111 protein-coding genes and 1 riboswitch (1 of these 112 running past the window's edge) are annotated in these 115,343 nt (G+C 35.5%); of the genes, 95 read left to right on the plus strand and 16 right to left on the minus strand.

Features of this window, described 5'->3' with window-relative positions:
* Positions 1-56: 56 nt before the first annotated feature.
* The 7 genes from F5ESL0261_RS04490 to mreD all read left to right on the plus strand — a co-directional run bounded on the left by F5ESL0261_RS04490 (position 57) and on the right by mreD (position 7,833).
* On the plus strand, positions 57-2,696 hold the full coding sequence (locus tag F5ESL0261_RS04490) for a valine--tRNA ligase (RefSeq protein WP_122052319.1): 2,640 nt from the start codon (positions 57-59) through the stop codon (positions 2,694-2,696).
* A gap of 1 nt (position 2,697) precedes the next feature.
* Positions 2,698-3,975, plus strand: a complete 1,278-nt coding sequence (locus F5ESL0261_RS04495; RefSeq protein ID WP_122052320.1) for a folylpolyglutamate synthase/dihydrofolate synthase family protein — start codon at positions 2,698-2,700, stop codon at positions 3,973-3,975.
* On the plus strand, positions 3,956-4,636 hold the full coding sequence (locus F5ESL0261_RS04500) for an HAD family phosphatase (RefSeq protein ID WP_122052321.1): 681 nt from the start codon (positions 3,956-3,958) through the stop codon (positions 4,634-4,636). Before F5ESL0261_RS04495 ends, F5ESL0261_RS04500 begins: the two co-directional genes overlap by 20 nt.
* 35 nt (positions 4,637-4,671) lie before the next feature.
* Positions 4,672-5,295 carry a RadC family protein gene (locus tag F5ESL0261_RS04505; protein WP_045927985.1) on the plus strand — a complete coding sequence of 208 codons (624 nt, stop codon included), beginning with the start codon at positions 4,672-4,674 and terminating at the stop codon, positions 5,293-5,295.
* 98 nt (positions 5,296-5,393) lie between these two features.
* Positions 5,394-6,398, plus strand: coding sequence for a rod shape-determining protein (locus F5ESL0261_RS04510; protein ID WP_034979431.1), 1,005 nt, complete (start codon positions 5,394-5,396; stop codon positions 6,396-6,398).
* 50 nt (positions 6,399-6,448) lie between these two features.
* Entirely contained in the window at positions 6,449-7,300 is an 852-nt protein-coding gene (mreC, locus tag F5ESL0261_RS04515) for a rod shape-determining protein MreC (protein ID WP_045927986.1), read from the plus strand.
* Positions 7,300-7,833, plus strand: coding sequence for a rod shape-determining protein MreD (mreD, locus tag F5ESL0261_RS04520; protein ID WP_122052322.1), 534 nt, complete (start codon positions 7,300-7,302; stop codon positions 7,831-7,833). The genes mreC and mreD overlap by 1 nt, the downstream gene beginning before the upstream one ends.
* Before the next feature lie 28 nt (positions 7,834-7,861).
* On the opposite strand, the gene F5ESL0261_RS04525 is transcribed toward mreD, so the two are convergent.
* Entirely contained in the window at positions 7,862-8,002 is a 141-nt protein-coding gene (locus tag F5ESL0261_RS04525; RefSeq protein ID WP_109586210.1) for a DUF4044 domain-containing protein, read from the minus strand.
* 100 nt (positions 8,003-8,102) lie between these two features.
* On the opposite strand from F5ESL0261_RS04525, the gene F5ESL0261_RS04530 reads away from it, so the two are divergent.
* From F5ESL0261_RS04530 to F5ESL0261_RS04675, 30 genes are all read left to right on the plus strand, one after another.
* A complete protein-coding gene (locus F5ESL0261_RS04530; protein WP_045927988.1) occupies positions 8,103-8,429 on the plus strand; it encodes a DUF3397 domain-containing protein in 327 nt (108 codons plus the stop codon).
* 166 nt (positions 8,430-8,595) lie between these two features.
* Complete coding sequence (gene mraZ / locus F5ESL0261_RS04535) at positions 8,596-9,027, plus strand: division/cell wall cluster transcriptional repressor MraZ (RefSeq protein WP_045927989.1); 432 nt, start codon at positions 8,596-8,598, stop codon at positions 9,025-9,027.
* 2 nt (positions 9,028-9,029) lie between these two features.
* Complete coding sequence (gene rsmH, locus F5ESL0261_RS04540) at positions 9,030-9,977, plus strand: 16S rRNA (cytosine(1402)-N(4))-methyltransferase RsmH (protein WP_122052323.1); 948 nt, start codon at positions 9,030-9,032, stop codon at positions 9,975-9,977.
* 13 nt (positions 9,978-9,990) lie between these two features.
* The gene (gene ftsL / locus F5ESL0261_RS04545) at positions 9,991-10,353 is read left to right on the plus strand and encodes a cell division protein FtsL (RefSeq protein ID WP_122052324.1); all 363 of its coding nucleotides are present in this window, start codon (positions 9,991-9,993) and stop codon (positions 10,351-10,353) included.
* On the plus strand, positions 10,353-12,518 hold the full coding sequence (locus F5ESL0261_RS04550; protein WP_122052325.1) for a penicillin-binding protein: 2,166 nt from the start codon (positions 10,353-10,355) through the stop codon (positions 12,516-12,518). Before ftsL ends, F5ESL0261_RS04550 begins: the two co-directional genes overlap by 1 nt.
* Positions 12,519-12,525: 7 nt before the next feature.
* Entirely contained in the window at positions 12,526-13,488 is a 963-nt protein-coding gene (gene mraY, locus F5ESL0261_RS04555) for a phospho-N-acetylmuramoyl-pentapeptide-transferase (protein ID WP_370448893.1), read from the plus strand.
* Positions 13,489-13,498: 10 nt separating this feature from the next.
* Complete coding sequence (murD, locus tag F5ESL0261_RS04560; protein WP_122052326.1) at positions 13,499-14,878, plus strand: UDP-N-acetylmuramoyl-L-alanine--D-glutamate ligase; 1,380 nt, start codon at positions 13,499-13,501, stop codon at positions 14,876-14,878.
* A gap of 1 nt (position 14,879) precedes the next feature.
* Entirely contained in the window at positions 14,880-15,986 is a 1,107-nt protein-coding gene (murG, locus tag F5ESL0261_RS04565) for an undecaprenyldiphospho-muramoylpentapeptide beta-N-acetylglucosaminyltransferase (protein ID WP_122052327.1), read from the plus strand.
* A gap of 16 nt (positions 15,987-16,002) precedes the next feature.
* Positions 16,003-16,857, plus strand: a complete 855-nt coding sequence (locus F5ESL0261_RS04570) for a cell division protein FtsQ/DivIB (protein ID WP_122052328.1) — start codon at positions 16,003-16,005, stop codon at positions 16,855-16,857.
* A gap of 61 nt (positions 16,858-16,918) precedes the next feature.
* Complete coding sequence (gene ftsA / locus F5ESL0261_RS04575; RefSeq protein ID WP_122052329.1) at positions 16,919-18,277, plus strand: cell division protein FtsA; 1,359 nt, start codon at positions 16,919-16,921, stop codon at positions 18,275-18,277.
* A 14-nt stretch (positions 18,278-18,291) separates the two neighbouring features.
* A complete protein-coding gene (ftsZ, locus tag F5ESL0261_RS04580) occupies positions 18,292-19,626 on the plus strand; it encodes a cell division protein FtsZ (protein ID WP_122052330.1) in 1,335 nt (444 codons plus the stop codon).
* Between the two features lie 15 nt (positions 19,627-19,641).
* Positions 19,642-20,082 (plus strand): cell division protein SepF, encoded by a 441-nt coding sequence (locus F5ESL0261_RS04585; protein WP_045927999.1) that lies wholly within the window; start codon positions 19,642-19,644, stop codon positions 20,080-20,082.
* Complete coding sequence (locus F5ESL0261_RS04590) at positions 20,082-20,387, plus strand: YggT family protein (RefSeq protein ID WP_109586219.1); 306 nt, start codon at positions 20,082-20,084, stop codon at positions 20,385-20,387. Before F5ESL0261_RS04585 ends, F5ESL0261_RS04590 begins: the two co-directional genes overlap by 1 nt.
* A 178-nt stretch (positions 20,388-20,565) precedes the next feature.
* Positions 20,566-21,381 (plus strand): RNA-binding protein, encoded by an 816-nt coding sequence (locus tag F5ESL0261_RS04595; RefSeq protein WP_233560901.1) that lies wholly within the window; start codon positions 20,566-20,568, stop codon positions 21,379-21,381.
* Positions 21,348-22,148: a DivIVA domain-containing protein gene (locus F5ESL0261_RS04600; protein WP_045928001.1), complete on the plus strand. Its 801-nt coding sequence runs from the start codon at positions 21,348-21,350 to the stop codon at positions 22,146-22,148. The genes F5ESL0261_RS04595 and F5ESL0261_RS04600 overlap by 34 nt, the downstream gene beginning before the upstream one ends.
* A 223-nt stretch (positions 22,149-22,371) precedes the next feature.
* Entirely contained in the window at positions 22,372-25,161 is a 2,790-nt protein-coding gene (gene ileS, locus F5ESL0261_RS04605) for an isoleucine--tRNA ligase (protein ID WP_122052332.1), read from the plus strand.
* A complete protein-coding gene (locus F5ESL0261_RS04610; RefSeq protein WP_122052333.1) occupies positions 25,161-25,367 on the plus strand; it encodes a cold-shock protein in 207 nt (68 codons plus the stop codon). Before ileS ends, F5ESL0261_RS04610 begins: the two co-directional genes overlap by 1 nt.
* A gap of 14 nt (positions 25,368-25,381) precedes the next feature.
* Entirely contained in the window at positions 25,382-25,945 is a 564-nt protein-coding gene (locus F5ESL0261_RS04615; RefSeq protein WP_045928004.1) for an NUDIX hydrolase, read from the plus strand.
* Between the two features lies 1 nt (position 25,946).
* Positions 25,947-26,285 carry a hypothetical protein gene (locus F5ESL0261_RS04620; RefSeq protein WP_122052334.1) on the plus strand — a complete coding sequence of 113 codons (339 nt, stop codon included), beginning with the start codon at positions 25,947-25,949 and terminating at the stop codon, positions 26,283-26,285.
* Positions 26,286-26,303: 18 nt separating this feature from the next.
* Positions 26,304-26,999 carry a 5'-methylthioadenosine/adenosylhomocysteine nucleosidase gene (locus tag F5ESL0261_RS04625; protein ID WP_109586221.1) on the plus strand — a complete coding sequence of 232 codons (696 nt, stop codon included), beginning with the start codon at positions 26,304-26,306 and terminating at the stop codon, positions 26,997-26,999.
* Positions 27,000-27,002: 3 nt separating this feature from the next.
* Positions 27,003-28,154 (plus strand): cysteine desulfurase family protein, encoded by a 1,152-nt coding sequence (locus F5ESL0261_RS04630; protein WP_122052335.1) that lies wholly within the window; start codon positions 27,003-27,005, stop codon positions 28,152-28,154.
* Between the two features lie 54 nt (positions 28,155-28,208).
* Positions 28,209-28,550 carry a DUF1831 domain-containing protein gene (locus F5ESL0261_RS04635; RefSeq protein WP_045928008.1) on the plus strand — a complete coding sequence of 114 codons (342 nt, stop codon included), beginning with the start codon at positions 28,209-28,211 and terminating at the stop codon, positions 28,548-28,550.
* Positions 28,551-28,555: 5 nt separating this feature from the next.
* Positions 28,556-29,680 carry a tRNA 2-thiouridine(34) synthase MnmA gene (gene mnmA, locus F5ESL0261_RS04640; protein ID WP_122052523.1) on the plus strand — a complete coding sequence of 375 codons (1,125 nt, stop codon included), beginning with the start codon at positions 28,556-28,558 and terminating at the stop codon, positions 29,678-29,680.
* 118 nt (positions 29,681-29,798) lie between these two features.
* Positions 29,799-30,455, plus strand: coding sequence for a histidine phosphatase family protein (locus F5ESL0261_RS04645; protein ID WP_122052336.1), 657 nt, complete (start codon positions 29,799-29,801; stop codon positions 30,453-30,455).
* Positions 30,452-31,099 carry a tetratricopeptide repeat protein gene (locus tag F5ESL0261_RS04650; protein WP_122052337.1) on the plus strand — a complete coding sequence of 216 codons (648 nt, stop codon included), beginning with the start codon at positions 30,452-30,454 and terminating at the stop codon, positions 31,097-31,099. The genes F5ESL0261_RS04645 and F5ESL0261_RS04650 overlap by 4 nt, the downstream gene beginning before the upstream one ends.
* Positions 31,092-33,470 carry an ATP-dependent RecD-like DNA helicase gene (locus tag F5ESL0261_RS04655; RefSeq protein WP_122052338.1) on the plus strand — a complete coding sequence of 793 codons (2,379 nt, stop codon included), beginning with the start codon at positions 31,092-31,094 and terminating at the stop codon, positions 33,468-33,470. Before F5ESL0261_RS04650 ends, F5ESL0261_RS04655 begins: the two co-directional genes overlap by 8 nt.
* A 16-nt stretch (positions 33,471-33,486) precedes the next feature.
* Positions 33,487-33,879, plus strand: a complete 393-nt coding sequence (locus F5ESL0261_RS04660; RefSeq protein WP_045928012.1) for a DUF1828 domain-containing protein — start codon at positions 33,487-33,489, stop codon at positions 33,877-33,879.
* A gap of 92 nt (positions 33,880-33,971) precedes the next feature.
* Positions 33,972-34,685, plus strand: a complete 714-nt coding sequence (locus F5ESL0261_RS04665; RefSeq protein ID WP_122052339.1) for an ABC transporter ATP-binding protein — start codon at positions 33,972-33,974, stop codon at positions 34,683-34,685.
* An 8-nt stretch (positions 34,686-34,693) separates the two neighbouring features.
* Positions 34,694-35,485: a hypothetical protein gene (locus F5ESL0261_RS04670; RefSeq protein WP_045928014.1), complete on the plus strand. Its 792-nt coding sequence runs from the start codon at positions 34,694-34,696 to the stop codon at positions 35,483-35,485.
* Positions 35,486-35,619: 134 nt separating this feature from the next.
* A complete protein-coding gene (locus F5ESL0261_RS04675; RefSeq protein WP_147446232.1) occupies positions 35,620-36,042 on the plus strand; it encodes a GNAT family N-acetyltransferase in 423 nt (140 codons plus the stop codon).
* A gap of 122 nt (positions 36,043-36,164) precedes the next feature.
* Here F5ESL0261_RS04675 and F5ESL0261_RS04680 read toward each other — a convergent pair whose 3' ends face one another.
* From F5ESL0261_RS04680 to def, 5 genes are all read right to left on the minus strand, one after another.
* Positions 36,165-37,934: an oligopeptide ABC transporter substrate-binding protein gene (locus tag F5ESL0261_RS04680; RefSeq protein WP_122052341.1), complete on the minus strand. Its 1,770-nt coding sequence runs from the start codon at positions 37,932-37,934 to the stop codon at positions 36,165-36,167.
* Positions 37,935-38,101: 167 nt separating this feature from the next.
* Entirely contained in the window at positions 38,102-39,052 is a 951-nt protein-coding gene (locus F5ESL0261_RS04685; protein ID WP_109586230.1) for a diacylglycerol kinase family protein, read from the minus strand.
* 46 nt (positions 39,053-39,098) lie between these two features.
* Complete coding sequence (gene rnjA / locus F5ESL0261_RS04690) at positions 39,099-40,778, minus strand: ribonuclease J1 (RefSeq protein ID WP_045928018.1); 1,680 nt, start codon at positions 40,776-40,778, stop codon at positions 39,099-39,101.
* 5 nt (positions 40,779-40,783) lie between these two features.
* Positions 40,784-41,008, minus strand: coding sequence for a DNA-dependent RNA polymerase subunit epsilon (locus tag F5ESL0261_RS04695; RefSeq protein WP_034979341.1), 225 nt, complete (start codon positions 41,006-41,008; stop codon positions 40,784-40,786).
* 177 nt (positions 41,009-41,185) lie between these two features.
* Positions 41,186-41,740, minus strand: a complete 555-nt coding sequence (gene def / locus F5ESL0261_RS04700; protein WP_045928019.1) for a peptide deformylase — start codon at positions 41,738-41,740, stop codon at positions 41,186-41,188.
* Between the two features lie 254 nt (positions 41,741-41,994).
* Between def and typA the strand changes: the two genes are divergently transcribed.
* From typA to holA, 9 genes are all read left to right on the plus strand, one after another.
* Positions 41,995-43,836: a translational GTPase TypA gene (gene typA, locus F5ESL0261_RS04705; protein WP_046332039.1), complete on the plus strand. Its 1,842-nt coding sequence runs from the start codon at positions 41,995-41,997 to the stop codon at positions 43,834-43,836.
* Positions 43,837-43,937: 101 nt separating this feature from the next.
* Positions 43,938-45,125: an FtsW/RodA/SpoVE family cell cycle protein gene (locus F5ESL0261_RS04710; protein ID WP_122052342.1), complete on the plus strand. Its 1,188-nt coding sequence runs from the start codon at positions 43,938-43,940 to the stop codon at positions 45,123-45,125.
* Complete coding sequence (locus F5ESL0261_RS04715; RefSeq protein WP_122052343.1) at positions 45,115-45,456, plus strand: YlbG family protein; 342 nt, start codon at positions 45,115-45,117, stop codon at positions 45,454-45,456. Before F5ESL0261_RS04710 ends, F5ESL0261_RS04715 begins: the two co-directional genes overlap by 11 nt.
* Positions 45,453-46,004: a 16S rRNA (guanine(966)-N(2))-methyltransferase RsmD gene (gene rsmD / locus F5ESL0261_RS04720; RefSeq protein ID WP_122052344.1), complete on the plus strand. Its 552-nt coding sequence runs from the start codon at positions 45,453-45,455 to the stop codon at positions 46,002-46,004. The genes F5ESL0261_RS04715 and rsmD overlap by 4 nt, the downstream gene beginning before the upstream one ends.
* A complete protein-coding gene (coaD, locus tag F5ESL0261_RS04725; RefSeq protein ID WP_122052345.1) occupies positions 46,004-46,498 on the plus strand; it encodes a pantetheine-phosphate adenylyltransferase in 495 nt (164 codons plus the stop codon). Before rsmD ends, coaD begins: the two co-directional genes overlap by 1 nt.
* Positions 46,491-47,537, plus strand: coding sequence for a SepM family pheromone-processing serine protease (locus F5ESL0261_RS04730; protein WP_122052346.1), 1,047 nt, complete (start codon positions 46,491-46,493; stop codon positions 47,535-47,537). Before coaD ends, F5ESL0261_RS04730 begins: the two co-directional genes overlap by 8 nt.
* A 66-nt stretch (positions 47,538-47,603) precedes the next feature.
* Positions 47,604-48,329 (plus strand): DUF655 domain-containing protein, encoded by a 726-nt coding sequence (locus F5ESL0261_RS04735; protein WP_109586235.1) that lies wholly within the window; start codon positions 47,604-47,606, stop codon positions 48,327-48,329.
* Positions 48,298-50,589 (plus strand): DNA internalization-related competence protein ComEC/Rec2, encoded by a 2,292-nt coding sequence (locus F5ESL0261_RS04740; protein ID WP_122052347.1) that lies wholly within the window; start codon positions 48,298-48,300, stop codon positions 50,587-50,589. Before F5ESL0261_RS04735 ends, F5ESL0261_RS04740 begins: the two co-directional genes overlap by 32 nt.
* Positions 50,586-51,572, plus strand: coding sequence for a DNA polymerase III subunit delta (gene holA / locus F5ESL0261_RS04745; RefSeq protein ID WP_122052348.1), 987 nt, complete (start codon positions 50,586-50,588; stop codon positions 51,570-51,572). The genes F5ESL0261_RS04740 and holA overlap by 4 nt, the downstream gene beginning before the upstream one ends.
* Positions 51,573-51,642: 70 nt before the next feature.
* On the opposite strand, the gene rpsT is transcribed toward holA, so the two are convergent.
* Positions 51,643-51,894, minus strand: a complete 252-nt coding sequence (gene rpsT / locus F5ESL0261_RS04750) for a 30S ribosomal protein S20 (protein WP_034979307.1) — start codon at positions 51,892-51,894, stop codon at positions 51,643-51,645.
* Between the two features lie 200 nt (positions 51,895-52,094).
* On the opposite strand from rpsT, the gene rpsO reads away from it, so the two are divergent.
* The 7 genes from rpsO to yihA all read left to right on the plus strand — a co-directional run bounded on the left by rpsO (position 52,095) and on the right by yihA (position 59,961).
* Positions 52,095-52,364 (plus strand): 30S ribosomal protein S15, encoded by a 270-nt coding sequence (gene rpsO / locus F5ESL0261_RS04755; RefSeq protein ID WP_034979304.1) that lies wholly within the window; start codon positions 52,095-52,097, stop codon positions 52,362-52,364.
* A gap of 159 nt (positions 52,365-52,523) precedes the next feature.
* Positions 52,524-54,305: a ribonuclease J gene (locus F5ESL0261_RS04760; RefSeq protein WP_081945342.1), complete on the plus strand. Its 1,782-nt coding sequence runs from the start codon at positions 52,524-52,526 to the stop codon at positions 54,303-54,305.
* A gap of 2 nt (positions 54,306-54,307) precedes the next feature.
* The gene (locus F5ESL0261_RS04765) at positions 54,308-55,141 is read left to right on the plus strand and encodes a tetratricopeptide repeat protein (protein ID WP_122052349.1); all 834 of its coding nucleotides are present in this window, start codon (positions 54,308-54,310) and stop codon (positions 55,139-55,141) included.
* A gap of 185 nt (positions 55,142-55,326) precedes the next feature.
* Positions 55,327-56,517, plus strand: a complete 1,191-nt coding sequence (gene tuf, locus F5ESL0261_RS04770) for an elongation factor Tu (protein WP_045928030.1) — start codon at positions 55,327-55,329, stop codon at positions 56,515-56,517.
* A gap of 144 nt (positions 56,518-56,661) precedes the next feature.
* Positions 56,662-57,987 (plus strand): trigger factor, encoded by a 1,326-nt coding sequence (gene tig, locus F5ESL0261_RS04775; RefSeq protein WP_122052350.1) that lies wholly within the window; start codon positions 56,662-56,664, stop codon positions 57,985-57,987.
* A gap of 122 nt (positions 57,988-58,109) precedes the next feature.
* Entirely contained in the window at positions 58,110-59,387 is a 1,278-nt protein-coding gene (gene clpX / locus F5ESL0261_RS04780; RefSeq protein ID WP_045928032.1) for an ATP-dependent Clp protease ATP-binding subunit ClpX, read from the plus strand.
* Complete coding sequence (yihA, locus tag F5ESL0261_RS04785) at positions 59,377-59,961, plus strand: ribosome biogenesis GTP-binding protein YihA/YsxC (protein ID WP_122052351.1); 585 nt, start codon at positions 59,377-59,379, stop codon at positions 59,959-59,961. Before clpX ends, yihA begins: the two co-directional genes overlap by 11 nt.
* 39 nt (positions 59,962-60,000) lie before the next feature.
* Here yihA and F5ESL0261_RS10265 read toward each other — a convergent pair whose 3' ends face one another.
* The gene (locus F5ESL0261_RS10265) at positions 60,001-60,129 is read right to left on the minus strand and encodes an SPJ_0845 family protein (protein ID WP_255409678.1); all 129 of its coding nucleotides are present in this window, start codon (positions 60,127-60,129) and stop codon (positions 60,001-60,003) included.
* A gap of 205 nt (positions 60,130-60,334) precedes the next feature.
* Here F5ESL0261_RS10265 and uvrC point away from each other — a divergent pair, with 205 nt between their 5' ends.
* From uvrC to F5ESL0261_RS04825, 8 genes are all read left to right on the plus strand, one after another.
* The gene (uvrC, locus tag F5ESL0261_RS04790) at positions 60,335-62,137 is read left to right on the plus strand and encodes an excinuclease ABC subunit UvrC (RefSeq protein ID WP_045928034.1); all 1,803 of its coding nucleotides are present in this window, start codon (positions 60,335-60,337) and stop codon (positions 62,135-62,137) included.
* A gap of 76 nt (positions 62,138-62,213) precedes the next feature.
* Positions 62,214-63,518: a GTPase ObgE gene (obgE, locus tag F5ESL0261_RS04795; protein ID WP_122052352.1), complete on the plus strand. Its 1,305-nt coding sequence runs from the start codon at positions 62,214-62,216 to the stop codon at positions 63,516-63,518.
* Positions 63,519-63,539: 21 nt separating this feature from the next.
* Complete coding sequence (locus F5ESL0261_RS04800; protein ID WP_122052353.1) at positions 63,540-65,459, plus strand: acyltransferase family protein; 1,920 nt, start codon at positions 63,540-63,542, stop codon at positions 65,457-65,459.
* A gap of 11 nt (positions 65,460-65,470) precedes the next feature.
* Positions 65,471-66,412, plus strand: a complete 942-nt coding sequence (gene rnz / locus F5ESL0261_RS04805; RefSeq protein ID WP_122052354.1) for a ribonuclease Z — start codon at positions 65,471-65,473, stop codon at positions 66,410-66,412.
* Positions 66,405-67,199 carry an SDR family oxidoreductase gene (locus F5ESL0261_RS04810; protein ID WP_122052355.1) on the plus strand — a complete coding sequence of 265 codons (795 nt, stop codon included), beginning with the start codon at positions 66,405-66,407 and terminating at the stop codon, positions 67,197-67,199. The genes rnz and F5ESL0261_RS04810 overlap by 8 nt, the downstream gene beginning before the upstream one ends.
* Positions 67,200-67,207: 8 nt before the next feature.
* Complete coding sequence (locus F5ESL0261_RS04815; protein WP_034979276.1) at positions 67,208-67,429, plus strand: lipopolysaccharide assembly protein LapA domain-containing protein; 222 nt, start codon at positions 67,208-67,210, stop codon at positions 67,427-67,429.
* A gap of 109 nt (positions 67,430-67,538) precedes the next feature.
* Positions 67,539-67,730, plus strand: a complete 192-nt coding sequence (rpmF, locus tag F5ESL0261_RS04820) for a 50S ribosomal protein L32 (protein ID WP_122052356.1) — start codon at positions 67,539-67,541, stop codon at positions 67,728-67,730.
* Between the two features lie 80 nt (positions 67,731-67,810).
* Entirely contained in the window at positions 67,811-69,358 is a 1,548-nt protein-coding gene (locus tag F5ESL0261_RS04825; protein WP_122052357.1) for a bifunctional UDP-sugar hydrolase/5'-nucleotidase, read from the plus strand.
* 39 nt (positions 69,359-69,397) lie between these two features.
* Here F5ESL0261_RS04825 and F5ESL0261_RS04830 read toward each other — a convergent pair whose 3' ends face one another.
* Complete coding sequence (locus tag F5ESL0261_RS04830; RefSeq protein ID WP_034979269.1) at positions 69,398-69,604, minus strand: YjzD family protein; 207 nt, start codon at positions 69,602-69,604, stop codon at positions 69,398-69,400.
* 106 nt (positions 69,605-69,710) lie between these two features.
* Here F5ESL0261_RS04830 and F5ESL0261_RS04835 point away from each other — a divergent pair, with 106 nt between their 5' ends.
* From F5ESL0261_RS04835 to F5ESL0261_RS04910, 16 genes are all read left to right on the plus strand, one after another.
* On the plus strand, positions 69,711-72,851 hold the full coding sequence (locus tag F5ESL0261_RS04835) for a DNA polymerase III subunit alpha (protein ID WP_122052358.1): 3,141 nt from the start codon (positions 69,711-69,713) through the stop codon (positions 72,849-72,851).
* 164 nt (positions 72,852-73,015) lie between these two features.
* On the plus strand, positions 73,016-73,975 hold the full coding sequence (pfkA, locus tag F5ESL0261_RS04840) for a 6-phosphofructokinase (RefSeq protein WP_122052359.1): 960 nt from the start codon (positions 73,016-73,018) through the stop codon (positions 73,973-73,975).
* 29 nt (positions 73,976-74,004) lie between these two features.
* On the plus strand, positions 74,005-75,774 hold the full coding sequence (gene pyk, locus F5ESL0261_RS04845; protein ID WP_122052360.1) for a pyruvate kinase: 1,770 nt from the start codon (positions 74,005-74,007) through the stop codon (positions 75,772-75,774).
* A gap of 162 nt (positions 75,775-75,936) precedes the next feature.
* The gene (locus tag F5ESL0261_RS04850) at positions 75,937-76,824 is read left to right on the plus strand and encodes a S1 RNA-binding domain-containing protein (RefSeq protein WP_122052361.1); all 888 of its coding nucleotides are present in this window, start codon (positions 75,937-75,939) and stop codon (positions 76,822-76,824) included.
* Positions 76,817-77,716 carry a site-specific tyrosine recombinase XerD gene (xerD, locus tag F5ESL0261_RS04855; protein ID WP_122052362.1) on the plus strand — a complete coding sequence of 300 codons (900 nt, stop codon included), beginning with the start codon at positions 76,817-76,819 and terminating at the stop codon, positions 77,714-77,716. The genes F5ESL0261_RS04850 and xerD overlap by 8 nt, the downstream gene beginning before the upstream one ends.
* Positions 77,717-77,725: 9 nt before the next feature.
* Entirely contained in the window at positions 77,726-78,085 is a 360-nt protein-coding gene (locus F5ESL0261_RS04860; protein WP_109586249.1) for a reductase, read from the plus strand.
* The gene (locus tag F5ESL0261_RS04865) at positions 78,082-78,819 is read left to right on the plus strand and encodes a ScpA family protein (protein WP_122052363.1); all 738 of its coding nucleotides are present in this window, start codon (positions 78,082-78,084) and stop codon (positions 78,817-78,819) included. Before F5ESL0261_RS04860 ends, F5ESL0261_RS04865 begins: the two co-directional genes overlap by 4 nt.
* Positions 78,809-79,417 carry an SMC-Scp complex subunit ScpB gene (gene scpB, locus F5ESL0261_RS04870; RefSeq protein WP_045928047.1) on the plus strand — a complete coding sequence of 203 codons (609 nt, stop codon included), beginning with the start codon at positions 78,809-78,811 and terminating at the stop codon, positions 79,415-79,417. The genes F5ESL0261_RS04865 and scpB overlap by 11 nt, the downstream gene beginning before the upstream one ends.
* Positions 79,417-80,136, plus strand: coding sequence for a pseudouridine synthase (locus F5ESL0261_RS04875; protein WP_122052364.1), 720 nt, complete (start codon positions 79,417-79,419; stop codon positions 80,134-80,136). The genes scpB and F5ESL0261_RS04875 overlap by 1 nt, the downstream gene beginning before the upstream one ends.
* A gap of 29 nt (positions 80,137-80,165) precedes the next feature.
* Positions 80,166-80,280: riboswitch (FMN riboswitch) on the plus strand.
* A gap of 82 nt (positions 80,281-80,362) precedes the next feature.
* Complete coding sequence (locus tag F5ESL0261_RS04880; protein WP_122052524.1) at positions 80,363-81,049, plus strand: ECF transporter S component; 687 nt, start codon at positions 80,363-80,365, stop codon at positions 81,047-81,049.
* 104 nt (positions 81,050-81,153) lie between these two features.
* Positions 81,154-81,645 (plus strand): LysM domain-containing protein, encoded by a 492-nt coding sequence (locus F5ESL0261_RS04885; RefSeq protein ID WP_158595197.1) that lies wholly within the window; start codon positions 81,154-81,156, stop codon positions 81,643-81,645.
* Positions 81,646-81,684: 39 nt separating this feature from the next.
* A complete protein-coding gene (gene cmk, locus F5ESL0261_RS04890; RefSeq protein ID WP_122052366.1) occupies positions 81,685-82,359 on the plus strand; it encodes a (d)CMP kinase in 675 nt (224 codons plus the stop codon).
* Positions 82,360-82,432: 73 nt separating this feature from the next.
* The gene (rpsA, locus tag F5ESL0261_RS04895; protein ID WP_045928051.1) at positions 82,433-83,638 is read left to right on the plus strand and encodes a 30S ribosomal protein S1; all 1,206 of its coding nucleotides are present in this window, start codon (positions 82,433-82,435) and stop codon (positions 83,636-83,638) included.
* Between the two features lie 59 nt (positions 83,639-83,697).
* On the plus strand, positions 83,698-85,008 hold the full coding sequence (gene der / locus F5ESL0261_RS04900) for a ribosome biogenesis GTPase Der (RefSeq protein WP_122052367.1): 1,311 nt from the start codon (positions 83,698-83,700) through the stop codon (positions 85,006-85,008).
* 184 nt (positions 85,009-85,192) lie between these two features.
* A complete protein-coding gene (locus tag F5ESL0261_RS04905; RefSeq protein WP_034979230.1) occupies positions 85,193-85,468 on the plus strand; it encodes an HU family DNA-binding protein in 276 nt (91 codons plus the stop codon).
* Positions 85,469-85,581: 113 nt separating this feature from the next.
* Positions 85,582-86,835: a tetratricopeptide repeat protein gene (locus F5ESL0261_RS04910; RefSeq protein ID WP_122052368.1), complete on the plus strand. Its 1,254-nt coding sequence runs from the start codon at positions 85,582-85,584 to the stop codon at positions 86,833-86,835.
* Positions 86,836-86,982: 147 nt separating this feature from the next.
* On the opposite strand, the gene F5ESL0261_RS04915 is transcribed toward F5ESL0261_RS04910, so the two are convergent.
* Positions 86,983-87,870, minus strand: coding sequence for a YitT family protein (locus F5ESL0261_RS04915; RefSeq protein WP_122052369.1), 888 nt, complete (start codon positions 87,868-87,870; stop codon positions 86,983-86,985).
* A gap of 87 nt (positions 87,871-87,957) precedes the next feature.
* Between F5ESL0261_RS04915 and F5ESL0261_RS04920 the strand changes: the two genes are divergently transcribed.
* Entirely contained in the window at positions 87,958-89,157 is a 1,200-nt protein-coding gene (locus F5ESL0261_RS04920) for a CCA tRNA nucleotidyltransferase (protein WP_122052370.1), read from the plus strand.
* Position 89,158: 1 nt separating this feature from the next.
* Here F5ESL0261_RS04920 and F5ESL0261_RS04925 read toward each other — a convergent pair whose 3' ends face one another.
* Positions 89,159-89,824 carry a hemolysin III family protein gene (locus F5ESL0261_RS04925; protein WP_045928054.1) on the minus strand — a complete coding sequence of 222 codons (666 nt, stop codon included), beginning with the start codon at positions 89,822-89,824 and terminating at the stop codon, positions 89,159-89,161.
* A gap of 120 nt (positions 89,825-89,944) precedes the next feature.
* Here F5ESL0261_RS04925 and F5ESL0261_RS04930 point away from each other — a divergent pair, with 120 nt between their 5' ends.
* The 11 genes from F5ESL0261_RS04930 (at position 89,945) to F5ESL0261_RS04980 (ending at position 100,946) form a co-directional block, all read left to right on the plus strand.
* The gene (locus F5ESL0261_RS04930; protein WP_122052371.1) at positions 89,945-90,805 is read left to right on the plus strand and encodes a DegV family protein; all 861 of its coding nucleotides are present in this window, start codon (positions 89,945-89,947) and stop codon (positions 90,803-90,805) included.
* Positions 90,806-90,808: 3 nt separating this feature from the next.
* Positions 90,809-91,039, plus strand: a complete 231-nt coding sequence (locus F5ESL0261_RS04935) for a YozE family protein (protein ID WP_034979215.1) — start codon at positions 90,809-90,811, stop codon at positions 91,037-91,039.
* Between the two features lie 51 nt (positions 91,040-91,090).
* The gene (gene ylqF / locus F5ESL0261_RS04940; RefSeq protein WP_045928055.1) at positions 91,091-91,930 is read left to right on the plus strand and encodes a ribosome biogenesis GTPase YlqF; all 840 of its coding nucleotides are present in this window, start codon (positions 91,091-91,093) and stop codon (positions 91,928-91,930) included.
* Positions 91,927-92,682, plus strand: a complete 756-nt coding sequence (locus F5ESL0261_RS04945; protein WP_045928056.1) for a ribonuclease HII — start codon at positions 91,927-91,929, stop codon at positions 92,680-92,682. The genes ylqF and F5ESL0261_RS04945 overlap by 4 nt, the downstream gene beginning before the upstream one ends.
* 44 nt (positions 92,683-92,726) lie before the next feature.
* Positions 92,727-93,578 (plus strand): DNA-processing protein DprA, encoded by an 852-nt coding sequence (gene dprA / locus F5ESL0261_RS04950; RefSeq protein WP_122052372.1) that lies wholly within the window; start codon positions 92,727-92,729, stop codon positions 93,576-93,578.
* Positions 93,579-93,638: 60 nt separating this feature from the next.
* Positions 93,639-95,750, plus strand: coding sequence for a type I DNA topoisomerase (topA, locus tag F5ESL0261_RS04955; protein WP_122052373.1), 2,112 nt, complete (start codon positions 93,639-93,641; stop codon positions 95,748-95,750).
* 87 nt (positions 95,751-95,837) lie between these two features.
* On the plus strand, positions 95,838-97,154 hold the full coding sequence (gene trmFO / locus F5ESL0261_RS04960) for a methylenetetrahydrofolate--tRNA-(uracil(54)-C(5))-methyltransferase (FADH(2)-oxidizing) TrmFO (protein ID WP_122052374.1): 1,317 nt from the start codon (positions 95,838-95,840) through the stop codon (positions 97,152-97,154).
* A 1-nt stretch (position 97,155) separates the two neighbouring features.
* The gene (xerC, locus tag F5ESL0261_RS04965; RefSeq protein WP_122052375.1) at positions 97,156-98,085 is read left to right on the plus strand and encodes a tyrosine recombinase XerC; all 930 of its coding nucleotides are present in this window, start codon (positions 97,156-97,158) and stop codon (positions 98,083-98,085) included.
* A complete protein-coding gene (hslV, locus tag F5ESL0261_RS04970; RefSeq protein ID WP_045928061.1) occupies positions 98,082-98,606 on the plus strand; it encodes an HslVU peptidase proteolytic subunit in 525 nt (174 codons plus the stop codon). Before xerC ends, hslV begins: the two co-directional genes overlap by 4 nt.
* Positions 98,607-98,627: 21 nt before the next feature.
* A complete protein-coding gene (gene hslU / locus F5ESL0261_RS04975; protein WP_122052376.1) occupies positions 98,628-100,037 on the plus strand; it encodes an ATP-dependent protease ATPase subunit HslU in 1,410 nt (469 codons plus the stop codon).
* A gap of 18 nt (positions 100,038-100,055) precedes the next feature.
* Positions 100,056-100,946: an aldose 1-epimerase family protein gene (locus F5ESL0261_RS04980; RefSeq protein WP_122052377.1), complete on the plus strand. Its 891-nt coding sequence runs from the start codon at positions 100,056-100,058 to the stop codon at positions 100,944-100,946.
* Positions 100,947-101,106: 160 nt separating this feature from the next.
* Here the strand turns inward: F5ESL0261_RS04980 and plsY are convergent, their stop codons facing one another.
* Positions 101,107-101,742, minus strand: coding sequence for a glycerol-3-phosphate 1-O-acyltransferase PlsY (gene plsY, locus F5ESL0261_RS04985; RefSeq protein WP_122052378.1), 636 nt, complete (start codon positions 101,740-101,742; stop codon positions 101,107-101,109).
* A gap of 96 nt (positions 101,743-101,838) precedes the next feature.
* Between plsY and parE the strand changes: the two genes are divergently transcribed.
* The 4 genes from parE (at position 101,839) to F5ESL0261_RS05005 (ending at position 108,401) form a co-directional block, all read left to right on the plus strand.
* Entirely contained in the window at positions 101,839-103,797 is a 1,959-nt protein-coding gene (gene parE / locus F5ESL0261_RS04990; protein WP_122052379.1) for a DNA topoisomerase IV subunit B, read from the plus strand.
* A 15-nt stretch (positions 103,798-103,812) separates the two neighbouring features.
* Complete coding sequence (gene parC, locus F5ESL0261_RS04995; protein ID WP_122052380.1) at positions 103,813-106,266, plus strand: DNA topoisomerase IV subunit A; 2,454 nt, start codon at positions 103,813-103,815, stop codon at positions 106,264-106,266.
* Positions 106,267-106,406: 140 nt separating this feature from the next.
* Entirely contained in the window at positions 106,407-107,342 is a 936-nt protein-coding gene (locus F5ESL0261_RS05000) for a LysR family transcriptional regulator (RefSeq protein WP_122052381.1), read from the plus strand.
* A 129-nt stretch (positions 107,343-107,471) separates the two neighbouring features.
* Positions 107,472-108,401 (plus strand): manganese-dependent inorganic pyrophosphatase, encoded by a 930-nt coding sequence (locus F5ESL0261_RS05005; protein WP_034979178.1) that lies wholly within the window; start codon positions 107,472-107,474, stop codon positions 108,399-108,401.
* Between the two features lie 42 nt (positions 108,402-108,443).
* Here F5ESL0261_RS05005 and F5ESL0261_RS05010 read toward each other — a convergent pair whose 3' ends face one another.
* Positions 108,444-108,803, minus strand: a complete 360-nt coding sequence (locus F5ESL0261_RS05010; RefSeq protein WP_034979176.1) for a helix-turn-helix domain-containing protein — start codon at positions 108,801-108,803, stop codon at positions 108,444-108,446.
* Positions 108,804-110,150: 1,347 nt separating this feature from the next.
* On the opposite strand from F5ESL0261_RS05010, the gene xerS reads away from it, so the two are divergent.
* Positions 110,151-111,239, plus strand: a complete 1,089-nt coding sequence (gene xerS / locus F5ESL0261_RS05015; RefSeq protein WP_045928068.1) for a tyrosine recombinase XerS — start codon at positions 110,151-110,153, stop codon at positions 111,237-111,239.
* A gap of 14 nt (positions 111,240-111,253) precedes the next feature.
* Here the strand turns inward: xerS and F5ESL0261_RS05020 are convergent, their stop codons facing one another.
* From F5ESL0261_RS05020 to F5ESL0261_RS05030, 3 genes are all read right to left on the minus strand, one after another.
* The gene (locus F5ESL0261_RS05020) at positions 111,254-111,889 is read right to left on the minus strand and encodes an NUDIX hydrolase N-terminal domain-containing protein (protein WP_122052525.1); all 636 of its coding nucleotides are present in this window, start codon (positions 111,887-111,889) and stop codon (positions 111,254-111,256) included.
* A gap of 55 nt (positions 111,890-111,944) precedes the next feature.
* Positions 111,945-112,823, minus strand: a complete 879-nt coding sequence (locus tag F5ESL0261_RS05025; RefSeq protein ID WP_122052382.1) for a DegV family protein — start codon at positions 112,821-112,823, stop codon at positions 111,945-111,947.
* A gap of 75 nt (positions 112,824-112,898) precedes the next feature.
* Entirely contained in the window at positions 112,899-113,312 is a 414-nt protein-coding gene (locus F5ESL0261_RS05030) for a MarR family winged helix-turn-helix transcriptional regulator (RefSeq protein ID WP_122052383.1), read from the minus strand.
* 356 nt (positions 113,313-113,668) lie between these two features.
* Between F5ESL0261_RS05030 and F5ESL0261_RS05035 the strand changes: the two genes are divergently transcribed.
* Positions 113,669-115,343, plus strand: partial view of an NFACT family protein gene (locus F5ESL0261_RS05035; protein WP_122052384.1) — the 5' portion only. Its footprint extends 14 nt past the window's final position; 1,675 of the gene's 1,689 nt are visible here — the first part of the coding sequence; the start codon lies at positions 113,669-113,671; the stop codon falls past the right edge of the window.

The raw sequence follows: 115,343 nt of genomic DNA on the forward strand, positions 1-115,343 counted from the left end.
GTTAATTACATCGTCCTAGACATTTTGTCTAGGACTTTTTTATTGGGAGGAGAATTATGACAGATTTAGCACCAAAATACGACCCCAAAGAGGTCGAACAAGGCAGATATCAAAAGTGGCTTGATCAAGACCTGTTTAAGCCATCTGGGGATAAGAAAGCGCATCCATACTCTATAGTTATTCCGCCACCAAATGTTACTGGCAAACTGCACTTAGGTCATGCCTGGGATACTGCAATTCAAGATACATTAATTCGACTTAAAAGAATGCAGGGTTATGATACTTTGTATCTTCCAGGGATGGATCATGCTGGAATTGCTACGCAAGCTAAAGTTGAAGCTAAATTACGCAAACAAGGCAAAGACCGACATGAAATGGGTCGTGAAGCTTTTGTTAAGCAAGTATGGGACTGGAAAGATGAATACGCTGCTATTATCAAGAGTCAATGGGCCAAGCTTGGTCTGTCTCTTGACTATTCCAGGGAGAGATTTACTCTAGATAAAGGCCTATCCAAGGCAGTTCGCCGCGTTTTTGTGCAACTATATAATGAAGGTCTAATTTACCGTGGTGAATATATTATTAATTGGGATCCGGAGCTGCAAACAGCTTTAAGTGACATTGAAGTTATTCACCAAGACGATAAAGGTGCTTTTTACCATATTAAGTATCCGTTTGCTGATGGTTCCGGTTTTGTTGAGATTGCTACTACTCGTCCTGAGACAATGTTCGGTGATACTGCTGTTGCTGTAGCTCCCGGAGATGAACGCTACAAGGATATAGTTGGCAAGGAACTGATTTTGCCAATAGTAGGACGTCATATTCCAATTATTGAAGATCAACACGTTGATCCAGAATTTGGTACTGGTTTGGTAAAAATTACTCCGGCTCATGATCCTAATGACTTCTTGGTAGGCAATCGTCATAACTTAAAACGGATTAATGTAATGAATGACGACGGTACTATGAACGAAAATGCCGGTAAGTATGAAGGTATGGACCGTTTTGAATGCCGTGAAGCATTGGTTAAAGATTTAAAGGAGCAAGGCTACTTAATTAAAGTTAAGCCAATTGTACACTCAGTTGGACACTCAGAACGTTCTGGAGTTCAAGTTGAACCACGTCTGTCAACTCAATGGTTTGTTAAGATGAAACCTCTGGCAGATAAAGTTTTAGAAAATCAAAAAACTGCGGGCAAAGTCAATTTTGTACCAAAGAGGTTTGAACAAACTTTAAATCATTGGATGGAAGATGTTCATGACTGGGTAATTTCACGTCAATTATGGTGGGGACACAGGATTCCAGCTTGGTATAACAAAAAGACTGGCGAAATGTATGTTGGAGAGGAAGCACCAAAAGACATTGAAAACTGGAAACAGGACCCAGATGTTCTAGACACCTGGTTTTCAAGCGCTTTATGGCCATTTTCAACATTAGGCTGGCCTGATGAAGATTCTGCTGATTTCAAACGCTATTTCCCAACCAATGCTTTAGTTACCGGTTATGATATTATCTTTTTCTGGGTTTCACGGATGATTTTCCAGAGTCTGCATTTTACCCACAAGAGACCATTTAATGATGTTGTTCTTCACGGCTTGATTCGTGATGAACAAGGTCGCAAGATGAGTAAATCTCTGGGTAACGGTGTTGATCCAATGGACGTTATTGATCAATATGGTGCAGATGCTTTACGCTGGTTCTTGCTCAATGGTACAGCTCCTGGACAGGATACACGTTATAATCCTAAGCAATTGGCATCTGCATGGAACTTCATTAATAAGATTTGGAATGCTGCCAGATTTGTGATTATGAATTTACCAGAAGATGCAAAAGCAGCTCATATGCCTGATACCAGCAAGTTTGATCTGTCAGACAGCTGGATTTTTGACCGCTTAAATCACACTGTAAGTGAAGTAATTCGTTTATTTGATGATTATCAATTTGGTGAAGCTGGGCGCGAACTTTATAACTTTATATGGAATGATTTCTGCGACTGGTATATCGAAATGGCCAAAGTTGCTCTCAATGGTTCAGATGAAGAACTGAAGACTAGAAAACAAGAGAATTTAATTTGGATTCTTGATCAAATTTTACGTTTGCTTCATCCAATTATGCCATTTGTGACTGAAAAGCTGTGGCTGTCAATGCCTCATGAAGGCAAATCAATCATGGTTGCGAAGTACCCTACACCTCATGATGAATTTGTTAATGACAGAGCGCGGCGCGATATGGCTTTCTTGATCGAAATTATTAAAGCTGTACGTAATATTCGAATGGAAGTTAATGCACCACTTTCTTCACCGATTGATATTATGATTCAATTAGAAGACAGCAATAATGAACGGATTTTGACTGAAAACGAAGATTACGTCAAGAATTTCTTGCACCCGAAGAACCTGACTATTGCTGCCAATATAACTGCTCCAAAATTAGCTAAAACTGCTGTGATTGCAGGAGCTCAAATTTTTGTTCCACTAGCCGATTTAGTTAATATTAATGACGAAATCAAGCGCATGACAAAGGAGGAGAAAGATCTCCAAGCTGAAGTTGAACGCTCAACCAAAAAACTGAACAATCAAGGCTTTGTAGCTCACGCACCAGAAGCAGTAATTAATAAGGAAAAAGCTAAAAAAGCTGATTATGAAAATCAACTGCAAAGCGTTCAGGAAAGAATTCAAGAATTAAAGAAGAGTGAATAATGTGACTTTTACTAAAGCTCAAGATGTGATTAATTATTTATATTCACTTCCTAAATTACATGAAAAGGCAGATCTATCTTACATAAAAAAAGTGCTGACCTTTTTGGATAATCCGCAAGATAAAGTTAAAACAATTCACGTCACGGGCACTAATGGTAAAGGATCTACTTCATACTATTTGAGCAGCTTGTTGCAAAAGGCCGGTCAGAAGACTGGCCTTTTTGTTTCGCCATATGTATTCGAATTTAACGAACGTATTCAATTAAATGGGCAAAATATTAGTGACGCAGATTTAGTAAAGACAGCTAATGCCATAGAATCAGCTTTGACAAAAATTCGTAAAACAAACAACAATTTTTCTTTAGTAACTTTTGAGTATGAAGTGGTAATGGCCTTTTTCTATTTTGCAAGAAAAAAATGTGATTATGCTGTCATAGAAGTCGGTATAGGCGGTGAACATGACAAGACAAACGTGATTACACCTGAAGTCAGCATAATTACCACGATTGGTTTAGATCATGAACAAATTATCGGACCCACACTTCAGGATATTGCGCGTGAAAAAAGTGGAATAATTAAAAGGAATCGTCCTGTAGTTTTGGGTAATATTTCTAAAGAGGTGTTGCCCATAATTCAGCAAAAAGCACAAAAAGAACATGCGACAATAAAACTATTAGGAAAAGATTTTAAAATTTCCTTGCAAGAAAATTTAACTTATCAAGATCAAAATAAGAAAATTTCCTTTTTACCCAGACCTTTAGTAGAAGGTTATGATGTAGGTATCGCTATTTCTACTGTTAGTCTTTTGGGAGTGAAACTTTCTGTAGCTGAAATTAAAGAGGCAATAAATCAAACCAAAATTCCTGGTCGTTATCAAATAGTGCAAAATAACCCATTAGTTATTCTTGATGGCGCACATAATATTCAAGCCATGCAAAACCTGCTTAATTTTGCTCATTTTGAACAGAAGAAAAAACAGGGCAAAGTTAGAGTTTTGATTATGATGATGAAAGATAAGGATATTGAGCAAGTATTTAAATTGTTTAAACCAGAAGATGAAGTATACATTACAACAATTGATTATCCTCGTGCAGCCAAGAAAAAAGATTTCCCGACTTGGATTCAAGAAAAATACCAATACCAAGCTGACTGGGAAACATCTTTTATGAGTTTAAAGCAGAAGAGTCAAACAAATGATATACTGCTAGTGACGGGATCGTTTTATTTAGTCGGAAATATTTTACAAATGGAGCAAAAAAATGCAGATTCAAGGTCTTGATGATGAAATTAAGGGAATATTATTCGATATGGACGGATTGCTGGTCAATTCTGAAAATTTGTATTGGGAAGCTAACATACAGGCTGCTAAAGAAGCAAATCTAGGTACCCCAGACGATATCTATCTTAAATTAGTTGGCTCAACAACCACTGATATGGACGATTTTTATCGTAAATACTTTAAAAATAAGAAGCAGCGGGACCAATTTATTAAGCGTACGGATGAGTTGGTGTGGCAGTGGACCGAGGAAGGTAAACTAAAATTGCGCCCTGGAGTCCAAGAAGCTCTTGATCTTTTTCAAAAAGCTGGTTTACCTATGGCAGTGGTTACCAGTAACACCGAAGATGTGGTAGAGCATAATTTGTGGGCAACAGGTAGCCGCAATTATTTTCAGTTTCATTTAAATTATGATGATGTTAGAAAAAATAATGTTCAGCCAAAGCCTGCTCCGGATATTTATCTTTTGGCTACTCAAAAATTACATGTTCCTCAAAATAAAATTCTAGCCTTTGAAGATTCTTCTCCCGGATTGCTTGCGGCCGTTAATGCAGGTTTAAAGTGCGTAATGGTGCCTGATTTAATTCCGGCAAGTAAAAACGACTATCAAAATGCTGCATTTGTCTGTAAAGATTTTTATGAATTTCTGAAAAAGGTTTGTTAATTTTCAACGTATTTAATAGTGAAAGGAATGGTTTTATGGAATTGATAAAATCTAATCACTATTTATTGAAAACTGACTGGGAAATGTTAAACAGCCTTTTTGCTGAGTTGAAAGAACGTGGAATAGAGAAGTTCGATGAACTTTTTATAAAACTGACAGAGCTAAAAATCATGAATTTCGATGATTTGCTCAAATATATTTCTGGCAGTCAATGCGATAAAAATTTAGCTGTTCTTTGTGAGGGACTGCTTGAAAGACTGAGGTCGGCGGTTCCAGATCGTGAACTTATTATGACATCCAGTGATGAAGTAGGTACCTATTTATTGGATAAGTTGGCTGGTCGTAAACAAGAAGAGCTTTGGGCAGTTTATATTGATAACAGTAATCATATTGTTGCTGAAAAAAGATTATTTCAAGGAACTTTAGATAAGTCAATTGCTCACCCACGGGAAATTTTCCGTTGGGCAGTAATTTATGCCTGCGCAGGCTTTTTTGTGGTTCATAATCATCCAAGTGGCAATTTAATTCCATCAAAAAGCGATATAGAGCTAACAAAAATGCTTTTTGCAGCTTCTGAATTATTTCATATTGACTTTCTTGATCATTTTATTGTGGGGAAGGGACAATATGTGAGTTTGCGTGAACGGCAATTATTTTAAATTCATCTTAAAGTTACATTTCATTTTCTTTTTTAAGTTGCACTTTATGCTATAATTATTCAAGATTTAGAGACTGCAATAATTAAGGAGAGATTTACGTGTTTGGATTAGGAGCAAAAAATATTGGCATCGATTTAGGGACGGCCAATACTCTTGTTTATATGGAAGGCAAAGGAATTGTTTTAAGGGAGCCTTCTGTTGTGGCTAAAAATACCCATACTGGAAAAGTAATTGCGGTAGGGTCAGAAGCAAGAGAAATGATCGGAAGGACACCGGAAAGCATAGTGGCTATCAGGCCAATGAAAGATGGTGTAATTGCTGATTATGATACAACTGCCTCTATGCTTAAGTATTTTATAGAAAAGACTGTAGGCAACTCCAAACCTTCAGCTATGATTTGTGTACCTTCGGGAGTAACTGAAGTTGAAAAACGGGCAGTTATTGATGCCGCTCGTGTAGCTGGTGCGCGTGAAGCCTTTGTAATAGAAGAACCGTTTGCAGCCGCCATTGGAGCTGGATTGCCAGTAATGGATCCTACTGGTTCAATGGTCGTGGATATTGGTGGTGGGACTACTGATGTAGCAACGATTTCTCTTGGTGGAATTGTTTCATCTACATCAATTCGTCAAGCTGGTGATAAGTTTAATACTGCAATTGTAAATTATGTACATTCAAATTTTAATCTTTTGATCGGTGAAAGAACCGCGGAAGACATAAAAATCCAAATTGGCTCCGCTTCAGTTGAAAAGGCAGAAGGAATTGAATCTGTCAATATTCGTGGACGTGATTTAGTTACCGGATTGCCAAAATCAGTTGATGTTAAAGCAGTTGATGTTTCAAAAGCAATTCAAGATGTTGTTCAAGATATTATTGTTGCTATTAAAGAAACTCTAGAACAAACCTCTCCTGAAATTGCAGCGGATGTAATTGATCATGGTATTGTGCTAACTGGTGGCGGTGCTTTACTTAAGAATTTGCCAGATGTTATTTCAGAAGCTACTAAAGTTCCAGTATTTATAGCACAAGACCCATTAGATTGTGTTGCAGTTGGTACAGGTGAGTCTCTGAAAAATATTGAAGTAATGCGTAGAAGTCGCAGATAATACAAAAAGTCGGCTATTATTGCCGATTTTTCTTTAGGGACTGTTTCCAAATGAAGAAATTTTTACAGAATAAAAAACTGTTGTCAGCATGTCTTGCAGTTATTGTAGTATTTATAGTTTTAGGTGGTAGTGTTAGCTTGCGTAATAAGCGCAACACTCCATTAATTATTCAAAGCTTTGGTAATGATATAGTCGCTGTAGGGTCAAGGATTATTGATTTTCCTCTTAGTTTTGTGTCTGGCAGTTTAAATAATGTGCATGATTTGCTGAATACTCAAGATGAAAATAACTATCTTAAGAGCCAAATAACCGATTTGGAACAAACAAAGGCTCGTAACTCAAGTCTTGAAGCTGAAAATAAACAACTTAAGTCCGCTTTAAAGTTAAAAGAAACTTTAACTGACTATAATATGGTTCAAGCCTCGGTAATTTCGCGTTCACCAGACAGCTGGACAGACCTTTTGGTTATTAACAAGGGAACTACTTCTGGCTTACGTAAAAACATGGCCGTGATGTCGGGCGGTGGAGTTATTGGTCGTATAATAGAAGTAAATGCTGCTTCTGCCAAGGTGGAATTAATTACCACTAGTGACAAGTCGGCAAACCGTTTTGCAGTTCAAGCTCAAGCCACAAATGGAAAAAAGGTTCATGGCATAATTACAGTGATAGGTAACAAAACTTTAGCCTTTACTCAGGCAATGGATAGTAAAAAACTTAAGCGTGGTACGAAAATTTACACTAGTGGAATGGGTGGTAATTCTCCTAAAGGATTATTAGTAGGAACTATTTCTGCTACAACACATGACTCATTTGGCTTATCTGATTTAATCAAAATAAATCCAGCTGGCGAATTAAACGATCCTTCAGTTGTCACTGTTATCAAAAGGAAAGTGAACGACTAATGAAGACAATGCGAAAATTTACTCTTGTCTTAGCATTATATGTTGCTTTAGCTATTAGTGGCAGCTTGTCCTTTCACCTGCATCAGTTTTTCTCATTTGGCAAAGCTTCTAACTTATTAGTACCTGTTAGTATGATGCTAATCGCGCTATTTGATGACACTAATAATAAAGAAATTTGGTTGGCTTTAGGTGCAGGTATAGTCAGTGACATTTATTTTTTTGGCATTATAGGTATTTACGCAATTATCTTGCCAATAGTTTCATGGCTATTGCAAAAATCTGCACGATTTTTGCCTGAGGTATTTTGGGCCAGAGTTCTGGCAGTTTTAATTGCCTCTGTTCTAACTCAAGGCTTCACGTGGCTGATTTTGAATATGACAGGTTTGTCAAGTATTGGTATTTTTAAGCTGGTGCAAAGTATTTTGCCAACTCTGTGCTGGGTATTTATATTTATTTGTGCCACCTATAAATTATGGTGGAATCTGGCTCTTAACTATCCTTTTATGGTTAATTTGGAAAATTACCGGCAATAAAAAACGTGAGATACAAGTCTCACGTTTTTTATTCGAAAAAGCCAAAGCTTGATAATGCACCAACAGCCTGCATTACAACTGCCGCTAGAGTAATTAATGCCATTAGCCAAGCCATAGCAATTGTTAATTTTTGAAATTTAGATCTCTTTTTCTTATGTCTTCGCGTCATTGATTGACCTCCTACTTGAACAATATTTTATGCTACTTAATAGTTTTTTTCAATCGCGGAGTAAGATAAAATAGATATTAAATGATAGAGGATGTAGCCAATGTTTTTAATTATATTGATACCAGTTATAGGTCTTGCTTTAGCTTATATTGTCAATAAAATGTTTCCTAAAGCTCAATTTAGGGGATATGATTTATTGCCTTTCTTTTTTATATATGCATGTCACTTAATTACCATGCACCAAAAAAGACCTGAGTTTTTGCCTTATGGTTTCTTCGTTTTTTTCTTCTTAGTTATAGTTATAGCAATATCTGATGCTGTTAAAAATAAAAATCTCTCTTTAAGTCAAACTCTGCGTAAAATCTGGGATTACTTAACTGTAAATACTATTTTTTGGTATCTGGGTCTATTATTTTTGATGATATAGTCAAACTTTTTAATAAAAAAATTTTAAAAAAACTAGTCGCAAACCTGAATTGGTTTGCGATTTTTTCTTTTTGTGTCATTAAAAAATAAATATTTAACTTTTTTGACTAAAAAGTGGTAGGAAGTGGTGAATTGTGGTAAATTATTTAGTGGAAGGGGGCTAAGCCATGTTCATGGGTGAATATCATCACAATCTTGACAGCAAAGGGCGTTTAATTATACCTGCCCGTTTGCGTAGCCAAATAGGTGACAAAATGATATTTACTCGCGGAATGGAAGGCTGCATTTTTGGCTATACTACTGAGGCGTGGCAAAAAATTGAAGCTAAATTAGCGCAACTTCCATTGACTAAGAGAAATGCGCGTAGCTTTACGCGTTTGTTCTACTCTGGTGCGATGGAATGCGAATTTGACAAACAAGGTCGTGTGAATCTGACCACAACGCTGAAGAAACATGCTTCCCTTGTCAAAGAATGTGTCATTGTAGGAGTTTCTGATCGAATTGAAATTTGGTCTAAGGAACGTTGGGAAAGCTTTAGTGATGAAGCCAATGAAAACTATGATGATATCGCAGAAAATTTGGATGAAATTGAACTATAATTATGGAATTCAAACACACCAGTGTACTCTTACACCAAACAATAGATAATTTAAAACTAAAAAATGGTGGTCTTTATGTAGACGCAACTTTTGGCGGTGGCGGTCATGCAAAATATTTATTGAGCAAACTTGCTAGTGGTACCTTAATTGGTTTTGATCAAGACGAATATGCAATAAATTCGGCTAAGTTAAACTTTGCTGATTTACTTGTTCAAAATGCCGATCCTAAATTACAATTGGTACATGATAATTTTAGCCATTTAAAAGAGAATCTGGTTGAGCTGGGTTATCAAAATGGTATAGATGGGATTTACTATGATTTGGGAGTTTCCTCGCCACAATTTGATCAGGCACAAAGGGGTTTTTCTTATCGCCTCGATGCTAGATTGGATATGAGAATGGATCAAGAGCAAAGTCTTGATGCTTATCAATTGGTTAATAACTCAAGCCAAAAAGAATTGGCGAATATTTTGTATAAATTTGGTGGAGAAAAATATTCTTGCCAGATCGCCCATAAAATTGTCCTTAAGAGACAAAAAAAGCCAATTGAGACAACATTTGAACTGGTTGATATAATTAAGGAAGCAATTCCTGCGTTTGCAAGAAGGACTGGTGGGCACCCAGCAAAAAAGACCTTTCAGGCTTTGCGTGTTGCTGTGAATCACGAGCTTGATGTTTTAACTGAATCACTTGAAGAGGCGGTTCACTTGTTAAAACCAGGTGGCCGAATTAGTGTGATTACCTTTCAGTCTGATGAAGACAAAATTGTAAAAAATATTTTTAAAAAATACTCTGAAGTTGATGTACCTAGGGGCATGCCAGTTATTCCTGACAACTTGAAGCCAATGCTTCGTTTAGTTAACCGCAAACCCATTGTTGCCTCACCCGAAGAGCTAAAGAATAATAATCGCTCACACAGTGCAAAGTTGCGAGTCGCAGAAAAATTGTAAAGAGGAAAAAACAATGGCTGATAATTTAGCAAGAAAAGTAGAGTTTAATCCTAATGAGCAAAGAGATCCAAAGAAGAGACAACGTCAAGTTCTCAATCATCACAACGTTGCTTGGACCGGCTTTGAAAAGTCCTTGCTCGTATTGGGAACGATGATAACCATTGGCTTAATGACAATGCTAGTTTCTTCCAGTATTTCTGCTACTTCAGCTCAACATGAACTTACCAATGTGCAACGGTCTGTTGCAAAAGGGCAAAGTCAGGTTGGAGATTTGCATCAAGAATTAGGTGAGTTAACCTCAAGCTCTCGTATGAGTAAAATTGCACGTAGCAAGGGGTTAGCTTTGAATGAGAAAAATATTAGGACTATACGCTGATGAAAAAGCATAATAGTAAGATAAGTAACTCTAATTCCAAAGCTCACGGATACCGTTTTACAGTCGGGAGATTTCTCGAGGTAGCTGTTGCTTTGGTTTTTCTCGTATTTATAGGAAGATTTTTATATATTGGCATTTCAAAGACTGTTAATGGACAAAATTTAACTGCTAAAACTGAGCAATTATATATGCGTAATCAGGTATTAAAGGCTAATCGCGGTACGATATATGACCGTAATGGCTTGGCAGTTGCTCAAGATTCTCATTTATATACTATTTATGCTATTTTAGATAAATCTTCTATCAATTATAAAAATAAGCCTGAATATGTTGTTGATAAAAATAAGACTGCTAACAAATTAGCCCAAGTCTTACCTCTTAAAACTGACGAAATTTTAAAATATCTTAATCCTGCACGCCCTGTTTTTCAGGTACAATTTGGTACTGCAGGTTCCAATTTATCAAAACAGCAAAAAGATAAAATTGAAAAGATGAATTTGCCTGGTATTAAATTCTTTGAAACCCAGTCTCGGCTTTATCCTAATGGTAATTTTGCTTCACATGTAATAGGAATGGCTACCCCGGTATATGATAAAAAAACCAAGCAGCAGAATCTTGAAGGTACCATGGGACTTGAAGCATGGTATGATGACGTGCTTACTGGAAAAAACGGTTATCAGGTTTCCGCAGTAGATGCTTCTAATTTTCAGACGCCAAATAGCGCGCATAACTATAAGGCACCAGTCGACGGTAATAATATTTATCTAACCATTGATTCACAATTGCAGGAATACCTTGAAAATAGGCTCTCCTATGTCCAAAATACGTTTAATCCGGTTTCCATGACAGCTGTCGTTGAAGATATTAAAACGGGTAAAGTTTTAGCTGCTTCTCAAAGACCAACTTTTAATCCGCAAACGAAAAAGGGTCTGAAAAACTCATATCGCAACATTTTAGTACAAGATACTTATGAACCGGGCTCTGTTTTTAAAGTTCTAACGCTGTCATCATCTGTAAATAGTGGAAATTACCATCCTAATCAATATTATAATTCAGGATCTGTTTCTGTTAATGGATCTGTAATTCACGATTGGCAGCCTCACGGCTGGGGAAGTATACCATTTTCACAAGCTTTTCCTCGCTCGAGCAATACTGGCTTTGTTCATATTGAGCAGCAAATGGGTGCCAAGACTTGGAAAAAATATTTGAAAAAATTTCATATTGGCGAAAAAACTGGAGTAACCTTGCCCGGTGAACAACCGGGAACCATAGCATTCAATTCTCCGATTGATCAAGCTGTAACCAGTTTTGGTCAAGGCGTTGATGTCAATGTTATGCAAATGATGCAGGCATTTAGCAGTCTGGCAAATGATGGGCAAATGGTAAAACCGCAATTTGTTGAAAAAATTACGGATGCTGATAATCATACTATCACCGGTTATCAAATTAAAAATGTAGGTCAACCAGTTTACACTAAAGAAACTGCATCTACCGTACTTGAAAATATGCGTCGAGTTTTAAATAAACGCATTGGAACAGGTTCCGCATACCAAATGAAAGGTCAGAGTATTGCCGTTAAAACGGGTACTGCTCAGATTGCTAACCTTAAAGGCGGAGGTTATCTCAAAGGTAACAATAATTACATCTTTTCCGTGGTTGGAGTCACGCCTGCTAAACATCCACGATACTGCATTTATATTACTGTCAAGCAGCCACGTAAAATGAGTAAACCAGCTGAAGTAATACTTTCATCAATTTTTAAACCCATGATGAATAGAGTAATTCTCATGTCTAAAAATGGGTTAAGCAGTCCAACTGCTGTAAAAGCGCCTAATCTAAAAGGCTTAAACTACAAAGAGGCCGAAAAGGTTGCACAGCGTGTTGGTTTAAGACTTGCTAAGATTGGTACGGGTGATAAAATAACTGAACAGTCTTACTCTGCAGGTCAAAAACAACAGTCAGGAAAATTAATGCTTGTTCGTACTGCTGGAAGTATAGAATGTCCAGACATGAAGGGCTGGTCTATTGATGAGTTGCATCAATTTGCTGATTTAACTGGGGTTAAGCTAAGCATAAAAGGTACAGGAGTAGTTTTTAAGCAAAGCTTGGCTATAGGACAACCTGTTAAATCAGGCACAAAAATAAAAATACAATTAAAGGAGTAGCATTTTTATGCTGATTATTAGCATTATTGCATTAGTAAGTTCACTAGCGTTGACTGGGATCATTCTGCCTTGGATGATTATTTTCATGAGGACACATCACGAAGGACAAGAAATTCGTGATGAAGGTCCTAAATGGCATGAAAAGAAATCAGGAACACCCACAATGGGTGGGGTAGTTTTTGTTTTGGCAGCTACAGTATCTACCATTTGGGTTAGTATTTGGCAACAGGAAACGTCTAAACTAATTTGGATTTTACTAATCAGTTTGCTTGGCTACGGAATAATCGGCTTTTTAGATGATGGTATTAAACTGTTTTACAAGCGCAATTTAGGTTTGCACGCCTGGCAAAAATTTTCCTTACAAATATTGGTTGCTATTGTGATTGTCTTTATTGCAGCTACAGATAATTTTCAATTTAAACTTTTTATACCATTTTTTGGTATTGTGAACAGTGCGATTTTATTTACCATTTTTGTAATTTTTTGGCTGGTTGGCTTTTCCAATGCTGTCAATCTCTCAGATGGATTAGATGGTCTGGCAACGGGACTTTCGATTATTGCTTATGCTACTTATTCTTATATTGCACTTAAACAAAAGAACTTTGCTATTTTAATTTTTTGTATGAGTGTTATAGGTGGTTTGATTTCATTTTTTATTTTTAATCATAAACCTGCTAAAATTTTTATGGGTGATGCCGGATCCTTGGCATTAGGAGGCGGATTGGCTGCTGTCAGCATCTTTTTAAACAGGCCATGGTCTCTTTTATTAATTGGAATCGTGTTTGTTTGTGAAACTGCAAGTGTAATTCTACAAGTAATCTCTTTTCAAACTACAGGTAAAAGGATTTTTAAAATGACACCAATTCACCATCATTTCGAAATGCTGGGATATTCTGAATGGAAAGTAGATATTATTTTCTGGATAGTTGGATTGATTGGTAGTTTTTTGTATTTAATAATATGGGGATAAAATTAGGCAAATGAAGCAGATTAAGACTTATCAGAACAAAAACGTTTTGGTTTTAGGTCTGGGCAAAAGCGGTTTTGCAGTTAGTAAATTGCTGCTTAAACTTGGTGCAAAGCTGACTTTAAATGATCAGGCTGATTTGAGTAAAAATAAAAATGCACAGGAATTGAAAAAACAGGGTGTCCGCGTGATTGACGGCAGGCATCCAATTGAATTATTAAGTCAAGAAAGTTTTGATTATTTAGTAAAGAATCCTGGCATCCCTTATGAAAATCCAATGGTACAAGAGGCTCAAAAACTAAACTTGCCTATTATAACCGAGCCAGAAATTGCATTGAGTGTTAGTGATGCTCCTTATATTTGCGTTACAGGTTCGAATGGGAAAACCACCACAGTAATGCTGACCCAGAAAATTCTTGATCATCATTTGTCTAAAAATGGACATCATGCATACGCAGTAGGGAACATTGGCGTACCTATATCTGAAGTGGTTGAAAAAGCGTCCAAGGATGATATTCTAGTCTGCGAAACTTCCAGTTTTCAGTTACTTGGTGTTACAGATATTGATCCTAATGTGGCAGCGATCATTGACATATACCATAATGTTCACTTGGATTATCATAAAACTTTTGAAAATTATGTTAATGCCAAACTGAATGTTACTCGTACGCAGAGTTCAGATCATTATTTTTTGGCCAATTTCGATCAAAAAGATATTTTGAAACAAGAAAGGAAAGTTACAAGAGCAAAATTTGTAACTTTTTCTGAAAATAGTCAAGATGCCGATTATTTTATTGCCGATGGGTATTTACAAAATCAGCACGAGAAAATAATGAAGACATCTGACATGAAATTACCTGGAATTCATAACCAGCAGAACGCCTTAGTTGCTAGTGCAATTGCACAAATAATGGGTGCAGATACCAATGATATTAAAGCCGTTTTAACAACTTTTGCTGGTGCAAAGCACCGCTTGCAATACGTGATGACATTAGAAGGTCGCAAAATATACAACGATTCTAAATCTACAAATATTGAAGCAGCTTCTGTTGCAATTCCTTCTTTTGAAGATCCAGAAGTCTGGATCGCTGGCGGCTTAGATCGAGGATTTACTTTTGATTCTTTAGTACCCTTTTTAAAAAAACACGTTAAAGCGGCCGTTTTATATGGTGAAAGTCGTTATTTATTAGCGGATGCTGCTAGAAAAGCGGGTATTAAACAAATTGTAATTAAAAACACTTTACAGGAAGCAGTTCCTAGCGCATATGAATTAACAAAACCTGGTGACGTATTGTTGTTTTCACCGGCTTGTGCGTCATGGGATCAATTTAGAACATTTGAAGAACGTGGGGACTATTTTGTTAATTTTGTAAAGGAATTGAAGACGAAATAAAATGAGAATAATATTTACTGGTGGAGGAACCGGTGGTCATATTTATCCTATTATGGCTATCATTGAAAGATTAAAAGAGCGCAACATAGCTACAAATGATGAAATTCTGTTTGTAGGTACTAAAAATGGCCTTGAAGCAAAAATTGTTCCGGCGGCTGGCGTAAATTTCAAAACGATTGAAATGCGCGGGTTTTCACGTAAACATATAATGAGTAATTTTGCTACAATTAGGTTGTTTCTTAAAGCTACAAAAAAGGCTCAAAAAATTATTAATGAGTTTAAGCCTGATATTGTAATGGGAACTGGTGGCTATGTGAGTGGTGCTGTAGTTTATGAAGCAGCTAAAATGAAAATACCAACCTTGATTCATGAATCGAATTCGGTTGTTGGAGTTGCTAATAAGTTTTTAGGTCACTATGTAAATAAGATTTGTTATACGTTTGATGACGCAGCTAAACAGTTTTCTGAGAAGAAAAAATTGGTAAAAACTGGGAATCCTCGTTCTCAGCAGGTATTGAACTTATCATCAGCAAAAGTTGATATGCAAAGTAAATGGAATCTGAATCCAATAATACCTACAGTATTAGTTTTTGGAGGATCTCGTGGAGCTTTAGCCATCAACAGAATTATGCTTAAGTCACTAACTCGTTTGCAAAAAAAGCCATATCAGATAATTTGGGTAACCGGAACATATTATTTTAAAGAAATCCAAGAAAAACTGGCTAATATAGACTATGGTAAAAGTATTAAAATTTTACCATATGTTAAAGATATGCCTGCACTTTTGCCTAAAATGATTTGTGTAGTTTCACGATCTGGAGCAACCAGCATTGCGGAATTTACAGCTTTAGGTGTTCCCGCCATATTAATTCCCAGCCCGAACGTTACTCATAACCATCAAATGAAAAACGCACTTGATCTGGAAAAAGCAGGCGCTGCGACAGTGATTGCTGAAAGCGACCTTAATATCAATAATTTTATTTCCTCAATTGATCATATCGTTTTAGATCGTAAATATTATACAGAAATGAGTAAAGCTTCAAAGAAATTGGGCGTTCCAGATGCTTCTGACGAAGTAATTAAAGTAATGCAAGATATATCTAAGTAAGAAGAAGGTGAGGCAGTTGACTAAGAAGCGAGTAACAAAAATTGATCCAAAAGAAAAATTATCACCTTATTTAGATCACGAATCTAATCAGAAGAAAAAGTTTAAAGCTAAAACAAAAGTCTCTGCCTCGTTATCAAAATTACATAGTGAGCGTAAGTCTGCGCTCTTTAAACGTCTAGGACTTGTTGTTGGCATCTCAGTAGTGTCCATTTTGGGACTAGGTTATTATATTTCTCCTTTAGCAAATGTGAAAAGCATTCAAATAAAAGGTGAAAATGATTTACCAATAAAAGAAGTTGTAAAAACTACTGATATTAAAGCCAGTGATAAAATAATTGACCATCTGTTTAATAAGGACAGCATAGACCATAAACTGTCATCAAGATACTCTGAAATAAAAACCATAAATGTTCATGTTAAAAATTTTAACCATTTGATTCTTAATATTGACGAATACCATACGATTGGTTACATTAAAAATGCCGAAGGATACCGGAAAATACTTACACAAGGCAAATTGGGTTCCCAGATAATTCCGTGGTCAAAGGTGAGTCCGGATAAGCCAGTTTTTGTGGGATATAACCATGAAATATCATTGAAAGAAACTCTTCACTTGTTTAATAGTCTGCCTTCAGATTTTCAAAATCAGATAAAATTGTTAAGCGGCAACACTAGGAGAAAATCACAGGTAATTTTTCTAATGAAAAATGGAAATGTAGTAATTGGTAACGTTTCTACCCTCAAAAGTAAATTAAAGTACTATAATAAAATAAAAACTAAAGTGGGAAAAAATACTTTAATTGATTTGGAAGTAGGTGCGTTTAGCAGGCCGCTTACACCAAGTGAAAAGAAAGCTTATGGTTTAACTTAGGCTGAATTTGAGCTACTTTTATGGTAAAATTTTTGTAAAGAGCACTGACAGGGGGTAAATTTTGGACAATACAAATTTATTAGTGGGCTTAGATATTGGTACCACAAGTGTGAAAGCGGTTGTAGCAGATACAGGTAAAGTTATCGGAGCTGTAGCTGTCCCCAATAGGGGAATGCGCCATGGCAATATAGTTGATATTGATGAGACAGCTGCTGCTATTAGTAGAGCGTTAAAAGAAATAGCTAAAAAGACAAACGCAAAGATTTATCGAGTTGTAACAGGCATACCGGTTGGTATGCTTCAACTTGAAACTGCAAGCGATTTGGTTAATGTAAGCGATAATGGTCAGGAAGTTGGCAACCATGATGTCAGACGTGTAGTACGTGCTGCTATCAGGTCTGCAGTAAAAAACGAACGTGAACCTATTGCTTTTTTGCCAAGCCGCTTTTTAATTGATGGTAAAACGGAAGTCGATGATCCCCGAAAAATGATTGCTCATTCTCTGTCAGTGCAGGGCATCATGCTTACGGCTCCGGCAAGTCCTTTGCATAACATTAAAAAGGCTATAGAGCGAGCAGGTTATTCTAATAACTTTTTTGTTCCAACCCCGCTTGCTATTGCCAGTGTTGCTTTAAATGAAAGTGAGCGACAGTTTGGCTCAATAATCCTTGATTTAGGTGGTGGAGTGACTACTGCCACGGTCATTCACAATAATCAGATTAAATATGCTAATATTGACTTTGAAGGAGGAAGCGATATTAGCAATGACATCTCTGTTGTTCTTAGTACATCAAAAAGGGATGCAGAACAAATAAAACTTGATTATGGCTATGCCGATCCCAATCTAGCTTCTGAAAAAAATAAATTTGCTGTTAATAGCGTAGGTTCAAATGGTCAACAGATGGTTGACGAGGGCTACTTAAGTGAAATTATTAATGCTAGAGTTATGCAGACCATTGACAGAATTGAAAAAGGTTTGGTTAAACATGATGCTTTAAGTTTGCCTGGTGGTGTCATTATCACTGGTGGAAGCAGTCTGTTACAAGGTTTTGATGGCATAATAGCCAATACTTTAAATGTCAAAGCCAGAATCTATCAACCTGACCAAATTGGAATGCGCAATCCAATTTATTCAGCTGCATATGGAGTTGTTAACTATGCATATAAAATGTCTGATATTGACTTTTTAGTAATTAACGCAATATACGGCAAGGATGCACTTGGTCAAGAAGAAGTGACTGTTCAAGAAAAAACAAAAACTTCGAAAAGAACAGCTACTGTTAATGAAAGTAAAAGAAAAGAAGAATATAATAGACGTGAGTTACTGAAACGAGAAAAATCTTCGCAAAGTAAAACGAAAAATAATACGCAAAATAAAGATAAAGGCTTTAAGAACTTCTTCAAAAAGTTCTTTGATTAAAGGTGGTTAATTAGATGGATTTTACGTTCGATTCTGACGACAATAAAAATGCTGTCATCAAAGTTATTGGTGTCGGCGGTGCTGGTGGTAATGCTGTTAATCGAATGATCGATGATGGCGTACAAGGAGTATCTTTTGTAGCTGCTAACACAGATGTACAAGCATTAAATAGTAATAAAGCTGAAAATAAAATTCAGCTGGGGCCAAAGTTGACAAGAGGACTTGGAGCTGGCTCTCATCCCGAGGTAGGTCAAAAAGCTGCTGAAGAAAGTGAGCAGACAATTGAAGATGCGCTAAAAGGTGCAGATATGATTTTCATTACCGCTGGCATGGGTGGCGGTACGGGAACTGGTGCTGCGCCAATTGTAGCCAAAATTGCACGAGAAACTGGTGCATTAACAGTTGGCGTTGTTACTCGTCCTTTTACATTTGAAGGACCCAAAAGGTCTAAAAATGCAGCTGAAGGCATTTCTCAGTTAAAACAGTATGTTGATACGCTTGTTATCATTGCTAATAACCGGTTGCTGGAAATGGTAGATAAAAAGACTCCTATGATGGATGCCTTTAAAGAAGCAGATAATGTTTTAAAACAGGGTGTTCAAGGTATTTCTGATTTAATCACTTCAACCGACTATGTTAACTTGGATTTTGCTGATGTTAAAACTGTTATGGCAAACCAAGGTGCTGCTTTAATGGGAATTGGTCGTGCAAGTGGGGAGAACCGGACTGTTGAAGCAACTAAACTGGCAATTTCTTCACCGTTGCTTGAGGTTTCAATTGATGGCGCTAAGCAGGTTCTCCTGAATATCACCGGTGGACCTGATTTGACTTTATTTGAAGCACAAGATGCTTCTGAAATTGTTTCAAAGGCTGCAGGCGATGATGTTAATATCATTTTTGGTACGTCCATTAATCCTAATTTAGGAGATGAGGTTGTTGTCACTGTTATAGCTACAGGAATAAATTCACAAGCAGAAGAGGAAGCATCTAAACAGCTTCCTGGTCACAGTCACCAGATAAAGTCACAACCTAGTCAAACCAATTCCTCTGGGCAAAATACAAATTCGGTTGAGAGACCTGTTGAGCCCAGACCTTCAACTGATGATGGTTCGCAAACTGTTCAGACTGCTCCAAAACATAAACCTATGGTCGATCCAACAAGTGTATGGGGTTTGGATAACCATGATGAAGGAAATCGTCGCTCAACACCATCTGCCACAAATCAGGAGGAAAGATCGAGCTCGTTTGATGACGACGATCAAAGCAGTATTTCACAAATCGAAACCAACGCTTTTGATGACGATGATACTGATGATATTCCATTTTTCAGGCATCGTGGTGAAAACTAATAGGAGGCAAGAAAAATGGCTTTTAGTAAAATAGGTAAATTTTTCGGTGTTGCAAATGATGACGATGAAATGCTGGATGATGAATATGCAGAAGACCAACAATTAAATAATGAGGACAATTATTCTGCTAGTGCTGTTGATCGTGACAATGTAGTTTCGATAAAATCCGGTATGAATGCGGCTAAGAGCAAAATTGTTCTTTACGAGCCACGTGTTTATTCTGATGCCAAGGATGTTGCACAAAACTTGTTGAATAACAAAGCAGTGATTATTAATTTTAGCAGGATGGAAGATGCTTCTGCTAGGAGAGTTGTTGATTTTATCACGGGGACAGTTTATGCCCTGAATGGTGAAATTCAACGTATCGGCGATAAAATATTTCTGGCAACACCTCCTAAATTCGTTACTAATGGCAAAATTAGTGACTTAGTTGATAAGAAAGATACTTTAAGTTAATGGCAGCAAATATCATATATTACGGTATTAATATTCTTGATTATATAATATGGATCTACAGCATTATTATGGTAATTGATGCAATTTTAAGTTGGATTCCTTTTTTACGTGATTCAAGTCTCGGTCGTATAATTAATCTGATAATTGATCCTTATTTAAACCTTTTCCGTAAGGGACCGATTTTAAGACTCTCTAATGCCACCGGGTTGGATATTTCATTTCTAATTGGCTTACTTTTACTTTATTTTGTGCAAAATTATGTCTTAAGATGGATCGCAAACATTTTATTTAGATTGTTTGTTTAATTTTTATAAAGAGCTGATGAATTTCATGATTTGTCAGCCTTTTATTTTTTTTGAATAATGCAAATAGTTTTCTTTGTTAAATGAATGTCTTTTAAAGTTCATGCTATAATAATTTTAGAAAAGACCAATGTGTCTTTTTACCTTCATTAACAGGGGGCATTGTGTGAACACAAAAAACATAGCAAAACGAAGTGCTTATGCTAAGAATGTTTTATTTAAAGGTGATTTATCTGATCGGAAAATAGTAGATAAGATGACTGGACTCATAAATAACGCTCTTGACAAGCATGAAGAAGTTTTAACAGATTTTCTGAATCCTGGAGAAAGGGATATTCTTAAAAAAATAGCTGGTGCTGAAGTTTGTTTGCAGAGCTTTGGTGGGCATTTAAATGCTGAAAAGAAAAGAGTTTTTATAACTGAAGACTGGGATAATATTGCGCCTCTTGCATATCAGGTTACTGTTTTTAATATTGAGTATCCTCAGAAATTTACTTCTTTGTCACATAGTGCAATATTAGGAAGCCTAGCTAATGCAGGTATAGAAACCTCAACATTTGGAGACATTATTACCGATGGCAATGGCAAGTGGCAATTTTTTGCTAAGAGCGAACTAACAGATTTTTTTCAACATGAAATCACCTATATAGGTAGGACAAAGGTAAGAATAAGACCTAGTCTAAATCAGAAAGTAATAGCAGTTGATGATGAAAGTGAACTGTTAAGTGCAATTGTTTCTTCACTAAGGTTGGATGCAGTTTTAGCTTCAATCACAAATGATAGCAGACAGAAAATAAAAACATATATATCAGATAATTTAGTTAAATTAAATTGGCATAGTGTCAAAGATTTTAATATAATGGTTAATGAAAATGATGTCCTAAGTTTAAGACATTTTGGCAGATGTGAAATTAAAGATATATCAAGGACAAGAAAAGGCAAGTATAAGGTGGCGTATAAGCTATGGCAGACGAAAAAAAGGAATCGCAGAAATTGACTCCGCTTGAAATTCATAATAAAGAATTCAAAAAGAGAGGTTTAAGTGGCTATGATAGGCGCGAAGTAGACAGTTTTCTCGACCAAATAATCAATGATTATGGTGACGCATTGGATCAAACGGTTGACTTGAAGAATGAAATTGTGCATTTGCAAGAACAGGTTTCAGATTTACAAAAACAAGTTAAACAGTACAAACAGAATGAAGATGCTACGAAAGAAGCTGTAGGTAACGCTAAAATTCAGGCAGAAAGAATTATCAATGATGCTACAGTTCAAGCCAATAATACTACTGAACAGGCAAAAATTGATACTGATTATCAACGTCAGCAACTCGAAACTATTAAATCTGACTATGAACGTGTGAAAAAGGAAGCTTCAGGTTATCGCTCTTATATTCAAGATCTTTTACAAAAAGCAATTGAAAATCTTAATGATGAAAATTGGCAAAAAGCACTCGATAAATATTTCGATACTGAACGATTTTATCCCCCAGATGGTGCTGAACCAATAATGTTAACTGATGAAGACGAAGATGTCGATGAAGACGATGATGATGAAGATATCGACGAAGATGAAGAAGTAGAGGTTGACAATGGCATTGATGATGAAGTAAACTTTGAACAAGACACTGAAGAAGATAATAATAGTCCTAAACCAATGACTGGTGACAGTCCTAGTGTTGAAACTGTTAATAACGAAGATACTAGTTCTAATAATGGCTCTGGTACTACTGTTATTTTCCCAGATGACTATAAAAATCATTAATAACAAACTGACAGTAAAACTTGAGAGCAATTCAGCGAATTAGCGGTGGTGTGAGACTAATATAAGAGCTTAATGGTTGATCAGCTGTTAGGATTGGTTTGTTACGTTAGTTGCACGATACGCAATCGTTAAGTGGAGTTTAACAACTCAATTTAGGTGGTACCACGATATTAACCTCGCCCTAATCTTAGGACGAGGATTTTTTTATAGGGAGGATTAAAAAATGAGAGTGAAAAATACACTTAATATGGGTAAAACCAAATTTAAGATGCGGGGCAATTTGCCAGTTCGCGAAGCGCAATGGCAAAAAGAGTGGGAAGAAAACAAATTATATGAACAAAGATTAAAACTGAATAAAGGAAAGCCGAGATTTGATTTACATGATGGTCCTCCTTTTGCAAACGGTAATATTCACATTGGCCACGCTATGAACAAAGTTTCAAAAGACATAATTGTTCGTTTTAAAAATATGAACGGCTATTATGCTCCCTATGTTCCTGGTTGGGATACTCATGGTTTACCAATTGAACAGCAATTAACCAAACAAGGCGTTGATCGCAAAAAGATGAATCTTGCGGATTACCGTCAGCTTTGTCAAGATTTTGCTAGTAAAGAAGTTAAAAAGCAAATGACTGACTTTAAGCGTTTGGGAGTAATGGGAGACTGGGACCACCCATATATTACTTATCAACCTGAATATGAAGCTGAAGAAATTCGTGTCTTTGGTAAAATGTATGAAAAGGGTTATATCTATAAAGGTAAGAAACCTGTTTATTGGTCACCTTCAAGTGAATCAACATTGGCAGAAGCTGAGGTTGAATATCATGATATTAAGTCACCTTCGATTTATGTTTCATTTCCTGTAAAAGACGGTAAGGGCATTTTAGATCCGAAAAATACATATTTCTTAATTTGGACAACTACACCTTGGACCATCCCTACTAATCAGGGTATTACAGTAAATCCAGGGTTTGATTACTCTGTAGCTCAGGTCGGTGATAAGCGTTACGTTGTTGGAACTGAACGTTTAGAAGCTGTTGCTGAAGAATTAGGTTGGAAGGACTATGAAGTAGTTCAACATCTTAAGGGTACTGAAATGGACCATATGGTTGCCAAACATCCTTTATACGATCGTGATTCTATTTTAATGAATGCAATGCACGTTACTGCTAGTGATGGTACTGGACTAGTTCATACGGCTTCTGGTTTTGGTGAAGATGACTATAATGTTGCTCAAAAATATGGTATTCCTGTGTACAGCCCAATGGACGACAAAGGTTGTTTCACTGAAGATATTAACGATCCAGATTTAGTAGGGCTGTTTTATGATGATGCCAATAAAGTCGTCAGTGAAAAATTAAAGAAATCAGGCAATTTACTTAAGCTTAGCTTCTTTACTCACTCTTATCCTCATGATTGGCGTACAAAGAAACCTGTGATTTATCGAGCTACTACACAATGGTTTGCTTCAGTTGAAAAGTTCCGCCAACAGATTCTTGATCAAATTGATAAGGTTAAATTCACGCCATCCTGGGGTCAATTGCGCTTGCACAATATGATTAAGGATCGTGGTGATTGGGTAATCTCAAGACAACGTGCTTGGGGAGTTCCATTGCCAATCTTTTATGCAGAAGATGGTACTGCGATTGTCACACCAGAAACTATTGAACATATTGCACAGATTTTTGCCAAAGAGGGGTCAAATGCCTGGTATAGAAGAAGTGCTAAGGAATTGTTGCCAGACGGATTTACTTCTGAGCATTCACCAAATGGTAAATTTACAAAGGAAAAAGATATTTTAGATGTTTGGTTTGATTCCGGATCATCTCATCAAGCTGTTATGGCTAAAAGACCAGATTTGAATTTCCCGTGTGATCTATATCTTGAGGGCAGTGATCAGTACCGTGGCTGGTTCAATTCAAGTCTGATTACAGCTGTAGCTGCCACGGGTAAAGCACCTTATCGCGGTATTTTGTCTCAGGGCTTTGTTTTAGATGAAAAAGGACATAAAATGTCTAAGTCGTTAGGTAATGTAATTTCACCTAACGATGTCATCAAACAAATGGGAGCAGAAATTATTCGCTTGTGGGTAGTTTCCGTAGACACTACTTCTGATGTTGCTGTTTCACAAAATATTTTGCGCCAAACTTCTGAGAGTTATCGTAAAATAAGAAATACTTTCCGCTATATGTTGGCTAATACTTCTGATTTTGACCCGCAAACAAATAGAGTCGCTTATGAAGATCTAAACTCCATTGACCAATATATGGAAGTTAAACTCAACGATTTGGTTAAAATTTGTCTTGACAGTTATGAGCGTTACGATTTTAATAATGTTTATAAAAAGATTTTTGCATTCATTTCTAATGATCTTTCAGCATTTTATCTGGACTTTGCCAAAGATGTTCTTTACATTGAAAGTAAAAACAGTCATGCAAGAAGGTCAATGCAAACAGTAATTTATGATGCGGCAGTTAAGTTGGCTAAGGTTTTGACCCCTGTCTTGCCACATACTATGGAGGAAGTTTGGTCTTTCTTAAAGGAAAAGGAAGATTACGTCCAACTTGCCGAAATGCCTGAAATTGAGCATTATGCAAATCATGATGAGCTCCTTGACAACTGGAAGAAATTTATGAATTTCCGCGATGATGTTTTAAAAGTCTTAGAAGAAGCGCGTGATCAAAAGTTAATCGGTAAATCTTTTGAAGCAGCAGTTACAGTTTATCCAACTGATGAGATGAGAGCAGTTTTAGCCAATCTGGATGCAAACTTTAGGCAAATTTTAATAGTTTCTAAGTTAACTATTGCTGACGGTGAAGCACCTGAAAATGCCGAAAAATTACCAAATGGTGCATTTGTCGTTGAACACGCTGATGGCGATGTTTGTCCTCGGTGTCGTATGATCAGAACCGATGTTGGAGCTGATAGCGAAGTACCAATGCTTTGCGGCAGATGTGCTAAAATTGTTGAAGAAGATTATCCTGAAGCTGTACAAGAAGGTTTAGAAGAATAATGCGTTACGGTAAGGTAAAGCAGTTTGATCAAAACAGTAGTTTTGGTTTCATCACTGACGATGAAAATCAGAAGGCGTACTTTATCTTTTATACTGCTATTAAAGAAGAAGGATATCGTCGCTTGTGTGTCGGACAAAAAGTTAAATATCAGCTCGCTCAAGGAAAAAATGGATTGCAATGTGTTAATGTATATTTAGCTGATTAGCAGGAAAGTGAATAATGGATTTAACAGAAACTGAAATCTCTTCAAAACAAATTTTTACAGGTCGTATAGTTGATCTTTCAGTGAGAACGATCAAATTGCCTAATGGTGATACTGCTACAAGGGAAGTAGTAAAACATCAACCTGCATCAGCTGCTATAGCTGTGAATGATAAGCAGGAAATGCTGTTAGTTGAACAATGGCGTGAGCCTATCAAAGAGTTGACTTTAGAAATTCCAGCAGGTTTAATAGACGAAACTGATGCTAGTCCACTTGATGCAATGAAAAGAGAGTTAAATGAAGAGGGCGGTTATCGTGCTGATTACTGGGAAAAAATAACTGAGTTTTATTCATCTCCCGGTTTTACTAATGAGAAGCTCTACTTATTTTATTGCGACACATTAACTAAATTGACTGATAAAAAGGATCTTGATCCTGATGAGTTTTTAACTAGTCATTGGTTTAGTTTGGAAGAGTTGAAAAGACTTTCGGCACAGGGTAAAATCGTTGATGCCAAGACATTATATGCAATGAGTGTTTGGGAAAACATGCTGCTCACCGGTGCTGACGCAAAGGAATAAAATGACTGAAAAACGATCTGATTACCGTAAAAAATTAAAACATAAAAAAAGCAAAAACTTTTTAAATACAATTAAATCTGCTTTTGATGATAGTGATGATGAAGTTGATGTTAATCCTGATTTTACCCGTGATGAGAATGAAGTTGTAGAATCAAATGATTTTGCAAATGACAGGGTAAAAGATCAAGAGCAGGCTCCAAGAAGAGAAGAGAACAAATCTCAGTCTCAGTTAACTACGAGTCAAGAAAAAGCATTAAAGCTGAAAGGTAAACTTAATCGTGCAATTTTGATTGTTACTGTTTTAATTATTTTGGTTTTATTAGCGTTATTTCACTTATAAAATAAAACGAGGGTAAAAATGAAGATAGCGATTATTGTCCCAATGGAAATTGAGGCTGAATATTATCATAAGTATTTTCACTCTGGTCACAAAGAAATGTTCGGATCTACTATATTCGAGCATTTTTGCGTTAACCACAATGATTTGTACATAGGTTTGAGTGGAATTGGCAAAGTGCAGGCTGCCATGAATTTAGCCAGTTTACTAAGTAATGTTGATATTGATTTGATTTTCATGACTGGTACGGCAGGATCATTACAAAAGCAAGTTCATAAAGAAGATTTGATTTTAGCTGATTCATTTGCATATCACGATGCTCATAATACTTTGGCTGGCGATTATGTTGAAGGACAAATACCTGGGGAACCAGCCCAATTTGAGTTAAATTCCTCTGAAAGAAAGGAATTTGCACAGTTTTTGCAAGAAAACAACATTAAATTTAAAGAAGGATTAATTGTTACAGGTGATTCCTTCATTGGCTCTGAGAAGCAAAAAGATGAGATTAAGCAGAATTTTGCTCATGCATTAGGTGTTGAAATGGAAGGAGCCGCTTTTGCTCAGGTTGCTTATCATTTTAAAAAGCCTTTGGTAGCCGTACGAGCTATTTCTGACAACGGTAATCAAGACGCAAACGAGGATTTTGATCATTTTGCTCAAAAAGTGGGAGCTAAAGCTGCTAAAATTATTTGTACTTATATAGAAAAGATGAATTAACAGATGACAGAAATTTATCTGGATAATGCCGCTACAACACCAATGTCGCCCCAAGTAATCGACGTAATAACTGGTGAGATGAAAAACAATTATGGTAATGCCTCAAGTACTTATGACCTGGGCCGTAAAGCTCGTCATGCCATTGATCTGGCAAGACGTGAAGCTGCCAGAATTATTAACGCAAAGGAAAATGAAATAATTTTTACCTCAGGTGGTTCAGAAAGCAATAATACTGCTATTTTCGGGACTGCTCATAGTCGCCAAAATATTGGTAAACGCATAATCACAACTAAGATTGAACATCCGTCCGTTTTAAAGCCAATGCAACGATTAGAAAATGAGGGTTATGAAGTCATATATCTTGATGTCGATGATAATGGTTGTATTTCACTTGCCGATTTAAAAGATGCACTAACTCCACAAACTACCTTGGTTTCCATTATGGCCGTTAATAATGAATTGGGCACAATTAATCCTTTGACTGAAATTGGCAATATAGTAAAACAAAGCAATGCATACTTTCATGTTGACGCTGTACAAGGACTGGGCAATATAGAACTTGATGTTGTTAAGATGAATATCGACTTGTTATCAACTTCTGCTCATAAAATAAATGGTCCGAAATTCCTTGGCTTTTTATATGAAAAAAACTCGCTCAATTTGCCACCTCTTATTTATGGTGGAGAACAAGAAACTAAGCGCAGAGCGGGAACAGAAAATGTACCAGGAATTGCTGGTTTTGGTGAAGCTATCAATGAAATTGCAGCAATAGATAAAGAAAATTTGCAAACTAAATATCAGAACTTGCAAAATATTATTTTGGATGAACTTAACCTAACTAAAGTGAAATATCAAGTTAACGGCGGAACTGCAAAGTTTGATTCTCATCACGTGTTGAACTTGCATTTTAATGGTGTTTCAACGACTGTTTTGCAGACAAATTTGGATTTGGCAGGTTTTGCAGTTTCTGGGGGTTCTGCTTGTACTGCAGGTTCAATTGAACCATCCCATGTTTTAGTGGCTTGTTTTGGTAAAAACTCTCCGAGAATCAATGAGTCAATACGCATTTCATTTGGCCGTTACACTACTGAAGAGGAAGTAAAAGCCTTCGCAACGGAACTAGCTAAAATTGTGGGCAAAATCCAGAATAAATAAAAATAATTGCTTTTTTAGTTGAATATGCTTATTATTAGTAAGTGAGGTAGAATTATGGCAAATACAGTTATTATTAATGGTGATAAACGCAAGTTTACTCTTAGTCCAAAGCTCAAACTATACGCATTGATTGATGCAGGCTTTGTTAAAACCGTTAAGGGTAATTTTAATTATGAGCATCCACTTTATAATGATTCGCCGTATAATGCTCCAACTAAATTGAAGATGACCATAAATAAAGAGATGACTCATCTGACCATGGTTGTCACAGACAAAAATGGTTTACAAAAGGTCAACATTTTTAAAAATGAAAAATTGGCTCCCACTGTTGAACTTTTGGATTATATATTGAAAGATTTAGAGGAGCGCAATATTATTGTTGCTGTGAAGGATTGATTAATTTGGTAAAGAAAAAAACCAGAGTTGTTGTCGGTATGAGTGGGGGAGTAGATTCTTCCGTTTCGGCACTTCTTTTAAAAGAGCAGGGATACGATGTAATTGGTGTCTTTATGAAAAATTGGGATGACACTGATGATTCCGGGGTTTGCACTGCTACTGATGATTACGAAGATGTAAAAAGAGTTGCCGATCAAATCGGGATTCCTTATTATTCAATCAATTTTGAAAAAGAATATTGGCACCGAGTTTTTGAGTATTTCTTAAATGAATATAAAAAAGGTCGTACGCCGAATCCGGATGTTATGTGCAATAGTCAGATTAAGTTTAAATCATTTTTAGAATTTGCACTTAATCTTGATGCAGATTACATTGCAATGGGTCATTATGCAAAAATCATAACTGATAAAAATGGTATTACTCATATGATGCGCCCAAAAGATGGCAACAAGGACCAAACATACTTTTTAAGTCAGTTAAACCAAAATCAGATTAGTCGCGTTATTTTTCCGTTAGCTAATTTAACTAAACCACAGGTGCGCGAAATTGCAATCAAAAATGGTTTAGCTACAGCAAAAAAGAAGGATTCAACTGGTATTTGTTTTATTGGCGAGAGAAATTTTCGCAAATTTTTGAGTGAATTTTTGCCTGCTCAATCTGGAGAGATGATCACACCAGATGGAAAAGTAGTTGGCCATCATGCGGGTCTAATGTATTATACAATTGGTCAAAGATCAGGATTAGGACTGGGTTCAACAAAAGAATCAACTGCTCCGTGGTTTGTGGTCGGTAAGGATTTACAAAAAAATCAACTGATCGTCGAGCAAGGATATGACAGCAAATTGCTTTACGCCACTGAATTGGAAGCTAGTGATATGTCATTCTTTACCGGACAGCCTGATCACGATTTCAAAATTCATTGCACCGCCAAGTTTCGTTATCGTCAACCTGATGTTGGGGTAACAGTATCCTATGATGCAGAAAAAAACAAAGCAAAAGTTTACTTTGACGAGCCAGCACGGGCGGTTACACCCGGACAAGCTCTTGTTCTTTATCAGGGTGAGGAATGTCTTGGTGGCGGCAATATTGATTGTGCCTATCAAAATGATCTTCAGCTTCAATTAGTTTAATGCCGCTTGAAAGGAAAATGTTTATATACATTTTCCTTTTTATTTGTGTTCGTTTTCTCTTTTAAACTATTAAATGATAAACTAGAAAATAATAGTTACAGAAAAGAGTTATTAATGAATGCAGATTTATTTTGTCAGACATGGTAAAACAGAGTGGAACTTACAGAAACGTTTTCAAGGGGCTCATGGTGATTCACCACTTTTACCTCAAAGTTTAATTGATATTCAAAAATTAAGCGATTTTTTAGGTGAAACAAAATTCGCAGCAATCTATTCAAGCCCTCTGAAAAGAGCCAGAACTACTGCAGAAAAACTTACTAAGAATCTGGGTAATCCCTTTTCTGTCAAGATAGATGATCGTTTGCGAGAATTTGATTTAGGAGCTATGGAAGGACTCACGTTTACTGAGGCTAAAGCCAGGTATCCTGAGCAAGTAAGTGACATTTGGGATAAACCTGATAAATATGATGGCCACAGCATCGGAGGAGAAAATTATCCTGAGGTAATTGCACGTGGTAAAAGCTTTGGCAGAGACGCTGGACTACAATTTAAACAAGATGATAAAATACTGGCAGTGAGCCATGGAGCAGCTTTGGGAGCGATTATGGGTGGATTATTGGGTTATTCATTGCCGGATATCCGCCACAATGGTGGTTTAAGCAATACCAGCCTTACTATTTTGGAAACAAAAGATAGGGGTAAAACCTTTAAGGCTCTGATATGGAATGAGACGAAATTTTTGGATAGGAAAATGGTAGATTCGGATTCATTATGAGACAAAAAAGAGAAATAGCTGATAATTCAAACGGAGTTTCCAAAAAGATACACCAACTAATAACGAAAATTGATAAACAACCACAAAATAGTGAAAACTATTTAAATTTGGCAACCTATTTAATAGAGCAAGGCAGTAATGACCAAGCAACTGAACTATTAGAAAAAGCCAAAAAGTTAGTTACTCATCCTCAGGATTTAGATTATGATTTAGCCGTTTGTTACTATCTACAAGGTAAATTTGATCTGGCACTAAAAATCCTTAATCAAATTCCTAATGATGATTTAGTTTTATATCAAAAAGCACTCGTTTTTTTCAAAGTTGGTCAAAGCCAAAAAGCACTTGCATACGCTCTAACTATTAAGAATGTTGATGCAAAAGTGTTGGAATTAATAGGGGATATTTGGCTAAGCCTCGGTAAAACTCAGGAAGCAGAGTCAGCTTATAAAAAAATAGATACCGAAAAAAGATCGGCCAAAATCAATTTCATGTTGGGAATCACAGTTTTAGCTAGAAATCGCCAAGAGGCTGAAAAATACTTAACCGAGTCAAAAAAGCAAGACCATAAAGTTTTTGAACAAGAGCAAAAAAAGTATGCCTCAGTATTAAAATTAGTGAATGATGCGAGAAAAAACAATGACTGAATTTACTGGGAAAATCAACCGAATAGTTTTTGAAAATGATCAAGATTTGTATAAGATACTTGATGTTGCCATAATCGGAAAGTTAGAAAAATATGATCGAGAAGATATTAAAGTAACCGGCAGCTTTGGAGACGTTCAAGTTGGTGCAACTTATACTTTTTCCGGAAGATTGATTGTGCATAATAAATTTGGTCTGCAATTTCGTTGTGATAATTATAAATTGGCCTTGCCTCATGAAAAAGGTAGTTTGATTAATTATTTAAGTTCCAGCAAATTTCCTGGGATTGGTAAAAAAGCAGCTGATACAATAATTTCAGACTTGGGAATGGATGCACTGACAGTTTTAAAGGAAAAACCTGAAAAGGTTCGAACTTTGTCAATTTCGAAAAAGCAAAAAGAGAGTTTGTTAAATGGTGTCAGTTCAATGGATTCATACTCTGAAACTGTATTAAAATTGGCTCAATTTGGCTTGAATAAGAAGGTAGCGAGCAGACTATACCAACTTTATCATGGCGAAACCTTAGCTAAACTTGAAGAAGATCCTTATGCCTCTATTGCTGAAGTTACAGGTTATGCATTTAAGAGTGCCGATCGAATTGGCAGTAAATTAGGAATTAGTTCAAATGATCCCAAAAGAGTTAATGGTGCTGTTTTTCAAATTTTACTTGATGAAGTTGCTAAAGAAGGCAATACATACGTTAAACTTGAGCAGTTGCTGCAAGAAGCGAGTAAACTACTTCAAATTAATGAGTATGACACCATAGCAACTTGTGTTAATAATCTCCAACATCAGGGTAAAGTTGTAGTAATGGGAGAAAATGCTTCATTACAGGAAATTTTTGAAACGGAAACTGATATTGCCAATGCAATGAAAAATCTAGTTGAAAAAAAACAAAAGAGTTCAAGTTACTGTGAAAAAGATTTAAACCTTGCAATAACTAACGCTGAGACTAAGCTGAAAATTCACTATGATCATACTCAAAAGGCAGCTATTAAAAACGCACTGACTAATCCAATTTCAATTTTAACTGGTGGCCCCGGAACTGGGAAAACTACTATCATAAACGGTATTTTATTAGCATTGAAAGAGCTGGCAGAAATACCATCATCGTCTCTTTATAGTACAGACCCACCATTTTTACTTGCTGCTCCCACTGGTCGTGCAGCTAAGAGAATGGAAGAGATTACTGGAATTACAGCCAAAACTATCCATCGTTTGCTGGGTTTAGGGATTGGTGAAAATGATGCAACTGATCTGAATGAATTAAATGGTGAAATTTTAATTATTGATGAAATGTCGATGGTAGATATGTTTTTGTTTAGGCAACTGGTTTCCAGCATTAACGAAACTAAGCACATTGTTTTTGTTGGTGATAAGGATCAACTGCCATCAGTTGGTGCAGGAAACGTTTTTGCTGATTTAATCAAATCACAGGCCTTTCCTACTACCGTTCTTAAGCAAATTCACCGTCAAGGAGATGATTCCAGCATTATTACGTTGGCTCATGACATTAATGAAGGAAAGAATCCCCAAGAATTATTTAAAAAGACCAAAAACTACTCATTTATTTCATGTCCACCGCATGAAGTCTCGCATGTTGTTAGTCAAATAGTTCAGCGAGCTTTAGCAAAGGGTTTTGATCCTGATGATGTTCAGGTACTAGGAGCAATGTACCAAGGTGATGGCGGGGTTAACAATTTGAATAATGTTATTCAAGAAATTATTAATCCTTCAAAGCCAAACAGTAAAACACTGGAAGTACACGATGAAATTTTTCGCATTGGTGACCGCATTTTGCAATTACAAAATAATCCGGAAAAAGACATTTATAATGGCCAAATCGGTAAAATCCTCGCAATTGATAATGATAATTCTCAAAAATGCATGGTGGCTGATTTTGATGACAGAGAAATAACCTTTAGTAAAAAAGATCTGTTTGATTTAACCAGAGCATACGCAATTACCATTCACAAAGCTCAAGGCTCTGAATTCCCGTTAGTTATTTTGAGTTTGACTATGCAAAACTATGTCATGCTTAAACGTAACTTATTGTACACTGCTGTTACTCGTGCAGAGAAAAATTTGGTTTTAATTGGTGATCCTCGCGCTTATGAAATGGCTTTTAATACTTCTGGTAATGACCGTCAGACAGGATTAACTGTTAAACTGCAAAAAATATTAAATGTGCAAGATAAAACTGTTCAAGAAAAAGATTCAGGTAAAAATAAAAATGAACAAGAAGAAGCAAATTCTGATGTGCTTGAAGATCTAACTCAGGATCATATATTAACACCGGAGTTGATTTATTCGGGTCGAATTGATCCTATGATTGGGATGCAAAACACTAAATTAGAAGCAAGAACAAAATGAGGGACTTTTTAAAACGATGACAAAGATAAAAAAAGAAGGTTTTATAAACTTACGAAAAGAACTTGCGGAATGGGTTGCCACTAACACTCATATTTTAAATTTTGGTCCAGACACATTTGAAATTGAAACTATTTTTAAAGATTCATTTGGCGAATCGGTGTATTGCTTTGTCGAGAAAATTGAGTTTGATAAATATAACGTTACAGATGATGGTCGTATACTTTTTAAGTTAGATCCCAGCGCAAGTGACGAAGAATTGATAGCTGCCAGCGAAGATTTAATCATAGCCAGTGGCTTTTCTTTTAATGTTGAAAATGGAGTGATCAGCTGTGAATGTAATGAACAAACTTTGGCTGAAAACATTATGCAATTAGGACAATTAGAAGTAAATGTTTCATATCTTAATTAAAAAGCTATCACTAAATACTATTTTTTATTGCTAATTTTAAAAAATAATGTTTAAATTATTAGTATCATTTTAAGCAAAAGGAAGAAAAACCTATGGCAATTATTTTTGATAAGGTAAAGAAAAACTACGGTAAGAAGCCTGTATTTTATAACCTAAATTTTAAAATTCCTTTAGAACCAACAGTAATTGGTTTGGTCGGACCTAACGGTGTAGGCAAGTCAACCATGTTAAGGTTGCTTGCGGGGGTATTGGAACCAACAGAAGGATTGATCAAAAATGACCAGGCTAACGAACCATATGTTAAGTGGTCCAGTTTGCATACCACTTTCGTTGCTTCAGGTGAAAGGGGTCTCATGTACAGGCTAAATACCCTTGAAAATGGGATGTATTTTTCTTCACTTAAAGGAATTAGTATTAAAAAAACAGAAAACAATATTCGAAAAATGGCGCAGGATTTCAATTTTTCAAATGAACTTAACACTTATTTTCAAAATTTGTCTACTGGTTTGAAGAAAAAGTCTGCTATCCTTGTGGGAGCAGCAATGGAAACAGAAGTTTTACTTTTGGACGAGCCTTCAAACGGACTTGACATAGCTGCTCAGGAAGATTTAGCGTCCTTTATTCTAGATTTGAAAAATAAATACGGTAATACTATTTTTATTTCATCGCATGACACTCAAATGCTTTCTGGTGTTGTTGATCATTATCTGTTTTTAAGAGATGGCCAAATAGAGGAAAATATTGGACATAAAATGACTGAAAATGATCTGATTTCTGAATACCGTGAAATTTATCAGCGAAAGTAGGATTAAAAATGAAAAAAATTAAAAAGCTATTTAATATTTTTTGGGTACAACTATATTTACAGCTAAAACTGCAATTTCGTTATGTTAATTCTGCGATTAGTTCGCTGGTTTTATATGCCGGAGCTTTCTTGATTGTTATCTTCTTCACTGATCCTGCACAACTTGGTCAGGCATATGGTACAAAGCAAGGGGTTTTATTTACTATTGTTGGTTTTTTGTTTTGGAGTATTGGTATTGCCTCAATGGGTCAATGTAGTAACGGAGTAGAAACTGATGAGCAAACTGGTTTGCTTGAAAGTGAAACTCAGTCTGTTTTTCCTTTATGGACCCTATATTTTATTGAAACTTTGGCAAATAATTTGTTTGTATGGATTTATCTTTTAATCATAGGCTTTATTGCTTCGTTCTTTTCAATTTTCACGGTAGCTGAATTATTAGAAGCTTTATTATTAACATTTGTATTTTCTTTAATTTCCAATTTTGGAATGTTTGGCATCGGGATGATTTTTGCCTCTGGTTCTATTAGATTTAAGAGAATGGGTCAGTGGTCTACTATACTGCAGGCTTTATTATTGATGTTGTCAAATGTTTATTTACCAGTATATAATGTCTTTCAGGAGGTCATTCCCTATGTTGGTGGCATCGAAATAGTTCGGCAAATATTTCTGGGTCATGGAGTTTCATTGCCAAAACTGATAATATTTATAGTGGTAAATGTTGTTTGGTTCTTAGTTGGTATTTTAATATTCAATTATTGTATTAAGAAAGAGCGCAAAGATGGCTCATTTGATGCTTTTTAATTTTAAGAAAGGTGATATTTATTTTAACGTTCAAAAATGTTAAATGGGGGACAAAAAATTATTTTAAAGTAAGAAAATTATATTTAGGCGCATTTCCCAAAAATGAACGATTTCCATTTGTCGGGTTGCTGGCGATGGCTTTGCAAAAAAGAGTTAATTTGCAAGCAGTCTATGACCATGATAATTTTATTGGGTTAATTTTTTGGACATATGCCGAAAAGATTATTTATATTGGTTATTTGGCTGTTGACCCAGTTTGGCGTGGAAAGGGCTACGGCAGTCAAATTCTAAATTCGATGAAACAACGTTATTCTGAAAAAGAGTTAGTTTTAGATATTGAGCCAGTTATTAAAACAGCAAAGAATTATTCTCAAAGACTTAACCGGTTATCATTTTACAAGCGCAATGGCTTTAGACTAACTAAAAGTAATTTGGTCGATGAGGGTGGACATTACTCGATACTAAGTTCTGATGGAAGCTTTAAAAAAAGCAATTTAAGTCAATTACTGGAGCAAATGAGTTTCAATTGCTATAAGTTTAAAATTGTTTCCAGATAATTAAACAAATAGTTATTTTGACCAAAATTATACGTTTATTTTTCTGTATACCTTAGCTTGTTAATATTTTAAAAATTAAAAGGATAATCAATAACTTGAGTTATTGATTATCCTTTTTAAATTTATTTAATGTATCCGACTTTATACCATAGGACATGCCCATTATTATTTTCAGATGGTTTAAGGGAATAACCTGAAATGTGGTCATTGATCGCTCTGATTTTGTATGAGTTAACTGTTGGAATCATGTAAGCTTGATCAAAAATATATTGTTGCCAGTCATGAAAGACTTTAACACGGTATTTATGATCAAAAGCTTTTTGTGAATCCATTTCCTTAACCAGTTTAGTATTTTCTGGTGTTACGAAACGATCATAGTTTGCTGCGGTGCTGTCACCATACATTCCATCCTGTGATGGTTCAGTAGACATATACCAACCGGTTTCAAACATATCAACCTGAGGGTCATCTTTGTTAAGTTTGTCGTAAAATGAATTTGTTTCCGTCAATCGACCATTCAATAAATTAACATTTAGTCCTATTTTATGCCATTGCTGGATATAATTTTGTATAATTGGACCTTGCGTTGGATCACCAGCTTTGGCCATAAATGTAATCTTTAAAGGTTTTCCATTAGGTTGTACACGCCATTTACCTTTTTTCTTATATCCGGCTTTATCAAGAATAGCGTTGGCCTTTTTTAAATTATAATCATAACCCTTAATATTTTTATTGAAATAGTCTCCAAATTGGGGTGGAATTAGGGTGGTTATATGAAAAGTTAGTCCATGAGTATAATGTTTAGTGACCTCATCAACATTCATCGCATAACCAATTGCTCTGCGTAAAGACGTATTGTTCATTTTGCTATTGTGATTCATAATGCTCTTATTGTGTTTGGCATCCCATTTACCTAATTTAAAGCCAATGAACCAATATGAAAGAGGGACTTCTGCTATGAACTTAACTTTTTTAGTATGCTTTACTTCATCCCATTGGGAATTTACAACATTAATGACATCGAATTTATGACTCTTTATTGATTGCGATGATGAGTTAGGAGAAATCACCTGATAAATAATTTTATCCAGTTTGGGTTTACCACGCCAATAATATTTGTTTGGCACCCAAACAGCTGATTGTCCACGAACTAATTTTTCTAACTTATAGGCACCGAAATACAAAGGCTTTTTCCTAATCTTATTAGATGACTGTAATTTGTTAAAAGGGACATCTTTTAAGTAATGATAAGGAGCTGTATATTCTGAAAAATATCCATTTCCACTATTGTACATACCTGGTTTTAATTGTTTAAAGTGCAAAATGACTTTTCTGCCATTTTCACCATCAGGCATTTCAATGCCTGAAATAGACTTAGCTTTTCTTTCATGGTATTCTTTTAAGCCTTTAATAAGTTCAAACTGGCTGGAATACCTTTGTGAATCAGTACCTTTATTGGATAATATTTCATACGGGTATTCCACATCCTTGGCCGTGACCTGTCGACCATCTGACCATCTAACTCCTTTTTTAACTACAATTGTAATTGTCTTATTTTTATTATTAATCTTTAGGGTTGCAGGCCCTTTATTAGTGAAACGGTAATTATCATCTGTATCGAATAAGGATTCCGAACCAGGAGAGGAGAGGTCAGCATCTGTAGCAGTTACTTGTAATTGATCAGAAAAGATACCTGTGAATGGTGTATCAGTCTGTAATGCTACTCTCACAGTACCGCCTTGTTTCGTTGGTTTTGAAGGCATTTTTGCAGGAAATTTGCTTGCTTCTTTTGCGCTATTTTCTTGATTATTGCCGCTTTTACCGCAGGCCGTGAGGGCTAGAGCTGTAGCCGCCAAAATACCAATAGAGCTTAAAACATTGCTTTTTTTCATGATTCTTCATCCCTTATGAGTACTAGCTTATGATGATTTAACACATCAAATGATACCACATTAAAGATACATTTTAAATATAATAAATAAAAATTAATTTTTTAATATAATTTCGATGAAAAAGGAGCTAAGCAGTTAAGGCATAGCTCCTTTAATTTATATTTTTTTTAACGCAATAAGTTAAAACTTGAAACAGAAAACTCAATATTAAAAGAATTTCTTTTTATTTCTTCGCCATCAACTTGAGCGAATTCTTTTTTTGTAGTAGTGACTTTAATCTTTTCGGCTTCAAAATAGTGAAACTGTGGATCATTAACGTGTGAGCCGTCTTTAAGAAGATTAATAAATAATTTTACCAGTTTTGCCAGGCTAAATTTTTCTACTACAACGGTATCAATTTTGTGATTGTCAATTTTAGCACTGGGTAAAAGAGGAAGGCCGCCACCCAGGTACGGATGATTAGTAGTGGTAACCATAAAAGCGTCATCAAAATAAATTTTGTGACCTTCTCGTTCAATTTCAACACCAAATGTGTCCTGCTTCGTAACAGTGGCTAGAACATTATAACCGTAAATTAGTTTTCCTTCGTTAAGTCGGTTTAATAGTTTTTTAAGTTTAGATATATTACTATTGTGGTTTACAAATGCATCAAAACCGATACCAAAGCTGTTTGCAAAATAATATTTTTTATCAATAGTGATATCTGGAAAAATAAAAGAACCACAATCAATTAAATCTGGTTTAAAGCCTTTTTTGAAATGCTCTAAAAGAATTTGGGGATCATCAGTTAAACTAGCTGCACGAGCGAAATCATTGCCAGTTCCAGCCGGTAAGTAAGCAATAGGTGTATTCGGATTGCTTGACCACTTAATTCCGTTAAGAACCTCATTGAGCGATCCGTCACCGCCAATAACTAAAAGAACTTCATTTGGCAAATGTCTTTGATTACCATAATCCTGCGCTATACGAATTGCTTCTCCAGCATAATTGCTTTTTTTAAGGTCAAAATTTATATTTTCATTAATTAGTATAGATTTTGTTTGCTCAAGAACTTTTTTAGCGTGACCATTGCCAGCTACTTCATTAACCAAAAGATGTATTTTTAATTTGTTGTTCATATATTCTATTCATTATATAAAAAAGCCCTGTAGAATGGGCTTTTGCTTATTTTTTCTCAACTAACATTGGTAAAATCATCGGCCGTCTTTTAGTTTTAGAATACAGAAAATCAGAAAGATTAGCAATAATTGCATTGCGAATTACGCTGTCTTTAGGATGATCCATTTTGTCCATTTCTGATTTAATAATATGGTAAATATGTTTCTGAGCCTGATTGATTAGTTCAGTAGATTCGCGCATATAGACAAATCCCCGGCTTAAGACATCAGGCCCTGCTAAGACGCGCTTGTGCTTGTAATCGACTGTAGCGACAACGACAACAAGTCCATCTTCAGATAAAACTTGCCGATCATGAACAACTACATTACCAACATCAGCTGTGCCTGAAGTATCAACGTATACGTCACCTGCTGGGATATGACCAGCTATTCTTGAACCCTCTGGTCCAAAACAGACAACTTCACCATTTTCTAAAACGAAAGTATTATCAGCAGGGACCCCAGCTGCTTGAGCCAGTTCAGTGTGGATGACTTGCATGCGGTATTCGCCGTGAACAGGAATCATATATTTAGGTTTAGTTAAGCGAACCATCATTTTTAGTTCTTCTTGACCACCATGACCTGAAGTATGAACATTATTAATTCGGCCGTGAACAACACTAGCTCCGCCTTCCATTAATTTATTAATTAAATGGTTAACGCTCAAAGTATTTCCAGGAATTGGGTTTGATGAAAATATAACCGTATCACCAGGCTGTAAACTAATTTGTCGGTGCGTGCCATTAGCTATTCTTGAAAGAGCAGCTAAAGGTTCACCTTGAGATCCGGTACATAAAATCATAACTTCTTCTGCAGGAGTATGGTTTATTTCGTTAGCATCAACAATTAAGCCGTCAGGTACATTTAAATAGCCTAGATCAATGCCATTTTGCACTCCGTTTTCCATACTACGCCCGAAAATTGCGACTTTGCGACCTGTATCTTTGGCCGCTTGGATAGCAGTTGAAACACGATAGAGGTTAGATGCGAAAGTTGCAAAAATTATTCTTCCATGTATCCCAGTAATAATGTCATGTAAGGATTTAGCAACAAAACGTTCAGACTTAGTAAATTGGCTGACTTCAGCATTAGTCGAATCTGATAGTAGTGCCAAAACTCCTTCATTGCCTAATTGAGCCATTTTTTGAAAATCTGGAGCAGGTTGGTTCATTACAGGCGTTAAATCAAATTTAAAATCTCCTGTAAATACGACTGCACCAAGTGGGGTATGTACGGCTATACCTAAAGTGTCAGGAATCGAGTGAGTTGTTCTGAAGAAAGTAACCGTCAACTTCTTGAATTTAAGAACAGTGTCTTCGTGTTCTTCATGTAATTCTGTAGTCCTCAGAATGCCGTGTTCTTCAAGTTTTCCTTTGATTAAAGCAAGCGCGAAAGGTGTGGCATATACCGGAATTTCCGGAATCTTTTCAAGTAAGAAGGGGATCCCGCCAATGTGGTCTTCATGTCCGTGACTGACAACTAGAGCTTTAATTTTTTTGCGATTTTTTATCAAATAAGAATAATCAGAAATCACATAATTAATACCAAGAAGGTCATCCTCAGGAAACTTAATACCACAATCCATGATAATGATTTCGTCTTGATATTGTACACAGTACATATTTTTGCCAATTTCGTGCAACCCCCCGATTGCAACTACAGCAACTTCATTATTTTTAATACGCACAGAGACTACTTCTTACTCTCAAAAGTGGTTAATTTAAAATCGGCGTGCTCTTTTTCGTAAGTTAACGAATTGCCAGCCAATTCTTGGATGAGTTCAATATTATAGGGGGTATTTTCCTCAACCATTGTTCTTGCGGCCACCATGTTGTCGGCCTCAAGATAAAGAGTTTGGGTTGTTTCCCGTCTAGGATTAACAACCTTGTCTTTTTGATACAAAACTTTGTAGATCATATTTGTATTCTCCTTATTCAGTTAATAAAACGTTCTAATTTTGGATAACATAAAGTATCCAATAGCTAGTAAAATTCTACCATACATGCAAAAACAAGTATAGAATCAAGTTTTGCCGGCTTTATTAAAAAAACCGTCAAAGCAATAAAATGACGGCCAAAAATCTTTTTAATTAAATTAATAAATGACTATAGTATCTTCAGCCAATTTAAATGGATCTTGCTTATTGATTCGGTCATAAAAAAGATGTCCCCGTAAATGTTCGATTTCATGAGATGCAACAATTGCTGGGTAGTCTTTTAAGCGAATAGTTTTTTCTTCACCAGCTACAGTATAATAATGAATTTTTAATTTATCAGGACGAGGCACATAACCATCGATTACCTTGTCTACACTCAGGCATCCTTCACCTTCACTTAAGCAAGCTTGTCTAACGGATTCGGATAAAATTTCAGGATTGACAAAAGTTTCCTTAAAAACAATATCGCCCTTGTCATTTGGTACCAGTAAGGAAGCCATTTGAACGCTTTCACCAACTTGTGGGGCGGCCAAACCAACACCGGCACGCAATTGATGCTTTTCTGCAATTTTAGGATCTTGCGAGTTAACTAGATATTCCATCATTTCTTTAGCCAAATTTTGATAATGTTCGCTTAAAGGAAAAGTTAATGGTTTAGCTACTTTGCGCAATACTGGGTTACCGTCACGGGTAATATCTTTCATTAAAATCAATTACATTCACTCTTTCATAAAAGTTTATATTTATATTTGTAACATAAAATAAACTAATTTGTCTGCTTTTTATTCTATACTAAATTTTTAATTTGAAAAAGAGGGATAAACGTTGACCCGTAAACTGTTAGGTGGTAAAATCAATGAGCGTAAATATATAGATATGAAACACTTCGATCAGCATGTTTTTGATGTGCCGCCGAAACTGTGACCACGTCACAGTTTTTTTATTGAGGAGTGGAGGAGGAATACTTTTGTCAGAAAAAAGAAGAGACGATATTAGGAATATAGCTATCATAGCGCACGTTGACCATGGTAAAACTACTCTGGTTAACCAATTGTTGAAACAATCCGACACACTCCCTGAACATATGGCTTTGGAAGATCGTGCAATGGATTCAAATGATATTGAGCGTGAACGTGGTATAACTATTTTATCTAAAAACACTGCGGTTAAATATGGTGATACAACCATTAATATTCTGGATACTCCAGGACACGCCGATTTCGGTGGTGAAGTCGAAAGAATCATGCATATGGTCGACGGTGCTTTATTATTGGTTGATGCTTATGAAGGCACTATGCCACAAACTCGTTTCGTACTTAAAAAGGCATTAGAAGCTGGAGTTAAGCCAATTGTTGTTATCAACAAGATTGACCGTCCTGGTGCTCGTCCTAAAGAAGTTCTTGACGAAGTGCTGGAATTATTTATTGAATTAGGAGCAAACGATGAGCAGCTTGACTTCCCAGTAGTTTATGCATCTGCTTTAAATGGTACCTCCTCTTATGATCCTGATCCGTCAAAACAGGAAGAAACTATGAACCCTATTTTTGACACGATTATTAAATCAATTCCAGCACCAATTGATAATTCTGAGGAGCCTTTGCAATTCCAAATTACGATGCTCGACTGGGATGATTATGTTGGTCGTATAGGTGTTGGCCGTATTTATCGCGGGCGAGTTAAAGTTGGCGATAATATTACTGTTATGAAACGTGACGGTTCTACCCAAAACTTTAGAGTTACCAAACTGTTCGGTTTCTTTGGCTTAAAGCGTAATGAGATTACGGAAGCTAAAGCTGGTGATATCATTGCCATTAGTGGTATTAACGATATTTTTGTCGGTGAAACTATTGCTTCAGCCGAAAATCCTGAAGCTTTGCCTCTTCTTAAGATTGATCCACCTACACTGCAAATGGATTTTGTAGCTAACGATTCACCTTTTGCTGGTCGCGAAGGTGACAAAGTTACTCCTAAAAAGTTGGAAGATCGTTTAATTAAGCAAACTAGAACCGATGTTTCTTTGAAAGTTGATCCAACCGATCAATTAAACGCTTGGACCGTTTCAGGACGTGGTGAGCTCCACCTTTCAATTTTGGTTGAAGAAATGCGGCGTGAAGGTTTTGAATTGCAATTATCAAGACCAAAAGTTATCTACCGTGAAATTGATGGTAAAATGTGTGAACCATTTGAAGCAGTTCAAGTGGATACGCCTGACGAATATGTTGGTTCTGTCATTGATTCACTTTCTCAAAGAAAAGGAGAAATGAAGAACATGGCATCTACCGGTAACAACCAAACTCGGCTTGACTTCCTAGTTCCATCTCGCGGATTAATTGGCTATAACAATGAATTTATGTCTCAAACTGGTGGCTACGGCATTATGAATCATAGTTTTGATTCATATAAACCTGTTGTTAAGAATTGGGAACCGGGTCGTCAAAATGGTGCTTTAGTTTCCATTAGCCAGGGTAAGTCAACCACATATTCTTTGCAAACTGTTGAGCAACGTGGTGAATTGTTTATTGGAGCCGGAGTTGAAGTTTATGAAGGAATGATTGTTGGTCAATCCTCTCGTGATCGTGATATCGCAGTTAATGTTATCAAAGGAAAAAACCTGACTAACACTCGTGCTGCGGGTAAGGACCATGCCGCAGCTATTAGAACTCCTAAAACTTTAACGCTTGAAGAAGCCATAGAGTTCTTAAATGATGATGAATATTGTGAGGTAACACCAGATTCAATCAGGTTAAGAAAGAAAATTCTGAACACTTCTGAGAGACAAAAAGCCGATAAGAGACGTAATAAGAAGTAAATAAATTTTTTAAGAAGGGCACTCACTGATGAAGTGGTGCTCTTTTTGTTTTATAATACTTATAATAAAGGTTAATTTATTATAGAAGGAGAGGTCGGCTTGTGCGGCAAAAACTTCACCATTTAAATTACAATATTTTCTTGCCCTATATCTTGTTAGTGGTCTTTGGAATAGTGATAGTCTATTCCGCTAGCTCGGATATTTTGCTTGTGAATGGGTTTAATCCGGCATTTTACGGTATACGCCAAGCCATGTATGCTTTTTTTGCGGTTTTTGTTTTTTGTGCTCTCTGCTTTTTTTTAAAACTTAATATTTTCAAGAGTCGGAAGTTTGTCATTTGGTTTCTCGGAATCAGCATTTTATTACTTTTTTATTTGATTTGCTTGAAAATTTTTAAAGGGTCTGCTGCTGCAGTCAATGGTTCTGTCGGTTGGATTAATTTAAAAATAATTAAGATTCAACCTCTGGAAATTGCCAAATTATCCTTGATAATTTATTTAGCTTATTTTTTAGATCGTCATGATGGTTCTTTTAATAAAGGGCAAATTATTCAAAACTTATCAAGACCAGCAATTTTAGCTTCTTTTATGATGTTTTTGGTTATCCTTGAGCCTGATTTTGGCGGTACCGCTGTTTTGGCAATGATTGTCATCGTCATGTTCTCAGTTTCTGGTGTTCCCGCTAAGAATGCAGTCTTATGTCTTATTGGTATTGCGGTCGGAGTTTACCTGCTTGTTTTCCTAATCATCAAATGGAATCCTGAATTTTTGCAAAATAAGTATCAGTATCGTCGTTTTCTTTCTTTTCTGCACCCGTTTGAACTGGAGCAAAAAGGAGGAGCACAACTGGTTAATTCATACTATGCTATCCATAATGGTGGTTTATTTGGTGTAGGTCTGGGTAATAGCATGCAAAAAAGAGGCTATCTGCCCGAGCCTTATACAGACTTTATTTTAGCAGTAATTGCAGAAGAAATCGGGGTTATCGGTGCACTGCTAGTAATTGGTCTAATTTTTTATTTAATTTGGAGTATTATGGAAGTTGGTATTCATGCAAGCTCACAATTCAATGCTTTAGTATGTTTTGGAGTAACAACAATTATTTTTACACAGACAGTTTTTAATGTGGGTGCTGTACTCGGTTTATTACCCATTACCGGGGTCACGCTGCCATTTATTTCCTATGGAGGATCGTCTTTAATAATTTTGTCAGCAGCTATCGGAATTGTGTTGAATATTTCAGCAAATGAACGAATTAAAAATGAGGAAAGGTTTGCAAATGGGCGTTGAAGAAGATTTAGCTAATAAAAATATTATTCAAAGACAAAGCCTTACTGTTTATTTAAATTCAATTAGTGATCAATATAAATTGAGACGATATGGTGACATTGTTTATTTTTCTAAAAAATTTGCTTATTGTATTTTATATGTCAATAAAAAAGAAATTGAGCAAGTATGCCAAGATTTGAATTCACATGATTTTGTTAAAAAAGTAGAAAAATCAAATTGGAATCAAATTAATCTGTCCAGTGACCATATTGAAAATCAAATTAGAGATTTAGCCAAAAAAGCCGAAAAAACATTACAGGAACGTCAGGAAGATACAGAACAAATATTATGAGAATTATTTCCGGAAAATACGCCAAACGCAATTTATTTACGTTGAAAAGCCAGAAAACAAGACCAACTAGTGATAAGGTTAAAGAATCGCTGTTTAATTCATTAGGTCAATTTTTTAGTGGTGGAGAAGTTTTAGATTTATACGGGGGAAGTGGCGCTTTGGCAATTGAGGCCGTTTCTCGGGGATGCTCTCATGCAGTTATAGTTGACATTAATTATCAGGCCGTTAGCATCATTCGTAAAAACGTTGCTTTGACAAAGGATCCTGAACGTTTTGCAGTATATAAAATGTCTAGCAATGCAGCTTTAAGTAAATTTGCCGAAGAAAAACAAAAATTTGATCTTATTTTCTTAGATCCACCTTATGCTAAACAAAGAATTGCAGACGATATGGCAAAAATGGTTGACCTAGAACTGTTAAACAGTGGTGCAGTGGTGGTGGCTGAAACCAATGATCAAACAAATTTAAAAACAAGTAGTAGTTTTCAGCTAATTAAGGAAAAACATTTAGGTAAAACTATTGTTCGTTTTTATCGAAAGGAATATTAATGAGTGTCGCAATATTTCCAGGAAGTTTTGACCCTATTACTAAAGGGCACGTTGATATAATTAATCAGGCTGCTGCGATATTTGATAAAGTTTACGTAGTGGTGATGATCAATACGGCTAAAAAATATCTTTTCACAAATGAAGAAAGAGAAGACTTGATTAATGATGCTGTTAAAGATCTGAAAAATGTTCAAGTGTTGCTAAAGCCTAACCAGCTTACTGTTAACGTTGCACGCGATTTGGGCGCAAATACAATTGTGCGTGGCGTAAGAAATACCACAGATTTTTTATTTGAACAGCAGATTGCAGAAATGAATAAAAAAATGGCAAGTGACATAAGTACCGTTTTGCTTTTTACTGAGCCAGAAAATAGCTTTGTTGCGTCCAGTATTATAAAAGAAATTGCGCAGTTTAATGGTGATTTTGCTAGCTTTTTGCCTACTAAAGCAGCACAGGCTTTAAAAGAAAAAATAGGTTATAACAAACATGAATAATGAAAAGAAACCACTCAAGAAGTTTTCAAAAGCTCGAAAATGGCTATTTATTATTTTGGCATTTTTTCTGGTTTTTATTGGCTTAAACTGGCCAACCAATTACTATATTGAAATGCCAGGCAGTGCTGTTTCAATTGGTCAATTTGTAAAAAGCAACGTTAAGCCGCCAAGTAATTTTTATTTAGTGACAGTCAGTGAAACAAGTCAGCCGGCAACAGTATGGGAATACCTTTTTAGTTTTACCCAAAAACATGCTAGTCGTATTCCAAAAACCGAGTTGTTGGGTGGTTCAAGCAGTAGTCAATACCAAGAATTACAAAATTGGTATATGCAAACTAGTCAACAAAATGCTATATATTATGCGGCCAAAAAGGCTGGACTAAAACCTAAACTCCACTATAAGGGTGTTTACGTTATGCAGGTACTAAAAGGCTCAAGCTTTAAAGGCAAATTGCAAATCGGGGATACAGTTTTAGGTGCTGATGGTCATAAATTTCATTCAACAGAAGAAATGATCAGTTATTTTCAAAAAAAGCAGTTAGGTTCTAAAACTGTAATTAATGTTGTGCGAGAACAGAAAAAAATCAATTTTAAAGGAAAGATTGTCAAGGTCAAAGGTACAGGCAAACCTGGCATCGGAATTCAGCTAGTGGAGCATGTACAGGTTGAAACAAAGCCAAAAGTTACAATTAATGCTGGTGCAATAGGAGGACCATCTGCCGGGTTAATGTTCACTTTAACAAGTTATGAAGTTTTTTCCGGCAAGCACTTAGCTGAAGGTCATAAAATTGCCGGAACTGGGACAATTAGTCCGTCAGGAAAAGTAGGTATGATTGGCGGTGTTGATAAAAAAGTTGTGGCTGCTGATCGTGCTGGAGCTGAGGTCTTTTTTGCACCTGTTGATACAGCGGGGATGAAGAAAAGTGCAAGTAATTATCTACTTGCTAAAAAGACAGCCAAGCAAATAGGAACAAAAATGAAAATTGTTCCTGTACGCACATTTGATGACGCACTTCATTATTTACATGAAAAATACTAATAGAAATTAATAAAAGTCCAAAAGTTTTTGGGCTTTTTTGCGTACTTAAAAATAGGAGTTGAGAAAATGGATTGGGAAAAAATAAAAACTTTTATTGACGAGCACAAAAAGTATTTTTTCATTGGATTGGCATGCCTAATGGCCGTTTTTTTTATTGAGCTTAAAAAGTCAGGATCCAACGAAAATTTAAGTGATTTCGATGATGAAAACACTGAATTTTTGCAAAGTAAAAAAGACAACACTGACAACTTGACTGGTATAACGAACTCAAAGGAAATAAAAACAGAAGAAATTGCTGCAGATAAGCCTAAAAATGTCACGTGTGACATTTCAGGTGCGGTTAATCATCAAGGAGTATATACACTAAAAAATGGAGCACGATTGAATGAGCTGATCGCTGCAGCAGGAGGTATTAAAAGCAACGCTCAGTTGAAAAGGGTTAACCGAGCTTTGATATTGAAAGATCAGGATAAGATTCATATTCCTTATATAGGAGAAAAAATAAAGGCAGAGCAAGTGGTAGAATCGGTTTCATCTAATTCATCTGATCCGGTTTCTAGTGAATTTAATGACAAAAATAGTGGTCAAACGACTGCAGGCAATAAAGTAAACATCAATACTGCAAATCTACAACAACTACAGCAGCTTAATGGTATTGGAGAGAAAAAAGCACAGCAAATTATTGCTTATCGTCAAAAGAGTGGCCAATTTAAATCCATAGAAGAACTGAAACAGGTGTCTGGAATTGGAGAAAAAACATTTGTGGCGCTTAAAGACCAATTGGAAGTTTGATGTTTTAAAACCAGGGTTCCTTCTTGTATTAGCATTATTACTGATTGATTTGAGTTTTTTATACTATCAATGCGATACCTTAATACAAAAGTCATGTTCTTTTTTAATAGCCGCTTATCTTTCATATTTGCTTTTTTATAAGTTTAATTCTTTAAGATGGTTTTCTCTTGTAATACTTTTTATAGCATTTTTTGCAACTTGCTTCGATAAAAAGCAAACTGACTTTGTAATCAGACCAAGCTCTCAAATAGTTTTTTACCCTGATCAAGTTGATATTTTTGACGATTGGTTCACAGTTGAGGGTCAAGTAGAAAAAAGCAAAGTTAAAGTCTCTGGGAGAATAAACTCAAGACAGATACAACAAATAAAATCAGGGTACAGAGTTAAACTTTATTGTTTATCTGGTGATGTAAATCCGATTGAACCGGCTTCTAACTATGGACAATTTGACTTGCAAAAATTTTATCGATATAAAAACATTTCTCAAGAAGTCAAACTAACAAGCTATAGAATTAAAATTGACAAGAGTGGCATTTGGAACTATTTGCATTTTTTGCGATTCCATTTAAAAAAATTTTTTCAGCAAATGCCACCAATTTTATCTTTTTTTAGTAGTGAACTGATCCTAGGTGAAAATCCAAGTCGGAGATTTCAAACAATTCTGAATAATTATCGTGACCTTGGCGTAATACACATCTTGAGTATTTCTGGTCTGCATGTTGGTATTTATACCTTACTAATCAGTAAATTTTGTTATTTTTTAAAATTAACAGAAGGCGAGACCTTTGTTTTTTGTTTGCTTATTTTACTGGTAGGGATTTTTCTCAGTAATAGTCAAGTTGGTTTTATCAGAGCAAGTTTGACCTATATTTTGGGTCAACTATTTTCTATAAAAAATAAATTACAAATTAACAAAAGTGATTTACTTGGACTAACTGCAATTTTGCACCTAATAATCAATCCTCGTTTAATGATGAGCACTGGAGCAGTTTTAAGCTATATTTTAGCCCTGGGTCTGGAAATGACTAATCACATGACTAAATTTAAGCAGTCATTTTCTTTAAATAATCTCTTACTGCCATTGCTTTTATTTTACTTTTTTCAATTTAATATATTAACTGTTTTTTTTAATCTGTTAATTGTGCCATATTTCAACTGGGTCGTGATGCCTTTAACTTTTTTGAACTTGCTGATCTTTAAAATTAATCCAAAATGCAGTTTTTTATTTGAAAGAATACTTGAACTTGGAGAAAAACAAATTGCACAAATTTCTAACAGTAAAATTGGCCTTTTAACATTTGGCAAAATAAACTGGTGGCAATGTCTTTTTCTATTAATTCTGACGTCTATTATATTGATTTGGATAAATGAAAAACCAAACTGTAAAAAAATAATAAAAAGATTTATAGTATGTCTTTTATTTATATATGGATTGGTTTTTTTGACCATTCATTTTCCACTTCAAGGTCAAGTAACTTTCATTGACGTTGGCCAAGGAGACAGCATTTTTATTTCCACTCCGTTTTTTAGAAAAGTTTATTTAATAGATGTCGGTGGAAAACTTAATTTCAACGGCAAAAAAATAAATCCGCAGGTTAACAAAATTACTCTCCCATTTTTGAAAGCTCAAGGTATAAGCAAAATTAATGGGATATTTATTACACACCAAGATGCAGATCATGTAGGTGATTTGAAGCCACTTTTGAATCAAATTAAAGTAGAAAATTTATATGTGGCGCGAGGATTAATTCAAAATCCTTCTTTTCAAAAAAGAATCACTGGAAAAATCAAGAAAGACCAAATTATACAATTGTTAGCAGGGAATGAAGTTAATGACTCTCAACTATCTTTTCAGACTGTTTATCCTTTTAAGCCAGGCTTAGGAAAAAATGAAGATTCTCTTTCTTTAACATTTAAACTGGCCGGCAAAAGATGGCTTTTTACTGGCGATTTAGGCCAAGAAGGAGAGTTGGAGATCATGAATCAATATCATTTGCATGTTAATTACTTCAAGCTAGGTCATCATGGTAGTCGTACTGCTTCAAATAAAGAATTCCTAAAAGCTTTACATCCAGAAAGAGTTTTTATTTCTGCTGGTCGCAGAAATCGCTTTGGTCATCCCCATCCTGAAACCATGGAAACTTTGCAAAGTCAACATATTCCGTGGGCATCGACCCAAGACTGTGGTATGATTACTTGGACTTATGGTGCTTTTGTAAAGCCTAAATTCAAAAGATTTTTACCGGTGATTAAGAAATGACATTACTTTCACTATTTAAAGATTCTAATAAGAAAACTGCTCATACTCTGATTAATGGCGATGATGCTTTCTTAAACGAATATATTGCTGATTCATATATTCATGAGAAAAAAATGTTAGAATATGAGAAAATTTCTGTTGATTGCGATTCAGAAGGATTAGATGAATTAATTGCTGATCTCACTGAATCGAGTCTTTTCAGCCAGAAAAAGGTAATAACAATTAAAAATCCATTTTTTCTAACAGCAAAAGTCCCTAAGAAATTTCAAAAGCAAATTTCAAAACTGCAAAATATTTTTGAGAATATTACGCAACTAGATGATATTTTAGTAATTGTTTCTTCATATGAAAAAATTGATCGACGAAAGAAAATAACAAAGCTTATTACAAATCATTTTAATGTTGTTGAAACTAAAATTCGACCTTATGAATTGAGTAAATTTATCAGAAATTTGATTTCTATGGAGGGGTATCAAATTACAAGCCCTGCTTTAAATCTTTTATTAGAACGCAGCGATCAAGTGGTAGATACTGTTTTGAGTAATTATAATAAGCTGAAAATGATTACAGATAACAGAAAAATCACAACTGAATTAGTCGAAAAAAATGTTGATTTGTCATTAGCACAAAATATTTTTGCCATATTGGATTCAGCGTTAAATAACAATTACCAGGAAGCTTTGGCAAGGCTAAGTAATCAACTGCACAACGGCAACAATCCAATACAGATTCTTGCCGTATTTGAAAATCAGTTAGAAATGAGTTTGATTGTTAAGGTTCTTAAAGAGAGAGGTCGCAGTGAACCTGAAATTGTAAAAACTCTGGGTGTTCATCCCTACCGCGTTAAATTAGCTCTAAAAAATAGAGTATCGTCAGATAAGATAGCAAGATTACTAAAGCAGGCAATTAAGTTGGATTTTAATTATAAGAGTGGTCAATACCGAGAAGACGATTTCTTAAAACTTTTTATTCTCAGTGTATGAATTTTGATAGAAACAAAAAGACAGAAATGATTTCATTTCTGTCTTTTTATTTATTAATTAAGCAAGATCGTTATTTTGCAAGTTTTGCTAAACGGCTTTTATCACGGTTAGCTTTATTCTTATGAATAAGACCTTTAGAAGCAGCTTTATCTAATGCACGAGCAGCAGCTACGTGTAATTCGGAGGCATTCTCAGCACCAGCAGCTTGAGCAGTCTTGAACTTTTTAACTGCAGTCCTTAACTGATTCATTTGAGCAGCATTACGCTTTCTTGTAGCATCTTGAGTCTTAACACGCTTAATAGCTGATTTGATTTGTGGCATAAATTTCACCTCCATTGATCGTAATTCTACTTTATAGATTATACTGAAAGATAAATGCAGATGCAAGATAAATAATACTTGCTTTTTAAAAAATTTGTCTGTATTATACTATTGTTGTGAACCGTTAACGCTGTTTGCGCGCTCACACCTGACGGTTAACGTTGTTAACGGCAATTATTCTAGTGAAAGGTGAAAATAATATGGCAATTTCAAAAGCAGAAAAAGATGAAATAATTCAAAAATTTGCGACTCACGAGGGTGATACAGGTTCAACTGAGGTTCAGGTAGCTATCTTGACTACAGATATTAACAACCTGACTGAACATATGCGGAATCATTCACATGACCATCATTCATATGTTGGCTTGTTGAAGAAAATAGGTCACCGTCGTAACTTACTTCGTTATTTACAAAATAAGGATATTAATCGTTATCGTGAATTAATCAAGAAGTTAGGTTTGCGTCGTTAATTAGTTGAAATGTCAGAAAAGCTGGTTCAATTAGGAATCGGCTTTTTTATTTTTGTCAAAATACCATTTTATGCTAGAATAAAAAAAGATACTTTTTACGTTGTGATCATATGATCCATAAATAACAACTGAATAGCAAATTAAGGAAAAGGAAATATAATGACTGATCAAGTTAAAATTATGATTTTGAGCGGCGTTCGTGAACAAGGAAAAGACATGTTCGCTGTTCAAGTTAATGATGAAATTTTTGTTCTTGATGCTGGTCTTAAATATCCTGACAGCACATTGTTTGGAATTGATCTGGTTATTCCAGATTTAGACTTTTTTGAGCAATATGCTGATCAGGTGGTCGGCATCTTTTTAACACATGGACATGCAGACTCTATAGGAGCTTTGCCGTATATTTTAAGAAAGTATGACATACCAGTTTTTGGGTCACAGCTCACAATCGAACTGGCTAAAATAACAGTTAAACGGGAAAATAAGCGCTGTAAAAACACTCTTTTTCATGTTATTGATGCTGAAACAGAGATTGATTTTAAAAATGCTAATATATCATTTTTCCCGACTACTCATTCTATTCCAGATTCGCTGGGAATAGATGTGCATACCCCTGCAGGAGAAGTTGTTTATACAGGAGATTTTAAGTTTGATCCTTCTGCAGCACCTAAGTACCGTACGGATTTAGACCGCTTAGCAGAAATTGGACAAAAGAAAGTTTTAGCACTTTTAAGTGACTCTTCAAATGCTGAGGCATCTTTGCCCAATGTTGCCGAGCAGGAGATTGGGGACTATGTAACAAATGTTTTTCGGAATGCCAAGGGCAGAGTAATCGTCGCTGCCAAAGCATCTAATCTGATTAGAATTCAGGAAGTCTTAAATGCCGCTCATAAAACTGGCAGACGCGTTTTGCTGACGGGCAGAGACTTGGCTAAAATAGTCCGTACTGCCATGAATCTTGGTTATTTGAATGTTCCTAAAGGCTTGTTGATGCGTGTTAAAGATTTAAAAGAAACTCCTGATGAAAAAACGGTTATTCTTGAAACCGGTCAAATGGGTGAGCCTTTAAACTCTTTACAAAAAATGGCAAAAAAGCGTCACAGTATGATTACGATTCATAAGGGGGATCTGGTTTTTATTGCTACGACGCCTTCTCATTCAGTAGAGACTATTGTGGCTCAAACTAGCGATATGGTTTATCGTGCAGGTGGTACTGTAATTCAACTAGGTAAAGCAAAACATACCAGTGGACATGCGACGGGTCGTGATTTACAACTGCTTATTGACATTATAAAGCCACAATTTTTAATTCCGGTTATAGGTGAATATCGATTACTGGAAATTCACAAAGATTTGGCAATTAGGGCAGGACTCAAAAAAGATGATATTTTTATTACAAAAAATGGTGACTGCTTAAGCTATGACTTTAATCAAAAACGACTTTATTTGACGGATCCTGTTCCCGGAGAAGACACAATGATTGATGGTTCTGGAATTGGTGATGTTGGCAATATTGTTTTACGCGATCGCGAAGTTTTGTCCGATGATGGCATCTTTATTGCAGTAGTTACTATTGATCGTCGCAAGAAAAAAATTGTTGCTCAACCGCAGGTTACCAGCAGAGGGTTTGTATATATTAAGGCAAATCAACAGTTGATGCGTGACAGCATAGAGCTTATTAAAAAGACAATAACTAATAATTTCGAACACAAAAAATTTGACTGGACTGAAATTAAACAGGATGTGCGTAATGATTTGGAAAAATTTCTTTACCGCAAGACTAATAGACGGCCAGTAGTTTTGCCAGTCGTAATGGAAGTTAACCAAAACAGACATCGAGCAATGCAAAAAAGAAATAGCAAAAATGATATGCCAAAAAAGGAAACTCATCACCCAGTTGACGTTAATAAGACCGGTCAAAGAATTATCAAGAAAGATTAACTATGACTTCACTTAGTCAAAAAAATCTAATTAATCTGGCAAAAAGAAATGAAGTAAATGGTGATTTGGCTCAGGCTATTCAAAATTTAGAAGAAGCTTTAAGGGACGGTCACAGCGACGAGGTTGTTCTTAATTTATGTGAGCTATATATTAAGAACAAGCAGAGTTATTCTGCTTATGAATTAATTAAAGAAGAAAAGGATCTTTTCACTAATTCTAAAATTTTTGCTGAATATAGCAAAATTCTTAGAAAAAATAATTTTTTTATTGAAGCTTTAGAAGTTAAAAATATTACTGACTATGAATTGCCATGTTCGGTAGAACCTGTTAGTTTAGAATTGCAACAAAAAATAATGGTTGCTTTTAGGAAAAAATCCAAGCCGACAAAATACGACTATGATAAGCTGTTTAAACTTGATTTATCGAATTATAAAAATTTTGCACAAAGTTTATTGATTGATCCGAGTTTAAATTTCGCAGTTCGACTGGTTTTATGTGAGGATTTATTCAGGCTTGGTCTAAGAAATAAATTTAAAATTCTGGTATTAGGGCAGGAAGAAGAATTTATTCCCAAGAACATCAATTTGCTTGAAAAGGATCCGGTGTATCGTGAAGTTGTTTCAGGCATTGGTTCACGATACTACCATAGGCCTAGTCAAATTCCAGCTGTATTAAGCGAAGTTAATTTGATTTTAGGAAGCCTTTATCCTAAACTAAATAAGTATGTTGATGATCCTGACAGTTTTGCCAGTGATATTGCTTCTTATATTGATAATCATGATGGCAGAAGCAATCAAAAGCTGTTTGAGAAAATCGATAATAATATATCCGAATAAAATTGGATAAAATGCCTTTACTTTTTCAAAGTATTTAGTATAATAGCAAAGGACGTTTTCATTAGGCATGGCTCTATGCATTAAAATACTAGGCATTTGCCAATGAAAGTAGTACAATATTCAACAGAGAACTATCCGTTACTTACTCAACGGACTTCTTGCAAATTTACAGGAGGGTCATTTTAATGGCAGAAAAAGAACATTACGTAAGAACAAAGCCACACGTAAACATTGGTACTATCGGTCACGTTGACCATGGTAAGACCACTTTAACTGCGGCTATTACTAAAGTTTTATCAGAAAAGGGCTTGGCTAAAGCAGAGGATTACTCAGAGATCGATGCAGCCCCAGAAGAAAAGGAACGTGGTATTACTATTAATACCGCTCACGTAGAGTACGAAACTGAAAATCGTCACTACGCTCACATGGACGCTCCAGGTCACGCCGACTACATTAAGAACATGATTACCGGTGCTGCTCAAATGGATGGAGCTATCTTGGTTGTTGCCGCAACTGATGGTCCTATGCCACAAACTCGTGAACACATTTTACTTGCTCGTCAAGTTGGTGTTAACTACATCGTTGTTTTCTTGAACAAGACTGATTTAGTTGACGACCCAGAATTGATTGACTTAGTAGAGATGGAAGTTCGTGACTTGTTAACTGAATACGATTACCCTGGTGATGATATTCCAGTTATCCGTGGTTCAGCTTTGAAAGCTTTACAAGGAGACAAGGAACAAGAAGAAGTTATCATGAAGTTGATGGACACAGTTGATGAATACATTCCAACTCCTGAACGTCAAACTGATAAGCCATTCTTGATGCCAGTTGAAGATGTCTTCACAATCACAGGTCGTGGTACCGTTGCTTCAGGTCGTATTGATCGTGGTACAGTTAAGATTGGTGATGAAGTTGAAATTGTCGGCTTGGTAGATAAAGTTCTTAAATCAGTTGTTACTGGTTTGGAAATGTTCCACAAGACTTTGGATTTGGGTGAAGCCGGAGATAACGTTGGTGTATTACTTCGTGGTATTGACCGTGATCAAGTCGTTCGTGGACAAGTTTTAGCTGCACCTGGCTCAATTCAGACTCACCACGAATTTAAAGGACAAGTTTACGTTTTGAAGAAAGAGGAAGGCGGACGTCACACCCCATTCTTCTCAGACTACCGTCCACAATTCTATTTCCACACTACTGATATCACTGGTGAAATTGAATTACCAGAAGGTACTGAGATGGTTATGCCTGGCGATAACACAGAGTTTACTGTTAAATTAATTAAACCAGCAGCCATTGAAAAGGGTACTAAGTTCACTATCCGTGAAGGTGGTCGTACTGTTGGTGCTGGTCAAGTTACTGAAATTCTTGATTAGTTCGTTAAAAACAGTTTAAAAAGATGTACTTCTTCATAGAAGTACATCTTTTTTTTGCCCAAGTTTGTTTTTTGCGACCGTTTAATGTAAGATAATTTAGTATGTAAAGATGCAATTTAACTTGACATTGGAGGTATTTAATTAATGTCTGTAAAATGGAATAAAACCGATAAAACTACCGGTGAACTTACTTTTGATATTCCCCAAGCTGATGTAAAGCGTGGGCTAGATCAAGCATTCAGAAGGGTAAAGAACAGCTTACGTGTTCCTGGCTTTAGAAAAGGACATGTTTCTCGTGTGATTTTTGATCAATATTATGGTGAAGAATCACTATATGAAAATGCTTTGAATATTGTTTTACCAGATGCCTATGAAGCAGCGATTAAGGAAGCTGATATTGCGGCTGTAGGTCAACCACAAATTTTACCGGTTTCAATGGAAAAAGGTAAAGACTGGCAAATGAAAGCCACAGTCACTGTTCAACCTGAGGTAAAACTTGGCGAATATAAGGGAGTTGAAGTTCCTAAACAAAACACTCGAGTATATGCCAAAGATGTTGAAGCCAAATTAAAAGAAGAGCGTGAAAAGAACGCTGAGTTAGTACTGAAGAAGAGTGCTGCAGCTAAAGGTGATACAGTTACCATTGATTATAAAGGAACAGTAGATGGAAAGGCCTTTGATGGTGGTTCAGCAGATGATTATTCACTTGAATTAGGTTCCAATACATTTATTCCTGGTTTTGAAGACCAATTAATAGGTCACAAGGCAGGAGACGATGTAGACGTAGTCGTAACTTTTCCGGAAGATTATGGTGCAAAAGATTTAGCAGGTAAGGAAGCTCATTTTGCTACCAAAATTCATGAAGTTAAATCGAAGCAGTTACCTAAATTAGATGATGAATTTGCTAAAGATGTTGATGATTCTGTTGATACTCTTGATGATTTAAAAGAAAAGATCAAGAAGGATCTTAAGGCGAAGAAAGAAGAAGCTGCACAAGACGAAATTGAGCAATCCGCAATTGAAAGTGCTGTTGCCAATGCTACTATTGATGAAATTCCGAATGCTATGATTCAGGAAGACATTAACACGCAAATGAATCAATATCTAGGTAATATGCAACGTCAAGGAATCAGTCCTGAAACATATTACAAGATAACTAATACTACAGAAGATCAATTACGCTCACAATTTGCTAAGGATGCTGAAGAGAGAGTTAAAACTAACCTGGTACTTGAAGCAATTGTCAAAAAAGAAGGCATTAAAGCTACTAAAGAAGAAATTGACAAAGAGATAAAAGACTTAGCTAGTGAATATAATATGGATGAAAAAACTGTCCGTAACACTCTGACTGATGACATGCTTTCACATGATATCAATGTACGTAAGGCTATTAATATTGTCGCTGACAACGCAAAACAAGTTTCTAAATCTAAAACTAAAAAAGACGAAAAAAAGTCTGATAAAAAGTAGAGTTTTAAATTCTGAGTAAAAAGGTGGTGTTGTACTGCCTTTTTATTTCTTACAAGCATATAATTCATATACCACCCGTATTTTATGCTAATCTTAGACTTGTAAATACAAGGAGGAATAGAATGGCTTCACAATTTACTGATCAAGAGGTAATTAAATGTTCCTTTTGTGATAAAACACAAGATCAAGTTAAAAAGATGATTGCTGGCAACGGGGTTTATATTTGTAATGAGTGTGTAGATCTTTCAAAAAGAATTATTGACGATGAGTTAAAATCTGATTCTTTAAAAAAGGCACAGGATTTGCCAAAGCCAATGGAAATCAAAAAGCAACTTGATCAGTATGTTATTGGTCAAGAGCGAGCAAAGAAGATTTTGTCAGTTGCAGTTTATAATCATTATAAGCGTGTTACGCAAATGGATGTAGATTCTTCAACTGAGTTGCAAAAATCAAATATTGCTCTGATTGGACCAACAGGTTCAGGTAAAACATACTTGGCTCAAACTTTGGCCCGCATTTTAGATGTGCCATTTGCGATAGCTGATGCAACTACCTTAACTGAGGCAGGGTATGTTGGAGAAGATGTTGAAAACATTTTACTTAAATTGTTACAAAATGCAGATTACGACATAGAACGCGCAGAGCGAGGAATCATTTACATTGATGAAATAGATAAAATATCTAAAAAATCTGAAAATGTTTCAATTACCAGGGATGTTTCTGGAGAAGGCGTTCAGCAATCATTATTAAAAATTTTGGAAGGTACTATTGCTTCCGTACCACCGCAAGGTGGTCGTAAACACCCTCAGCAAGAATTAATACAGATAGATACCACCAACATTTTGTTTATAGTTGGTGGAGCTTTCGATGGTATCGAACAAATTGTCAAAAGCCGTTTGGGTAAAAAAGTAATTGGTTTTAGTGCCGAAAACGAGCTTAATAAAGTGCAAGATGATTCTTGGACTAAGCATTTAACGACAGGAGATTTGGTCAAGTTTGGACTGATTCCAGAGTTTATTGGGCGTATTCCTATTATTGCTACCTTAGATAAATTAGATAGAAATGATTTAGTTAGAATTTTAACTGAACCTAAGAACGCGCTGGTAAAGCAATATAAAAAATTGATGTCGCTTGATCAGGTTAACTTAGAATTTACGCCAGATGCTTTAAAAGCTATTGCAGATTTAGCCATCGAACGAAATATGGGAGCACGTGGCTTGCGGACAATAATTGAAAATGCGATGATGGGCATTATGTATAAAACTCCTAGTGAGCCCGATATTGAAAACGTTAAAGTTACTAAAGATGTCATTGAAAAAAATGCCGAACCAAACGTAACAAGACGTAAAGAGGATGATCAGGAAAATAATGAAGAAATAAAGGCAGCTAATGATCATTAAAGATAGTTCGTATGCAATCAGTGCTGTACGCGAGGATCAATATCCAACTGATAATTTGCCTGAAGTTGCACTTTCTGGTCGCTCTAATGTGGGCAAGTCGAGTTTAATAAATACGTTATTGAATCGCAAAAACTTGGCGCGTACCTCTGCACAACCAGGAAAAACGCAAACTCTTAATTTCTATTTAGTAAATCATGCCTTTTATTTAGTCGATGTACCAGGGTATGGCTACGCCAAAGTTTCACAAAAAAAACGTGAACAGTTTGGTAATATGATTCAAGATTATCTTGAAACCAGGGCAAACTTACAAGGATTAATTATCCTAGTGGATGGTAGACATGAGCCTACTAAAAATGATGTAGCTATGTATAATTATGCATTATATCTTAATATACCTATTTTGGTAGTTTGTACTAAAATTGATAAAGTTAAGAAAAGTCAGCAAAACCAAGTGCTTGCTATATTGAAGCAAAAACTTGATTTAAATCATGATAACGTTGATGTTGTTACTTTTAGTTCTGTCCAAAAGTTGCATGTTCAAGAAGTATGGCAATGGATTGAACAAAACCTGTAAAATTTGCAAGAAAAAATGGTTCTCAAATGAGAACCATTTTTAATTGTCTTTATCTTTAACTACTTTATCCTTGTTTTTAGCCAATTTTTTCTTTTTGTCATCAGGTACAGTAGCAAATTTATCAAATAGTTTTTCTAATTCATCTTGTTTTTTAAAAGTTAACCCCATAATAATTTTTCCTTTCTGATTTTATTATAATAAAAAATAAGACTTCAAGCCAGAGAATACAATAATTTGCTAGCTTTAAATAAATATAATTATGTAAAGCTGGTATTTTTAACTTTCTAATAATCAAGTGATAACTAAGCAAAAGCAAATTTAAAACTATGAATTGTATGTTAAAATATGATAGCGAATTTGGGGGAGTGATTTTTTGGCAACTCAGCTGATTGAAAATAAATTAAAACTTTTACCAGCTAAGCCTGGCTGTTACTTAATGAAAGATGTAAATGGCAAGGTTATTTATGTTGGCAAGTCGAAAAATCTTAGGAGTCGAGTACGTTCCTATTTCAAAAGTACCCAAGTTGGCAGAAGAGCGGAATTAGTTGAAGATATTCGAGATTATGATATCATCACCGTTTCAACTGATAAAGAAGCATTTTTGCTTGAAGTTACACTTATTAAGAAATATCAGCCTTATTACAATGTGCAGTTAAAACAAGGAACGGGTTATCCATATATTGAAATTACTAATGAACGTGATCCACAAACCAAATTAACCAGTATCATTAGAAAAGATGGTGGTTATTATTTTGGACCTTATCCTAATGTTTATGCTGCACAGGCTACGCTTAAGTTTATTCAAAAAGTTTTTCCTTTAAGACGTTGCCATGGCAAGCAAGGCAGGCCTTGTTTGTATTATCATATGGGACAATGCTTGGGAGCATGTTTTAAAACAGTACCAAAATCAGTCTATGAAGCACAAATAAAAAAGATTAAGAGCTTTTTAAACGGTGATATAGGTTGGGTAAAGAAAGATCTTAACGAAAAAATGACAGCTGCATCTGAAAATCTTGAATTTGAGCGAGCAGCTGAAATTCGTGATCAGCTTAATTACATTGAAGAAACTGTCGAAAAGCAAAAAATTATTTCGAATGACAATACTCAGCGTGACATATTTAATTTTTATGTTGATAAATCATGGATAGCTATTCAAATTTTCTTTTTACGGCAAGCAAAGCTGCTTAGAAGTGAGACTAGAATGTATCCACTGACAGACACTAACGATCCAGAAGATACGTTTGCGTCCTTTATTGTTCAATTTTATGGGCAAAAGAATAGAATACTGCCAAAAGAAGTTTTAATACCTGCCAAAATTGACAATGAGGCTCTGAGTGAAGTCTTGCATGTGCCTGTGAGAACGCCAAAAAGAGGTCAAAAACGCTCTTTATTAAATATGGCAAAAGACAATGCAAAGCTCAAACTTGATGAGAAGTTTCGGTTATTAGAATTAGGAAATAGAAAAACAAAGGGTGCACAGAAAGAAATTTTTGATTCCTTAGGTTTGCCTTATGGTCATGTTATTGAAAGTTTTGACCATTCTCATATTCAAGGAGCTGATCCGGTTTCAGCTTTGGTCGTTTTTAAAGATGGTGAACCAGATAAAAACTCTTATCGTAAGTATAAACTAAAGGGTGAAGTTGAGCATCAGAATGGTGGCGATGAGGTTCGTAATACTCGTGAAGTTGTTCGTAGAAGATATAGCAGACTACTTAAGGAACATAAACCAATGCCAGATCTAATTTTGATGGATGGTGGTCAAATTCAGGTAGATGCTTGTGAAGATATTTTACGCAATGAGCTGAACCTTAATATTCCAGTAGCTGGTATGGTCAAGGATAACAAACACAGAACCAACCACCTTTTATATGGAGATCCAATTAATGGTGTGCCATTGAAACTAATACCGTTGAATCCGAAATCTCAAGGTTTCTATTTAATGACGAGAATTCAAGACGAAGTACACCGCTTTGCAATTACCTTCCATAGAAGGACTCATGCTAAAAATGCTTTATCGAGCAAGCTAGATTCAATTAAAGGGATCGGACCGAAAAGCAGAAATAAGCTTTTACGAAAATTTGGCTCTTTGAAAAAAATTAAAGAAGCCTCAATCGATGAATTACGTTCTGCAGGATTGACCTTGCCTCAGGCTCAGACAGTTAAGTTGACCTTGTAAATATTGATTTTTGCCATAATAGTCCAAACTTTTGTGGTATAGTAATATAGTTAAGAAAGACGGAAGGAGAATTTATATGCCCACATTTGTCGATCAAACTAAGATTGAAGTCCAAGCTGGTAAAGGCGGAGACGGCATGGTCGCTTTCCGCCATGAAAAATATGTCCCTAATGGTGGTCCTGCCGGTGGCGATGGTGGACGAGGCGGCAGTATTATATTTGTTGCTGATAGCGGCTTGAGAACATTAATGGACTTTCGGTATCGCCGTAAATTCAAGGCAGAAAATGGTGAAGATGGTCGCATAAAATCTCAATATGGTCGAGGAGCTAAGGATTTATATCTTAAAGTTCCAATAGGGACGACTGTATATGACTTTGATACCAATGAAGAAATTGGTGATCTAACTGAAAATAAACAAGAACTGGTTGTAGCACATGGTGGTAAAGGTGGACGAGGCAATATTCACTTTGCAACGAGTGTTAATACCGCACCTGAAATTGCTGAAAATGGTGAACCTGGTGAAGACCGAGTATTACGACTAGAACTAAAGGTTTTAGCAGATGTTGGCCTTGTGGGTTTTCCTTCCGTTGGTAAGTCAACATTGTTATCAGTCGTCACGAAAGCCAAGCCCAAGATAGCTGCTTATTCTTTTACGACTTTAACGCCAAATTTGGGTATGGTTATTTTACCCGATGGTCGTGACTTTTCAATGGCTGATTTGCCTGGCTTGATTGAGGGAGCAAGTCATGGCGTAGGTCTTGGTATACAATTTTTACGTCATATTGAAAGAACAAAGGTGATTTTGCATTTGGTGGCGATGGATCCTGCTAATGGCCGGGATGCGCTCCGAGATTACCAGACAATTCGTCAAGAACTGTTAACTTATGATAAAAATCTAAAAGATAGAAAAGAGATAATTGTCGCAACTCAAATGGATATTTCCGGTGCAAGTGAAAAATTAAAACAATTCAAGAAAGATTTGAAAACGGAAAAAATCCAAACGCCTGTGTATGCTATTTCAAGTGTGACACATAAAGGAATTGAACAATTAATGCAAGATACTGCAACCGTGGTAGAGCAAGTAGAAAAAGAACGAGCATTGCAGAAGCCTGAACCTGTTCAAGAAGTAAAAGAGTATAAATATCAGGCAAGTCAAAAGAATGATTTTACTATCACCAAACTAGAAGATCATGTTTTTGAGATTAAAGGTGAAAACCTGGAGAGATTAGTGGAGCGAACCAATCTTGATTATCAGGATGGTGTTATGAGATTAGCTCGGAAGCTTAAGAATCTAGGAGTGGATGATGCTCTACGTAAAAAAGGAGCCGTTGACGGCGATGATGTAATAATTGGCTCATTCAACTTTGAATTTGTCCAATAATAAATAGAAAAGTTTTGAAACATGACAAAAAATCGATATATCACAGGATATTCTGGACTTAGAGCTTTGGCAGTAATTGGAGTGATTCTTTATCACTTCGATCCTAATACTTTTGTTGGCGGATATCTTGGCGTACCGATTTTTTTTGTTTTGTCAGGTTACCTGGTTACATGCCAAATACTCAAGGCGTATGATGAAAATGGGTTTTATAATACAAAAAAGTTTTATTGGAGTAGAATTAAAAAACTATATCCGCCATTAATTGCAGTATTGTGGATTTCTGCAGCGTATATAGTTTTATTTCAGCGGAATTTACTTGCCAAACTAAGTCAAATAGTTGTGGCAAACTTGCTTAATGTTTATAATTTCTGGCAGATTTTAAATGGTCAAAGCTATTTTGAACGTTTTGCCGCTAACGAATCTCCATTTGTCCATTTATGGACAATGTCAATTAACGGGCAATTTTATATACTGTGGCCATTAGTTATTTTCTTATTAGTAAAATATGGCAAAAAGAGAAAAAATATTTTTAGCATTTTACTAATTTTATCAATACTTTCAGCAATTGAAATGGCAATAATGTTTACCACTGGTGTTGATATTAATCGTATTTATTATGGTACGGATACTAGATTTTTTTCTTTAGGCTTAGGGGCTGCACTGGCTGTCATTTGGCCATTGAATAAATTGAAAAGCAATATCAAGCGCAATGATTCCATCTTATTAGATATTATTGGTCTGATTTCTTTTTGTGAAATAATATTTTTATTTCTTTCTCCAATAATGAATGCAGAGAATGCATTTACCTATTTGGGCGGCATGTTTTTGTTCACGTTGTTTACAACCATATTGGTGGGTGTGATTGCACATCCAGGGAGCCACTGGAATAAATGGCTAACGAATCCTGTTTTTAATTGGATAGGTTCGAGAAGTTATGAAATTTATCTTTATCAGTTTCCAGTAATGATCTTTTTTGAGGATAAAGTTTCCAATATGGCAGATCATGTTTTGCTTTATCGCTTTATTGAACTAATTTTGATAGTTATTTTAAGTGAGATTGCATACAAAGCTGTAGAAAAACCATTGGGCAAAATAACTTTACAAAAAACAAAAAATTATTTGCAACAACTTCGCGATAAGAATTCAAAAAATTATTTTCAAAAAGTGAAGGCTATTCTTATAGGCTTGATTTTTTTAACTGGTAGCATTGCAATTTTAATTTCTCCTGCTGCACAGGCCCAAAATTTCAATCAAAGTCAACTGGCGCGCAGAATCAGAGCAAATCGTAAGCAACAAAGAAAAGATAATAATAAGTTAATTAAGGAATACCACAAAATTAGTCCGAGAGAGCAAAAAAAGGCTAAACTAATAAAGGAAGCTAAACAAGCAGCCAAGCAACATCCAATAAAAAAATCTTTTGAGCAATTTGGTATTTCACAAATTGAGATTCAATTGGCACGTAAAATTGATTTAACGGCTATTGGCGATTCAGTTATGGCCGGTTCTAGCAATGATTTAAAAGATTTGATGCCTAAAGCTGTGATTGATGCGGCTATTTCACGTCAACTGAATGTTTCCTTCGATTTATTAAAACATTATCAGAATGAGAATGTTTTAGGAAAAAATGTATTAATAGGTTTGGGTACTAATGGTCCATTTAAAATGTCTGATATAGATGATTTAATGAAGCAGTTAGGACATAAAAGACAGGTATTTTGGATAAACACATATGTACCGGCGAAGCCATGGCAAAATGACGTTAATAATTTATTAAATGAGGCAGCGAAAAAATATCATAATTTTATGGTGATTAATTGGTACTCATATGCGAAGAATCATCCAAATTGGTTTTATGAAGATAAAACTCATCCGACACCAATAGGATCAAAGCACTACAGTGCTTTAATTGTTAAAAAAATAGTTGAAAATGCGAAGTATTAGATAGGTAGAGTATGGAGTTACAATTTTTAGGAACTGGAGCAGGACAACCTTCAAAGAAACGTAATGTGTCAAGCATCGCTTTAAAAATGCTTGATGAAATCAATGAAATTTGGTTGTTTGATGTTGGAGAAGCTACACAGCATCAAATTTTACGAACAAATATTAGATTGCGTAAAGTCACAAAAATATTTATTTCTCACAATCATGGTGATCATATTTTCGGCTTGCCAGGATTACTGGCAACACGATCATTTCAAGGAGATGTGGGTCCGATTACTATATATGGACCGGCTGGCTTAGAGCAGTTTGTTAGGACAGCTTTAAAAATTTCACGAACAAAAATTAGCTATCCTATTAAATTCGTTGTCTTAGAAGATGGTGGATTAATTTTTAATGGGAATGGTTTTAAGGTATACGCAAAAAAATTAGCTCATAGGGTACCTAGTTTTGGTTATCGAGTAGTCGAGGATGACCGACCGGGAGAACTTTTAATGGACAAATTAGCGCAATATAGTGTACCTAATGGGCCATTACTTGGTAAACTTAAAAATGGTGAAAAAATTGTTCTAGATAATGGTACTATATTAGATGGTAATGACTTTTTGGGTTCTAACAAAAAAGGCAGAATTATTACTATTATTTATGATACGCGTGCAACTCCTGCAATAGCACAATTAGCACAGAACGCGGATGTTTTGGTACATGAATCTACTTTTGCCGGTAATGAGGCAGATTTAGCTCATTCATATTATCATTCTACAGCAGTTGAAGCAGCAAAGATTGCGCGTGATAATAATGTTAAGCGTTTATATTTAAATCATATTTCTGCTAGATATTTAGGTGCTAAAGCCAAAAAATTAGAAAACCAGGCACAGAAAATATTTGCGAATACTAGATTAGCTAATGATTTCGATCGAATTGTAATTCCTATGAAAGGAGAAAAAGATGAGTGATTCCCTTAGAAATAAAGTTGTCGTAATAACAGGTGCTTCAAGTGGGATAGGCCATTCTATCGCACTGGAAAGTGCTGGCAGGGGAGCAACAGTTATTTTGATAGCCAGAAATAGAGCAAAGTTAGAAAAGGTAGCGTCTGAGGCGCACGAACTTTCAGGGGCTAACTCTTACATAATAGTGGCTGATATGAGTCAAAGTGATCAGATAGATGCTGCTTTTACTAAAATTATTAATTTAACTAAGCATGTTGACTATTTAGTTAATTGCGCAGGCTTTGGCAAATTTGAAAACTTTGTAGAGTCAAACCGTCGTGAAGTTACAGCCATGTTTCAAGTTAATGTTTTAGGATTGATGTATTTTAGCCGCTTAGTTGGTCGATTAATGATGGAACAAAAATCTGGGCAAATTATTAATATTGGTTCAATTGCAGGTAAAGTTCCTACTGTAAAATCCGCCGCTTACAGTGCATCAAAAGCAGCCGTTATTCAATTTTCGAATGTTTTGCGTTTGGAATTAAAACCATTTGGAGTTAAAGTCATGACGGTTAATCCCGGGCCGGTTTATACAAATTTCTTTAATATTGCTGATAAGAGTGGGCATTATGTTGAAAGCGTACAAAAATTTGTGCTGGATCCGGATGATGTTGCCTGGCAAGTGGTTCATTTCTTCGGTAGTAATAAACGTGAGCTCAATTTACCAGTTAGTTTGGCAATTTTGGCTAAATTATATAACCTGTTTCCAACGATAGGCGATGAATTATCGCTGAAGTTTGCCTCAAGAAAGTAGTGCAGAGTATGAAAAGTAAAACAAAACAGATTAAGCTCATCTTTACATTGATTTTAACCTTACTAGCTGTAATCTTCGTTGTTTTAAATACGAATAATGTTGCCATTAATTTTGGCTTATTTCAATTCAAATTACCTTTGATCATTATTTTAGTATTAATGATAATTATCGGAGTTCTAATTGGTTATTTTTGGGGTTCTTATGGTCATAATCAAGACAAGAATAACTAATATAGCTTGATTTATTTGGGATACAATAGTATCATTAACAAACGTGAAGTATTTTGGGTACTTTTAAGTAACCTAAAATCGTAATTCTACAAAAAAGGAGATCAGTTAAATGGCAGTTCCTAAAAGACATACTTCTAAGCAAAAGAAACGTTCACGTCGTGGTCATATTAAGTTAACTGTACCAGCAATGCATTATGATGCAACCACTGGTGAATATCGCTTAAGCCACCGCGTTTCACCTAAAGGATATTACAAGGGTCATCAAGTTGTTAGTCAAACTAACTCAAATGACAATCAATAATTAAAAGACACCAAAAAACGGGTGTCTTTTTTTATTCTAAAAATTAGGCAATTCCCCGTCTAGGAAGAGGAAAAGGTGAAATGAAACTCGTATTCTTGCATTCAAGTGATATTCATGGCTTTATTTTTCCCACGGACTATCAAGAAAAAAATAGTTATGCTGCTCCTTTTGGATTAAGCAGACTGAGTAGCATAATAAAACAGCAGCGAGATAAATATGGTGCTGAAAATGTAATTGTGACCGATTCAGGTGACTGTCTTCAAGGCTCGCCTTTAGCGGCTTATGTACATGAGTCGAATAGTGATGCCAATTTAAAAGCATTTGCAGATTTCTATAATCTCATCAAGTATGATGTCAGATGTTTAGGCAATCATGACTTTAATTTTGGATTAAGCTATTTAAAAAAATATTTAACTTATAGTAAAGCTACTTTTTTAAATAGCAATATATTGGCTGAAAAAAATGATTTGCCGGCCTTTGGACAAGATTATATCATTATCAATAAAAACGGTATAAAGGTGGGAATTATTGGTATTACTACACAACGGGTACCGTTTTGGGAGCCAGCAGACCACGTTGCGGTATTAAAATTTAAATCTGCTTTTGAGCAGGTTAAGCAAATAGCAGCTTTTTTAAGACCTAAAGTCGATGTCTTGGCTGTGCTTTATCATGGCGGTTTTGAAGCAGATCTTCACACAGGAACACGCAAGGAGCCACAAACAGGAGAAAATGAAGGATATCGTATTTTACAGGAAATTCCTGATATTGATGTAATGCTGACAGGGCATCAGCATCGAAGACTAAATATCGTAGACCATGAAACTGCCATTGTACAACCAGGTTATCGCGGAGAATCTGTTGGTAAAATAGTGTTGAATATCGACCAGCGAAGCAAGGAAATAAAAGCAATATCTACTGAATTGATTGACGCTCAAAACTATGAATCTGATTGTGAAATTAATGCTTCCAGTTTGTCACTGGAACAGAAGGCACAAAAATGGCTTGACCAACCAATTGCTTATTTAGATGAACCTGCTCTTATTTTAAATGCAGATGAAGCTAGAATTAAGGGTTCACCGTTTATTAATTTATTGCAGGATATGCAACTGTACTTTACAAAGGCTGATGTCTCAGCAACAGCTTTGATGAGTGAAACAGCTCAAGGATTTAATAAAAATGTTTCAATGCGTGATATTTTGCTAAATTATCCTTTTGCTAATCAATTATGTATAGTTAAAGTAACCGGGAAAGAACTACGTAATATTGTCGAATATTCACTAAAATTTTTAATTAAGGATAAAAGGGGCAAAATTATGTTTGACCCTCAGTATCGCAATCAGCTTTTTAATTTTGATGTTTTTTACCCGCTTAATTATGAAGCGGATGTTCTGAGACCTGTTGGGAGTCGCTTAACTAAGTTTGAATTAAACGGACAACCAATTTTAGAGCAAAAAAAGTATCGTTTGGCCGTTAATAATTATCGTGCTATGGGCGGTGGCTTCTACCCTGATTACAATATTAATAAGATTGAAAAAATTCTGGAGAAAGATTATGTGGAAATGTTCAAAGAATTTTTGACTAAAAATCATCCAAAGATTAATTTGTCACACAATTATAGTTTTAAGTAAATAAAAAAGTCATTAGGTGAGAACTAATGACTTTTTTATTTACTTAAGTTTAGAATACTTACTTTTGTCTTTATGAGAATGTGCCGTGATTGTGGGGATAATAGCTGCAAATAACAGACCAAAAATCAAACCAACAATAGCAGCTTCACTTAGATTAAAAACATGTTGGGTTAGAGGAGCGGCAATAAAACCTACAATTAACATGTAAACAACGCTCCAGCAAATAGTTACGATATAACGACCCATAGCGTTTCCTTCTTTCATACCTTTGAATTTTAACAAATATTATGCGCGTTTTCAATCCAAAAGACGGCTTTTTGGTATACTTATTTATATGGAAGGTGAACTGAATATGAAATACGCTGCATTGCAAAACCTTAGCTCTTTTACCCTTTTAGATAGTCCGATAAAAATTAAAGATTTGCTGACTACTGCAAAGGAATTAGGTTATGAAGCTGTAGGCTTAACTGATATTAACGTAACCTATGGATTAGTTAATTTTTTTGAAATGGCCCAAAAAGTTGGGATTAAACCACTTTTAGGGATGCAATTAAGGCTAAGTGGATTAATTGACAGTGCTCACCAATATGATCTTATCGCTTTAGCAAAGACTGATGAGGGTTATCGAAATATCTTGCGTTTATCAAGTAGAATTAACCTTTTGACAGACAACAGTAATAAGCAAAAAATTTTAACTATTGCGGATTTGACCAAGGATTTAAATGATTTGATATTTATTATACCGGCAAATTTGCATAGTGAGTTATTAAACTTGCAGATGCAGAATGAAAGTTTAGGAACAGATTTTTTGCGTCATTTAATTAGCATAATACCTAAATCTAGTTCCTTATATATCGGAGTTTATGGCAGTGAAAGACAAAAAAATTACATACAATATGTCAGAGCGCTATCAAAACAGTTTGATTTACCACTAGTTAGCGTTGAGGATACCTGTTATTTAAAACCTCGCGATCAGTTTTTACGTAAAACTTTACAAGCTATAAAAAAAGGTGAAGTTTTGCAAGATATCACAGATTTAGCTAAACAATCTGGTTCTCATTATTTGCCTGCTATTGAGGAATTGAGCGAACGCTACCATAAACTGGGTTTAGATGAGGCTTTAGAAAACACAGAAAAAATCGCTTCTATATGCAATGCTAAAATTATATTTCAAACTCCAGTTTTGCCGAAATATAAGCAGGATCAATATTCAACTTCCAAGGATTTTCTACAATTTTTGGCTAAAAAGGGTTTACAAAATCGTTTTGGTCAACGTAAAGTTACCTCTGATTATCAAAAACAGCTAAATTATGAATTACAAGTAATAGATCAAATGGGCTTTAACGATTACTTTTTGATTGTTTGGGATGTTGTAAACTATTGCCATCGAGTTGGAATTGCTATGGGCCCCGGCAGAGGATCAGCTTGTGGCTCGTTAGTTTCCTATTCTTTAAATATCACTGAGGTTGATCCAATTAAATATAACTTGCTATTTGAGCGTTTTTTAAATCCTGCCAGACACGAAATGCCAGATATTGATTTGGATATACCGGATAATCGTCGTGATGATGTCATAAAATATATGTTTAATAAATACGGCATGGATCATGCTGCTCAGATTCTCACATTTGGGACTTTGGCAGCTAAGCAAGTTTTGCGTGATACTGGCAGAGTATTTGGTCTTCAAGAAATGCAATTAAGTGAGTGGTCTAAAAGCGTACCTTTCGCAAAAGGCAAAATAAGTCTGGCTCAGGCTTATAAAGAATCCAAAAAAATGCAAATGCTGGTGAATGCAAATGACGTGAACAAGTTGCTTTATGAAACGGCAAGTGGATTAGAAGGCCTGCCACGCCACTATTCAATCCATGCTGCTGGTTTAGTTCTTAGCGATAATTCTATTGCCGCCATTGCCGGCTTGCAATCAGGACAATTGGGAATACCGATAACTCAGCAAACAAAAAAATATGTAGAATCACTAGGATTATTAAAGATAGATTTTTTAGGCTTAAGAAATTTAACTATTCTTGGTGATACGGAGAAAATGATTCGCGAGCAAGGAAAAAAGATCGATGTTAATCAGATCCCCCTAGATGATCCGGCTACTTTAAGTATTTTTCAAAAGGGTGAGACGGAACTCGTCTTTCAATTTGAATCAGGTGGAATTCGCAATGTTCTGCGTGAATTGCATCCAGATAATTTTGAAGATTTGGTAGCAGTCAATGCACTTTATCGTCCGGGTCCAATGCAGAATATCAAAACTTTTATTGCACGCAAGAAAGGCATACAGAAAGTCACATACCCTGATCCTAGCTTAAAACCAATTTTGTCTTCAACATATGGTGTTTTGGTTTACCAAGAACAAGTTATGCAAACTGCACGAGTTCTGGCTGGCTTTTCTTTAGGAGAAGCCGACATTTTACGCAGAGCAATGTCAAAAAAAGATCAAAAGGTTATTGAACAGGAAAAATCTAAATTTATCAACGGTGCAGTAAAAAACGGCAGGACTGTTCAGGTTGCGACCCGTGTATATGACTATATTGAGCAATTTGCCAATTATGGTTTCAACCGTTCACATGCCGTTGCGTATACGATGATCGCATTTTGGCTCGCATACTTACAAGTTCATTATCCAGCTGAATTTTATGCCTCTATGCTTAATTCTAATATTGGCAATCAAAATAAGGCGAATGAATATATAATGCGCGCTCAAGAGGATGGCGTAAAAATTTTGCCACCTGACATTAACAAAAGTGATTTAGCTTATCAAGTAATTGATGGGCGTATTTTAGTTGGATTACGTGCAATTAAAGGGGTTAGAATAGATTTTCTTAAAGAAATAATTGCAAAGCGTCAAGCGAAACCTTTTGATTCTCTTAGCAATTTTTTACGTCAGATTGATGTCAAATTTATTAAAGCTAATAGCATTACGAATGTGGTTGAATCTTTAATCAAATCGGGATGTTTTGACAAGCTTAACAAAAATCGGAACGAATTATTACAGAATTGTCCTGAAATAATTGAAAATGTTAAATTGACAGGGGAAAATCTCGCTTTATCAGAAGGGCTAGGTGGTGTTCCCATTAAGCCCGCTAAAGAACCTAGCAAACAAGAAATGGCTTTGATGGAAGAAAAAACTTTAGGCTTTTCTACACTCACTTCTCCATTAATTACCGTTCAAAAATATGCTCAGAAGTTTAATGCTAAATCATTAAATGAGTTTCAAATTCATGAAGGTGGAATAGCTGTCGGCAAACTTATGTCATTAAAACTTGTGAGGACCAAAAAGGGTCAAACAATGGCTTTTGGCAGTTTTGCTGACACCACCAGTAAGCAGGATATTGTAATTTTTCCTCATGTTTATGATAAAATTCAATCGAATTTAAAGGAGGGTAATATTTATTTATTAGGCGTTAAAGTTCAAAATGATCGTTTCGACTCAAGTAAAAAACAATATATTTTAACTAATTTAAAAGTTGTAAATTTAAAAGAGTAGAGTTTTTTGAGTAAGCGTGAACAAACAGCTGATGTTAACGCTAACATCGAAAAAGACTGTCAAATCAAGAACTTTAATCATTTTTTGTGAGATTTTTTCGTGAAAGAATGTTAAAATTTAGTGGATGTGAGAAATTACACAATAAATCTTGATGAGGTGAATTCATGAAGCGAATTGGAATTTTAACGAGCGGTGGCGATGCTCCTGGCATGAATGCAGCTGTTAGGGCTGTTACAAAAACTGCTATTCATCACGGACTTGGCGTTGTTGGTATTCGTTATGGTTATGCCGGGCTTGTAGCAGGTGACTTTGTTACTTTGACTGCTGAAAATGTTGATCATATGATCAACATGGGCGGTACTTTTCTTTATAGTGCCCGTTACCCTGAGTTTGCACAAAAAGAAGTGCAAGAAAAAGGGGTGGAACAGTTAAAAAAGCATGACATTGATACTGTAATTGTTATCGGTGGTGATGGTTCTTATCATGGTGCACTGGCATTAACTCGTTTGGGGATTAACTCAATTGGTTTGCCAGGAACCATCGATAATGATATTCCCTACACTGAGTATACTATTGGACTTGATACTGCCTGCAATACAGCTATGCAAGCTATCGATAGAATTCGTGATACTGCCAGCAGTCATCATCGTGTTTTTGTCGTTAATGTGATGGGACGCAATTGTGGTGACATTGCTATGCGTGTAGGTTTAGCAAGTGGTGCAGATGCGATTGTTGTTCCAGAAAGAAGTTATGACATTAAAGCAATTGCTGAAAGATTAAAGCGCGGTTTTAAAGATGGCAAAGATAATGGCATTATCATATTAGCCGAAGGTGTCATGGATGCTGCTGATTTTAGAGCTGAACTTTTAAAATACGGCGAATTCGATTGCAGGGCAAATGTTATTGGTCATATGCAGCGTGGTGGTGCGCCCACGGTTACCGATAGGATTAATGCTACAAAGATGGGAAATTATGCGGTTAAGTTACTTCTTGACGGTAAAGGCGGTTTAGCTGTCGGCATGGAGAATGGAAAATTGGAAACCCATGATATTCTTGATCTTTTTGATGAAAAACATGCTAGTGAAGAATCGTTAATTGATATAAATGAAGAAATGACTAAATAATTAGTCGATTTTGAGGAGAATTTTACATAATGAAGAAAACTAAAATTGTTAGTACCTTAGGGCCAGCTTCAAATGATATTGAAACTATTACAGCTTTGGCTAAGTCAGGCGTAAATGTTTTTCGTTTCAACTTTTCACATGGTGACCACGCTGAACATCTATCACGGATGAAAATGGTTCGCCAAGTTGAAAAAGAAACTGGTTTAGTACTTGGTATAGCATTGGATACCAAAGGTGCTGAGATTAGAACCACTGATCAAGAAGGTGGCAAGTTTACCATTAATACAGGAGATCAAATTCGAGTATCGATGGATGATTCTAAGCCTGGTAACAAGGACATGATTCACGTTACTTACGAGGGTCTTTATGGTGATACTCACGTTGGTGGTCACGTTTTAATTGATGATGGTTTAGTTGACTTATTAATTAAAGAAAAAGACGAAGAAAAGAAAGAATTAGTTTGTGAAGCTCAAAATACGGGTGTTATCGGTTCTAAGAAGGGTGTTAATGCACCTGGCGTCGAAATTCGCCTCCCAGGAATTACTGAAAAAGATACTGATGACATCAAATTTGGTTTAGCCCATGGTATTAACTTTATCTTTGCTTCGTTTGCGCGTAAGGCACAAGATATTCTTGATATCCGTAAGCTTTGTGAAGATGCTGGCTGTGATTATGTTAAGATTTATCCTAAGATTGAATCACAAGAAGGTATTGATAATGCAGATGAAATTTTACAGGTTTCAGATGGCTTGATGGTTGCTCGTGGTGACATGGGTGTCGAAATTCCGTTTATTGATGTGCCATTTGTTCAAAAAGATTTAATCAAGAGGGCAAACGCACTTGGTAAGCCAGTAATTACTGCTACGCAAATGCTTGACTCAATGCAAGAAAATCCTCGTCCAACTCGTGCTGAAGTTTCTGATGTTGCCAATGCAGTTCTTGATGGTACTGATGCCACTATGCTTTCTGGTGAATCCGCAAACGGTTTGTACCCAGTTAAATCTGTTTCTGCCATGGCTGAAATTGATGAAAGAACTGAACAAGAACTTCTTAAGCGTAATACTCTAGCTCTGCAAAGATTTGAAGAATACAAAGGTTCAAACGTTACTGAAGCTATTGGTGAATCTGTTGTGCGGACAGCACAAGAATTAGGCGTTAAGACTATTATTACGGCTACTAATTCTGGCTATACTGCGAGAATGATTTCCAAGTACCGTCCGAATGCAAATATTTTGGCTTTAACTTTTGATGAAAAGATCCAACACTCACTTGGTATTTCTTGGGGTGTTCAGCCTTTACTGACTGATAAACCAAATTCTACTGATGATATGTTTGATCTAGCAGCTAAAGTTGCCAAAGAACAAGGCTACGTTAAAGATGGCGATCTTGTCATTATCGTTGCTGGTGTACCCGTTGGCGACTCAGGCACAACCAATTTGATGAAACTACAGATTATCGGCAGCAAGCTAGCTCAGGGACTTGGCGTTGGTAATGGCTCTGTTGTTGGTAAAACAGTCGTTGTTAACAGTGCTGAAGAAGCTATTAGCAAGGTTAAAGAGGGAGATATCATGGTTGCCAGAACTACTGATCCTGATTACATGCCTGCAATTAAGAAGGCTTCAGGCTTAGTTGTGGAAGCATCAGGTTTGACTTCACACGCTGCTGTTGTCGGTTTATCATTAGGAATTCCAGTTGTAGTTGGAGTTACTGATGCAACAGAAAAGATTGGCAGCGGCATTACAATTACTGTTGATGCTCGTCGTGGTGCTATTTATCAAGGCGAAGTTTCAAATCTTTAATTAAAAACAAGAATCAAAATAGCCAGTGATTGTTACTGGCTATTTTTGTTTGTTATAAAATTTAGGCAAACGAATGGTAAATTTAGATTGACTAATGTCAATTTGTTCCTTTAAAATGATATACTTGTTATCAGATCCCATTCTAGATTTAGGAGAAAAATCATGCTTGGCACAATTGCAACTGGAAAAATAATAGATCAAAACGAAGAATCTTTTTTTGTTCAAATCGACGGCATTACTTATGAACTTAAAAGAAAAGAAATCACACAGGAAGAAAAGCCACAGCTCGGAGATCAAATCAAGGGATTTTTATACGATGATAAGCAGCATAATCGTGAAATGACGCAGTTTTTACCTTTTGCTCAAAAAGACCAATATGGCTGGAGCAAAGTTACCGAAGTAAAATATAATTTAGGTGTTTTTGTCGATATTGGCTTGCCAGATAAAGATGTTGTAATTTCAATGGACGACTTGCCTTATGACAAAGAGCGTTGGCCCCAACCTGAAGATCAGGTTTTGGTTCACCTTGAAACAGATGAAAAAAATCGTATTTGGGCAAAACTGGCGGATGAGAATATTTTTGAACAGTTGGCAGCTCATTTTCCCAATGACATGAAGAATAAAGATATTTTTGGTACTGTATATTCTGCCCGTGAAGTAGGTGCATTTATAATCACCAAAGAGTATTATTTAGGTTTCGTTCATCCATCACAAATGGCACGTCCCTTGCGTTTGGGGGAGCAATTCAGAGGCAGGGTGATTGGTATCAGCCAATATGGTCGCTTGAATTTGAGTACTCTGCCACGAGCTTTTGAAGAAATTGATGATGATGCACAAATGATTTTAATGAGTTTGCGCAGGAAGAAAGATAAGACTTTGCCTTTTTACGATAAATCTGACGCACAGGAGATTAAAAATTATTTTGGTATTTCTAAATCGGCCTTTAAGAGAGCTTTAGGACACTTACTTAAAGCTAAATACATAAAAGAAGACAAAGATGCTGGTTCCATCTCATTATTAAAAGATCCAGAAGATGCCCAAAATGACTAATTTATCAGAACAAGTTGAAGATTATTTAAGATATAGTCAGGTTGAACGTGGCCTGAGTAATAACACAATTACAGCATACAGACAGGATCTAACTTCATTTATAAGTTTTCTACAAAAGGAAAATTTAACTTCCTGGCCTACTCAAGCTGTTGACATCGATGCTTTTTTGGCAGAACAACGCGATCAAAAAAAGGCCACAAGTTCTATTAGCCGCTTAATTACTAGTTTGCGTAAGTTCTACCAGTGGCTGGTAAGACAGAATATTCAAAAGCTCAATCCAATGCTTGAAATAGATTCACCTAAAAAGCGTCGTACTTTGCCAGTCGCTTTGACAGTTAATGAAGTTAATAATTTGCTTGAACAACCTGATACTAAAAAGCAGTTGGGTTTGCGTGATAGAGCCTTACTTGAAACTTTGTATGCAACTGGGATTAGAGTAAGCGAATTAATTAATCTCAAGTTTACTGATTTGCATGAAGAACTGAAACTGGTCAAAGTTTTTGGCAAGGGATCAAAAGAGCGATTAATTCCAATTAGCGAAGTAGCTTTAAGTTGGATAGACAGCTATAAGGAAAAAGTTCGTGATCCATTAATATTAAAAATTGGCAAAAACACTGATTTTATTTTTCTTAATAGCAGGGGAGGCTCTTTAACAAGACAAGCCGTTTGGCAAATTATTAAGCATTATTGTAAAATGGCTGGTATTCAAAAAAATGTTACTCCACATACTTTAAGACATACTTTTGCAACACATTTATTGGAAAATGGGGCAGATTTACGTGTTGTCCAAGAAATTTTGGGACATTCAGATATTAGTACAACTCAAATTTATACAAATTTGTCCCAAAAACATATTTTACAAGTTTACGAAAAAACGCATCCTCGAACATAAGGTGGTTAAATGCTAATTGAATGTAAAAATGATAAAGAAAAGGTAGCTATGGGCTTATTATCTTATCTATCTGATTTTAAAAATCTGGCTAATCTCAAGGATGAAATTCAATTAAATAAAAGTAGTGCCGAGTTTTGCTTATATCTCTATCGTTCCAAGGCTCCTAATTTTATAGGGGTGGTAGGTACACAATCAAGTAAACATTTTGTAATCATTCGTTATATTTCTTTTGCTCCTGATTATCGTAAAGTTAAGTACGAAGCTAGAGCCGTTCAAGAGTTGGCACAAAATAATCCCAGCAAAGTTATTACGGCTGTTCCTGAATATATTTATTTAATTAAGTATCTAAAAAAGGATACAGAAAAATGAGTGATAACCTTACCCTTGAACTGCCTAACTTTGAAGGCCCTTTGGATCTGCTATTGCATTTAATAAAAGTGCAAAAAATTGATATTTATGACATTCCAATAGCTCAGATTACAAGCCAATATCTAGCTTATTTGCACCAAATGCAAAAACTTAATTTGAAAATTGCAGGAGAATATTTTGTTATGTCATCGATGCTTTTGCGAATTAAGTCTCAATCTCTTCTTCCGCAAAATGATTTTACTGAAGAAAATGATGAACAAGAGGATCCAAGAGATGAATTAGTACAGCAGCTTATTACTTACTCGGTTTTTAAAAAAGTTTCAGCATACTTCAAAAAGCGCAATGAGGAAGTCCCAATTACTGCTGCTAAAGAGGAAAGTGCTCCAGAAAGCAAAAAAATTCAGCCTTTGCCAAAAGGACAAATTACTTCTACTGAATTAGCTAATACTTTTATTATTATTTTACAAAGACTGAAAATCAGACAGCCTGATATTGTTTCAGTTGAAGTAAAGGAAACTTCCGTCAAAGAAATGAGTACTTTCTTGCAAGAGGAATTGGCACGAAACAAGCGGTTAAGTTTTTTTGCCTGTTGTCAAAAAATGAAAACTTTATCTGATGTTATTGGTATGTTCCTTGCACTGCTTGAACTTTGTAAAAAACAGAAAATTCGGGTAAAACAAAAGAGGATGTTTGGTGACCTGAACTTGGAAAGAGTTGGTAGTAATGATAAGTAAAATGGCGCAGTTAGAAGCGTTATTATATGTTGCCGGCGATAATGGCATTGAAAGCAGCAACTTATGCGAACTTTTGCAGGTTGGCAAACCTGCATTGCGAGAAATAAGCAAAAATTTACGAGAAAAATTACAAAAAAATCCTGATTCAGGATTACAAATCCAACATCTTAATGATGTTTACAAATTGACAACTAGACCAGAAGTTAGTAAAACAATCGAAAATTTTTTTCAAAAAGATTTATCAAAGAGCTTAAGTCAATCGGCATTGGAAATACTATCTATTATTGCTTATCGGCAACCAATTACACGTGTAGAGATAGATGACATCAGAGGCGTAAATTCATCTGGGGCTCTGCAAACTTTAATCTGGCGTGGATTAGTTAAAATTAATGGAAAAAAAGATGCGCCGGGTCATCCTAATTTATATGTAACAAGTGAGTATTTTTTGCAATACTTTGGGTACCAAAGTTTGGCTGATTTACCATTAATAGAAGATTTCGAAGATGATAGCATTAATAGTGAAGGTGAAATAGATTTGTTTGCAGCTAAAGGACAAGCTGATAAAAATATTGCAAAAACTCAAAAAGGAGCAAAATAATGGTTTTAGAACGGTTGCAAAAGGTAATTGCTGAGGCAGGAATTGCTTCCAGGCGCAAGGCTGAAAAAATGATTTCTGAAGGTCGAGTCACTGTTGATGGCAATGTAGTAACTAAACTGGGTACTAAAGTGGATACTTTTAGTAATATTACGGTTGATGGTGAGCCCATTGAAAGAGAAAGTTTGCATACTTATCTCTTTTACAAGCCTAGAGGAGTGGTCTCAACTGCAAATGATGATAAGGGGAGAAAAACAGTTGTCGATTATTTTAAAGATTTGCCTTATCGACTATATCCAATCGGCAGACTAGACTATGATACTTCTGGATTACTTTTAATGACTAATGATGGTGAACTGGCCAATTTATTGATGCATCCGCGAAACAATGTAGCCAAGGTTTATGTTGCCAAGATTTCTGGCATTTTGACGCCTGATGAAATCAGTCAGCTGAAGCATGGAGTTAAAATTGATCGTCATCGCTGTGCTCCTGCAAAAGTTAAGGTTATTAGGACTGATCGTAAAAAGGACAATCAAATAGTGCAATTGACAATTCATGAAGGTCAATATCATCAAGTAAAAAGAATGTTCAAGGCAGTTCACCACCAGGAGAAAAAATTAGCACGCGAGAAATACGCTTTTCTTACACTTGACTCTCTTATTTCAGGAACGTACCGAGAATTGTCTCATGAAGAAGTTGACAGATTAAAAAACGTAGATTAGTATAGTATGTGAAATTTGATAAATAAGTTTGTTGTCTTCATGGCAGGGTGAAAGTCCCGACCGGTGGTGTAAGTCCACGACCCACGCAAGTGGTGGAATCTATTGAGATACCGATAGTTAGAGTCTAGATGAAAGAAGACAGACTAAACTAAAAGCCAAGATCTTAAGCTTACTTTTACTCGGTCTGTTGCTAGGAGCAACAGACCGAGTTTTTTTGGAGGTAAGAATTTTGCAAAAGAAAAGCAGAAACAATTTAGTTAATATTTTGGCTTATACTTTAATTGGTACAATTGCCTATGTGTTAATGCTTTTGGAAATACCGTTGCCGATAACTAGTTTTTTAAAGTTTGACTTCTCGGATGTCGTAATCACAATTGGGACATTTTTATTCGGACCAGGACCTGGTATTTTTATTGCATTTGTCAGAATGCTGATTAATTTAATTTATAAAGGTTTTGCTTTACCTAGTTTGGTAGGACAGTCAGCAGCTTTTTTAGCTTCAATATCTTTTGCTTTGCCATTTTATTATTTAACAAAGAATATTAGCAAGGATGAGAAAAATTTTTCTAAAAAATATTTAAAACCAATTTTAGGTATTATTCTCGGTATTATAGCTATGGCATTTGTACTTTCTGTACTGAATGCATTGGTTTTAACGCCTTTTTATGCAGTAACTACTGTACCTAATTTGCCGACAATACATGGATATTCTGGTTTACTTTCTTTTACTGAAAAGGTTTACTTGGGTAAACTGCTACACATTCCATCAATGAGTGCATATATTTTTGGCATTATAGTTCCATTTAACTTGTTAAAAGGAACAATCAATGGCGTCGTAGTTTATTTACTATTTGAAACTGTTCTGAGAACTTTCAAACCTTTTGTAAGGAAAAATTTTAATCTTAGAAATTAAATCTTAAAAATATTGTAAATCGGTCTAGTAAATGACCGATTTTTTTGTCCACTTAAATGTTAAATATGCTAAAATTAAACAGGTTAGGTAAGGAGGTTTTTCAGATGAATAATAACTCAAAAGAACCATATCAGCATTATAAGCGTCCAAAAAAGTCGAGAGTAGAAACTTATTCTTCCGTATCAAAAGGCTGGATTGCTTTGATAATTCTGATTGTAGTTATTCTTATCGGTCTTGTTCCTGTGGTTCATAATTTGGCATCAAACAATGGTTCAAACGAAAAAGCAGTTGAAGTACGTAAAGCTGCCAGAAAAGAAAATACTAAGAAAAAAGATACTAATAAAAAGGCTACGGTTCAGCCTGTAAAAAGTAAAGAAACCAAAGCCAAGGCTAAAACAAAGACAAAATCATCTAAAAAAACTCCAAAAAAGCCTAAAAAGAAACATGTTGTGATTAAACAATATGTCGTACAAGAAGGGGATTCCTTGACTAGTATTGCCCGCCATTTTAACATTTCAGTTGGCCAATTGGCAGAGTTGAATCAACTTGATCCCAATAGCCAGGTGGATACAGGACAAACTTTACGAATTAGATAATTTAGAAAGGACAGGGACTTAAGTCCCTTTTTTATTGGAATGCAAATAGCAATTGATGGTCCAGCTTCAGCTGGAAAAAGTACTGTAGCAAAAATTATCGCCCATAAGCTTAATTTTACATATATTGATACGGGGGCAATGTATCGGGCTTCGACTTGGATTGCACGAGAAAATAACATTGATTACGGCAATGAAAAAGGTATTTTAACTGCCATTGATCATGAAAAAATTGAATTTAAATTTAAAAATAGTCAGCAAAAAATATATGCTGGTAATAAAGATATTACTCAGGCAATACGTACTCCTGATATTTCTGCCAATGTTTCTCAAGTTTCGGCATTAGCCGGAATCAGGGAAAAAATGGTCAGTCTGCAAAGGCAAATGGCCGGCAAAATGGACGTTGTGATGGATGGACGTGATATTGGAACTACGGTTTTGCCCAACGCTGCAGTAAAGATATTTTTGGTTGCTTCAGTTCATTCTCGCGCTGAAAGAAGAATGCTAGATTTTAAAGAAAGAGGGATTAAAACTAATCAGTCTCTTGAAGAAATTGAGCACGATATTTCAGAAAGAGATTATAAGGACTCACACCGAAAAATTTCACCATTAAAAAAGGCACAAGATGCTATTGAAATAGACACTACTTCTATGAGTGTTGATCAAGTGGTAAATGCAATTTTATCAGAAATTAAAAAAAGTCAAAAAAAACTATAAAAAAAGGGTATAAAACAGTAGAAAAATATCAAACTTTCATTTAAAATTAGAGTATGATATTGGGAGGTAAATAATGTCAGAAAACAGTAATCAATTTTTAGATGCATTAAAGCAAATGCAAGGAGTTGAGGTCGGAGATATTGTAGATGTTGAAGTATTAGACGTTGAAGAAGGTCAAATCGATGTTGGTGTTGAAAATGCCGGTATTGAAGGTGTAATTCCTCGTCGTGAATACACTTCGGATCGCAACGTTGACCTACGTGAAGCAGTTAAGCCTGGAGATAAGCTCAAAGCTTTGGTTTTGAGAAAAGCTGGCGGTGACAAAGAAAACGGAGAATTCTTCTTCTCAGTTACCCGCTTAAAGGAAAGAGAAGCTTACGATGAATTGCAAAAAGACTTTGAAGAAGGCAAGACAATTGAAGGTACAGTCACTTCTTCAGTTCGTGGCGGTTTATTAGTTGATGTGGGTACAAGAGGATTTCTACCTGCTTCATTGATTTCAAATCGTTATGTTTCAGACCTTAAGCCATTTATTGGTAAAACGATGAAACTCAAGATTACAGAGATTGATCCAAGTAAGAACCGTTTAATCCTTTCTCACAAAGACTTAATTGAAGAAGAACGTGAAGAAGCTTTTGATAATGTTGCATCACAATTAGTTGTGGGTGACGTTGTTGAAGGTAAGGTTTCTCGTCTGACTAACTTTGGTGCTTTTGTTGATGTAGGTGGTGTGGACGGATTAGTTCATATCTCCGAGATTTCATATAAGCATGTTGACAAGCCAAGTGATGTTTTAAAGGCAGGTCAAGATGTAAAAGTTAAAGTAATTGGTATTGATGATGATAGACATCGCATCTCCCTTTCCATTAAGCAAACTGAACCTTCTCCATTCGAACAAGCTACAGCTGACTTACACGAAGGCGATGTATTTGAAGGTGAAGTTAAGTCTTTAACTAACTTCGGAGCTTTTGTTGAAGTTGCTGATGGTATTCAAGGTTTAGTTCATGTTTCAGAAATATCATATAAACACGTAGACAAGCCTAGTGATGTTTTAAAAGTTGGTCAAAAAGTTAAAGTAAAAGTTTTAAATATTGACCCTAATGAACGTCGCATTTCACTTTCTATGAAAGCTGCTGAACCTAAGAACTCTGATGGCGAAGGAAATCGCTCACATAATTCTTACAATCACAATTCAGTTAACAAGAAGTATATGAATAATGATGACAGTGGCTTTGCTTTAGGTGACATCATTGGTGATCAATTAAAGGATCGTCATTAAATTTAATAAAAAAGCCGACTTTAGAGTCGGTTTTTTTATTTGTAAAAGGAGGCTGAAAAATGGTTTTACCTGTAGTTGCAATTGTAGGACAGCCTAATGTTGGTAAATCAACGCTTTTCAACCGTATTATTAATCAACGTTTAGCAATAGTGGAAGATAAACCCGGTGTTACCAGAGATCGTAATTATGCTCCAGCTGAGTGGTTAGGTCATAAATTTGATTTAATAGATACTGGTGGAATTACCTGGGAAGATAGTAATATTGAAGAAGAAATCAGAGCACAGGCAGAAATAGCAATTGAAGAAGCCGACGTCATCGTATTTTTAACTAATGTTACAAATCATGTTACTAATCTAGATGAACGGATAGCTCAGATGCTTTATCAAACAAAAAAACCGGTGATTTTAGCGGTTAACAAAGCAGATAATCCTGAACAGCGTATGGACATTTATGACTTTTATAGTTTAGGTTTTGGTGATCCGATTCCGATTTCGAGTGTGCATGGTACAGGTATTGGAGATTTGCTGGATCAAATAGTGGCCAGCTTGCCCAAAGACATAAGCTTGAATAATAATGAGCAAATATCATTTAGTGTTATTGGTCGACCAAATGTAGGTAAATCCTCAATTGTCAATCGTCTAGTAGGCGAAAAAAGAGTGATCGTTAATAACGAGGAAGGAACTACCCGAGATGCAGTCGATACTCCATTTAAAACGCAGGATGGCACAAAATTCAGAATTGTAGATACAGCTGGCATAAGGCGTAGAGGAAAAGTTTACGAAAAAACTGAAAAATATTCTGTAATGAGAGCAATGGGTGCCATTGAGCATTCTAATGTTGTATGTTTGGTACTTGATGCAAGTACAGGCATTAGGGAACAGGATAAACATGTTGCAGGATATGCTCATGATGCTGGACGAGGCATCATTATTTTAGTCAATAAATGGGATTTACCAAGGAAAACCAGTAATAGCGGCAAGGACTTTGAACAAACTATACGAACTGAATTTCAGTATCTTGACTATGCTCCAATATTATTTATTTCTGCTAAAACTGGTCAAAATATAGAAAAGATTCCGAAGCTAGTACAAAAAGTTTTTCGAAATCAACAACAAAGAATTAAGTCCAGTGTATTAAACGATTTATTATTAGAAGCAAGCAAATTGGTTCCAACACCAATGATTAAAGGAAAGAGATTACGAGTTTATTATATGACCCAAGTATCTACTAATCCGCCGACATTTGTAGTTTTCGTAAATGATCCTGAATTAATGCACTTTTCTTATCAACGCTTCTTGATCAATCAGCTACGTGAAAATTTTGATTTTGATGGAACCCCCATTAAGATAATTGCACGAAAAAGAAAATAGTTTGTATCTACCAAATGCATAAAAATCACATTTTTAGTTTAAATTGCTTGTTGTATCAGGGGTTTTGTGCTATTTTGAAATCAAGGAAATAGTGATTTAAATAATCATTTATTCCTTGTTTCTCAATTGAGGAATTAATTAGGAATCTTAAAATAAGATTCAAGTATCAGGAGGTGATTTCCCAATGGCAAATAAGGCAGAATTAGTCACTGAAGTTGCATCAAAGACAAAATTAACTAAAAAAGATGCAGCTGCAGCAGTTGATGCAATTTTTAGTTCTATCCAAGATGACCTTTCTAAAGGTAAGAAAGTACAATTAATTGGTTTTGGAACTTTTGAAGTGCGTAAGCGTGCAGCCCGTAAAGGACGTAATCCACAAACTGGCAAAGAAATTCAAATTCCAGCAAGTGTTGTACCAGCATTTAGACCCGGTAAGGCTCTTAAAGAAGCTGTTAAATAGCTTAATAGTTTTATCTAAAAAGATGGTGGCTAATTCGCCATCATCTTTTTGTGTGTTATCATTTAAACTGATTAAGTTGGGTAATATAGATAGTTAGTAATGGAGGAATGAGAATGAGCTACTCTGAAAAGCTTCTTGATGTAATTGAGCAGCAGGATTTTTCTCAAGAAAAAATATTATTAGAAAAAGCTTTAGAAAAGGATAAACCTGAAATCTTAGCCTCATTGGCAGAAAATTTAGTAGGATTGGGTTTTTCAGATCTGGCAAAAGAAATATATCGCAGTTTAATTGCTCGTTTTCCCCGAGAGGACATTTTCAAAATATATTTAGCAGAGATTTTATTAAATGACGGTAAAGATGAAGATGGTCTTACTTTGCTTTATAATATTGCTCCTGATTCTTCCTCTTATCTTGACAGCTTATTAGTTCAAGCTGATTATTATCAAACAAATGGTTTGATTGAAACAGCCTATAAAAAACTGCTAGAGGCAGAAAAAATTGCCCCAGATGAGGATGTTGTAAAGTTCGGTTTGGCTGAACTCGATTATCTCAGTGGTAACTACGAACAGGCTCTTAACAGATATCAAGATTTGATAAAACGACATAAAACTTTTAGTGAAGTAAATTTAAACGATCGTCTTTTTCAAACCCTTGCAAAATTAGGACGGTATGAAGAGGCCGGCGAAGTTATTGCCAAAAATGGCAATGATATTCTTGACATTGATAGTAAATATCAGGCTGCATTAGTCATGTTAGCATTGAACAAAGACGATCAGGCAATTAAATACTTAAATGAGGTAATTGATCAGAGTCCCGATTATGTAAATGCGTACCGCTTGCTAACTACAGCATACGAGCACAAGAACAATAATGAGCAGGAATTACGTTCTGCTCAGGCCGGTCTTGCCTACAATGAACTAGATCCAGTTTTATACAAAAAGGGTGCACAAGCAGCAGTTAAATTGAACGAATTGGATACTGCTGAAAACTTGCTAAAAAAAGGTATTAAAAATATTCCTGAAAGTTTAGATTTACGCATACAATTGTCTAATCTTTATGTTAAGGAAAATAAAAATGATGAAAATATTGCACTTTTTGCCAAAGTTGACGATGAAGATCTGGAAGCTCAAGCTCATTGGAATTTAGCTCTTTCTTACCAAAATTTAGATCAGAGCGCAAAAGCCAAAAGTGAATTTTTACTGGCTTATCCTGAATTTAAAAATAACAGTGCTTTTTTAAAACAAATGATTCGTTTCTTCAATACTGAGCCAAACTCAAAAGATATCGTCAAAGAATTATTAAACTCTTATTTGAAACTCGAACCTGAGGATACTGAGATGCAGGAATTGAATGATGAATTGTTATAATGATTAAAACAATATGTACTTTGATGAAAAAGAAAGTTTTTATGCTTCATTTTTATTATTTATAAGTTTAACGGGCTAATAAATCATTTTAGATTTATTAGCCCGTTGTTTTTATCAGTTCCCACCAAATTAGCTTGATGTGAAGAATCATTTTCTAATCAGAAGGTGATGGCTTTTTTGTTTATAAGTAAAACCCTCTCCTAAGACTTCATGGACTTCAATGACGCTAACAAAAGCATGAGGATCTTCTGCAGCAATCAGTTCTTTTACTAATGGAATTTCTCTTGGTGAAACAACAAGATAGATTACAGGTCGTTTGGTTTTTTTATAACCACCGCGAGCTTCAAGATAAGTAAAACCACGATCTAATTTCAAATCTATCATTTTAGCAATTTGTTGATAATTATCAGAGATAATAAGCAGACCACGTGCAGAATAGGCTCCTTGCTGGACGGCATCCATAACTTTAGAAAGAATAAATGCTGCTACTAAAGTATACATAATATGCTTGAGGTCTAAATATGATAAGGATGATAATAAAATAATCGTATCGCAGAACAATAAAACTTTGCCAGAAGACATGCCATACTTCATTTGCATAATGCGGGCAATAATATCTGTGCCACCAGAAGTGCCATTATACCGAAAAACTAAACCCAAGCCTATACCAGAAAGGGTTCCAGCAAGTATTGCAGATAGGAAGAGGTCGTGTTCTAAGTTCAATTGATATATAATAGGGGTTAAGCGCCAGAACCACAAGAAAAATGACAGCCAAAGAGTTCCCCAGATAGTATAGGCTAAAAGTCTTTTACCCATAAAACGATATCCAAGAATTATCAAAGGAATATTTAATAGCAAAGACGATAAACCCATGTTAACGCCCCAGAAGTGTCTCAAAAGCAAAGTAATGCCACTAATGCCACCATCTGTAAGCCTATTTGGTGCGGAGATCACGTCAAGGCTGAAGCCATAAATCCCACAGCCAGTCATGATCATTATAAGTTCAAAAATAATTCTTTTGTTAATCTTTTTCATGATAATAAAACTTTCTTTATATAAATTGATACTTTAAAATTACCATAAATTAAAAATAAAAACACAGATAAATGAGTTGAGATAATAATGATAAAAATAAACAATTTACCACCAATTTTTACAGCCGCTTTTCCCGTGCTCAAGCAGTTAGAGCAAGCTGGTTATGAAGCATATTTTGTAGGAGGATCGATTCGCGATTTGATTTTAAAAAGACCGATTCACGACATAGATATTGCTACCAGTGCATATCCCGCAGAAGTAAAAAGAATTTTTCCAAAAACTATTGATACAGGAATTAAACATGGTACTGTTACTGTTTTAAATGATGGCGCTAGTTATGAAATTACCACATTTAGAACAGAATCGGGTTATCAAGACTTTCGCCGACCGGATCATGTCACTTTTGTACAAAATCTAGCTGAAGATTTAAAAAGACGTGATTTTACCATCAATGCATTGGCAATGAACAGAACAGGGGAAATAATTGATCTTTTCAATGGCTTGGGGGATTTGCAAAAACATCTTATTAAAGCCGTAGGAGATCCCATGAAAAGATTTCATGAAGATGCTTTGCGTATGATGAGAGCGGTACGCTTCATGAGCCAGCTTAATTTTGACCTTGAATCTGAAACTAAAGAAGCAGTAAGTGATTTACATCAATTACTGTCCAAAATTTCTGTCGAAAGAATCCGTGATGAATTTGTCAAGATGGGCACTGGAACAAATTCGCGAGCTGCTTTCAAAATCTTTTTACAAACGAAGTTAAGTGAAAGCGTGCCTGATTTTGCTGGTAAAAGTGATTTACTGGCAATTTATCCTAAGTTAAAATTTAACCCCAGTTTGGAAACCAGTCTTTGGTCTATAATTATTATTTTGTTAAAAATTTCAGATAACCAAATAGCCCGCTTTATGCGTGATTGGAAAAATTCAAATGCTATGACAGAAAAAGTCAGAAAAATTGTGGCTCTGTTTGATTTGATTTCTGAAAAATCGCCTTCTGATCTTGAGCTGTTTAATGCCGGTAAAGATATTTTGCTTAACACAATAGACGTGGCGCATATTTTAGGACAGCCGGTCAATTCCGAAGCACTGGTTGATCGCTATACAGCTTTGCCAATTAAGTCAATGTCAGAATTGGCTATTGACGGTCAATTCTTGATTGCAAACGGCATAAAGCCTGGACCAAAATTGGGTCAAATTCTTAATCAAATTAAACTAAAAGTTATTGCAGGAGAGTTAGATAATTCTGAAGATGAAATCCAGGAATATTTGCAGCAAATAAATTAACCTAGACATAAAGAAGAACAGAAAAAAACATTAAAGTTGATCCTAAAATGACAAACAGGTGCCAAATCACATGAATAAAGGGAATCCTTTTCATTGTGTATAATAGTGCACCAACAGTATAAGCTACACCTCCGCTAACTAGTAGCCAGAACCCAACGGGGCTGAGTCGTACATACAAATGATTACCTGCTAAAATTACCAGCCAGCCCATAGCAACGTATAAAATAGTGTCTAATATAACGTGTTTGCCACGATTAAAAATGTAGTAGATGATGCCAAATATCGCAATTATCCAAACCAGAGTAAATAACATTATGCCCCATTTGCCACCTATTGCTACAAGGGAAAAGGGAGTATATGATCCTGCAATTAGCAGAAAAATTGATGAATGATCAAAAATTTGAAAAACATTGCGAGCCCGAGTGAAGATGAGACTATGGAAAAGTGTAGAGAAAAGATAAAGCAGAAGCAAACAAGAGCCATAAATAGTGAAAGTAACTATTCTTAATAGACTATGTGTTGAAACGGCTTTGATAATTAAAAGTACTAATCCGGCAACTGCCAGGCAAAAACCAATTCCATGCGTGACAGCACTGAGGATATTATCTACTATGTAATAAGTTTTGGATCTTTGTTCAGGTTCTTGCCAGATTTTTTGCAATTTCATAATGAAACAGTTTGTTCGCTTTCTTTTTTTTGCTAGTTTTTTTGCTATAATAATTATAATTAATACAGTTCACATTCTATCATAAATGAGAACATCAAATCAGAATTGAGGGCGAGTACGTTGTCAGAAATAAAAATTTTGACTGATTCTTCCGCGCAGTTAACGCCGGAGGAAATTAAAAAATATCATATAACCGTTGTGCCTTTATCGGTCACAATCGATGGTGATACTTATCTTGACGGAGTGGAAATAACCAGACAGCAATTTGTCCAAAAAATGAGTGAATCTAAAAAGTTGCCAACTACGAGCCAACCACCTATCGGAACTATGGTTAATACGATTAATGAATTAACTAAAGATGGTAGCGAAGTCATTGGCATATTTTTGGCGAAGGTATTAAGCGGCACAATTGATGCAGCTCGTCAGGCAGTTAAGCTAACTGGTAAATCAGATCTGGTACATATAGTTGACTCTGAATTAACTGATCGTTCTGAAGGATTTCAGGTTTTGGCAGCTGCGCGAGATATTGCCGCTGGCAAAAGTATTCCTGAAATTTTGGCTCATATTGAAAAAATTAAAAAAACTCAGCGTTTGCATTTACTTATTGTCAATTTAGAAAATGTGGTTAAAGGTGGACGGTTAGGTCCTTTAGCTGGTAAAATTGTCAACATGCTTAATATACACATTGAATTGCAAATGCCGAATGGTCATTTGAAAATTGCAAAAAAAGGAAGAGGCAAGAAGTTTTCTTTAGCTTTTGATAAACGCATTTTAGATGAAATTGAGGCCAACAAAGAAAAAATCAAGGAAGTCGGCATCTCATATGTTGCAACGGGAAGCACACCGCAAAAGCTACTAGATTTTGCCCAAAAAATTAAAGATATTAATTCTAAAATTGATGTTTTAGTGCGAGAAACCAGTCCTATTATTGCAACGCATGCAGGGATGGGAGCATACGCAGTTTTGTATTACACGGAGTAAAAATTGGCATATAGAGAAAGCTTTTATCGCTATTTAATGACACAGCGTAATGCTGATTCAAATGATGAAGTTGCGCAGTTTGCAAATAATGCACAAAATGATCAGACTTTTCCCAAGCAAGAGCAAAATTATGAAAAATTATCTGATTATCTTGAGCTTAATGGTGGTTATTTACCAAGCATGAGCATTTTTGACAAAGCATATCAAATGTATCGTGAAAAGATGACGTATTAAATTAGGGCTCCTAATTGCTATGGAGCCCTTTTCGCGTAAGAAAGGCAAAAAATGGTTAATATTCAGTGGTATCCAGGGCATATGAATAAAGCTCGGAATCAACTTGAAGATAAAATGAATTTAATTGATGTCATTGTAGAAGTTTTAGATGCACGAATTCCTCAATCATCACGTAACCCAATGATCGAAAAACTTGTAGGCAGTAAACCACATTTGATTATTCTAAATAAAGCTGATTTGGCAGATCCAGTGATGACTAAAAGGTGGCAGAAAAAGTTTACCACTAAAGGAAAGTTTGTGATGGCTCTGGATTCTCTTCATAATACCAATATGCAAGTGCTCGTGAAGATGATCAAAAAAGCTGCTGCAGCGAAAATTGAAAAATTACAACAAAAAGGTGCATCAAGCCCTGTTATCAGAGTTGCAATTGCTGGTATCCCCAATTGCGGCAAGTCCACAATTATTAATCGTCTTGTTGGTCGCAATGTCACTCAGGTTGGTAATAAACCGGGAGTAACCAAGGGGCAAAATTGGCTCAAAACTGCGGATAATATTCAAATTTTAGATACACCTGGCATTTTGTGGCCTAAATTTGAGGATCAAACAGTTGGATTAAAGCTTGCTGCGCTTGGGGCGATTAAGGATACTGTCTTTAGCGCTGATGATGTTGCTTTATTTTTATTAGCAAAGTTACGCAAGCACTATTTGAATGATTTAATCAAATTTGCTAGAACTTCCAAAGAAGAAATTCAAAACATTAATGATACTGATCTGTTACTGGCACTAACGGAAGAATATGGCATGCGTGACGATTATGATCGTTTCTCTATGTACCTACTGCAGCGTTTACGTAAAGGAAAAATAGGAAGGGTTACTTTGGATCGGATATGACAATTGGTGAAATAAAAAAATTTCTTTCAAAAGGCCCGGTCAACCCAGAAGATTTGAGTATTTTAGAAAACGATACTCGTGTAGGCGTTCAAAAGCTCTTACTTAGTTATCATAATCGCCAGCAAAAATTAGCCAAGAAAAAGGCTGCATTCACAAAAAGGTTTGCCTATGAGAAAACTTTTTGGGCCAAACAGGAGATCGTTGCAGGGGTAGATGAAGTTGGCAGAGGACCATTAGCTGGTCCTGTTGTGACAGCTGCTGTAATTATTGATGACAATTTTGATTTGACAGATGTTAATGACTCTAAGAAATTAAGTGCCAGTCGCCGCTTGGAATTATACCCTTTAATTTTAAAGGAAGCTGTTAGTGTGGCAGTTGGCATAAAAAGCTCGCAAGTGATTGATGAAATAAATATTTATGAAGCAGACCGTTTAGCAATGGCTGAAGCTGTAATGAATTTAGACGTCAAACCTGATGCTTTGCTGGTTGATGCTATGCAAGTACCGGTTAAATTGCCGCAGGTTCGGTTAATAAAGGGCGACTCAAAATCCAATTCTATTGCTGCTGCTTCCATTGTTGCCAAAGTATTCAGGGATAAATTGATGGCTGACTACGCCAAAATTTACCCTGAATATCATTTTGATGAAAATGCTGGCTATGGCACTCAGGCTCATCTTCAAGCACTTGAAAAATTTGGTCCAACGCCAATTCATCGTAAAACTTTTGCACCAGTGAATTCTTTTTATAAATAAAAAATATGCCTCCTTTTTACGTATTTGTATTTAGGAGGTTTTTTATGAAGACTACCAATTTTCTCTTGCGCTTGAAATTACAAAAAGGCATCGGATATGTTAAGATGTTACGTGTTGCGAGCCAGTTAAAAGTTGCTGATGTTGACATTCAGACTGTTAAAAACTTAAATTTGACAAGTAATTTGATAAAAGTCTGTCTAAATGCTTATAATGATATTTATGCGGATAAAATGATCAGAAGAATAGAAAAACAATGTCAGGTTATCAGTTTTTTTGATAAAGAATATCCCGAAAAACTACGTCAAATATATCAGCCACCTTTAATTTTATTTTTACAAGGAAATTTGAATTTACTTCAGAAAAGAATTGTTACAATTGTTGGTTCACGTCAAGCCACTGGTTACAGTGGCTTAGTTTTGAATAAAATTGTGCCCAATTTAATAAAAGATGACTTTATTATTGCCAGTGGATTGGCTAAGGGTGTCGATGTTATGGCACATAACGCAGCACTGAAATTTAATGGACAAACAATTGCAGTGGTGGGTAATGGTTTAAATTATTTTTATCCTTCGATAAATCAGCAGGTGCAGGAAGAAATTGCTCAAAAAGGTTTGCTAGTGAGTGAATATCTACCTGACACTCCACCAAGACCCTATAGATTTCCCCAACGAAACAGAATTTTGGCTGGGATAGCTGAAAGTGTAATTGTTACTGAGGCAAAGCAGAAGTCAGGTTCTCTGATTACAGCAAACTTAGCTTTACAAGAGAATCGTGATATTTACGCTTTACCTGGTCCAATTACCAGTGAGCTGTCTCAAGGACCCAATGAACTTATTCAAGCAGGTGCATATCCAATCACTGATTTTGATTTGCGACTTGAAAGATTTGACAATTAGTAGTTAAATATTCTATTCTCAAATGAGTATTTAAAAAAGAATTTAATGAGGAGGCTTTTGATGCCTACTAAATCTAAGCCAAAGAAACGTAAGAAGACACTAGTAATAGTTGAGTCTCCGGCTAAGGCTAAAACAATTGAAAAATATTTAGGACGTAATTATCGTGTAATTGCTTCTAAAGGTCATGTTCGTGACTTGCCCAAGTCGCAAATGGGAATTGATTTTGACAATAATTATAAGCCAAAATATATTTCTATTAGGGGTAAAGGCGATACCATTAAGGAACTTAAGTCGGAAGCTAAAAAAGCCAAAGATGTTTATTTGGCATCTGACCCAGACCGAGAGGGTGAAGCAATTGCCTGGCATGTTGCTCATGTGCTCAATTTAGATCAAAAAGATAAAAATAGGGTGACATTCAACGAAGTCACTAAAGATGCTGTCAAAAACAGTTTTAAAAACCCGAGAACAATTGATATGGACACTGTCAATGCTCAACAAGCTCGCCGTATTCTGGACAGAATTGTTGGCTATTCACTATCTCCTATTTTGTGGGAAAAAGTCAAAAAGGGATTGAGTGCTGGACGTGTTCAGTCAGTCGCATTAAAGCTGGTAATTGATCGTGAAAAGGAAATCAAGAACTTTAAGCCACAGGAATATTGGACTATTGATGCAGAATTCAAAAAATTAAGAAAGACTTTTAATGGTCAGTTTTGGGGTATTAACGGCAAGAAAACTGATTTACCTGATAATGATTCTGTCAAAAAAGTTTTGGCTAAAATTGATAAAAAGAAAAACTTTCAAGTCGCAAATGTTGTTAAACGTGAGCGTCGACGTCAGCCTGCCGCTCCCTTTACAACTTCGACAATGCAGCAGGAAGCAAACAAACGTCTGAATTATCGTACGAGAAGAACGATGAGCATTGCCCAGCAGCTTTATGAAGGCATTAGCCTGGGTAAACAGGGTACAGTCGGTTTGATTACCTATATGAGAACTGATTCCAAAAGGACATCCCCAATCGCACAAGCAGAAGCCTCTAAGTTTTTAAATGAAAATTATGGCAAAGAATATGCCGCTAAAGGAGCACGCCATTTCAAAAACCAAGAGGATGCACAAGATGCACATGAAGCTATCAGGCCAACCAGTGTTTATCGAACTCCAGAGTCTCTCAAATCTGTTTTAACTACTGAACAATATCGTTTGTATAAATTGATTTGGTCCAGATTTTTAGCCAGTGAGATGACTCCAGCTGTTTATGACACAGTAAGAGCAGACATTACACAAAATGGAGTAGTATTCAGAACTACGGGCTCAAAAATGAAATTTGCCGGCTTTACCAAAGTTTATGATAATCAACAGGAAAAAAATGTTGAATTACCTGAATTAAACGAGGGAGATAAAGTTAAGTTAGCCAAGTCTGATAATAAGCAGCATTTCACTATGCCACCTGCCAGATACACAGAGGCCAGCTTAGTTCATTCATTAGAAGAAAATGGTGTTGGTCGTCCTTCAACCTATGCACCGACAATTGATACTATCCAGCGACGCTACTACGTTAAATTAGATGGTAAATCTATCGTTCCCACAGAGCTAGGCGAGATTGTCGATAATTTGATCGAAAAATTTTTCCCTGATATTGTCAACATCGACTTTACAGCGCAACTGGAAAATGATCTTGACGGAATTGAAGAGGGCAAGAAAAATTGGGTCAAAGTAATTGATGATTATTATCATCCCTTTAAAAAAGAGCTGGATAAAGCTGACGCTGATATCAAAAAGGTGCAAATAAAAGATGAGCCTGCCGGTTTCAATTGTGATATCTGTGGTGCGCCCATGGTCATTAAAATGGGACGCTATGGTAAATTTTACGCCTGCTCACGTTTCCCAGATTGTCGCAATACAAAGGCAATTGTAAAAAAGGTTGGCGTTATTTGTCCGAAATGCGGCAAAGGTGACGTGATTGAGAAAAAATCAAAGCGTAACCGCAAGTTTTATGGCTGTTCACGTTACCCTGATTGTGACTTTGTTTCTTGGGACAAGCCTATTAACCGCAATTGTCCTAACTGTGGTCATTTTCTAGTTGAAAAAAGAAATAAAAAAGGACCTGTTGTTCTTTGTCCAAATGGCGATTATAAAGAAGAAACAAGTGCTGAAAAAGATACTGTAGAAAGTTAAATTTATGTTAATATCATCAGATCAGTCATGATTTGATGATATTCTTGTATATAAAGTAAAATAATTTTAGTAAAGGAATATGATCATATGCCTGAAAGAGTAACTGTAATTGGTGGCGGTCTGGCCGGAAGTGAGGCAGCCTGGCAACTAGCAAAGCGTGGAATTGCTGTCGATTTTTACGAAATGCGTCCTAAAAAAATGACCCCGGCGCATAAAACAGACAAGCTGGCTGAATTGGTGTGCACAAACTCAATGCGTTCAAATCAGTTATCTAATGCTGTAGGTTTATTAAAAGAAGAAATGCGTCAGCTTGATTCGCTTATTATGGCAGCTGCTGATCATTCCCAGGTACCTGCTGGTGGAGCATTAGCAGTTGACAGAGAGCAGTTCAGTGATTATGTGACCAGTAAGCTTAATGCAATGTCAAATATTAATTTTCATAATGAAGAGATTACCCAGATTCCGCAAGATTGTATTGCAATTATTGCTACTGGTCCCTTGACTAGTGATAAACTGGCCGAAGAGATACAAAAATTTTCAGGCAATGAAAGCCTGCATTTTTTTGATGCAGCGGCACCTATAATTGCTGCTGATTCGATTGATATGGATATCGTCTATAAAAAATCTCGTTATGACAAAGGTGAAGCTGCATATCTAAATTGTCCTATGACAAAGGAAGAATATGAAAGATTTGCTCGGGAATTGGTTAGTGCGGAGACTGCAGAAGTTCACAGCTTTGAAAACAGTGACGTTTTTGAGGGCTGTATGCCGATTGAAGTTATGGCTCAAAGAGGTATGAAAACTATGCTTTTTGGTCCACTTAAACCTGTAGGATTGGAAAATCCAGCTACTGGAAAAACTCCTTATGCAGTTGTTCAGCTTAGACAAGATAATGCCGTAGCCTCAATGTATAACATTGTTGGCTTTCAGACTCACCTAAAGTATGGTGAACAAAAACGGGTTTTTTCTATGATTCCTGGCTTGGCTCATGCACGTTTTATCAGATATGGAAAAATGCATCGCAACACGTATATGGCTTCTCCAGCTGTATTATCTGCCTCATATGAAGCAAAAAAGCAGCCAGGTCTATTCTTTGCAGGACAAGTGACTGGAGTCGAAGGATATGTTGAAAGTGCTGGCAGTGGTCTGGTTTCAGGGATTAACGCTGCTAGAAGAGCAAGTGGACAAGAACCGGTTGCTTTTCCTAAACTAACAGCTTTAGGATCAATGGCTAATTACGTAACTACTGCTGACATCAAGCATTTTCAACCTATGAATGCCAGTTTTGCATTAATTCCGGGACTTGAAGGTTCAAAAGTGCGCAACAAGAAAGAGCGCCACTTAAAAATCAGCCAGCGTGGTCTAGAATGTCTTAAGGAATTTCAACAGGAAGTGCTGCATTAAGATGGATGCTGGAAAAGACAAACTGATAAAGCTGTTTACCTCATATTTGCGTATTGAACGTCAATATAGTCCCAAAACAATAATGTCTTATCAAACGGATTTGCTGGAAGCAAAAAAATTTTGGCAGGAAAATGGCGGCTTTAATGGTTGGTCAAAAATAAATAGACGTGATGTTGAAATTTTTTTACAAAACATAACAGAACGCAAATTAGCGCGTTCGACGCAGTCGCGTAAAATGTCTAGCCTCAGGTCGTTTTATCACTTTTTAACTAGACGAAAAATTGTTAAAATAGATCCAGCGCAAACAATTGTTTTGCGCACTAAAGAACGAAAGTTACCCCAGTTTTTTTATGCACCAGAAATGAAACAAGTATTTGACTCTTTAAGTGGAAATGAACCCTTGACTTTACGTAATTTAGCATTAATTGAATTGTTTTATACTACTGGGATGAGGGTTAGCGAAGTAAGCAACTTAACAAGAAAGCAGTTAGATTTAGATTTAAAGATAATTCTGGTACACGGTAAAGGTAATAAAGACAGATACGTTGCGTTTGATGATAAAACTAAAGCCGCGTTAGTTAATTATTTGGAAAACGGTCGCGATCAACTTGTAAAAGATAATGACAGTTCAGATTATGTCTTTTTAAATAATAAAGGCAAACCATTAACGGATCGTGGCATCGAGTATATTATGCAAAGGGTTTTTAATAAGGCTGGCATTAATGGTAAGGTACACCCGCACGAATTGCGACATTCATTTGCTACGGCAATGTTGAATAACGGCGCAGATTTACGCAGTGTACAGGAACTTTTGGGTCATGACAATTTATCTACCACACAAATATACACTCACGTGACTATGAGCAACTTACAGGCAAATTATGAAAAATACTTCACTCGCAATGATAAGAAAGATGAGGCAAAAAAATGACAACAATATGTTCAGTAAAATTTAATGGTAAAACTGCAATTGCAGGAGATGGACAGGTAACCCTGGGTGAAAAAGTAATTGCAAAATCTACCGCTAAAAAGATTAGACGAATTTATCATGATCAGGTAGTAATTGGTTTTGCTGGAGGCGTAGCCGATGCAGTCAGTTTGCAAGATATGCTTGAAGGTAAATTGGAAGCTTTTGGGGGTGATTTGCGCAGAGCTGCTGTGGAAATGGCTCAAGCCTGGCGCAAAGATGCCACCCTGCAAAAACTGGAGGCAATGCTTATTGCTTTTAATGAAAAAGATCTTTTATTAATTTCTGGCAATGGTGAAGTGCTTGAACCAGATGAAAATGTAGTTGCAATTGGTTCTGGTGGGAACTTTGCGCAGGCTGCAGCCATTGCAATGACCAGACATTCGTCCAATATGAGTGCCAGCGAAATTGCTCATGAAGCTGTTGAAATAGCTTCCGGAATTGATATTTTTACTGATAATCAGATTATCACTGACGAATTGTAAAAAACGAGGCAGATAAATAGTATGGAAACAAAAACACCAAAGCAAATTGTTAATTTACTTAATGAATACATTATAGGTCAAGATGAAGCTAAAAAAGCAGTTGCTGTTGCTCTTTATAATCGTTATCGCAGAATGCAGCTGCCAAAAAAAATGCAGGAAGATATCACACCTAAAAACCTGTTAATGGCAGGCCCCACAGGTGTCGGTAAAACCGAAATTGCCAGAAGATTAGCAGCGATTGTTAATGCGCCATTTGTAAAAGTCGAAGCTACAAAATTTACTGAAGTTGGTTATGTTGGTCGTGACGTTGAATCAATGGTGCGCGATTTGGTAAATGAAGCAGTGCGCATGGAAGAAAAAGATCAATTTGACCGTGTTCGCACTCAAGCAACTAAAGAAGCCAATAAAATTTTAGTACGTTTGCTTGTTCCCGGAATCAAGCAGGACAAAAGAAAAAATCAGATGCAGGAATGGCAAGATATGATGTCAATGCTCATGTCAGGAGGTCAGAACAATGATCAGTCTTCTGACGCAGACCAGGAAGAAATAACGGATGATGTCCGCAATCAGCGTCTTACTGTATCTGAGCAGTTAAACAAAGGCCTGCTTGAAAATCGTGAAGTCACTATCAACGTTGAGCAGGCTCCCAAAGTCAATCCAATGAGTGATATGATGGGCCAAATGGGAATCGATATGAGTTCAATGCTTAACGATTTGGTTCCTAAAAAGAAAATTAAGCGTACATTGGCAGTAAAAGATGCCCGGGAAGTTTTAATTCAACAAGAATCCCGCAAGATGATTGATTATGACTCCCTTTATCAAAAAGCTATTGAGCGTACGGCAAACAACGGTATTATTTTTATTGATGAAATTGATAAAATTACTGCTGGCAATAAGAAAACTTCTGGTGAAGTATCACGTGAAGGTGTGCAAAGAGATATTTTACCAATTGTAGAGGGTTCTACTGTTCAAACTAAATATGGTCCTGTAGCAACTGACCACATTCTCTTTATTGCTGCTGGAGCATTTTCTGAATCTAAGCCAAGTGATTTAATTCCTGAATTGCAAGGTCGTTTTCCAATTAGGGTCGAACTCAATGCTTTAACAAAAGACGATTTTGTTAAGATTCTCAAGGATCCTGAAGATTCACTTTTAGAACAATATGTAGCCTTGATGAAAGCTGACGGAATCAAATTAGTCTTTACGCAAGAAGCAGTTGATCGAATTGCTCAAATTGCATATGACGTTAACCAGGGAACTGATAACATTGGTGCCAGAAGATTGTCAACAATTCTTGAGAAGTTATTGGAAGATGTTTTGTATGAAGGTCCAGATATGTCTATGGGCGAAATTACGGTTACTGAAGCATACGTTAATGAAAAACTTAGTGATATAATAACAAATAAAGATTTAACTAAGTTCATTCTTTAACAAAGGTGATGATTATGCATGGATTACACTATCAAAAATAGCATCTTACAGGTCAAAATTGCCAGTAAAGGTGCTGAAGTTCAAAGTGTGAAAAGTTTACATAGCGGGTATGAATATATTTGGCAGGCTGATCCTGAAGTTTGGAAGAGACATGCTCCTGTACTCTTTCCTATTGTGGGGAAACTTAAAGATGATGAATATACTTATCAGGGGAAAACATACCACTTAACTCAGCATGGCTTTGCACGTGATTTAGAGTTTAAAGTTGAACGACATACAGAGGAAAGCATCACTTTTTTACTGACGGATTCTGCAGAAACTAGGGAAGTTTATCCATTCAAATTTGAATTGCGTGTGAACTATAACTTGCTTAATAATCTGCTGGAAGAGAATTTTTCTGTCATTAATAAGTCAGATGGTGAAATGATTTTTGGCATTGGTGGACATCCCGGCTTTAACATTCCCACAAGCAAGACTTTGTCTAAGGAAGATTTTTACTTCAGTACTAAGCCTTCTCGTGCGCGCGTTCGTATTCCTCTTAAAGGAGCATTTTTAGACTGGCCTAATCGGTCGCTGGCCTCGACCAATAGTTTGATTACCCTGAGTGATCATTTGTTTAAAGATGATGCTTTGATTTTTCAAATGCGTGGACACGACAACCGTGTATCTTTAAGGACAGATGCCAATAATTTTCATGTAAATGTTTGGTTAAGGGATGCTCCTTTTGTAGGTGTGTGGTCCCAATATCCTAAGTCTGCAGATTATGTCTGTATTGAACCCTGGTGGGGCATAGCTGACCGCAGTGACACTAATCAAAAATTAGAAGAAAAATACGGCATGAATCACCTTGAAGCTGGTGGCACTTTTACGGCTGGTTTTAGTATGGCTTTTCATGATCAAGATGAATGAGTATAAAAATAAATTATTTAGGTTGAAAAGAAAGCCTCAAGGCTTTCTTTTTTTACAGTTCCCTATTAACTCAAGCAAAAACCTTCTTGCGAACTAATGTTCTTATGTCTATAATAAAATAGCTAGCTAAACTCGCTAGCCATACTTATTTGATATACAATCATAATTTATGATGTCTTTTCTTATACCAGTACCATAAACCAAAGGGAATGATATTCTCTTGATGGCGCAATAATCGTTTAATATTGCTTCTGTGACGAATAAATAAGATAATCATGATGCAGCCCACGATAATTTCAAGATAAATATCGTGAAAGAAGAAAGTTACAATGAATATTAAGACAACTGCAATTAAACTGGACAGACTGACATAAGACGTGATAAAAACCAATGGTAAGAAAATGAGAGCACAGACGCCAAAGAATTTTAGGTTATAGCCCAAGAAAAGTCCCGCACTGGTTGCTACAGCTTTACCACCTTTAAATTTTAGAAAGATGGAACATGTGTGTCCTAGGATGGCTAATCCCCCTGAAACTAACAAAAAATATTTAGGGGCATTGATATGAAAAATTCTAGGCAAATTTGTGGCTAACGTTCCCTTGAGGACATCAACAATGAGAACCACACTGCCTGCAAATGGTCCAAAGACGCGAAAAGAGTTAGTAGTTCCGATATTGCCAGAGCCATAATTTCTAATATCTTCTGCAAAAAATACCTTGCCAACGATCACGCCAGTAGGAAACGAACCTATTAAATATGCTAGAATAAATATCAGAATTAAATTTAAATTTATCATGTATATCCTGCTCTCTTAAAGTCTAATGCTATTTTATCAGAGTTTACAAAGTATGAGGATTAAAATAATAAATGATTTTTAACTGGAGGAGTCTATTTGACTAAAACAAGTAAAAAAACAAATTCTTATGATGACTCATCAATTCAGATTCTTCATGGTCTGGAAGCTGTGCGGAAAAGGCCAGGTATGTATATTGGATCAACTGATGTTCATGGTCTTAATCAGCTTGTCTATGAAATTGTAGATAATTCAGTAGATGAGGCAATGGCCGGATTTGGTAAAGAAATTGACGTAACGATTCATAAAGATAACAGTGTGACGGTACGTGATTTTGGTCGTGGGATGCCTACAGGCATGCATAAATCTGGTAAGCCTACAATTGAAGTTATCTTGACTGTCTTGCATGCTGGTGGTAAATTTACCGAACAAAATTATAAGACTTCTGGAGGACTTCATGGAGTAGGTTCTTCTGTCGTTAATGCTCTTTCCAGTTATATGGATGTTAAAGTTATACGGGATGGAATTGCATACGAAGAAGAATTTAAAGATGGTGGTCATCCCGTTGGTACATTGAAGCGCTTAGGTAAAACTAAGGAACCTACTGGTACAACCATTACTTTTAAACCAGATGAAAAAATTTTTTCGACTATTAAATATAAATATGAAACTATTCAGGAACGCATACGTGAGTCGGCTTTTTTGCTTAAAGGTGTGCGCTTTGTCTTAGTAGATGAACGAGAACCCCAACATCATGATGATTTTAAATATGATGATGGTATTAAAGCTTTTGTATCCTATCTGAATGAGGGTAAAGATACTTTAAGCGATATTTTTTATTTTTCCGGTAAACAGGATGAAATTGAGGTTGAGTTTAGCGGACAATATAGCGACAGTTATTCCGAAAACCTGGTTTCTTTTGTTAATAATGTGCGTACAGCGGATGGTGGTAGTCATGAGGTAGGTGCACGAACTGGTTTTACTCGTGCTTTTAATGACTATGCTAAAAAACAAGGACTATTAGGTAAAAAAGACAAAAATATTGATGGCTCTGATTACCGTGAAGGTTTAAGCGCTGTTTTATCAGTTAAAATTCCAGAAGAGCTATTAGAGTTTGAAGGCCAGACCAAGGGCAAACTAGGAACTCCTCAAGCTAGATCAGTTGTTGATGCAATTGTTTATGAAAAAATGTCATATTACCTAATGGAAAAAGGTGAACTGGCACAAGAGCTGGTGAAAAAAGCACAAAGAGCAAGGGATGCTCGTGAAGCTGCGAAAAAGGCTCGTAACGAGAGTAGAAATGGCAAAAAACGTCATAAAAAAGAAGTCCTGTCTGGTAAACTAACACCGGCGCAGTCTCGTAATCCAAAAAAGAATGAACTTTTTCTGGTTGAGGGGGACTCTGCTGGTGGTTCCGCAAAACAGGGACGAGATCGTAAGTTCCAGGCAATATTGCCTTTACGGGGAAAAGTTTTAAACACCCAAAAAGCAAAATTGCAGGACATATTTAAAAATGAAGAAATTAACACCATGATTTACACCATTGGTGCTGGAGTAGGTGCTGAATTTAAAGTAGAAGATTCAAATTACGATAAAGTAATCATCATGACGGATGCCGATGATGATGGTGCCCATATTCAGATTTTGTTATTAACCTTTTTCTATCGTTATATGAGGCCAATGATTGAACATGGTAAAGTTTATATCGCTTTACCTCCTCTTTATCGCTTGCAAAAAGGTCGCGGCAAAAAGGCTCAGGTAAAGTACTCCTGGACTGATGAAGAACTTGCTGCCGATGAAAAGAAAATGGGTCGTGGTTATGCTTTACAACGGTTCAAAGGTCTGGGAGAGATGAATGCTGAACAGTTGTGGCGAACAACAATGGATCCAGAAACAAGGCTGCTTATTCGGGTAAAAATTGACGATGCTGCCTTGGCTGAGCGTCGTGTGACCACATTAATGGGTGACAAAGCAGGTGCAAGGCGAAAGTGGATTGAAGAAAACGTTAAGTTCAGATTAGGGGATAATGTTTCAATCCTGGAAGAAGAAAATGAATAAAGAGGTTTTTAATTAATGGCTACAAAAGAACGAATTCGTGAAATGCCCCTTGAGCAAGTCATGGGTGAGCGATTTGGCAGATATTCCAAATATATTATCCAAGAGCGTGCCTTGCCAGATATTCGTGATGGTTTGAAACCAGTGCAAAGAAGAATCCTTTACGCTATGTTTCAAGATAATAATACATATGACAAGCCATTCAAAAAGGCGGCTAAAGCGGTGGGTAATATCATGGGTAATTTTCATCCCCACGGTGACAGTTCCATTTATGGTGCCCTGGTTCACCTTTCTCAAGACTGGAAAATGCGCGAACCACTAATTGAAATGCACGGTAACAATGGTTCAATGGATGGCGATGGTCCCGCTGCAATGCGTTATACCGAATCACGTTTGAGCAAGATTTCCAACATGTTACTGCAAGATATTGATAAAGATACAGTCAACATGGTTTTGAACTTCGATGATACTGAGTATGAGCCAACGGTTTTACCAGTTCGGTTTCCTAATTTATTAGTTAATGGTTCTACAGGTATTTCGGCTGGTTACGCTACCGAGATTCCACCGCATAACTTAGCAGAAGTAATTGATGCTACTATTTATTTGTTAAAGAATCCTGATGCAAGTCTTGATGATTTAATGCATTTTGTTAAAGGCCCTGATTTTCCTACAGGTGCCATTGTTTTAGGACAAAAAGGATTACGTGAAGCCTATGAAACGGGTCGAGGACGCATTCAGGTAAGAGCAAAAAGTTCAATTCAGGAAATTAGAGGCCATCGCGAAGAAATTGTTATTACTGAGATTCCTTTTGCTGTTAATAAAGCTTTGTTAGTTAAAAAGATGGATGAAATTCGTCTTAACAGGGAGATTGATGGCATAGCGGAAGTGCGTGATGAAACTGACCGTCATGGTTTATCAATCGTAGTAGAGTTAAAAAAGGGTGCTGATGCACAAAATATTCTGAATTATTTATTCAAGAATACTGAATTGCAAGTTTCCTATAACTTTAATATGGTTGCCATTGACCATATGACACCAATGCAAGTTGGTTTAAAACATATACTGTCTTCTTACTTAGAACATGAAAAAGACGTAGTAATCAAGAGGACGAAGTTTGATTTAAATAAAGCAGAAGAGCGTCTGGAAATTATACAAGGTTTGATCCATGCCATGGATATCCTGGACAAAGTAATTAAGATTATCCGAGCTTCTAAAAATAAGGCGGAAGCAAAGAAAAATCTATCAGACAAGTTTAAGTTTACTGCTCGGCAGGCTGAGGCAATTGTGTCTTTACAATTGTACAGGTTAACCAATACTGACGTTAATGCTTTAGTTAAAGAGCAAAGCGAGCTGAATGAAAAAATAGCTCGTTTTAAAGAACTTTTGTCTAATAAAAAGATCTTAGAAAAGGAAATAATTAAGGAATTAACGACAGTTAAGAAGGAATTTGGCAATCCACGGCGCACTGAAATTTCATCTGAAACCGCTAAGATTCAAATTGATGAAAAAGCATTAGTGGCAGATGAGCAAGTACGTGTTTTAATCAGTCGTGATGGTTACTTAAAGAGGTCATCTATTCGTTCCTGGCAATCTAGTGAAGATGAGGATAATGGTTTGCCGAGTGGGGATGACGTTGTATTCGAAAAGACTCTGTCAACGTTAACTAATTTATATTTATTCACTGACCGTGGTAATGTCATTTATAGACCAGTTAATGAATTAGTCGAAACGAAGTGGAAAGAAACCGGTCAGCATTTGTCTCAGGAAATTGGCTTAAACGAGAATGAGAATATCATTCGGGTCTTTGATTTTGAACAATTAAACCAAAAACTAAACTTTTTAATTGCAACTAATGATGGTTATATAAAACAATTGGAACTATGTAATCTCCAGCCTACTAGAACTTACCGTTCACGCGCAATTACTGCAATGAAAATGAAAAAAACAGACAGTAAGGTTGTTCGTGTTGATTTAGTAAAACCTGAAAGTAATAAAGAGATTATTTTATTTACGCATAAAGCTTATGCTGTCCGCTATGATTTGAGCGAAATTCCTGCATCTGGTGCCAAATCATTCGGAGTTAAATCTGTGAATTTAAAAGATGAAGACTATGTAGTTTCGTATATAGTCATAAATCCTGATTATCTTGACTTAATTCGGATAGGCATTATTACTCAAAGAGGAGCTTTTAAGCAGTTTAAGGCTGGGTTAGTCAATAAGGTATCCCGTGCCAAACGAGGAGTATTAGTTTTAAGGGAACTTAAAACTAAGCCGCACCGTGTTGCTGCTGTTACTTCGTATGGCCAAGAGCATACCCTGCTGATAACAACAACAAGCAGACGGTATATAAAGATTTCGACTTGTGATTATCCTTTGGGTGACAGATATTCTAATGGTTCTTTTGTATTAGATACGACAAGTGACGGTCATCCAGTTAATATAAAATTGGGAAGGCCTTTAAGAGCAGAATAAATTTTTATTTATTTAATGATATTAATAATTTATGGAAGGGCTTCAACAGATTTAAATATTACTTTGACACAAAAGGGTTTTTGATTGATAATAGCATATAAATAGAGCCATATTATTATTAAGATAGAAGGAATAATCTTATGCCTAAAACAGATACAATACTCTCAACCAAATCCCTACATTATTTTTTGCAATTAATTGATACCATGAACTACACTCAAGCTGCTCAAATCCTTGGTATTACTCAACCGGCTTTAACTCAGCAGATAAAGAAAATTGAACATGCAATCGGAACACCCTTGTTTGGACAAATGGGGAAAAAGCTTTATTTGACTGAAGCTGGCAAGCAGTTGCAAACGGGTGCAATTAAGCTTCTCGGGACTATTAACTCTGTTGTTAGCGATATACAAGAGTTTACTCAGGCTGACAAAGGCAATATTGCAATTGGTGTTTTAGAAAGCGTCAATTCTGATCTTCTTAGAAAATTTTTGGTTGAATTTAATAAAAATTATCCCAATATAACTATCAGTGTTTCTTATTTCAATCGTAAAGATCTTTGGTATAATCTTGATAATAATTTGGTTGATTTAGCAATGCTTTATCTTCCCGAAACTACTAAAAGGAGTCAGGCGAATTTACAAAATCAATACGAATTAATGAAAGTTACTCAAGACAAATTAATTATCCTAACTCACGATAGAAGTGTTGAAGCAGGGAAGTCCTATCCAGTTTCTAAGTTTTTAGGAAAGAAGTGGGTTCTTTATCCAGATAGCTTTTATTTAACTCAGATACTTAAAAACAAGCTTGGCAGTAAGGTGAATGTAAGAAATGGTCTGAATGTTCCTTTAACTTTTACTTCTACCAAGGAGATGGTTGAGACAGCGCAAGATACAGGCTATGATACAATTGTAAGTGACTCTTATTACCGCCTAAATCAAAGTGAAATTAATTTGGTACCTGTATTTTTAAAAGGCATCAAAAAATTCACAATTTCACTTATTTATCGAAAGGGTAAAAAAGAGGTTCCACGTATACAAAACTTTTTGAAAGAATTTAAAAAGTTTTTGGAAGACTGATGTTGCCACATAATCTTGTAAGTTCTTTTGCTGTCAGACAAAAATTTATAATTTGTTCTGTCAAGAATAGCCTTTATTAGGTAAACTAATTATATAAGTAAAATTTTAAAAAGAAAAAGAGGAAATCTAATGGAAAAAGAATTGGTCTTTGGTCACCAAAATCCTGATACAGATGCAATTGGGACAGCGATAGCTTATTCATATTTGCAGAATAAGCTGGGTTACAACACTGAAGCGGTTGCTTTAGGCGAACCTAATGATGAAACAGCTTTTGCATTAAAGAAGTTTGGTTTTGAAGCGCCAAGAGTGATCAAAACAGCAGCAAATGAAGTTAAAGAAGTAATGCTTGTTGATCATAATGAACCACAGCAAAGTGTATCAGACATTGATCAGGTTACTGTAACTCATGTTGTTGATCACCACAGAATTATGAATTTCAACACTAGTATGCCTTTATTTTATCTTGCTGAACCGGTAGGTTGTACTAGTACAATTATGTTTGGTCTCTATAAGCATTTTAAAGTGGAAATTCCCAAGAATATCGCCGGTATTATGCTTTCCGCCATTATTTCTGACACATTATTGCTAAAATCACCAACAACTACCGACAGAGATAAAAAAGCCGTTAAAGAACTTGCCGAAATTGCTGGTGTAGATTACGAAAAATATGGCTTGGAAGAATTAAAAGCCGGAACTAATATAGCAAGTAAATCAGAAGAAGAACTAATCGATTTAGATGCCAAATCATTTGAATTAAATGGCAAAAATGTACGAGTAGCTCAAATTAATGTGGTTGACTTGCCAGAAGCATTAGAGCGCAAAGAAGCCTTCCTGAAAACTATGAAAGATTCAGCAAATTCAGAGGGCTACGATTTGTTTATGCTGCTTATAACTAATGTACTCGATTCAGACTCAACTGCATTAGTTATAGGTTCAGACGAAGCTTTGGCTTCGTTTGAAAAGGCATTTGGGGAAGTTAAAGATTCAGAAATCAGTTTACCTGGTGTTGTTTCAAGGAAGAAACAGGTTGTTCCACCATTAACTGAAGCATTTAAGTAATTTAAAAAGCACGAAATAGTTAAATCTATTTCGTGCTTTTTTTTAATCTTTGTTAATTTCCTTAGCCAAAATAATGAATGATTTACATACTCTTTCAGCTTTGTCAGGTGACATTTTTCTAAGTTCATTAAGAACCTTCTTAATAAATACAGGAGTATTATCTTGATGATTTTCTACCTTAACTTCCTTAAAGCGATAAGCATTCATGATAATATCTGGTGTAGTTGTATTTAAAGCTCTGGCAATTGAGTCAAGCTTTTGAATACTGATGTTTTGATTCTTTGTTCTTTCCAAACGAGAAATAAAGTTAACCGATAAGTCACTTAATTCAGCAAGATCCTCCTGGGTCAACTTTTGTTCGCGCCGCCTACGGCATATTTCTTTTCCTAAATTTATACTCATGGAATAAATTCAACCCTTTCAAAAAAATAATTCCATATTCTATAATAACAGATTAATTATAGAATTGAACAATAAAACAAAAATAATAATGAATAAAACACTTGCTTTTGGCAAAATTATACTCAAACTAAATGTTTTAAACTATACCCCACATAGTATTGTAAGCTATTTTTTGGAAAAATAAAATAAAAAAGCACCAATTAATTAAACTTAAAGTGAAAAAGGAAAGAGTGGCAAATATTATATCAAAGCGTGCATTCGCTTGCTAGAGGGGCAAGTAGAAAAGCGCTTAAGTGAAAAAACAAAATCCAATTGTTTTTATATATTTATCAATTGTAGAAAGCGCTTTTATTTATATTTTTACACTTATAACATAAAAACTTTAAATAAATCAATTAATATTGGATATGATAAAAAGGGTTTAGTAATTATTTAATTTACAAATTTCACAAACAATAAGTTTTATTTTGTATAAAGTAAAATAAAACTTTTCTTTCTAAAATTATGGATTTTTTATACAATAAAAAATTTATTCAAAAGCAAATTTAATGACAACAAAAATAAAAAGTTAGTTCTCCAATTACTAATTTAATTCAATAAATTAGATATGCTTTGGTGAAGATAGAGTGGAGTCAAATGTAGCTGCTTTTATTGATATAACTTCGTATAATATATATTATGTAAAGTAAAATAAAAAATTGAAAGAGAGCTTATGAGATTGAGACTGCATTTGACTTACACAAAATAATTTTACTTTGAGATTGTCACAGGTCAATTCAGAGCTCGTTAAAATCAAAATGAATGCATAATTTATCAATTGGTCATTGAGTTGCCTTTGAGTCTCATCAGAAATGACTTGAATTTTTATTAATAAAAGTGTTTTGTTAATTAATATTGAAAGTTTATAAAATTGCGTTGATATATTTTTAATTAAGTTAATTAAGAATTGCTTTGATAACAGTTGAGTAATAATGGTTAAAATCTCAATTTTAAGTATAAAAAGTCTGCTCACATAATTTTTTAGTTGCTTTCATTAAAACTATAATTTTAATGAAAGGTATTAAATTAAGAAACAAGTTCAACTTTTTTGTATTAGTTGGTTGATTTTTAGCAAAACTGAATATCATCTTTTTAGATAAGTTTCAATTAAAGTCGAAATTTCTATTTCAAACTTTTTAAAAGATTTATCCTAAAATATCAAAGCAGTATTTTGTTTCATTAAATGTAATTTTCGCCTTTCCCTCACCTCTATCCCATAATAAGTATACACGACACAAACATACATTCTAGTTTTGTTTTATAATGAATCATATAACTTAATAATTGAAGCTAGGAGAAATTTATTACGTGGAAACAAAGAAATATTTAGATCTAATTGATGAAGAATTAAATAAAATGCCTGATTTTGTTAAAGAATACAATTTTGGCACAAGTCACTCTTTAGCTACATCCTATCAGTATCTAACAGAAATCAGAAGATTTTTTGACTGGCTCCGTCATGAAGGCATTTCAAAGGCTGAAAATAACAAAAGTATTGAAACTCAAACTTTAGCTCACCTGCAACGCAATGACATCATGCTTTACATTAATTATTTAGGTCATACTAAAAATAAGCAAGGCAACTTGAATTCGCCTACAACAATAAATCGGTCTATTAATGCCTTGAGATCTCTTTTCAAATTTTTAACCATTACTGCTGACAATATAAATGGCAAACCCTACTTTGAACGCAATGTCATGCTCAAAATTGATTCTCTTAATAACACAAAAACTTTAAACTATCGGGCCCATGTTCTTGAATCGCACATGTACACAGGAAAATTAAAATACCAGTTTTTGGATTTTATTGAAAATAATTATGAATTTAAATGCAATAAGCATGCGTTACCAGCTTTTAAAGCAAATAAAGAACGCGATATGGCAATTATTGCTTTAATTTTAGGAACTGGAATCAGAGTTTCTGAGTGCGCAGGAATAGATCTGCCAGACATTAATTTTAAAAAGGCTACGTTGGACGTAACCCGCAAAGGTGGCCAGCGAGACAGCGTACCAATTGCTGAATGGACGTTGGTTTACATTAGAGAGTATAAGAAAATAAGAAAGCAGCGTTATTTGGCAGTCAAAAGCGATTCAGCATTTTTCCTGACTCGCTGGCATAATAAAACACGTCGGATCACCACGAGCGCTATCGAGAAAATGGTCAACAAATATTCAGCTGCTTTTGGACATCCCCTCACTCCTCATAAATTACGTCATACAGTGGCTTCTGAACTATATGGGGTAACCAAAGACCAAGTGCTGGTAGCTCAGCAACTGGGCCAAAAAGGAACTTCAGCAACCGATTTATATACTCATGTTGATCAAAAAAAGCAGCGTGCTGCTTTAAATGAGATTTCAAAAACAGATAAAAAGAATAGTGATCACAAAGGGGCTTAATACAAAGCCTTTTTTTATTCAAATTTTGTTTGCCAGTTAGAACTTTGATTCGCTTCAAAACACATTTTTATCTCTGCTGAAGAATTTCGTGGCAATGATAAAGGTGGTAAATTATCAAGTTCGAAAAATGAACATTTATCAGTTTCGGTATTCTTTGAAAACTTTCCACCCAAGTCTTTACACAAAAAGATGACGTTACAAACATTGATAGGTCTTTCAATTCGCTCTTTATCATAAATATTAGTTGAATGATTGTTCACTGCAATAATTTGTTTAACTTCAATTTTATGCCCGGATTCTTCTTCGGCTTCTTTTATACAGTTTTCTTTAACGGTTATGTTAGGTTCACACCAACCACCAGGCATTGACCATAAATTATCTGTAGTTTCTTTAACCAGTAAGATTTTTTGTTTATTGAAAATTGCAGCTCTAGTAGAAACTTTAGGTGTCTGGTACCCATCATCATTACTAAACAAGCCTTTAACAACATTTATTGATAGTCCAGTTATTGCTGCCATCATTTCAGTGGCAATCTTTCTTACTTGTTCGTAACGCTCCCTATCAAAACGATCATAACCGTATTCTATACCGTTTTGAGCAATACTCTGTAACTCTACAGCCCATTTTGTTATTTGATCCATTTGCTTTATCATATATATCCACCCACTTCTGTAACAAAAAAAGCAATCTTGTGAAAGGTTGCTCTTATTTAGTCAAATCTATTTTATCTATGTCAATCATCCAACCAATTGCAAAAGACTTTTCTCCTAGATGCGTGGCAATAACAGGGCTAAATTTCGTAACGGAAATGTTTTGCTCTGGAAATTTTTCTGTTAAAAATGCTTTAGCTTCATCTACCTGACTGCTATCATTGGAATCAATAATAAAGAGCTTGATTTTATCTTTATAAGGCAATTGATCTATTTTTTTTACCGTTAATTTTTTAATTTTGATAAAAGCTCGTTTCATAGAACGAATTTTGTCAAAAGCTACTATATTGCCGTCTTTGAAAGTAAGCAGCGGCTTGATATTTAGCATAGATCCGATAAAAGCACTGGCATTGCTTAAGCGCCCTCCTCGACTTAAATTGTTTAAATCATTAACTACGAATATTTCATCAATAGTTGAACGAATTTTTTCAAGTCGAGCTAAAATTGTATCCAGATCAAGACCATTTTTTATCATTTTAGCTGCTGCCAAAACCAAATTACCTTGTAAGCGAACAGTCATTCTTGTATCAATAGCATGTAAATTATATTTTGGATGATTTTCAGCAATATTACATAATGTTTGATAAAAACCAGAAATCCCGCTGGAAAGTGTAATAGCAATAATGGCTTCATAACCCTTATCATTTAGGCTATCAAAAAGACGAATTAAATCGCCAGTGCTTGGCTGAGAAGTTTTAGGAAAATCTGCTCCCTCTCTCTGCATTTTGAAAAGTTGATCAGAAGTAATATCAACATTTTCTAAATACTCTTTTTTACCTATAATAATTGGAATTGAAACAACAATAATGTTATTTTTTTCTGCCTCTTGTTTTGTAATGGCGCTAGTACTATCAGTAACTAAAGCAATCTTCATCTAACTTACCTTTCGCTTTTGTCTGTACAACATACAAGAATTATAGCATAAAAAAATAAGTGTTTCGACTATCAACTATAGCGAACTTGTTCTCTCTGTTTTCTGCACGAGTTTAGCAAAAGTTTGGTCAAATGCTCTTATTTCTTGTTCTGTTAAACCATGTAAAAGTGATGCTTCTATCTCTTTTAAAACATTTCTCAGTTCAGAAATTTTTTTCAACCCCAGATCATTTAACAGAACTGTTTTGCTTGAGTCACTTTCTGACCTTCTAATTGTTACAAAACTCATGGTTTTCTTTTGCTGCAATTGTCTGCTTAATGTTGAAAGTGATATTTTTAATTTTTCAGCTAAATCTCCCATTTTTAAAGCAGTATTACCATTATGGTAAAAATAAAGCAAAATTCTGGTTTGCGAAAGATTTAACCCACACTTTTTATTTATTTCGTTTTTAATATTTCCAGCAATTGTGCTAAAAGATAAAACGTCCATTTAACTACCTTTTCTGATTAAAACAAAACATAAAAATATTTTATAAACTTAAATTTAAGCAATATTAAAAGCATGAAAATGCATAAAAAGCCAAACGAAAAGTTGTGAAACATTCATGCTTAATTGTATAGTAATATTTGTTACTATTATTTTTAGCTTATAAATATTTATATTGATAACTTTAAATCTATATTACCAGTATATCAGTTTTTTGCAATGATTTCTTTAGTTAATCCAAAAATGATTACTATATAATTAGTAGTACTCTATTTTAAGATTATAAATAAAAAATATTTTAAACAAGCACTTATTGCCTAATACTTGGTATAATAGAAAGCGTGTTTTGAGGTGATATTATGGCTTTTGATGGTTTGTTTATACATAGCCTGCTAAATAATGTTAAACCAAAAATAGAAAGTGGCCGGCTTTCCAAAATTTATCAACCATTTGAACAAGATCTAGTGCTAACTTTTAGAAAAGACAGAAAAAATATACAATTGCTATTATCTGCCAATGCTCAGTATCCGCGTTTTTATATTACTGAGCAAACTATTGCTAATCCTGATAAGGCACCAACTTTTGTTATGGTGTTACGTAAATATTTAGAAGGTTCAATTCTACAATCAATTGACCAGCTAGGAGTTGACCGAATCGTCAATTTTTATTTTAGTAATCGTAACGAACTTGGAGATCAAGTTCAGTTAGTCTTATCATTGGAGCTAATGGGAAGACATAGCAATGTTATTCTTTATGACCAGAAAAATGGACGTATAATTGATTTGCTCAAAAGAATTAATCCTGATGAAAATAGAGTGCGGTTGCTCTTACCCAAAGCTAAATATGAGTTACCTCCCCTTATATCTGGTATTGATGGTTTCAAGATGACGGAAACAGAGTTTAATAAAAAAACTTTGAATTCTGATCCTGAAAAATTCGCCATTCAGATTGGGGGACTTGATCGAGACGATCGTCAAGAACTTGCAGGTTATTTGGAAGACGATTTTTCTTATTCATCTTTTAAAACTTTTATGGGTCAATTTAATAAAAAAGGTGCTTTTATTCTGAAAACGCCAAATAATAAACGAAAAATTTTCCCTTATTTGCCTTACCATCTTAACCTGACTAAAGAAAGCTCTGATCCAGAGATTAATCATGCATTAGATAAATTTTATCAATATCAATCAAATCAAGATTGGGTCAGACAAAAGTCAAGTCAAATTGAACGTGTTGTAAAAAACGAGCATAAAAAATTAACCAAGAAAATAGTTAAGCTTCAAAAGCAATTGGACCAAGCTGAAAATTCTGAAGGGTATAGAATTAGAGGAGAAATTCTTAATGCAAATTTGTCCCAAGTTAAACCGGGAATGACTGAAATTGACCTGCCTAATTATTATGATAACAATCAACCACTAAAAATTAAGCTTGATGCGGCACTCTCTCCTGCACGAAATGGTCAAAAATATTTCACCAAGTATAAAAAGCTGCGCGATTCAATTAAACATGTTAAAGAACAAATAAAAATAGCTCAAGACAATTTAAATTATTTTGATACTATTCAAACCGCGATCGATAATGCTGAACCACAAGATATCGATCAAATTAACGAAGAATTAATGAATCAAGGCTACATTAAAAAACCCCAGAAACCTAAACGTAAAAAGAAAATCACTGAGAAAAACCTCAATAAATTTCGCATTTCATCTGGTAAAACTGTTTTAGTTGGTAAAAATAATTTACAAAATGATTGGCTCACCTTAAAAAAAGCTAATAAAACTGATATTTGGTTCCATGTTAAAAATATTCCTGGTTCGCATGTTATCTTGCAATCTGATCAACCAACAGAAAAAGATATTTTAGAAACTGCGGAAATTGCGGCCTATTTTTCTAAAGCTAAAAATTCAGCTCATGTGCAGGTTGATTATGTGCAGGATAAAAGAGTAAAGAAACCTAATGGCGCGAAACCTGGTTTTGTAATTTATACTGGACAAAATTCAATTGAAGTAACCCCTGAAAAAGAAAGAGTATTAAGCA

Origin of the sequence: Lactobacillus sp. ESL0261 (assembly GCF_003693025.1) — a bacterium.
GTDB lineage: Bacteria > Bacillota > Bacilli > Lactobacillales > Lactobacillaceae > Lactobacillus > Lactobacillus kullabergensis.

What these genes read in the sequence shown, in the direction of transcription:
- F5ESL0261_RS04860 (WP_109586249.1), top strand. Translation starts at nt 77,726, where the DNA reads ATGCTAATTGAATGTAAAAATGATAAAGAAAAGGTAGCTATGGGCTTA.
- F5ESL0261_RS04765 (WP_122052349.1), top strand. Translation starts at nt 54,308, where the DNA reads ATGACTTCACTTAGTCAAAAAAATCTAATTAATCTGGCAAAAAGAAAT.
- F5ESL0261_RS04825 (WP_122052357.1), top strand. Translation starts at nt 67,811, where the DNA reads ATGAAACTCGTATTCTTGCATTCAAGTGATATTCATGGCTTTATTTTT.
- murG (WP_122052327.1), top strand. Translation starts at nt 14,880, where the DNA reads ATGAGAATAATATTTACTGGTGGAGGAACCGGTGGTCATATTTATCCT.
- F5ESL0261_RS04680 (WP_122052341.1), bottom strand. Translation starts at nt 37,934, where the DNA reads ATGAAAAAAAGCAATGTTTTAAGCTCTATTGGTATTTTGGCGGCTACA.
- scpB (WP_045928047.1), top strand. Translation starts at nt 78,809, where the DNA reads ATGATAAGTAAAATGGCGCAGTTAGAAGCGTTATTATATGTTGCCGGC.
- F5ESL0261_RS04695 (WP_034979341.1), bottom strand. Translation starts at nt 41,008, where the DNA reads ATGATCTACAAAGTTTTGTATCAAAAAGACAAGGTTGTTAATCCTAGA.
- F5ESL0261_RS04920 (WP_122052370.1), top strand. Translation starts at nt 87,958, where the DNA reads ATGATAAAAATAAACAATTTACCACCAATTTTTACAGCCGCTTTTCCC.
- obgE (WP_122052352.1), top strand. Translation starts at nt 62,214, where the DNA reads ATGCCCACATTTGTCGATCAAACTAAGATTGAAGTCCAAGCTGGTAAA.
- F5ESL0261_RS04625 (WP_109586221.1), top strand. Translation starts at nt 26,304, where the DNA reads ATGAAGATAGCGATTATTGTCCCAATGGAAATTGAGGCTGAATATTAT.
- murD (WP_122052326.1), top strand. Translation starts at nt 13,499, where the DNA reads ATGAAGCAGATTAAGACTTATCAGAACAAAAACGTTTTGGTTTTAGGT.
- rsmH (WP_122052323.1), top strand. Translation starts at nt 9,030, where the DNA reads ATGGAATTCAAACACACCAGTGTACTCTTACACCAAACAATAGATAAT.
- F5ESL0261_RS04585 (WP_045927999.1), top strand. Translation starts at nt 19,642, where the DNA reads ATGGCTTTTAGTAAAATAGGTAAATTTTTCGGTGTTGCAAATGATGAC.
- F5ESL0261_RS04670 (WP_045928014.1), top strand. Translation starts at nt 34,694, where the DNA reads ATGAAAAAAATTAAAAAGCTATTTAATATTTTTTGGGTACAACTATAT.
- rpmF (WP_122052356.1), top strand. Translation starts at nt 67,539, where the DNA reads ATGGCAGTTCCTAAAAGACATACTTCTAAGCAAAAGAAACGTTCACGT.
- plsY (WP_122052378.1), bottom strand. Translation starts at nt 101,742, where the DNA reads ATGATAAATTTAAATTTAATTCTGATATTTATTCTAGCATATTTAATA.
- F5ESL0261_RS05005 (WP_034979178.1), top strand. Translation starts at nt 107,472, where the DNA reads ATGGAAAAAGAATTGGTCTTTGGTCACCAAAATCCTGATACAGATGCA.
- F5ESL0261_RS04735 (WP_109586235.1), top strand. Translation starts at nt 47,604, where the DNA reads ATGGATTGGGAAAAAATAAAAACTTTTATTGACGAGCACAAAAAGTAT.
- F5ESL0261_RS04550 (WP_122052325.1), top strand. Translation starts at nt 10,353, where the DNA reads ATGAAAAAGCATAATAGTAAGATAAGTAACTCTAATTCCAAAGCTCAC.
- F5ESL0261_RS04875 (WP_122052364.1), top strand. Translation starts at nt 79,417, where the DNA reads ATGGTTTTAGAACGGTTGCAAAAGGTAATTGCTGAGGCAGGAATTGCT.
- tig (WP_122052350.1), top strand. Translation starts at nt 56,662, where the DNA reads ATGTCTGTAAAATGGAATAAAACCGATAAAACTACCGGTGAACTTACT.
- F5ESL0261_RS04925 (WP_045928054.1), bottom strand. Translation starts at nt 89,824, where the DNA reads ATGAAATTGCAAAAAATCTGGCAAGAACCTGAACAAAGATCCAAAACT.
- trmFO (WP_122052374.1), top strand. Translation starts at nt 95,838, where the DNA reads ATGCCTGAAAGAGTAACTGTAATTGGTGGCGGTCTGGCCGGAAGTGAG.
- xerC (WP_122052375.1), top strand. Translation starts at nt 97,156, where the DNA reads ATGGATGCTGGAAAAGACAAACTGATAAAGCTGTTTACCTCATATTTG.
- yihA (WP_122052351.1), top strand. Translation starts at nt 59,377, where the DNA reads ATGATCATTAAAGATAGTTCGTATGCAATCAGTGCTGTACGCGAGGAT.
- tuf (WP_045928030.1), top strand. Translation starts at nt 55,327, where the DNA reads ATGGCAGAAAAAGAACATTACGTAAGAACAAAGCCACACGTAAACATT.
- pyk (WP_122052360.1), top strand. Translation starts at nt 74,005, where the DNA reads ATGAAGAAAACTAAAATTGTTAGTACCTTAGGGCCAGCTTCAAATGAT.
- F5ESL0261_RS04490 (WP_122052319.1), top strand. Translation starts at nt 57, where the DNA reads ATGACAGATTTAGCACCAAAATACGACCCCAAAGAGGTCGAACAAGGC.
- F5ESL0261_RS04815 (WP_034979276.1), top strand. Translation starts at nt 67,208, where the DNA reads ATGAAAAGTAAAACAAAACAGATTAAGCTCATCTTTACATTGATTTTA.
- F5ESL0261_RS04685 (WP_109586230.1), bottom strand. Translation starts at nt 39,052, where the DNA reads ATGAACAACAAATTAAAAATACATCTTTTGGTTAATGAAGTAGCTGGC.
- F5ESL0261_RS04500 (WP_122052321.1), top strand. Translation starts at nt 3,956, where the DNA reads ATGCAGATTCAAGGTCTTGATGATGAAATTAAGGGAATATTATTCGAT.
- hslV (WP_045928061.1), top strand. Translation starts at nt 98,082, where the DNA reads ATGACAACAATATGTTCAGTAAAATTTAATGGTAAAACTGCAATTGCA.
- rnz (WP_122052354.1), top strand. Translation starts at nt 65,471, where the DNA reads ATGGAGTTACAATTTTTAGGAACTGGAGCAGGACAACCTTCAAAGAAA.
- der (WP_122052367.1), top strand. Translation starts at nt 83,698, where the DNA reads ATGGTTTTACCTGTAGTTGCAATTGTAGGACAGCCTAATGTTGGTAAA.
- F5ESL0261_RS04620 (WP_122052334.1), top strand. Translation starts at nt 25,947, where the DNA reads ATGACTGAAAAACGATCTGATTACCGTAAAAAATTAAAACATAAAAAA.
- F5ESL0261_RS04590 (WP_109586219.1), top strand. Translation starts at nt 20,082, where the DNA reads ATGGCAGCAAATATCATATATTACGGTATTAATATTCTTGATTATATA.
- clpX (WP_045928032.1), top strand. Translation starts at nt 58,110, where the DNA reads ATGGCTTCACAATTTACTGATCAAGAGGTAATTAAATGTTCCTTTTGT.
- rpsA (WP_045928051.1), top strand. Translation starts at nt 82,433, where the DNA reads ATGTCAGAAAACAGTAATCAATTTTTAGATGCATTAAAGCAAATGCAA.
- rpsO (WP_034979304.1), top strand. Translation starts at nt 52,095, where the DNA reads ATGGCAATTTCAAAAGCAGAAAAAGATGAAATAATTCAAAAATTTGCG.
- F5ESL0261_RS05030 (WP_122052383.1), bottom strand. Translation starts at nt 113,312, where the DNA reads ATGGACGTTTTATCTTTTAGCACAATTGCTGGAAATATTAAAAACGAA.
- F5ESL0261_RS04660 (WP_045928012.1), top strand. Translation starts at nt 33,487, where the DNA reads ATGACAAAGATAAAAAAAGAAGGTTTTATAAACTTACGAAAAGAACTT.
- F5ESL0261_RS04760 (WP_081945342.1), top strand. Translation starts at nt 52,524, where the DNA reads ATGACTGATCAAGTTAAAATTATGATTTTGAGCGGCGTTCGTGAACAA.
- F5ESL0261_RS04650 (WP_122052337.1), top strand. Translation starts at nt 30,452, where the DNA reads ATGAGACAAAAAAGAGAAATAGCTGATAATTCAAACGGAGTTTCCAAA.
- F5ESL0261_RS04945 (WP_045928056.1), top strand. Translation starts at nt 91,927, where the DNA reads ATGACAATTGGTGAAATAAAAAAATTTCTTTCAAAAGGCCCGGTCAAC.
- F5ESL0261_RS04645 (WP_122052336.1), top strand. Translation starts at nt 29,799, where the DNA reads ATGCAGATTTATTTTGTCAGACATGGTAAAACAGAGTGGAACTTACAG.
- ileS (WP_122052332.1), top strand. Translation starts at nt 22,372, where the DNA reads ATGAGAGTGAAAAATACACTTAATATGGGTAAAACCAAATTTAAGATG.
- F5ESL0261_RS04630 (WP_122052335.1), top strand. Translation starts at nt 27,003, where the DNA reads ATGACAGAAATTTATCTGGATAATGCCGCTACAACACCAATGTCGCCC.
- mraZ (WP_045927989.1), top strand. Translation starts at nt 8,596, where the DNA reads ATGTTCATGGGTGAATATCATCACAATCTTGACAGCAAAGGGCGTTTA.
- cmk (WP_122052366.1), top strand. Translation starts at nt 81,685, where the DNA reads ATGCAAATAGCAATTGATGGTCCAGCTTCAGCTGGAAAAAGTACTGTA.
- F5ESL0261_RS04505 (WP_045927985.1), top strand. Translation starts at nt 4,672, where the DNA reads ATGGAATTGATAAAATCTAATCACTATTTATTGAAAACTGACTGGGAA.
- F5ESL0261_RS04830 (WP_034979269.1), bottom strand. Translation starts at nt 69,604, where the DNA reads ATGGGTCGTTATATCGTAACTATTTGCTGGAGCGTTGTTTACATGTTA.
- F5ESL0261_RS04615 (WP_045928004.1), top strand. Translation starts at nt 25,382, where the DNA reads ATGGATTTAACAGAAACTGAAATCTCTTCAAAACAAATTTTTACAGGT.
- ftsL (WP_122052324.1), top strand. Translation starts at nt 9,991, where the DNA reads ATGGCTGATAATTTAGCAAGAAAAGTAGAGTTTAATCCTAATGAGCAA.
- F5ESL0261_RS04915 (WP_122052369.1), bottom strand. Translation starts at nt 87,870, where the DNA reads ATGAAAAAGATTAACAAAAGAATTATTTTTGAACTTATAATGATCATG.
- coaD (WP_122052345.1), top strand. Translation starts at nt 46,004, where the DNA reads ATGAGTGTCGCAATATTTCCAGGAAGTTTTGACCCTATTACTAAAGGG.
- F5ESL0261_RS04610 (WP_122052333.1), top strand. Translation starts at nt 25,161, where the DNA reads ATGCGTTACGGTAAGGTAAAGCAGTTTGATCAAAACAGTAGTTTTGGT.
- F5ESL0261_RS04835 (WP_122052358.1), top strand. Translation starts at nt 69,711, where the DNA reads ATGAAATACGCTGCATTGCAAAACCTTAGCTCTTTTACCCTTTTAGAT.
- F5ESL0261_RS04635 (WP_045928008.1), top strand. Translation starts at nt 28,209, where the DNA reads ATGGCAAATACAGTTATTATTAATGGTGATAAACGCAAGTTTACTCTT.
- F5ESL0261_RS04905 (WP_034979230.1), top strand. Translation starts at nt 85,193, where the DNA reads ATGGCAAATAAGGCAGAATTAGTCACTGAAGTTGCATCAAAGACAAAA.
- rpsT (WP_034979307.1), bottom strand. Translation starts at nt 51,894, where the DNA reads ATGCCACAAATCAAATCAGCTATTAAGCGTGTTAAGACTCAAGATGCT.
- F5ESL0261_RS05010 (WP_034979176.1), bottom strand. Translation starts at nt 108,803, where the DNA reads ATGAGTATAAATTTAGGAAAAGAAATATGCCGTAGGCGGCGCGAACAA.
- F5ESL0261_RS04885 (WP_158595197.1), top strand. Translation starts at nt 81,154, where the DNA reads ATGAATAATAACTCAAAAGAACCATATCAGCATTATAAGCGTCCAAAA.
- topA (WP_122052373.1), top strand. Translation starts at nt 93,639, where the DNA reads ATGCCTACTAAATCTAAGCCAAAGAAACGTAAGAAGACACTAGTAATA.
- F5ESL0261_RS04655 (WP_122052338.1), top strand. Translation starts at nt 31,092, where the DNA reads ATGACTGAATTTACTGGGAAAATCAACCGAATAGTTTTTGAAAATGAT.
- ylqF (WP_045928055.1), top strand. Translation starts at nt 91,091, where the DNA reads ATGGTTAATATTCAGTGGTATCCAGGGCATATGAATAAAGCTCGGAAT.
- holA (WP_122052348.1), top strand. Translation starts at nt 50,586, where the DNA reads ATGACATTACTTTCACTATTTAAAGATTCTAATAAGAAAACTGCTCAT.
- F5ESL0261_RS04980 (WP_122052377.1), top strand. Translation starts at nt 100,056, where the DNA reads ATGGATTACACTATCAAAAATAGCATCTTACAGGTCAAAATTGCCAGT.
- dprA (WP_122052372.1), top strand. Translation starts at nt 92,727, where the DNA reads ATGAAGACTACCAATTTTCTCTTGCGCTTGAAATTACAAAAAGGCATC.
- F5ESL0261_RS10265 (WP_255409678.1), bottom strand. Translation starts at nt 60,129, where the DNA reads ATGGGGTTAACTTTTAAAAAACAAGATGAATTAGAAAAACTATTTGAT.
- ftsZ (WP_122052330.1), top strand. Translation starts at nt 18,292, where the DNA reads ATGGATTTTACGTTCGATTCTGACGACAATAAAAATGCTGTCATCAAA.
- F5ESL0261_RS04910 (WP_122052368.1), top strand. Translation starts at nt 85,582, where the DNA reads ATGAGCTACTCTGAAAAGCTTCTTGATGTAATTGAGCAGCAGGATTTT.
- F5ESL0261_RS04800 (WP_122052353.1), top strand. Translation starts at nt 63,540, where the DNA reads ATGACAAAAAATCGATATATCACAGGATATTCTGGACTTAGAGCTTTG.
- F5ESL0261_RS05025 (WP_122052382.1), bottom strand. Translation starts at nt 112,823, where the DNA reads ATGAAGATTGCTTTAGTTACTGATAGTACTAGCGCCATTACAAAACAA.
- F5ESL0261_RS04730 (WP_122052346.1), top strand. Translation starts at nt 46,491, where the DNA reads ATGAATAATGAAAAGAAACCACTCAAGAAGTTTTCAAAAGCTCGAAAA.
- F5ESL0261_RS04665 (WP_122052339.1), top strand. Translation starts at nt 33,972, where the DNA reads ATGGCAATTATTTTTGATAAGGTAAAGAAAAACTACGGTAAGAAGCCT.
- xerD (WP_122052362.1), top strand. Translation starts at nt 76,817, where the DNA reads ATGACTAATTTATCAGAACAAGTTGAAGATTATTTAAGATATAGTCAG.
- F5ESL0261_RS04715 (WP_122052343.1), top strand. Translation starts at nt 45,115, where the DNA reads ATGGGCGTTGAAGAAGATTTAGCTAATAAAAATATTATTCAAAGACAA.
- rsmD (WP_122052344.1), top strand. Translation starts at nt 45,453, where the DNA reads ATGAGAATTATTTCCGGAAAATACGCCAAACGCAATTTATTTACGTTG.
- F5ESL0261_RS04850 (WP_122052361.1), top strand. Translation starts at nt 75,937, where the DNA reads ATGCTTGGCACAATTGCAACTGGAAAAATAATAGATCAAAACGAAGAA.
- mreD (WP_122052322.1), top strand. Translation starts at nt 7,300, where the DNA reads ATGAAGACAATGCGAAAATTTACTCTTGTCTTAGCATTATATGTTGCT.
- F5ESL0261_RS04865 (WP_122052363.1), top strand. Translation starts at nt 78,082, where the DNA reads ATGAGTGATAACCTTACCCTTGAACTGCCTAACTTTGAAGGCCCTTTG.
- F5ESL0261_RS04525 (WP_109586210.1), bottom strand. Translation starts at nt 8,002, where the DNA reads ATGACGCGAAGACATAAGAAAAAGAGATCTAAATTTCAAAAATTAACA.
- parC (WP_122052380.1), top strand. Translation starts at nt 103,813, where the DNA reads ATGGCTACAAAAGAACGAATTCGTGAAATGCCCCTTGAGCAAGTCATG.
- F5ESL0261_RS04530 (WP_045927988.1), top strand. Translation starts at nt 8,103, where the DNA reads ATGTTTTTAATTATATTGATACCAGTTATAGGTCTTGCTTTAGCTTAT.
- mreC (WP_045927986.1), top strand. Translation starts at nt 6,449, where the DNA reads ATGAAGAAATTTTTACAGAATAAAAAACTGTTGTCAGCATGTCTTGCA.
- mraY (WP_370448893.1), top strand. Translation starts at nt 12,526, where the DNA reads ATGCTGATTATTAGCATTATTGCATTAGTAAGTTCACTAGCGTTGACT.
- F5ESL0261_RS04600 (WP_045928001.1), top strand. Translation starts at nt 21,348, where the DNA reads ATGGCAGACGAAAAAAAGGAATCGCAGAAATTGACTCCGCTTGAAATT.
- F5ESL0261_RS04675 (WP_147446232.1), top strand. Translation starts at nt 35,620, where the DNA reads ATGGCTTTGCAAAAAAGAGTTAATTTGCAAGCAGTCTATGACCATGAT.
- F5ESL0261_RS04810 (WP_122052355.1), top strand. Translation starts at nt 66,405, where the DNA reads ATGAGTGATTCCCTTAGAAATAAAGTTGTCGTAATAACAGGTGCTTCA.
- pfkA (WP_122052359.1), top strand. Translation starts at nt 73,016, where the DNA reads ATGAAGCGAATTGGAATTTTAACGAGCGGTGGCGATGCTCCTGGCATG.
- F5ESL0261_RS05000 (WP_122052381.1), top strand. Translation starts at nt 106,407, where the DNA reads ATGCCTAAAACAGATACAATACTCTCAACCAAATCCCTACATTATTTT.
- hslU (WP_122052376.1), top strand. Translation starts at nt 98,628, where the DNA reads ATGGAAACAAAAACACCAAAGCAAATTGTTAATTTACTTAATGAATAC.